General features: G+C 67.6%; 95 protein-coding genes, 2 pseudogenes and 1 riboswitch (1 of these 98 cut by a window edge). Of the genes and pseudogenes, 52 read left to right on the forward strand and 45 right to left on the reverse strand.

From position 1 onward, the window contains the following. Positions 1 to 740 carry the end of an acetyl-CoA hydrolase/transferase family protein gene (locus tag ACX9MO_RS04720; RefSeq protein ID WP_462213698.1) on the forward strand. It extends 778 nt beyond the left edge of the window, so 740 of the gene's 1,518 nt are visible here — the last part of the coding sequence; its start codon lies off the left edge, out of view; the stop codon is at positions 738 to 740. A gap of 191 nt (positions 741 to 931) precedes the next feature. Here ACX9MO_RS04720 and ychF read toward each other — a convergent pair whose 3' ends face one another. Continuing rightward, complete coding sequence (ychF, locus tag ACX9MO_RS04725; RefSeq protein WP_462213699.1) at positions 932 to 2,029, reverse strand: redox-regulated ATPase YchF; 1,098 nt, start codon at positions 2,027 to 2,029, stop codon at positions 932 to 934. 123 nt (positions 2,030 to 2,152) lie between these two features. Between ychF and ACX9MO_RS04730 the strand changes: the two genes are divergently transcribed. From ACX9MO_RS04730 to ACX9MO_RS04740, 3 genes are all read left to right on the forward strand, one after another. Further along, positions 2,153 to 2,650, forward strand: coding sequence for a VOC family protein (locus tag ACX9MO_RS04730; RefSeq protein WP_462213700.1), 498 nt, complete (start codon positions 2,153 to 2,155; stop codon positions 2,648 to 2,650). A gap of 322 nt (positions 2,651 to 2,972) precedes the next feature. After that, entirely contained in the window at positions 2,973 to 3,764 is a 792-nt protein-coding gene (gene trpA, locus ACX9MO_RS04735; RefSeq protein WP_462213701.1) for a tryptophan synthase subunit alpha, read from the forward strand. 201 nt (positions 3,765 to 3,965) lie between these two features. Beyond that, entirely contained in the window at positions 3,966 to 5,129 is a 1,164-nt protein-coding gene (locus tag ACX9MO_RS04740) for an alpha-hydroxy acid oxidase (RefSeq protein ID WP_222491741.1), read from the forward strand. A gap of 60 nt (positions 5,130 to 5,189) precedes the next feature. On the opposite strand, the gene ACX9MO_RS04745 is transcribed toward ACX9MO_RS04740, so the two are convergent. Continuing rightward, a complete protein-coding gene (locus tag ACX9MO_RS04745) occupies positions 5,190 to 6,173 on the reverse strand; it encodes a class I SAM-dependent DNA methyltransferase (RefSeq protein WP_462213702.1) in 984 nt (327 codons plus the stop codon). Positions 6,174 to 6,648: 475 nt separating this feature from the next. On the opposite strand from ACX9MO_RS04745, the gene ACX9MO_RS04750 reads away from it, so the two are divergent. The 5 genes from ACX9MO_RS04750 to prfB all read left to right on the forward strand — a co-directional run bounded on the left by ACX9MO_RS04750 (position 6,649) and on the right by prfB (position 14,884). After that, positions 6,649 to 7,272, forward strand: coding sequence for a 50S ribosomal protein L25/general stress protein Ctc (locus tag ACX9MO_RS04750; RefSeq protein WP_222491737.1), 624 nt, complete (start codon positions 6,649 to 6,651; stop codon positions 7,270 to 7,272). A 334-nt stretch (positions 7,273 to 7,606) separates the two neighbouring features. Then, positions 7,607 to 9,289, forward strand: a complete 1,683-nt coding sequence (locus ACX9MO_RS04755) for a thiamine pyrophosphate-binding protein (protein WP_462213703.1) — start codon at positions 7,607 to 7,609, stop codon at positions 9,287 to 9,289. A gap of 430 nt (positions 9,290 to 9,719) precedes the next feature. Then, complete coding sequence (locus ACX9MO_RS04760; RefSeq protein WP_222491733.1) at positions 9,720 to 10,949, forward strand: N-acetylmuramoyl-L-alanine amidase; 1,230 nt, start codon at positions 9,720 to 9,722, stop codon at positions 10,947 to 10,949. 161 nt (positions 10,950 to 11,110) lie between these two features. After that, positions 11,111 to 13,660, forward strand: coding sequence for a penicillin-binding protein 1A (locus ACX9MO_RS04765; RefSeq protein ID WP_222491731.1), 2,550 nt, complete (start codon positions 11,111 to 11,113; stop codon positions 13,658 to 13,660). Between the two features lie 99 nt (positions 13,661 to 13,759). After that, on the forward strand, positions 13,760 to 14,884 hold the full coding sequence (gene prfB, locus ACX9MO_RS04770) for a peptide chain release factor 2 (protein WP_222491729.1): 1,125 nt from the start codon (positions 13,760 to 13,762) through the stop codon (positions 14,882 to 14,884). Between the two features lie 174 nt (positions 14,885 to 15,058). Here the strand turns inward: prfB and recR are convergent, their stop codons facing one another. The 3 genes from recR to guaD form a co-directional block, all read right to left on the reverse strand. Further along, on the reverse strand, positions 15,059 to 15,616 hold the full coding sequence (recR, locus tag ACX9MO_RS04775) for a recombination mediator RecR (protein WP_462214422.1): 558 nt from the start codon (positions 15,614 to 15,616) through the stop codon (positions 15,059 to 15,061). Between the two features lie 46 nt (positions 15,617 to 15,662). Then, positions 15,663 to 16,007, reverse strand: a complete 345-nt coding sequence (locus ACX9MO_RS04780; RefSeq protein WP_222491725.1) for a YbaB/EbfC family nucleoid-associated protein — start codon at positions 16,005 to 16,007, stop codon at positions 15,663 to 15,665. 151 nt (positions 16,008 to 16,158) lie between these two features. Then, entirely contained in the window at positions 16,159 to 17,448 is a 1,290-nt protein-coding gene (guaD, locus tag ACX9MO_RS04785; RefSeq protein ID WP_462213704.1) for a guanine deaminase, read from the reverse strand. A 210-nt stretch (positions 17,449 to 17,658) separates the two neighbouring features. Here guaD and mgtE point away from each other — a divergent pair, with 210 nt between their 5' ends. The 5 genes from mgtE to gltX all read left to right on the forward strand — a co-directional run bounded on the left by mgtE (position 17,659) and on the right by gltX (position 23,820). Then, positions 17,659 to 19,146, forward strand: a complete 1,488-nt coding sequence (gene mgtE, locus ACX9MO_RS04790; protein ID WP_462213705.1) for a magnesium transporter — start codon at positions 17,659 to 17,661, stop codon at positions 19,144 to 19,146. Next, positions 19,143 to 19,700, forward strand: coding sequence for a 5-formyltetrahydrofolate cyclo-ligase (locus tag ACX9MO_RS04795; RefSeq protein WP_462213706.1), 558 nt, complete (start codon positions 19,143 to 19,145; stop codon positions 19,698 to 19,700). Before mgtE ends, ACX9MO_RS04795 begins: the two co-directional genes overlap by 4 nt. 40 nt (positions 19,701 to 19,740) lie before the next feature. Further along, complete coding sequence (locus ACX9MO_RS04800) at positions 19,741 to 20,808, forward strand: zinc-binding metallopeptidase family protein (protein WP_462213707.1); 1,068 nt, start codon at positions 19,741 to 19,743, stop codon at positions 20,806 to 20,808. 391 nt (positions 20,809 to 21,199) lie between these two features. Next, a complete protein-coding gene (locus tag ACX9MO_RS04805) occupies positions 21,200 to 22,351 on the forward strand; it encodes a hypothetical protein (protein WP_462213708.1) in 1,152 nt (383 codons plus the stop codon). Positions 22,352 to 22,494: 143 nt separating this feature from the next. After that, the gene (gene gltX, locus ACX9MO_RS04810; protein ID WP_462213709.1) at positions 22,495 to 23,820 is read left to right on the forward strand and encodes a glutamate--tRNA ligase; all 1,326 of its coding nucleotides are present in this window, start codon (positions 22,495 to 22,497) and stop codon (positions 23,818 to 23,820) included. A 444-nt stretch (positions 23,821 to 24,264) separates the two neighbouring features. Here gltX and ACX9MO_RS04815 read toward each other — a convergent pair whose 3' ends face one another. Next, positions 24,265 to 24,837: a gamma-glutamylcyclotransferase family protein gene (locus ACX9MO_RS04815; protein ID WP_462213710.1), complete on the reverse strand. Its 573-nt coding sequence runs from the start codon at positions 24,835 to 24,837 to the stop codon at positions 24,265 to 24,267. Between the two features lie 100 nt (positions 24,838 to 24,937). On the opposite strand from ACX9MO_RS04815, the gene ACX9MO_RS04820 reads away from it, so the two are divergent. The 6 genes from ACX9MO_RS04820 to ACX9MO_RS04845 all read left to right on the forward strand — a co-directional run bounded on the left by ACX9MO_RS04820 (position 24,938) and on the right by ACX9MO_RS04845 (position 31,401). Beyond that, complete coding sequence (locus tag ACX9MO_RS04820) at positions 24,938 to 25,402, forward strand: RrF2 family transcriptional regulator (protein WP_462213711.1); 465 nt, start codon at positions 24,938 to 24,940, stop codon at positions 25,400 to 25,402. A 41-nt stretch (positions 25,403 to 25,443) separates the two neighbouring features. Next, positions 25,444 to 25,531: riboswitch (glycine riboswitch) on the forward strand. A gap of 156 nt (positions 25,532 to 25,687) precedes the next feature. Beyond that, the gene (gene gcvT, locus ACX9MO_RS04825; protein ID WP_462213712.1) at positions 25,688 to 26,809 is read left to right on the forward strand and encodes a glycine cleavage system aminomethyltransferase GcvT; all 1,122 of its coding nucleotides are present in this window, start codon (positions 25,688 to 25,690) and stop codon (positions 26,807 to 26,809) included. A 19-nt stretch (positions 26,810 to 26,828) separates the two neighbouring features. Beyond that, a complete protein-coding gene (gene gcvH / locus ACX9MO_RS04830; protein ID WP_222491707.1) occupies positions 26,829 to 27,188 on the forward strand; it encodes a glycine cleavage system protein GcvH in 360 nt (119 codons plus the stop codon). Positions 27,189 to 27,192: 4 nt separating this feature from the next. Continuing rightward, positions 27,193 to 27,531, forward strand: a complete 339-nt coding sequence (locus ACX9MO_RS04835; RefSeq protein ID WP_222491705.1) for a VOC family protein — start codon at positions 27,193 to 27,195, stop codon at positions 27,529 to 27,531. Between the two features lie 44 nt (positions 27,532 to 27,575). Continuing rightward, positions 27,576 to 30,419, forward strand: coding sequence for an aminomethyl-transferring glycine dehydrogenase (gene gcvP / locus ACX9MO_RS04840; RefSeq protein ID WP_462213713.1), 2,844 nt, complete (start codon positions 27,576 to 27,578; stop codon positions 30,417 to 30,419). Positions 30,420 to 30,570: 151 nt separating this feature from the next. After that, positions 30,571 to 31,401 carry a beta-keto acid cleavage family enzyme gene (locus ACX9MO_RS04845; RefSeq protein ID WP_462213714.1) on the forward strand — a complete coding sequence of 277 codons (831 nt, stop codon included), beginning with the start codon at positions 30,571 to 30,573 and terminating at the stop codon, positions 31,399 to 31,401. Positions 31,402 to 31,563: 162 nt separating this feature from the next. Here the strand turns inward: ACX9MO_RS04845 and ACX9MO_RS04850 are convergent, their stop codons facing one another. The 7 genes from ACX9MO_RS04850 to ACX9MO_RS04880 form a co-directional block, all read right to left on the reverse strand. After that, positions 31,564 to 32,997, reverse strand: coding sequence for a 3'-5' exonuclease (locus tag ACX9MO_RS04850; protein ID WP_222491699.1), 1,434 nt, complete (start codon positions 32,995 to 32,997; stop codon positions 31,564 to 31,566). A gap of 1 nt (position 32,998) precedes the next feature. After that, a complete protein-coding gene (locus ACX9MO_RS04855) occupies positions 32,999 to 33,520 on the reverse strand; it encodes a hypothetical protein (protein ID WP_462213715.1) in 522 nt (173 codons plus the stop codon). 63 nt (positions 33,521 to 33,583) lie between these two features. Beyond that, positions 33,584 to 35,404, reverse strand: coding sequence for a DUF294 nucleotidyltransferase-like domain-containing protein (locus ACX9MO_RS04860; RefSeq protein WP_462213716.1), 1,821 nt, complete (start codon positions 35,402 to 35,404; stop codon positions 33,584 to 33,586). A gap of 179 nt (positions 35,405 to 35,583) precedes the next feature. Then, positions 35,584 to 37,353 (reverse strand): sodium:solute symporter family protein, encoded by a 1,770-nt coding sequence (locus ACX9MO_RS04865; RefSeq protein WP_462213717.1) that lies wholly within the window; start codon positions 37,351 to 37,353, stop codon positions 35,584 to 35,586. Positions 37,354 to 37,359: 6 nt separating this feature from the next. Beyond that, on the reverse strand, positions 37,360 to 37,620 hold the full coding sequence (locus ACX9MO_RS04870; protein ID WP_222491691.1) for a DUF4212 domain-containing protein: 261 nt from the start codon (positions 37,618 to 37,620) through the stop codon (positions 37,360 to 37,362). A gap of 113 nt (positions 37,621 to 37,733) precedes the next feature. Further along, on the reverse strand, positions 37,734 to 38,417 hold the full coding sequence (locus ACX9MO_RS04875; RefSeq protein ID WP_462213718.1) for an adenylate kinase: 684 nt from the start codon (positions 38,415 to 38,417) through the stop codon (positions 37,734 to 37,736). 382 nt (positions 38,418 to 38,799) lie between these two features. Then, a complete protein-coding gene (locus ACX9MO_RS04880; protein ID WP_222491687.1) occupies positions 38,800 to 39,156 on the reverse strand; it encodes a hypothetical protein in 357 nt (118 codons plus the stop codon). A 330-nt stretch (positions 39,157 to 39,486) separates the two neighbouring features. Here ACX9MO_RS04880 and ACX9MO_RS04885 point away from each other — a divergent pair, with 330 nt between their 5' ends. Then, positions 39,487 to 40,473, forward strand: a complete 987-nt coding sequence (locus ACX9MO_RS04885) for a glutathione S-transferase family protein (RefSeq protein ID WP_462213719.1) — start codon at positions 39,487 to 39,489, stop codon at positions 40,471 to 40,473. Between the two features lie 153 nt (positions 40,474 to 40,626). On the opposite strand, the gene ACX9MO_RS04890 is transcribed toward ACX9MO_RS04885, so the two are convergent. Then, complete coding sequence (locus ACX9MO_RS04890; protein WP_222491683.1) at positions 40,627 to 40,989, reverse strand: response regulator; 363 nt, start codon at positions 40,987 to 40,989, stop codon at positions 40,627 to 40,629. Between the two features lie 245 nt (positions 40,990 to 41,234). Here ACX9MO_RS04890 and cbiB point away from each other — a divergent pair, with 245 nt between their 5' ends. Together cbiB and ACX9MO_RS04900 are read left to right on the forward strand one after the other, a co-directional pair. Then, positions 41,235 to 42,143 carry an adenosylcobinamide-phosphate synthase CbiB gene (gene cbiB / locus ACX9MO_RS04895; RefSeq protein WP_462213720.1) on the forward strand — a complete coding sequence of 303 codons (909 nt, stop codon included), beginning with the start codon at positions 41,235 to 41,237 and terminating at the stop codon, positions 42,141 to 42,143. A 66-nt stretch (positions 42,144 to 42,209) separates the two neighbouring features. Next, positions 42,210 to 43,385, forward strand: a complete 1,176-nt coding sequence (locus tag ACX9MO_RS04900; RefSeq protein WP_462213721.1) for a lytic murein transglycosylase — start codon at positions 42,210 to 42,212, stop codon at positions 43,383 to 43,385. A gap of 311 nt (positions 43,386 to 43,696) precedes the next feature. Here ACX9MO_RS04900 and hisC read toward each other — a convergent pair whose 3' ends face one another. Beyond that, complete coding sequence (gene hisC / locus ACX9MO_RS04905) at positions 43,697 to 44,755, reverse strand: histidinol-phosphate transaminase (protein ID WP_462213722.1); 1,059 nt, start codon at positions 44,753 to 44,755, stop codon at positions 43,697 to 43,699. A 250-nt stretch (positions 44,756 to 45,005) separates the two neighbouring features. Further along, a complete protein-coding gene (smc, locus tag ACX9MO_RS04910; RefSeq protein WP_462213723.1) occupies positions 45,006 to 48,461 on the reverse strand; it encodes a chromosome segregation protein SMC in 3,456 nt (1,151 codons plus the stop codon). 225 nt (positions 48,462 to 48,686) lie between these two features. On the opposite strand from smc, the gene ACX9MO_RS04915 reads away from it, so the two are divergent. The 8 genes from ACX9MO_RS04915 (at position 48,687) to dtd (ending at position 55,992) form a co-directional block, all read left to right on the forward strand. Beyond that, complete coding sequence (locus ACX9MO_RS04915; RefSeq protein WP_222491673.1) at positions 48,687 to 49,172, forward strand: GNAT family N-acetyltransferase; 486 nt, start codon at positions 48,687 to 48,689, stop codon at positions 49,170 to 49,172. Positions 49,173 to 49,341: 169 nt separating this feature from the next. Next, positions 49,342 to 49,932: a hypothetical protein gene (locus ACX9MO_RS04920; RefSeq protein ID WP_222491671.1), complete on the forward strand. Its 591-nt coding sequence runs from the start codon at positions 49,342 to 49,344 to the stop codon at positions 49,930 to 49,932. A gap of 143 nt (positions 49,933 to 50,075) precedes the next feature. Then, positions 50,076 to 50,984, forward strand: a complete 909-nt coding sequence (locus ACX9MO_RS04925; RefSeq protein ID WP_462213724.1) for a 5-bromo-4-chloroindolyl phosphate hydrolysis family protein — start codon at positions 50,076 to 50,078, stop codon at positions 50,982 to 50,984. A 7-nt stretch (positions 50,985 to 50,991) separates the two neighbouring features. Next, a complete protein-coding gene (locus ACX9MO_RS04930) occupies positions 50,992 to 52,185 on the forward strand; it encodes a toxic anion resistance protein (protein ID WP_222491667.1) in 1,194 nt (397 codons plus the stop codon). A 30-nt stretch (positions 52,186 to 52,215) separates the two neighbouring features. Continuing rightward, complete coding sequence (locus tag ACX9MO_RS04935) at positions 52,216 to 53,154, forward strand: DUF2927 domain-containing protein (protein WP_462213725.1); 939 nt, start codon at positions 52,216 to 52,218, stop codon at positions 53,152 to 53,154. A gap of 134 nt (positions 53,155 to 53,288) precedes the next feature. After that, the gene (locus tag ACX9MO_RS04940) at positions 53,289 to 54,407 is read left to right on the forward strand and encodes an SPFH domain-containing protein (protein ID WP_462213726.1); all 1,119 of its coding nucleotides are present in this window, start codon (positions 53,289 to 53,291) and stop codon (positions 54,405 to 54,407) included. 4 nt (positions 54,408 to 54,411) lie between these two features. Next, complete coding sequence (locus ACX9MO_RS04945; RefSeq protein ID WP_462213727.1) at positions 54,412 to 55,545, forward strand: TFIIB-type zinc finger domain-containing protein; 1,134 nt, start codon at positions 54,412 to 54,414, stop codon at positions 55,543 to 55,545. A gap of 9 nt (positions 55,546 to 55,554) precedes the next feature. After that, positions 55,555 to 55,992: a D-aminoacyl-tRNA deacylase gene (dtd, locus tag ACX9MO_RS04950; protein ID WP_462213728.1), complete on the forward strand. Its 438-nt coding sequence runs from the start codon at positions 55,555 to 55,557 to the stop codon at positions 55,990 to 55,992. A gap of 285 nt (positions 55,993 to 56,277) precedes the next feature. Here the strand turns inward: dtd and urtE are convergent, their stop codons facing one another. From urtE to urtA, 5 genes are all read right to left on the reverse strand, one after another. Then, positions 56,278 to 56,973 carry an urea ABC transporter ATP-binding subunit UrtE gene (urtE, locus tag ACX9MO_RS04955; RefSeq protein ID WP_462213729.1) on the reverse strand — a complete coding sequence of 232 codons (696 nt, stop codon included), beginning with the start codon at positions 56,971 to 56,973 and terminating at the stop codon, positions 56,278 to 56,280. Between the two features lie 3 nt (positions 56,974 to 56,976). Further along, positions 56,977 to 57,717: an urea ABC transporter ATP-binding protein UrtD gene (urtD, locus tag ACX9MO_RS04960; protein WP_222491655.1), complete on the reverse strand. Its 741-nt coding sequence runs from the start codon at positions 57,715 to 57,717 to the stop codon at positions 56,977 to 56,979. Then, entirely contained in the window at positions 57,714 to 58,943 is a 1,230-nt protein-coding gene (urtC, locus tag ACX9MO_RS04965; RefSeq protein WP_462213730.1) for an urea ABC transporter permease subunit UrtC, read from the reverse strand. Before urtC ends, urtD begins: the two co-directional genes overlap by 4 nt. A gap of 201 nt (positions 58,944 to 59,144) precedes the next feature. Next, positions 59,145 to 61,106, reverse strand: a complete 1,962-nt coding sequence (gene urtB / locus ACX9MO_RS04970) for an urea ABC transporter permease subunit UrtB (protein WP_462213731.1) — start codon at positions 61,104 to 61,106, stop codon at positions 59,145 to 59,147. Positions 61,107 to 61,224: 118 nt separating this feature from the next. Then, positions 61,225 to 62,505 carry an urea ABC transporter substrate-binding protein gene (gene urtA / locus ACX9MO_RS04975; RefSeq protein ID WP_222491649.1) on the reverse strand — a complete coding sequence of 427 codons (1,281 nt, stop codon included), beginning with the start codon at positions 62,503 to 62,505 and terminating at the stop codon, positions 61,225 to 61,227. A gap of 425 nt (positions 62,506 to 62,930) precedes the next feature. Between urtA and ACX9MO_RS04980 the strand changes: the two genes are divergently transcribed. Continuing rightward, positions 62,931 to 63,401 carry a GNAT family N-acetyltransferase gene (locus tag ACX9MO_RS04980; RefSeq protein ID WP_462213732.1) on the forward strand — a complete coding sequence of 157 codons (471 nt, stop codon included), beginning with the start codon at positions 62,931 to 62,933 and terminating at the stop codon, positions 63,399 to 63,401. An 85-nt stretch (positions 63,402 to 63,486) separates the two neighbouring features. On the opposite strand, the gene ACX9MO_RS04985 is transcribed toward ACX9MO_RS04980, so the two are convergent. From ACX9MO_RS04985 to ACX9MO_RS05000, 4 genes are read right to left on the reverse strand one after another with little or no spacing between them, the layout of a single operon-like run. Next, on the reverse strand, positions 63,487 to 64,230 hold the full coding sequence (locus ACX9MO_RS04985; RefSeq protein ID WP_222491645.1) for a proteasome-type protease: 744 nt from the start codon (positions 64,228 to 64,230) through the stop codon (positions 63,487 to 63,489). Positions 64,231 to 64,260: 30 nt separating this feature from the next. Then, positions 64,261 to 65,064, reverse strand: a complete 804-nt coding sequence (locus ACX9MO_RS04990; RefSeq protein ID WP_222491643.1) for a transglutaminase family protein — start codon at positions 65,062 to 65,064, stop codon at positions 64,261 to 64,263. A gap of 3 nt (positions 65,065 to 65,067) precedes the next feature. Continuing rightward, positions 65,068 to 66,009 (reverse strand): alpha-E domain-containing protein, encoded by a 942-nt coding sequence (locus tag ACX9MO_RS04995; RefSeq protein WP_222491641.1) that lies wholly within the window; start codon positions 66,007 to 66,009, stop codon positions 65,068 to 65,070. Between the two features lie 11 nt (positions 66,010 to 66,020). After that, the gene (locus tag ACX9MO_RS05000; RefSeq protein WP_222491639.1) at positions 66,021 to 67,448 is read right to left on the reverse strand and encodes a circularly permuted type 2 ATP-grasp protein; all 1,428 of its coding nucleotides are present in this window, start codon (positions 67,446 to 67,448) and stop codon (positions 66,021 to 66,023) included. Positions 67,449 to 67,891: 443 nt separating this feature from the next. Here ACX9MO_RS05000 and ACX9MO_RS05005 point away from each other — a divergent pair, with 443 nt between their 5' ends. From ACX9MO_RS05005 to ACX9MO_RS05030, 6 genes are all read left to right on the forward strand, one after another. After that, positions 67,892 to 71,227 carry a transglutaminase family protein gene (locus ACX9MO_RS05005; protein WP_462213733.1) on the forward strand — a complete coding sequence of 1,112 codons (3,336 nt, stop codon included), beginning with the start codon at positions 67,892 to 67,894 and terminating at the stop codon, positions 71,225 to 71,227. Between the two features lie 3 nt (positions 71,228 to 71,230). Continuing rightward, the gene (locus ACX9MO_RS05010) at positions 71,231 to 73,663 is read left to right on the forward strand and encodes a circularly permuted type 2 ATP-grasp protein (RefSeq protein ID WP_462213734.1); all 2,433 of its coding nucleotides are present in this window, start codon (positions 71,231 to 71,233) and stop codon (positions 73,661 to 73,663) included. A gap of 11 nt (positions 73,664 to 73,674) precedes the next feature. Further along, the gene (locus ACX9MO_RS05015) at positions 73,675 to 74,565 is read left to right on the forward strand and encodes a transglutaminase family protein (protein ID WP_462213735.1); all 891 of its coding nucleotides are present in this window, start codon (positions 73,675 to 73,677) and stop codon (positions 74,563 to 74,565) included. Between the two features lie 276 nt (positions 74,566 to 74,841). Next, positions 74,842 to 76,641 (forward strand): autotransporter assembly complex protein TamA, encoded by a 1,800-nt coding sequence (locus ACX9MO_RS05020; RefSeq protein ID WP_462213736.1) that lies wholly within the window; start codon positions 74,842 to 74,844, stop codon positions 76,639 to 76,641. Then, a complete protein-coding gene (locus ACX9MO_RS05025) occupies positions 76,638 to 80,798 on the forward strand; it encodes a translocation/assembly module TamB domain-containing protein (protein ID WP_462213737.1) in 4,161 nt (1,386 codons plus the stop codon). Before ACX9MO_RS05020 ends, ACX9MO_RS05025 begins: the two co-directional genes overlap by 4 nt. Positions 80,799 to 80,980: 182 nt before the next feature. Then, the gene (locus ACX9MO_RS05030; protein ID WP_462213738.1) at positions 80,981 to 81,877 is read left to right on the forward strand and encodes a dioxygenase family protein; all 897 of its coding nucleotides are present in this window, start codon (positions 80,981 to 80,983) and stop codon (positions 81,875 to 81,877) included. A gap of 7 nt (positions 81,878 to 81,884) precedes the next feature. Here ACX9MO_RS05030 and ACX9MO_RS05035 read toward each other — a convergent pair whose 3' ends face one another. Next, positions 81,885 to 82,691, reverse strand: coding sequence for a DUF2189 domain-containing protein (locus ACX9MO_RS05035; protein WP_222491627.1), 807 nt, complete (start codon positions 82,689 to 82,691; stop codon positions 81,885 to 81,887). 576 nt (positions 82,692 to 83,267) lie between these two features. On the opposite strand from ACX9MO_RS05035, the gene rpsA reads away from it, so the two are divergent. The 5 genes from rpsA (at position 83,268) to trpB (ending at position 88,281) form a co-directional block, all read left to right on the forward strand. Then, positions 83,268 to 84,947, forward strand: a complete 1,680-nt coding sequence (gene rpsA / locus ACX9MO_RS05040; RefSeq protein ID WP_462213739.1) for a 30S ribosomal protein S1 — start codon at positions 83,268 to 83,270, stop codon at positions 84,945 to 84,947. Between the two features lie 333 nt (positions 84,948 to 85,280). Next, the gene (gene ihfB / locus ACX9MO_RS05045; RefSeq protein ID WP_222491623.1) at positions 85,281 to 85,562 is read left to right on the forward strand and encodes an integration host factor subunit beta; all 282 of its coding nucleotides are present in this window, start codon (positions 85,281 to 85,283) and stop codon (positions 85,560 to 85,562) included. A gap of 10 nt (positions 85,563 to 85,572) precedes the next feature. Continuing rightward, a complete protein-coding gene (locus ACX9MO_RS05050; protein WP_222491621.1) occupies positions 85,573 to 85,917 on the forward strand; it encodes a LapA family protein in 345 nt (114 codons plus the stop codon). 157 nt (positions 85,918 to 86,074) lie between these two features. Then, entirely contained in the window at positions 86,075 to 86,743 is a 669-nt protein-coding gene (locus tag ACX9MO_RS05055; RefSeq protein ID WP_462213740.1) for a phosphoribosylanthranilate isomerase, read from the forward strand. A 284-nt stretch (positions 86,744 to 87,027) separates the two neighbouring features. Then, a complete protein-coding gene (gene trpB, locus ACX9MO_RS05060; protein ID WP_224819180.1) occupies positions 87,028 to 88,281 on the forward strand; it encodes a tryptophan synthase subunit beta in 1,254 nt (417 codons plus the stop codon). A 150-nt stretch (positions 88,282 to 88,431) separates the two neighbouring features. Here the strand turns inward: trpB and ACX9MO_RS05065 are convergent, their stop codons facing one another. Continuing rightward, positions 88,432 to 89,163: a hypothetical protein gene (locus ACX9MO_RS05065; RefSeq protein WP_462213741.1), complete on the reverse strand. Its 732-nt coding sequence runs from the start codon at positions 89,161 to 89,163 to the stop codon at positions 88,432 to 88,434. 226 nt (positions 89,164 to 89,389) lie between these two features. On the opposite strand from ACX9MO_RS05065, the gene pth reads away from it, so the two are divergent. Both pth and ACX9MO_RS05075 read left to right on the forward strand, forming a co-directional pair. Next, positions 89,390 to 90,160, forward strand: coding sequence for an aminoacyl-tRNA hydrolase (gene pth, locus ACX9MO_RS05070; protein WP_462213742.1), 771 nt, complete (start codon positions 89,390 to 89,392; stop codon positions 90,158 to 90,160). Between the two features lie 170 nt (positions 90,161 to 90,330). Beyond that, positions 90,331 to 90,732 (forward strand): DUF2237 family protein, encoded by a 402-nt coding sequence (locus ACX9MO_RS05075; protein WP_222491610.1) that lies wholly within the window; start codon positions 90,331 to 90,333, stop codon positions 90,730 to 90,732. A 23-nt stretch (positions 90,733 to 90,755) separates the two neighbouring features. Here the strand turns inward: ACX9MO_RS05075 and ACX9MO_RS05080 are convergent, their stop codons facing one another. Beyond that, positions 90,756 to 92,042 carry an Nramp family divalent metal transporter gene (locus tag ACX9MO_RS05080; RefSeq protein ID WP_462213743.1) on the reverse strand — a complete coding sequence of 429 codons (1,287 nt, stop codon included), beginning with the start codon at positions 92,040 to 92,042 and terminating at the stop codon, positions 90,756 to 90,758. Positions 92,043 to 92,276: 234 nt separating this feature from the next. On the opposite strand from ACX9MO_RS05080, the gene mntR reads away from it, so the two are divergent. After that, a complete protein-coding gene (mntR, locus tag ACX9MO_RS05085) occupies positions 92,277 to 92,741 on the forward strand; it encodes a manganese-binding transcriptional regulator MntR (RefSeq protein WP_462213744.1) in 465 nt (154 codons plus the stop codon). A 274-nt stretch (positions 92,742 to 93,015) separates the two neighbouring features. Here mntR and ACX9MO_RS05090 read toward each other — a convergent pair whose 3' ends face one another. Together ACX9MO_RS05090 and ACX9MO_RS05095 are read right to left on the reverse strand one after the other, a co-directional pair. After that, positions 93,016 to 94,398 carry an ATP-binding protein gene (locus ACX9MO_RS05090; protein WP_462213745.1) on the reverse strand — a complete coding sequence of 461 codons (1,383 nt, stop codon included), beginning with the start codon at positions 94,396 to 94,398 and terminating at the stop codon, positions 93,016 to 93,018. Further along, positions 94,395 to 95,069, reverse strand: a complete 675-nt coding sequence (locus tag ACX9MO_RS05095) for a response regulator (protein WP_462213746.1) — start codon at positions 95,067 to 95,069, stop codon at positions 94,395 to 94,397. Before ACX9MO_RS05095 ends, ACX9MO_RS05090 begins: the two co-directional genes overlap by 4 nt. A gap of 364 nt (positions 95,070 to 95,433) precedes the next feature. On the opposite strand from ACX9MO_RS05095, the gene ACX9MO_RS05100 reads away from it, so the two are divergent. The 5 genes from ACX9MO_RS05100 (at position 95,434) to ACX9MO_RS05120 (ending at position 101,707) form a co-directional block, all read left to right on the forward strand. Next, a complete protein-coding gene (locus tag ACX9MO_RS05100; protein WP_462213747.1) occupies positions 95,434 to 96,171 on the forward strand; it encodes a L,D-transpeptidase in 738 nt (245 codons plus the stop codon). Between the two features lie 11 nt (positions 96,172 to 96,182). Then, positions 96,183 to 96,794 carry a DsbA family protein gene (locus ACX9MO_RS05105; RefSeq protein WP_462213748.1) on the forward strand — a complete coding sequence of 204 codons (612 nt, stop codon included), beginning with the start codon at positions 96,183 to 96,185 and terminating at the stop codon, positions 96,792 to 96,794. 74 nt (positions 96,795 to 96,868) lie between these two features. Next, positions 96,869 to 97,420: a L,D-transpeptidase gene (locus ACX9MO_RS05110; RefSeq protein ID WP_462213749.1), complete on the forward strand. Its 552-nt coding sequence runs from the start codon at positions 96,869 to 96,871 to the stop codon at positions 97,418 to 97,420. Positions 97,421 to 97,919: 499 nt separating this feature from the next. Then, on the forward strand, positions 97,920 to 99,239 hold the full coding sequence (locus ACX9MO_RS05115; protein ID WP_462213750.1) for an amidase: 1,320 nt from the start codon (positions 97,920 to 97,922) through the stop codon (positions 99,237 to 99,239). A gap of 440 nt (positions 99,240 to 99,679) precedes the next feature. Next, entirely contained in the window at positions 99,680 to 101,707 is a 2,028-nt protein-coding gene (locus ACX9MO_RS05120) for a calcium-binding protein (protein WP_462213751.1), read from the forward strand. Positions 101,708 to 101,716: 9 nt separating this feature from the next. Here ACX9MO_RS05120 and ACX9MO_RS05125 read toward each other — a convergent pair whose 3' ends face one another. The 15 genes and pseudogenes from ACX9MO_RS05125 to ACX9MO_RS05195 all read right to left on the reverse strand — a co-directional run bounded on the left by ACX9MO_RS05125 (position 101,717) and on the right by ACX9MO_RS05195 (position 114,565). Beyond that, positions 101,717 to 101,911, reverse strand: a complete 195-nt coding sequence (locus ACX9MO_RS05125) for a hypothetical protein (protein ID WP_462213752.1) — start codon at positions 101,909 to 101,911, stop codon at positions 101,717 to 101,719. A gap of 62 nt (positions 101,912 to 101,973) precedes the next feature. Next, positions 101,974 to 103,428: a BspA family leucine-rich repeat surface protein gene (locus tag ACX9MO_RS05130; RefSeq protein WP_462213753.1), complete on the reverse strand. Its 1,455-nt coding sequence runs from the start codon at positions 103,426 to 103,428 to the stop codon at positions 101,974 to 101,976. 198 nt (positions 103,429 to 103,626) lie between these two features. Next, positions 103,627 to 103,758, reverse strand: a pseudogene (locus tag ACX9MO_RS05135) (IS5/IS1182 family transposase); the annotation flags it as partial. 114 nt (positions 103,759 to 103,872) lie between these two features. After that, the gene (locus ACX9MO_RS05140; RefSeq protein WP_462213754.1) at positions 103,873 to 104,073 is read right to left on the reverse strand and encodes a hypothetical protein; all 201 of its coding nucleotides are present in this window, start codon (positions 104,071 to 104,073) and stop codon (positions 103,873 to 103,875) included. Positions 104,074 to 104,220: 147 nt separating this feature from the next. Beyond that, a complete protein-coding gene (locus ACX9MO_RS05145) occupies positions 104,221 to 104,403 on the reverse strand; it encodes a Pam3-gp28 family putative phage holin (protein WP_462212473.1) in 183 nt (60 codons plus the stop codon). Next, positions 104,400 to 105,002, reverse strand: a complete 603-nt coding sequence (locus ACX9MO_RS05150) for a glycoside hydrolase family 19 protein (protein ID WP_462213755.1) — start codon at positions 105,000 to 105,002, stop codon at positions 104,400 to 104,402. Before ACX9MO_RS05150 ends, ACX9MO_RS05145 begins: the two co-directional genes overlap by 4 nt. Before the next feature lie 648 nt (positions 105,003 to 105,650). Then, on the reverse strand, positions 105,651 to 106,268 hold the full coding sequence (locus ACX9MO_RS05155) for a hypothetical protein (protein ID WP_462213756.1): 618 nt from the start codon (positions 106,266 to 106,268) through the stop codon (positions 105,651 to 105,653). 11 nt (positions 106,269 to 106,279) lie between these two features. Beyond that, on the reverse strand, positions 106,280 to 106,630 hold the full coding sequence (locus tag ACX9MO_RS05160) for a DUF1353 domain-containing protein (RefSeq protein ID WP_462213757.1): 351 nt from the start codon (positions 106,628 to 106,630) through the stop codon (positions 106,280 to 106,282). Beyond that, positions 106,627 to 107,037 (reverse strand): DUF4376 domain-containing protein, encoded by a 411-nt coding sequence (locus tag ACX9MO_RS05165; protein WP_462213758.1) that lies wholly within the window; start codon positions 107,035 to 107,037, stop codon positions 106,627 to 106,629. Before ACX9MO_RS05165 ends, ACX9MO_RS05160 begins: the two co-directional genes overlap by 4 nt. Then, positions 107,034 to 107,351, reverse strand: a complete 318-nt coding sequence (locus tag ACX9MO_RS05170; RefSeq protein WP_462213759.1) for a hypothetical protein — start codon at positions 107,349 to 107,351, stop codon at positions 107,034 to 107,036. The genes ACX9MO_RS05165 and ACX9MO_RS05170 overlap by 4 nt, the downstream gene beginning before the upstream one ends. Before the next feature lie 11 nt (positions 107,352 to 107,362). Continuing rightward, positions 107,363 to 107,884 (reverse strand): hypothetical protein, encoded by a 522-nt coding sequence (locus tag ACX9MO_RS05175; protein WP_462213760.1) that lies wholly within the window; start codon positions 107,882 to 107,884, stop codon positions 107,363 to 107,365. A gap of 4 nt (positions 107,885 to 107,888) precedes the next feature. Next, positions 107,889 to 108,359 (reverse strand): hypothetical protein, encoded by a 471-nt coding sequence (locus ACX9MO_RS05180; protein WP_462213761.1) that lies wholly within the window; start codon positions 108,357 to 108,359, stop codon positions 107,889 to 107,891. After that, positions 108,359 to 113,872, reverse strand: a complete 5,514-nt coding sequence (locus ACX9MO_RS05185; RefSeq protein ID WP_462213762.1) for a hypothetical protein — start codon at positions 113,870 to 113,872, stop codon at positions 108,359 to 108,361. Before ACX9MO_RS05185 ends, ACX9MO_RS05180 begins: the two co-directional genes overlap by 1 nt. 59 nt (positions 113,873 to 113,931) lie before the next feature. Beyond that, positions 113,932 to 114,225 (reverse strand): annotated as a pseudogene (locus ACX9MO_RS05190) (thermonuclease family protein); the annotation flags it as partial. A 148-nt stretch (positions 114,226 to 114,373) separates the two neighbouring features. After that, positions 114,374 to 114,565 (reverse strand): hypothetical protein, encoded by a 192-nt coding sequence (locus ACX9MO_RS05195; RefSeq protein ID WP_462213763.1) that lies wholly within the window; start codon positions 114,563 to 114,565, stop codon positions 114,374 to 114,376. 392 nt (positions 114,566 to 114,957) lie between these two features. Here ACX9MO_RS05195 and ACX9MO_RS05200 point away from each other — a divergent pair, with 392 nt between their 5' ends. Continuing rightward, complete coding sequence (locus ACX9MO_RS05200) at positions 114,958 to 115,287, forward strand: hypothetical protein (protein WP_462213764.1); 330 nt, start codon at positions 114,958 to 114,960, stop codon at positions 115,285 to 115,287. Positions 115,288 to 115,343 lie beyond the last annotated feature (56 nt).

Here is a 115,343-nt window from a genome sequence, read left to right on the forward strand (position 1 = left end):
TGCCGGAGAACCTGCTGCCGCTGCAATCGGGGGTGGGCAACGTGACCAACGCGGTGCTCTCGGGCCTGATGGAGGCGCCCTACGAGGACATGACCTCCTTCACCGAGGTGGTGCAGGACGGGATGCTCGACCTGCTGGAGGCGGGCAAGCTGCGCATGGCCTCGGCCACGGCGTTCTCGCTCTCGCCTGATGCGGCGGAGCATTTCAACACAAACGCCGCCTTCTTCCGAGACAAGCTGGTGCTGCGCCCGCAGGAGATCTCGAACCACCCCGAACTGGTGCGCCGCCTTGGCTGCATCGCCATGAACGGGCTGATCGAGGCGGATATCTACGGCAACGTGAATTCGACCTGCGTCATGGGTTCGCGGATCCAGAACGGCATCGGCGGTTCGGGCGATTTCGCGCGCAATGCCTATGTCTCGATCTTCATGACGCCCTCCACAGCCAAGGGCGGGGCGATCTCGGCCATCGTGCCGCAGGCCAGCCACGTGGACCACATCGCGCAGGACGTGCAGGTGATCGTGACGGAACAGGGCCTTGCGGACCTGCGCGGCCTCTCGCCCAGGCAGCGCGCAGAGGTGATCATCGAGAACTGCGCCCACCCCGATTACCGCCCGATGCTGCGCGACTACTACAAGCGTGCGCTTGTGGGCTCCTACGGGAAACACGCGCCCTCGCTGCCCGGCCAGTCGCTGAGCTGGCACCAGCGGTTCATCGACACCGGCGACATGCGCGGCTGAGCCACGAGCGCGGCCCGGACCCGGGGGGCACAAACCGGAGACCCGAACCGGGGGCCGCAACCGGGCTGCTCAACAGGCAGCCGCGAGTGGGGCCCCGAATGGGCCCCTGAGTGGGGGCGCCCAGCCAGACCCCGGAAACGCAAAGACCCCGCCACATGGGCGGGGTCTTGTCACATTCGGGACGGGCCCGATCAGGTGTTGAAGAGGAAGTGCAGCACGTCGCCGTCCTTGACGACATAGCTCTTGCCTTCCGCGCGCATCTTGCCTGCTTCCTTGGCCCCGGCCTCGCCCTTGTTCGCCACGAAATCGGCGTAGGCGATGGTTTCGGCCCGGATGAAGCCCTTCTCGAAATCACCGTGGATCACGCCTGCGGCCTGCGGGGCCGAGGTGCCCTGACGGATGGTCCAGGCGCGGGCCTCCTTGGGGCCGACGGTGAAGTAGGTCTCGAGGTGCAGCAACTCGTAGCCCGCGCGGATCAGCCGGTCGAGGCCGGGCTCTTCCAGCCCCATCTCGCCCAGGAACATCTCGGCCTCCTCGGCGTCGAGCTGGGAGATCTCCTCCTCGATCCGGGCGGAGATGATGACATGGCTGTTGCCCTGCGCGGCGGCCATCTCGGCCACGGCGGCGGAATGGGCGTTGCCCTCGGCGGCCTCTTCCTCGGAGACGTTGCAGACGTAGAGCACCGGCTTGGTGCTCAGCAGTTGCAGCATCTTCCACGCCTTCGCGTCCTCGGCATCCACCTCGACCACGCGGGCGGGCTTGCCGTCCTCGATGGCGGCCTGGGCCGCGGCCAGCAGGCGGTCCTGCTGCTGCGCTTCCTTGTCGTTGCCCTTGAGCTTGCGCGCGAGGTTGGCGCGGCGCTTCTCGATCGACTCGAGGTCGGCCAGCATCAGCTCGGTCTCGATGGTCTCGGCATCGGCCACGGGATCGACGCGGCCATCGACGTGGGTCACGTCACCGTCCTCGAAGCAGCGCAGCACGTGGGCGATGGCATCGGTCTCGCGGATGTTCGCGAGGAACTGGTTGCCGAGGCCCTCGCCCTTCGACGCGCCCTTCACGAGGCCCGCGATGTCAACGAAGGTCATCCGCGTGGGGATGATCTGCTTCGACCCGGCAATCTCCGCCAGCGTGTCGAGCCGCGCATCGGGCACGGCGACCTCGCCCACGTTCGGCTCGATCGTGCAGAAGGGGAAGTTGGCGGCCTGGGCCGCGGCGGTCTTCGTCAGCGCGTTGAAGAGGGTCGACTTGCCGACGTTCGGCAGACCCACGATCCCCATCTTGAAACCCATGGTGCATCCTTTCCAGCAATCGCGGTGCTTCTATGCGCAAAGCCCCAGTGGGGCAAGCAGCCGTTGCGGTTCCGGCACGGGAATGCGACACCTATGGCGCCGACGCCAAGGGAGGGCCGGAAGATGCTGACCGCCTACATCCATTTCATGGGAAATTGCGAAGAAGCAATGACCAAGTACCACGAGATCCTCGGCGGGGAGCTGACGCTGACGCGCTATGCCGATGCGCCGCCCGAGGCGGATTTCGGCCCCAGCACCGAGGAGGAGGACGCGAAGATCATGCATGCGCAGCTCGACTTCGCGGATGGCGAACTGCTGATGGCGGCAGATTACCCGCCAGGCGTCGAGGGGCTGCCGCAGCAGGCGGTGGTGATCACGCTGACCCTCAAGCAGGTGACCCGCGCCGAGGAACTCTTCGAGGCGCTGCGCGAACGCGGGGCGGTGATCCATGCTTTCGGGCCGACGTTCTTCTCGCCGGGCTATGCCATGGTGCGGGATCGGTTCGGCACCACATGGATGCTGATCGCCGACAGCGACGCCACCGAGGCCCCGGGCGCCCCCGGCAGCGCGCCCGACAGCGCACCAGACAGCGCCCCCGCAGAGGACAGCGCCGAGGACTGACAGCGCCCCGTCACGCGCAGGCAGGCGGGGATCGCGCGCAACGCCGCCCGGCTGAGACGCGTCAGGTTGGGTATCGCCCGGCCTTCGCGGGGCCTTCGCCGGGCCGGCTCCGCGCGATGCCGCTTGCCACTCCTTTGCCGGGCTGCCGCGCCGGCACGGCAGGCGTGAGGCCTCCGCGGCCAGCGCGCAGGGGCCAGCCAAGGTGTAAACCGCCCCGCTTTGCCCACAAAGACACCCCGCCGCGCTGCCTCAGATGCGCCGGGCCATTGATTTTCCCGCCGCCATTCTGCAAACCCGTCCGGCGTATCGGAAAGGACCGCCCATGACTCGTATCGACGACACCTTCGCCCGTCTCCGTTCGGAAGGCAAAAAGGCCTTCGTCGCCTACATGATGGCCGGAGACCCGGACGAGGCGACCTCGGCCGAGGTGCTGGCCTGCCTGCCGCGCGCCGGTGTCGACGTGATCGAACTGGGCATGCCCTTCACCGATCCCATGGCCGACGGCCCCACCATCCAGCTGGCCGGCCAGCGTGCGCTGGAAAGCGGCATGACGCTGAACAAGGTGCTCGACATGGTGCGCGCCTTCCGCAAGACCAACAACGAGACGCCGATCGTGATGATGGGCTACTACAACCCGATCTACAGCCACGGCGTGGACGCCTTCCTCGCGGATGCCAAGGAGGCCGGGATCGACGGTCTGATCGTCGTCGACCTGCCCCCGGAAGAGGACAGCGAGCTCTGCATTCCCGCGCAGGCGGCCGGGCTGAACTTCATCCGCCTCGCCACGCCCACCACCGATGACAAGCGCCTGCCGAAGGTGCTGCAGAACACCTCGGGCTTCGTCTACTACGTCTCGATCACCGGGATCACCGGGGCGGCGGCGGCACAGGCCGTGGACGTGGGCCCGGAAGTGGCCCGCATCAAGGCCAAGACCGACCTGCCCGTCATCGTGGGCTTCGGCATCCGCACCCCCGAGACCGCCGAGCAGATCGCCTCGGTCGCGGATGGCTGCGTCGTTGGCTCCGCCATCGTGGGCGAAGTGGCCAAGGGCAAGCTGATCGCCGAGATCGAGGCCTTCGTGCGCGGTCTCGCGGAAGGCGCGCACCGCGCCTGACCCGCTGTGCCGGGCTGCTGGTCGCCGCTGCGCGGCAGATCGGGGCCTCCGGCGGGGATATTTGAGAACAGTGGATGAGGGGGCTGCGGCCCCCTTTGACGTTTCGGCGGGACGGATGAGAGGGCGGGGCTGCGCTCCCTTGCCCGTCTTCATCGCGGGCTCTAAGACAGGCGTGACCCGCGCAAAGGGAAAGGTTCCGCCATGCCAGTGATCACCTGTATCGACGACCTCAAGCGACTGCACCGCCGCCGCACACCGAAGATGTTCTACGACTATGCCGAGAGCGGCAGCTGGACCGAACAGACCTTCCGCGAGAACACCACGGACTTCCAGAAGATCCACCTGCGCCAGCGGGTTGCGGTGGACATGACCGGCCGCAGCCTCGAAAGCGAGATGATCGGCCAGAAGGTCGCCATGCCGGTGGCCCTGGCCCCGGTGGGCCTGACCGGGATGCAGTCGCCCGATGGCGAGATCAAGGCGGCGCGGGCGGCAGAGGCCTTCGGCGTGCCCTTCACCCTGTCCACCATGTCGATCTGTTCCATCGAGGACGTGGCCGCCCACACCAGCAAGCCGTTCTGGATGCAGCTCTACACCATGAAGGACATGGACTACGTCTATCGCCTGATCGACCGGGCGAAGGCGGCGAACTGCTCCGCCCTCGTGATCACGCTGGACCTTCAGATCCTCGGCCAGCGGCACAAGGACCTGAAGAACGGCCTGACCGCCCCGCCCAAGATGACGCCGAAGAATATCCTCGACCTCTCGACCAAATGGGCCTGGGGCATGGGCATGCTGCAGACGCCGCGGCGGACCTTCGGCAATATCGTGGGCCACGCCAAGGGGGTCAGCAACCTCTCGTCGCTCTCGTCCTGGACGGCCGAGCAGTTCGACCCGGCGCTCGACTGGGACAAGGTCGCCAAGCTCAAGGAGTACTGGGGCGGCAAGGTGATCCTGAAGGGGATCCTAGATGCCGAGGACGCGGTGATGGCCGCCAAGGTGGGCGCGGATGCGATCATCGTCTCGAACCACGGCGGGCGCCAGCTGGACGGGGCGATCTCCTCGATCCGCGCGCTGGACCCGATCCTGCAGGCCGTGGGCGATCAGGTGGAGGTGCACCTCGACGGCGGCATCCGCTCGGGGCAGGACGTGATGAAGGCCGTGGCCATGGGCGCCAAGGGCACCTACATCGGCCGCGCCTTCGTCTACGGGCTCGGCGCCATGGGGCAGGCCGGCGTGACGCGCGCGCTGGAGGTCATCGCCCGGGAGATGGACATCTCCATGGCGCTCTGCGGCAAGCGGCGCATCGACGAGCTGGACCGCTCGGTCCTGCAGATCCCGGCAGATTTCTCGGGCAACTGGGCCTGATCACTGCTGCACCGGGCCGCTGCGGCCCGGTGCCACCCGGCATGCCTCGGGCCGGGCCGCTCACGCCAGCGCCAGATCCTCGCCATCGCCCAGGCGGCTGACCGGCTGCGCCGCGCGGCGCGCCGTGACCACCAGGCCTTCCACATCCGCCCCGCGATCGCGCCGCAGCGTCGCGGTGACCAGCGTCACCTCGGCCAGCCCCGCGTCTTGCAGCAACTGCGCCACGTAGTCGGCGGAATGGGCAAAGCGACGGCTGTCGCGCAGGGCCACCGGCGCCTCGCCGCGCTCCACTGTGAAGGCCAGCGTGCCGCCGGGCCGCAGGGCGCCGACGCACCAGCCCACGATCTGCTCCAAAGCGCCGAGGTAGATGAAGACATCCGCCGCCACGATCAGGTCGTAAGAGGGCTCCACCGGCTCCAGCGCCGAGAGGTCGCGTTTCTCCAGCAGGTCGTAGAGCCCCTTGGCCCGGGCCTCGGCCAGCATCCCGGCAGAGATGTCATAGCCCGCCATCCAGTCGCAGAGGTCGCGCAGGGCAACGCCCGCCAGCCCGGTGCCGCAGCCGAGGTCGAGCATCCGGGCAAAGCGCCCCTGCGCCTCCTGCCCCTGCCCCTGCCCCTGCCCCTGCCCCTGCCCCTCCAGCCTGCGGCGCAGCAGGTCGGGCGCGCAATAGTCGAGCTGATCGACCAGCGCCGCCTCGAACTTGGTGGCATATTGATCGAAGAGCGCCTCGACGAAGGCCGAGGGCATGGCCTCGCTCAGGGGCACGCGGCGGATCAGGTCGCGCTTGAGCCCCGCGCCCAGCCGGTCGGAGGGATCGAGCCGCAGCGCCGCGTCCCACGCGGCCACGGCGCCGGGGGCATCCTGCGCGGCCTCGCGGAACTCGCCGAGGCGATACCAGCCCGCGGCCCAGTCGGGCGCCAGTTCCAGCGCCTCGGTCAGGAGATCCGCGGCAGCGGCGGGATCCCCCGCGCGCGCCAGCCCCTCGGCGAAACCGAGGCGGCGATCGACAATGAGGTTGCCGGACGACAGGCTGTGTGCCGCCATGATGCTGACTTTCAATGGGGTCCGCTCGTTGGCCTTGCGGCCACGCGGCAGAGACACGTGCGCACCACCCAGCGGGTGCAGGCGCCATTAGGGCCGCGCGGGGCGTCTGGTCAAGAGGTCTTGAATGCCCGCCACCGGAGACGCCGCAGGCGGCCCATGGCAGCGGCCAACGGCGGCGCCCGGGTACCGGGAGACGGCCCGATCCTGCCGTGCCGCACCGCGCCCGTGCTGGCGTACTGGGCCTCGTGCGGCCCTTGAGACCGGACCGGCGGCGCGCGGTCCGGGATGGCAGATACCTTGCACCCGGCCCTCCCCCGGCCTATCGCCCCTCCTCCACCGCGCTTCCGCCCCTCTTTCCGGGCGAGGAGGCCGCTTTTGCCCTTTGCAAGCTGGGGGGACTCGTGTATTGGCGCGGCTTCATGCGGGCATACAGCCTTGGAGGATGCCCGCCCAACTGTTCTTAGGAGAGACAATTATGGCTGGAGAGATTCCTGATCTCGTTGTCCAGGAACGCGCGGGGACGGGCAAGGGCGCCGCTCGCCAAGCTCGTCGTGACGGCATGGTTCCTGGTATTGTTTACGGTGGTGGCGAAGACCCGCTGTCGATTCAGATCCCGTTCAACGTCCTGTTGAAGCGCCTGAAGCAAGGCCGCTTCCTTTCGACCCTGTTCAACCTGAAGGTTGAAGGCCGGGAAGACGTGCGCGTGATCTGCCGCAACGTGCAGCGTGACGTGGTTAAGGACCTTCCGACCCACCTCGACCTGATGCGCCTGCGCCGTACCAGCAAGATCAACCTCTTCATCCCCGTCGAATTCGTCGGCGAAGAGGCTTCGAAGGGCATCCGCAAGGGCGGCGTGCTGACCACGGTCCGCCCCGAGGTGGAACTGGTCGTCACCGCTGGCGACATCCCCGAGAAACTGGTTGCAGACATTTCGGGCATGGACATCGGCGACACGCTGACCATCTCGAACATCACCCTGCCGGAAGGCGCCAAGCCGACCATCGACCGTGACTTCGTCATCGCCAACATCTCCGCGCCCTCGGGCCTGCGGTCGTCGGGCGACGCCGAGGAAAGCGAAGAGGAGGCCGGCGAGGAGTAATCCCGCCGCGTCCCGACCGGACTTCAGATCAGGCGCGACCCTCCGGGGCCGCGCCTTTTTCTTTGCCCGTGTTGCTTTGCCCGTGGCGCCAGTTGCCGGCAGCGGGCCCAGGCCCCGGCCCCTTGCGGCGCGGCTCCAAACCAGGACCGGTGTCCTGCGCCCGCGCTCTTCGCCCTTATCATTCACCAGTCTTCCGAGCCCGCGCCCGGTTGCACGGCCTCGCGCGCCCGGCCCGCCCCGGGGCTGCGACCGGCGCCCGTCCGCCCGCGCGCTTGCCGGACAGGGGAATTCGCGCCACAGTCCTCCTGTCACACCGACGATCGGAGGACCGGCCATGAAGGATGAAACCGCCACCGGACTGGGCGCGCGCAGCGGCGCGCGGGTGCTGGTCGATCAATTGCTGGCGCAGGGCGTGGAGCGCGCGACATGCGTGCCGGGCGAAAGCTACCTCTCGGTTCTCGACGCGCTGATCGACAGCGGCATCGACCTGATGACCTGCCGGCAGGAGGGCGGCGCCGCCATGATGGCCGAGGCCCACGGCAAGATGACCGGCCGTCCCGGCATCTGTTTCGTGACCCGCGGACCGGGGGCCACCAATGCCTCTGCCGGGGTGCATGTGGCGATGCAGGACAGCACCCCGATGATCCTCTTCGTGGGGCAGGTCGCCCGCGAGATGAAGGAGCGCGAGGCGTTTCAGGAACTCGACTACAAGGCGGTCTTCGGCACGATGACGAAGTGGACGGTCGAGATCGACGACGCCGCCCGCATCCCCGAAATCGTCGCCCGCGCCTTCCGCACCGCCATGCAGGGCCGCCCCGGCCCGGTGGTGATCGCCCTGCCCGAGGACATGCTGGCCGACATGGTCTCGGTCCCCGATGCGCCCTGGGTGGAAGCACCGCAGATCGCACCGGTTGCACAGGACATCGCCCGGCTGGAGGACCTGCTCCAACGCGCGCAGCGCCCCATCGTCATCCTCGGCGGCGGCGGCTGGTCGCCCGAGGCGCGCGAGTCGGTGATCCATTTCGCCGAACGCTGGGCGCTGCCGGTGGCGGTCTCCTTCCGGCGCACCGGGCTCTTCCCTGCGGATCATGACCTCTACGTGGGTGACCTCAGCCTCGGGCCGAACCCGGCGCTGACCGAGGCGATCCGCGGCTCGGACCTCGTGCTCATGCTGGGCACGCGGCTGAGCGAGATCGCCTCCAACGGCTATACGCTCTTCGACATTCCGACGCCCGGGCAGCAGGTGGTCCATGTCCATGCCGACCCGGAGGAACTGGGCCGGGTCTACCAGCCGACGCTGGGGCTGACCGCCACGCCCATGGGGCTGATGCTGGCGCTGGAGGGGCTGACGCCCTCGGCCCTGCCCTCGGGAGACTGGGCCATGGCCTGCCGCGGTGCCTACCTCGACTGGTCCGAAGTGCCGCAGCCCAATCCCGGCCCGCTCCAGATGGGCGAGATCATCTGCTGGCTGCGCGACCGGCTGGGCCCGCGCGACTACATCGCCAACGGCGCGGGCAATTTCGCCACCTGGATCAACCGCTACTACCGGTTCCGGGGCTACCAGACCCTGCTGGCGCCAACTTGCGGCTCCATGGGCTATGGGCTGCCGGCCGGGATCATGGCCAAGCGCACCTACCCGGAGCGTATGGCCGTGACGATCGCGGGCGACGGGGATTTCATGATGACGGGGCAGGAATTCGCCACCGCCGTGCACCACGATATCCCGGTGGTGGTCGTGGTGGTGGACAACGGCATGTACGGCACGATCCGCGCCCATCAGGAGCGGGAGTTCCCCGCGCGGGTCTCGGCCACGGACCTGACGAACCCGGATTTCGCGGCGCTGGCCATGGCCTATGGCGGCCATGGCGAACGGGTGGAGACCACCGCGGCCTTCCCCGCAGCCTTCGAGCGGGCCGTCGAGAGCGGCAAGCCCGCAATCCTGCACTGCCTGCTGGAGAAGGAAGCGATCTCGGCCAGCCGGACGCTCTCGGGGATCCGGGACCGGACGTTCCCCTGACCGGGCCCCTGACCGGGAAAAACGGGCAGGGCCGAACACTCCCGATTGCGCCCAAACGCAGGTCCTGCATCCACCGGCTCGCGGGAAGGGCAGCGCCGAACCGAGGGGAGGCGCGAGAGCGCCGCCCCGTGGGGGCGGTTCGGCGCTGCCCGGCCTCTCGGCCGGGCGGGACATATCGAGGGCACCGTGCGGGGACGCTGACTTCAGGCGTACAAACGTTAAGAGGCCGATACCGCCATACTTGACAGCAGAGCGCGCCAAGAGTTTCCCGAGCAGTTCAAGCGATCCATGGCTCCGCACTCGCGGCGTTACCCGCCAGCGGCGGATCGGCACCACCGCACCGCCACCGCAATTTCCCGATCCGCAGATTCCCATCCTCGCCGGCATCCGCTACACTCCGCGCAAACAGCAAACGCCGGAAAGGCAGGACATGAGCAGGACCCTCGGCGCGCTTTTCGTAGCGCTCGCCGCGCTGTGCCTCTGCACCCCGCAGAGCCGCGCCCAGCAACAGGATTTCAGCGCGCTCGCCCGCGTCGACCTCTCCGGCAGCCAGATCATCGACGATGGCGACGGCATCCGGCTGGAGCTGAAGCTGAGCCAGGGCGTGCCCTACCGGGTCTACACGCTGACCAACCCGCCGCGCGCCGTGATCGACTTCCGCGAGGTCGACTGGGACGGCGTCGCCAAGGTGAACCTGCTGAACTCCGACCGGGTCACCGACCTGCGCTTCGGCCCCTTCCGGCCGGGCTGGTCGCGCCTCGTGATGGACCTCGCCGGGCCCTATGCGCTGCACCGGGTCGGCACCACCATCGACACCGCCTCCGGCCGGGCGCGGCTCACCGCCCGCTTCACGCCGACCGAGGCAGAGACCTTTGCCGCCCGCTCCGGCGCGCCGCGCGATCCCGCGTGGGACCTGCCCGAACCCAGCCTGACCGCGCCGAAACCGCGCGGCGACGGCCCGGTGACCGTGGTGATCGACCCGGGCCATGGCGGCATCGACCCGGGCGCGGAATTCGACGGGCTGGTGGAAAAGGACCTCATGCTCACGCTGGCCCGCGAGGTGAAGGACGCGCTGCTGCGCTCCGACGGGGTGCAGGTGGTTCTGACGCGGGACGACGACAGCTTCGTCTCGCTCGAACGGCGCGTCGCCATCGCCCACGAGAGCCGGGCGCAGATTTTCATCTCGCTCCACGCCGACCTGCTGCCCGAGGGCAAGGCCCGCGGCGCCACGGTCTACAAGCTGGCCGAGGCGGCGACCGACGCGGCCTCGGCCAAGCTGGCCGAACGGCACGACCGCGATGACCTGCTCTCGGGCGTGGACCTGACCGGCAAGGACGACGTGGTGGCCGATGTGCTGCTCGACCTCGCCCGGATGGAGACCCAGCCGCGCACCGCACTCTTTGCCCGGACGCTGGCCGACAAGATCGCCGCCGCCGAGGTGCCGCTGAACTCCCACCCGATCCGGGCGGCGGGCTTCTCGGTGCTCAAGGCCGCCGACATCCCATCGGTGCTGGTCGAGGCGGGCTTCCTCTCCAACGACCGCGACCGCGCCAACCTTGCCGATCCCGCCTTCCGCGCCCGGCTGGCCGGGGCGATTCGCGACGCGGTGCAGGCCTGGGTCGTGGCGGATGCCGCCAATGCGCCGCTGGTGCGCCAGTAGCCGCGGGTTTCCGCCCATCCATGCCCGACCGGCGGGCCACAGCCTGCCTGCACCCACCACATGCAGGGAAACGGCGCGTCGCGGCCCCGTCCTGACCCCTATGTGTTTTGACCGCGCCAGCACGCGCGCCTATATACTGCCTCAACAATCGGGGGCAGACCTTGCTGAGATTCATTCTTTCCTTCTTCGGCGGCATCTTCACGCTGATCACCATGGGGATCATGGTCGTCGCGCTGAGCATCGGCGCGGTGTTCTGGATCTACGGGCAGGATCTGCCCAGCCATGAGAGCCTGGCGCAGTACCAGCCCAAGACGATCAGCCGGATCTACTCGGGCGAGGGCCAGATCATCGACGAATTCGCCGTCGAGCGCCGGATCTTCGTGCCCGCGGACGAGATCCCCGACCTGGTGAAGGAAGCCTTCATCTCCGCCGAGGACAAGAACTTCTACACCCACGGCGGCTATGACACCCGCGGCATGCTGGCCGCCGGGATCGACGCGGTGAAGTCGCGCGGCAAGAACGTGCGGGGCGCCTCGACGATCACCCAACAGGTGATGAAGAACTTCCTGCTCTCCGGTGACCGCAAGATCGAACGCAAGATCAAGGAGATCATCCTTGCCTCGCGGCTCGAGGAGTCGATGTCGAAGGACAAGATCCTCGAACTATACCTGAACGAAATCTTCCTCGGCCAGAACTCCTACGGCGTCGCCGCCGCGGCCCAGACCTACTTCAACAAGTCGCTGGCCGACCTTGAGCCGCACGAGGCCGCCTTCCTCGCCTCGATGCCCAAGGCGCCCTCGGACTTCCACCCGGTGCGCAACAAGGAGCGGCTGAAGCAACGCCGCGACTACGTGCTGCGCGAGATGGAAGACAACGGCTACATCGACATGGCCACCATGGAGCACGAGATCGCGGAGCCCGTGCGCTCGGTCCAGAACGGCGATTTCGACAGCTTTAAGGGCACCCTGCCCCCACGCGACTACTTCACCGACGAGATCCGCCGCCAGCTGTCCAAGGATTTCGGCGAGGGCGAATTTTTCTCGGGCGGCTATTCCGTCCGCGCCACGATCGACCCCGAGATGCAGGTCGAGGCCGCCGTGGCCCTGCGCCACGCGCTGGAGAAATACGACCGTTCGCGCGGGATCTGGCATGGCCGTCTCGGCACCATCGAGGCCGAGAACCTGACTGCCGACAAGTGGCGCGACGCACTCGCCTCCTTCAATGCCCCGCGTGACATCGAGGTCGATGGCAAGTGGCATCCCGCCGTGGTGCTGGAAGTGGGCAGCAGCGATGCCCGCATCGGCATCGAGGGCGTCGACGACGATGCCGACGGCCACTGGATCCCCGCCAATGACGTGCAATGGGCCCGCAAGCGGCTGGAAAACGGCCGCCTTGCCTCTGCTGCCCGCACCGCCGGCGACCTGCTGGAGGTGGGCGACGTCGTCATGGTGCGCGCCATGACCTCGGACAGCGACGGCAGCTTCATCCGCTGGACCCTGCGGCAGGTGCCCGAGGTCGAGGGCGGCTTCATGGCGATGGACGTGAACACCGGTCGCGTGATCGCGATGCAGGGCGGCTTCTCCTACCAGCATTCGGTCTTCAACCGCGCCACGCAGGCGGAACGCCAGCCCGGGTCGTCCTTCAAGCCCTTCGTCTACGCCGCGGCGCTGGACAGCGGCTACACCCCGGCGACGATCATCATCGACGCCCCGATCGAGGTGAACACCCCGCAGGGCATGTGGCGCCCCAAGAACGCCTCGAACCAGTATTACGGCCCCACGCCGATGCGGACCGGGATCGAGCATTCGCGGAACCTCATGACCGTGCGCCTCGCGCAGGAAGTGGGCATGGACACCGTGGCCTCCTACGCCGAGCGCTTCGGCGTCTACGACAACATGGGCCGCTACCTCGCCAACGCCCTCGGCTCCGAGGAGACGACGCTCTACAAGATGATCTCGGCCTACGCGATGTTCGCCAACGGCGGCGAGCGGGTGGAACCCACCCTCGTCGACCGCGTGCAGGACCGCTACGGCAAGACGATTTACCGCCACGACCAGCGGGACTGCGTCGACTGCGCCAACCCGAACCTGCCCGCCCATGCGGCGCCCTCGATCGTGTCCAAGCGGCAGCGGGTGATGGACGCGATCACCGCCTACCAGCTGACCTCGATGATGCAGGGCGTGGTCCAGCGCGGCACCGCCTCGCGCGCCGTGAACCTGCCGGTGCCCACCGCGGGCAAGACCGGCACCACCAACGACGCCCGCGACGTCTGGTTCCTCGGCTTCACCTCGAACATCGTCGCCGGCTGCTACATCGGCTACGACGATCCCCGCCCCATGGGCCGGGGTGCCTCGGGCGGCGGCATGTGCGGCCCGGTGTTCCAGGAATTCATGACCGAGGCGGTCCAGAAATACGGTGGCGGCAAGTTCAAGGTCCCGCCGGGTGGTCACTTCATCAAGATCGACCGCTTCACCGGCGCGCGCCTGTCGGACGATGCCTCGGGCAACAACGTGGTGGCGGAATACTTCCGTGACGGCGAAGAGCCCGTCTTCGGTGTCTTCTACGACGGCGGCTTTGCCATGGGCTCGAACCTGCCCCTCTTCGAGGAGGTCGGCCAGTCCGCCCGCGAGGTCACCACCTCCACCGGCAAACGCGCGGTCGTCGGGCCCAAGGCCAGCTTCGGCTCGGTCTCCTCGGGCGGTCTTTACTAGGAAAACAGCGGGCCGCAGGGCTGCGCGACCGGGGCTGCCGCTTGCCGCGGCCCCGGTCCGCTGCTATCACGCGGCACCGAGAAGCAGACGGATTGTGACATGCGCACCGAGGCCCAGAACATCGTTTCCGACATCGAGAAGAGCCTGACCCTGCTGGGTCAGCGCATGGGTCTCGAGACGGCACAATACCGGCTGGAGGAATTCAACGCCCGCGTCGAGGACCCCAACCTCTGGGACGACCCGGCCAAGGCGCAGGCGCTGATGCGTGACCGTCAGGCGCTGGTGGACCAGCTGGCGATCTACAACGGCATCAAGCAGGAGCTCTCCGACAACGTCGAGCTGATCGAGCTCGGCGAGATGGAGGACGACGACGAGGTGGTGACCGAGGCCGAGGCCGCCCTGAAGGCGCTCAAGGCCAAGGCCGCCGAGAAGGAACTCGAAGCGCTGCTCAACGGCGAAGCCGACGCCAACGACACCTTCCTCGAGATCAACGCCGGCGCAGGTGGCACCGAAGCCTGTGACTGGGCCTCGATGCTGCAGCGGATGTACGTCCGCTGGGCCGAGAAGCGCGGCTACAAGGTCGAGTTGCAGTCGGAGGAAGCGGGCGCCGAGGCGGGCATCAAGTCGGTCTCCTACAAGATTTCCGGCCACAACGCCTATGGCTGGCTGAAATCCGAAAGCGGCGTCCACCGCCTCGTGCGGATCTCCCCCTTCGGCAAGGGCACGCGCGAGACCTCCTTCGCCTCCGTCTGGGTCTACCCGGTGGTCGACGACAACATCGAGATCGAGGTGAACCCCGCCGACATCCGGATCGACACCTACCGCTCCTCGGGCGCGGGCGGCCAGCACGTGAACACCACCGACTCCGCGGTGCGGATCACCCACCACCCCACGGGCATTGTGGTGACCTCGTCCGAGAAGTCCCAGCACCAGAACCGCGACATCGCCATGAAGGCGCTGAAATCGCGGCTCTACCAGCTGGAGCTCGACAAGCGGAACGCGGCCATCAACGAGGCGCATGAGAACAAGGGCTCGGCCGGCTGGGGCAACCAGATCCGCTCCTACGTGCTCCAGCCCTACCAGATGGTGAAGGACCTGCGCACCAACCACGAGACCTCGGACACCTCCGGCGTGCTCGACGGGGCGCTCGACGGTTTCATGGCCGCAACGCTGGCCATGGACGTCAGTGGCAAGTCCCGCGCCGAGGCCAACGCCGAGGAGTGATCCCGGAGCGCGGGCCCCGCGAGCGGCCCGCGCCTCCCCGGCGCCACGAGCGCCACGAGCGCCACGAGCGCCACGAGCGCGTCAAAATTCTTCGAAGAATTTTGGCAAGAATTTTCGAAATTCGTGCGCTCCCCCCGCCGGCTCAGCGTCCGGTGCGTCGGAGAGCTGCGTCGCTCAGAGGTCCTTGCGGGCCCGGAGCGCCGCGCTGATCGTCCCGTCGTCGAGGTAGTCGAGCTCCCCCCCGATCGGCACGCCCTGCGCCAGCGAGGTCAGCCGCACCCGGCCCTCCAGCTGATCGGCGATGTAATGCGCCGTGGTCTGGCCATCCACCGTGGCATTCAGCGCGAGGATCACCTCGCTCAGCCCCTCGTCCACCACGCGCCGCACCAGCTTGGGGATGCCCAGCTCGTCCGGCCCCACGGCATCCAGCGCACTCAGCGTGCCGCCGAGGACGTGATACCGCCCCCGGAACACGCCCGAGCGTTCCATCGCCCAGAGGTCGGCCACGTCCTCCACCACGCAGAGCTCGCCATTGGCGCGCTTCTCGCTCAGGCAGATGTCGCAGCGGTCGGCGGAGCCGAGGTTGCCGCAGACCACGCATTCGCGCACCGTGCTGGCCACCCGGGCCATCTGGTCGGCCAGCGGGATCAGCTGCAGGTCCCGCCGCGCGATGAGATGCAGCACGGCCCGCCGGGCCGAGCGCGGCCCGAGCCCGGGAAGCCGCGCCATCATCTCGATCAGCGCGTCGATATCAGAGGTGGCCTCGGTCAAGATGCCCTCAGAACGGCATCTTCATGTCGGCCGGCAGGCCGAGGCCCTCGGTCAGCTTCGACATCTCGGCCTGCGACTTGTCCTGCGCCTTCTGCTGCGCATCCTTGATCGCCGCGAGGATCAGGTCCTCGACCACTTCCTTCTCGTCGGGGTTGAAGATCGACGGGTCGATATCGAGCCCCGTCAGAACCCCCTTGGCGGTGCAACGTGCCTTGACCAGGCCCGCGCCGCTTTCGCCCTGCACTTCGAGCGTTTCCAGCTCTGCCTGCAGCTCGGTCACCTTCTGCTGCATTTCCTGCGCGGCCTTCATCATCTTGGCCATGTCGCCGATCTGTCCCAGACCCTTGAACATCGTTCTCTCTCCAAAAAGCGTCGGTTTGCCCTGCTAAACCATATCGGAAGCCGAAAGGCGATCCACAACCGCCTTCATCCACTGTTCCCAAGTATCTTCGGGGGGCACGGGGGGCAGACAGCCCCCCGCCCCTGCCCGGGGCGCGCCCCCCTCAGGTCGCGCGCCCGTTGATCCAGACCGCGCGCACCGCGCGGTCGTCGCCCATCATGATGGTGGGGAAGAGCGCCTCCCAGAGGTCGTCGGCCTCTGCCGCGCGCTGCGCGATGGCGGGGGTCGAGGCGAGGTCGAGCACCACGAGGTCCGCCTCCATCCCCGGCATCAGCCGCCCGATCCGGTCCTCCATCCTGAGCGCCCGGGCCGAGCCGCCGGTGGCGAGCCAGACCAGATGCGCGGGATGCAGCGCCTCGCCGCGCAGCTGCGCGATCTCGTAGGCCGCCGCCATGGTCCGCAGCATCGAGAAGGAGGAGCCGCCGCCGGTATCGGTCGCCAGCCCCACGCGCAGCCCCCAGGACGCCAGCCCCATCATGTCGAAGAGCCCCGAACCGATGAAGGTATTCGAGGTCGGGCAATGCACCAGCGAGGCGTCGACCTCCTTCAGCCGGTCGATCTCGCGCGCCTCCAGGTGGATCGCGTGGCCGTAGAGCCCCCCCGGCCCCAGCAGCCCGTGGGCCTCGTAGGTGTCGAGGTAATCGCGCGCCGTGGGGAAGAGCGCCTTCACCCAGGCGATCTCGTCGGTCTGCTCGCTCAGGTGGGTCTGCATCAGGCACTCGGGGTGCTCGGCCCAGAGTGCGCCCATGGCTGACAGCTGCTCGGGCGTGGAGGTAGGCGAGAAGCGCGGCGTGATCGCGTAGGAGATCCGTCCGCGTCCGTGCCACGTCTCCAGCAGGGCCTTGCTGTCGTCATAGGCCGATTGCGCGGTGTCGCGCAGCCCCTCCGGGGCGTTCCGGTCCATGCAGGTCTTGCCCGCCACGACGCGCTGCCCGCGGGCCTCGGCCTCGGCGAAATAGGCCTCCACCGAGGCGGGGTGGATGGTGCAGAAACTGGCCATCGTCGTGGTGCCATGGGCGGCGGTCAGGTCGAAGTAGCGTTTCGCGATCTCGCCCGCGTAGGCCGGATCGGCAAAGCGCATCTCTTCGGGGAAGGTGTAGGTGTTGAGCCAGTCGATCAGCCGCTTGCCCCAGGACGCGATCATCGCGGTCTGCGGGAAATGGGCATGGGCGTCGATGAAGCCGGGCAGGATCAGCCCGTCGCCGTAATCGCGCAGCTCCGCCTCCGGGTGGGCCGCGCGCAGCTCGTCCGCGGGCCCGACGGAGCGGATCAGCCCGTCCTCGATCAAGACGCCGCCGCGGCTTTCGACCTGAGCCACCGCCTCCCAGCCCGCGGCAAAGGGATCGCCGTTCACGCTGAGTGTCTGGCCCAGCAGAAGTGTCATCTCGCCCATTGCGCGCCCTCCGGTCTGACTGCACCCATGCGATGCACCGCAGGGCAGCCTAGCCCCTGCCGCCGCCCGGGTAAATCGCCGCGCGACGTCAGCGCCGGACGGCCGCCCCTGCCCGTCCGCTCCCGTGCAAATCCGCGTTGAAAACCCGCACCAAGCATTGTCTCGCCAGCAGTCTCCTCTATTCTCGGATCAAAGCAGAACGGGCAGGACATGAGCGACAGAAAAGACGACCAGACCCGCGAAGACGACCTGTCCCGCACCCGGCCCGAGACGGCCGCGGACCCCGAGGCGCGCGCCGCTCAGGCGACCGAGGCCGCCCATGACGCCGAGGACGACGAGGCCGAGGACACCCCGGCCTACCATATCGACCGCAAGACCATCGCGGCGATCCTCTATGCCGTGGAAACCGGCGACCGCGAGAGCCTGACCGAGCTGATGGAGCCGCTGCACGCGGCCGACATCGCCGACATCCTCGAACAGGTGAACGCCTACGACCGGCGCCGGATCGTCCTGCTCTACGACCGGGAACTCGACGGCGAGATCCTCTCGGAACTCGAGGAATCGATCCGCGAGGAAGTCATCCGGCTGATGAAGCCGGAAGTGCTGGCCGACGCGGTCCGGGAACTGGATTCGGACGACGTCGTCGACCTGCTTGAATACCTCGAGGAGCCGCAACAGGAGGCGATCCTCGACGCGCTCGACGACAGCGACCGGGTCGCCGTCGAACAGGCGCTGACCTATCCCGAGGAATCCGCCGGCCGCCTGATGCAGCGCGAGGTCGTGGCCGTGCCGGAGTTCTGGTCCGTGGGCGAGGCGATCGACTACATGCGCGAGCGCGACGACCTGCCGGACCAGTTCTACCACGTGATCCTCGTCGATCCGCGGATGAAGCCGGTGGCCCATGTCCAGCTCGGCCGCCTGATGGCCGCGCCCCGGGCCTCGAAACTGGCCGAGATCACCGAACCCTCCTTCCGCACGATCCCCGCGGATCAGGACGAGGGCGAGGTGGCCTATGCCTTCAACCAGTACCACCTGATCTCCGCCCCCGTTGTGGACGAGGACGAGCGTCTGGTGGGGGTGATCACCATCGACGACGCGATGATCGTGCTGGACGAGGAACACGAGGAGGACATCCTGCGCCTCGCCGGTGTGGGCGAGGAAAGCTCGCTCAACGACCGGGTGTTCCAGACGCTGAAGCAACGCTTCCCCTGGCTTGCGGTGAACCTCGCCACGGCGATCGTCGCCTCGCTGGTGATCTCGCTCTTCGAGGGGACGATCGCGCAGTTCGTGGCGCTGGCCGTGCTGATGCCCATCGTGGCCTCCATGGGCGGCAATGCGGGCACGCAGAGCCTGACCGTCGCGGTGCGCGCCATCGCCACCCGCGACCTTACCGGGTCCAACGTCTGGCGGGTGATCCGGCGGGAGGCGCTGGTGGGGCTGATGAACGGCCTCGCCTTCGCTGTGGTGATGGGGATCATCGGCATGGTCTGGTTCGGAGAGCCGAAGCTGGGCCTCGTCATCGCCCTGGCCATGGTGATCAACCTGCTGGTCGCCGGTCTGGCGGGCACCGTCGTCCCGGTGGTGCTGGAGAAGTTCAAGGTCGACCCGGCGCTGGCCTCGGGCACCTTCGTGACCACCGTCACCGACGTGGTGGGCTTCTTCGCCTTCCTCGGTCTGGCCGGGATCATCCTGCTGTGAGCCTCGCAGAGGCCAAGGCAGCCGCGCGCAAGGCGGCCTTCGCCCGGCGCAAGGCCGCCCACGCGGCGGGCGGCGCGGGCCGGGCCGGACACCTGTCGCAGGTGCTGGCCGGCTATCGCGGCGTGCCGCTGGCGGGCTACATGCCGATCCGCTCCGAGATCTCCCCCCTGCCCGCCATGGCGGAGGCCGCGGCCCACGGCCCCGTCGGCGTGCCGGTGATCCGCGGCGCGGGCCAGCCGCTCGACTTCCACGCGTGGGAGCCCGACGCGGAGATGATCGCGGGCCCCTTCGGTGCCATGGTCCCCGCCGATCCCGTGCCCGTGGATCCCGAGATCCTCATCGTGCCGCTGGTGGCCTTCACCCGGGCGGGGGCCCGGCTGGGCTATGGCGGCGGCTTCTACGACCGCACGCTGGAACGGCTGCGGCAGCGCCACGGCGTGCTGGCCATCGGCTTTGCCTATGCCGCGCAGGAAGCCGACGCGCTGCCGATGGAAGAGACCGATCAGCCGCTGGACCTGATCGTGACGGAACAGGGTGTCATAGAGATACGTTAGACCGCAGGAACCCGAACCGATCCGGAGGCACTACCACCCGATGCGCGTCTTCAACTGCACCTGCGGCAACCCGCTCTTCTTCGACAATGTCACCTGCACCGCCTGCGGTCGCTGGGTCGGCTGGTGCCCCGGCTGCGCGGGCATCTCCTCGCTGGAGGGCATGGGCGAAGACCGCTGGCGCTGCACCACCTGCGACAGCACGCTGCTGAGTTGCGCCAACTACGCGGGCGAAGGGGTGTGCAACCGGATGATCCCCGAGGCGCAGGGCCCGGGCCTGTGTGACTGCTGCGCGCTGAACGAGACGATCCCCGACCTGGGCGTCGAGGGCAACCGCGACCGCTGGGCCCGGCTGGAGGCCGCCAAGCGGCGGCTGATCTACGCGCTCGACCGGCTGGGCCTGCCCTGGGGCGGGGCGGACAGCGGGCTGGAGCCGCCGCTGAGCTTTTCCTTCATGGGCGACACCCTGAAAGGCGACGAGGTCTGGCGCTCTGCCGGGCCGGAGGAGCGCGTCTATACCGGCCACGCGGGCGGCCATATCATCATCAACATTGCCGAGGCCGATGACGCCGAGCGCACCCGCCTGCGCGTCGATCTTGGCGAGGCCCACCGCACCCTGATCGGCCATTTCCGCCACGAGGTCGGCCACTACTACTGGGACCTGCTGATCAAGGGACAGGACGAAGCCGCCTTTGCCGCGCTCTTCGGAGATCCGAACGAGGATTACGCCGCCGCGATGGAACGCCACTATGCCGAAGGCCCGCCGCCCGACTGGCAGCAGCGCTACATCAGCGCCTATGCCACGATGCACGCCTGGGAGGACTGGGCCGAGACCTGGGCGCTCTACCTCGACATCGCCAGCGTACTGGACACGGCCGGCGCCCTTGGCGTCACGCTGGGCCCGCCCGCCGATACCGCCGAGATGATGGTGCGACGCTACCAGTCCCTCGGGCTGATCCTGAACGAGCTGAACCGGGAAATGGGGCTGCTGGATTTTGTCCCGGAAGTGATCAATCAGCCGGTGATCGAGAAGCTCGACTACGTGCACGCGGTGATCGCGCGTGCCTCAAAGGCCGGGACGCAAGCGGGCGATTCGCGGGCGACGGTCTGATTTCGACACATATTCGCCACAATTGAGTCACCTTTTCGCCCCAATTGGCCAAATCGATCACATGACGGAAGCATGCATCCGGCGTCCTTCGCGTGTTTTCAGGAGGTTGCGGTCAACTTGAGCGAGTGCGCCGAGCGCCGTCCCGATCGCAATCTTGTCCCAAGTTTGTCAGGATTTAGGTGCATTCTAGACTAATATTATTCAAAAATAAATCTTGATTTTGGAATATATGTTTCCAGCCGCGAAATCCATTGTTGCGATTTTGGCGGTAGCGCGACGCCCCGTTCCGCCCCCCGTATAGGGTCAGGCAGCGTGTTTGCGGCCCGGCCCGGAGGAGGGCCTGTAGTCCCGGATCCCGTCCGGGTTGGGTAACGAGTAGGAGCGCATTTCCATGTTCAAGATCTTCAAAACACTTCTGTCCAACGACGACAGCTCGGACCCGCACGGGTCCGGGCTGGGTGGGCTGCTGGAGGAAGACGGCCTTGTCGATGACCTGCTGGGCGACGGCGGCGTGGTCGACGATCTTCTCAACGATGACGAGACCGAGGACCATTCCCGCACCGACGGGGCCGACGACGACCTGCTGGGCGAAGGCGGCATCCTGGACGAACTCGCAGGCGATGGCGGCGTGCTGGACGAGTTCCTCACCGGCGACGACAAGCCGGATTATTCCGAAACCGACGGCGCGGTCGACGACCTGCTGGGCGAAGGCGGCACCGTGGACGAACTGCTTGGCGATGGCGGCACGGTGGACAACCTGCTGACCGGCGACCGCCATTCGGATCATTCCGAGACCGATGGCGTGGTGGACGGCCTGCTGGGCCATGGCGGCACCGTCGATGAACTCATCGGCGACGGCGGCACGCTGGACGACGTGGTCAACGGCGACAGCCACGTGGACTACGGCGAGAAGGACGGCGTCGTGAACGACCTCCTCGATGAGGGCGGGGCCGTGGACGAGCTTCTGGGCGATGGCGGGCTGGCCGACGGGCTGCTCAACGGCGACCACGAGAGCGACGGGACCGAGACCTCGGGCATCGTGGACGGGTTGCTGGACGAGGGCGGCATCGTGGACGAACTCGCCGGCGACGGCGGCGTGGTGGATGAATTCCTCACCGGCGACGACGAGGCTGACGGCTCGCGGACCTACGACCTGGCCGAGAGCCTCGTGGGTGAAGGCGGCATCGCGGACGAACTGCTGGGCGACGGCGGCACGGTCGATGACCTGCTCACCGGCGACGACCACCCCGACAACACCCGCACCGACGACGCCGTGGACGACCTGACCGGCGAAGGCGGTCTGGTCGACGAACTGGCGGGCGACGGCGGCCTCGTGGACGATCTCCTCACCGGGGATGACCACCCCGACTACAGCGAGACCGACGGCGTGGTGGACGATCTCCTCGGCGACGGCGGGGCGGTGGATGAGTTGCTCGGACCGGGCGGCCTGCTGTCCACAGGTCTGCTGGATGACGAATACGGCCATGACGAGGAGGAATGGTGCGACGAGGAGCCCGAGGAAGATCTCTGCGACTTCCTCTGATTTGGGCCTCCCGGGCGGGCGCCGCCCCCACGGCCACCCGTCCATCACGCGGGGTCTGCCAGTTGCAGGCCCCGCGTCTTTCATTGGCCGGAATGGACAATTGCCGCATTTCGTGACAAAGCGCGCGCAACAGGAGTTTGTCCATGACCACCACACGTTTCGCCCCCTCGCCCACCGGCCACATCCACGTGGGCAACCTGCGCACCGCCCTGTTCAACTGGCTGATCGCCCGCAAGGCCGGCGGCACCTTCATCCTGCGGATCGACGACACCGACGCCGAACGCTCGAAGGAGGAATATGTCGATGGCATCAAGCGCGACCTCGAATGGCTCGGCCTGACCTGGGACCGCGAGGAGCGTCAGTCGCTGCGGCTGGACCGCTACGCCGAGGCCGCCGAAAAGCTGCGCGGGATGGAGCGGTTCTATGAATGCTTCGAGACCCCGGTCGAGCTGGACCTGAAGCGCAAGAAGCAGCTGAACATGGGCAAGCCGCCGGTCTATGACCGCGCCGCCCTCACGCTGTCCGAGGCCGACAAGGACAAGCTGCGCGAAGAGCGCGGCCAGGGCCACTGGCGCTTCCTGCTCAAGCAGGAGCGGATCGAGTGGACCGATGGCATCCTCGGCGACATTTCCATCGACGCGGCCTCCGTCTCGGACCCGGTGCTGATCCGCGGCGACGGTCAGGTGCTCTATACCCTCGCCTCCGTGGTGGATGACGTGGAGATGGGCGTGACCTCGATCGTGCGCGGTTCGGACCACGTGACCAACACCGCGACGCAGATCCAGATCATCGAGGCGCTCGGCGGCACCGCGCCCGCCTTCGCCCACCACTCGCTGCTGACCGGCCCGGCCGGCGAGGCCCTGTCGAAACGCCTTGGCGCCCTGTCGATCCGCGACCTGCGCGACCGCGGTGTCGAGCCGATGGCCCTGCTCTCGCTCATGGCGCGGATCGGGTCGTCCCAGCCGGTGGAGCTGCGCGACAGCCCAGAGGACCTGCTGGAAGGCTTCGACCTGACGCATTTCGGCGCGGCGCCCACCAAGTTCGACGAGAACGATCTCTTCCCGCTGACGGCCCATATCCTGCAGCAGAAATCCTTCGACGAGGTGAAGGACCGCGTGCTGGCCACCGGCGTCCCCGCCGACAAGGCCGAGCAGTTCTGGACCGTCGTGCGCGACAACATCACCGTGCTCGACGACATGCACGCATGGTGGACGCTCTTCGCGGAAGGCGCGGAGCCCGACATCGCGGAGGAGGACAAGGAGTTCATCGCCGAGGCGATGACCCTGCTGCCGCCGCCGCCCTACGACGCCGAGACCTGGGGCAAGTTCACCGCCGAGGTGAAAGAGAAGACCGGCCGCAAGGGCAAGGGGCTCTTCATGCCGCTGCGCAAGGCCCTGACCGGTCAGGCCCACGGGCCGGACATGTCCGCCGTGCTGCCGCTGCTGCAGAAGGTAAAGGCCAAGGGCTGAGAGGCTCTGAAGCTCAGGATTTGAGGAGAGGGCGCGGGGATACCCCGCGCCTTTTTCATTGGCGGAAGGCAGGAGCGCTGCATCCACCCAGACCTACCGGTCTTGCGGAACCGCCGACGTCCGCGCAACGGTCGCCGCTGCAACTGTGCCGCCTCGACCCCTGCCCCACCGTCGCAGCGGCACCTCTTCCCGGTTCATTGATTACCCCCCGCGCGGAACAAGGCCTCAGGCCGCCGCGCATCGCCGGCGCGCCCCCACGCGGCGGCGATTTGGTGAGGTGGGGTGGGTCCTCGACAGGACACGAGATGCTTGGCTGAGATAAACTGCTCGCCAGAGAGGTTCGGATCGCCTCCGCGCGCGCCGGCAATGCGCGGCTCCGTGTCTAGTCGTGCGGTCGCGCGCCGTAGATGTACGTCCGCGCAGCCGCAGCTTCGCCCAACCGCCTCAACCCACCGGCCGCAGCTCGCTTCCCAGCCGCGCCAGCATCGCATCGACAAACGCCTGTTCATCCGCCGCCAGCTCCCGGTGGCGCGGGTAGAGCGGGGCGGCGCGGTCATCCAGAACCGGGCTGTCCCAGCCGTCCGTCGTGGCAAAGAACCGCTCCGCGCCGTCCTCGCCGAACTCCCGCAGGTAGCCCTGCACCACCACATCGAGATAGCTCAGCAGGATCGGATGCAGCGCGTCCGCCCGGGGATGCTTGTCCTCGGGGATGGTGTAGATCGCGATCTCGGCCGGATGGCTCAGGTCATGCAGCACCGCCCCGCCGTGGGCCACCCGGTCATAGGCGAATTCCCGGTCGTCGAGCGCCTGCCAGTCCGCGCCGGGCACCGCGGCGATCAGGCCTTCGATCTCGGTCCCGGGCGCGGGCACGGCGGTCAGGATCGCGAAGGGACGCAGTGCCGTGTGGCGCCAGAGCCGCCGCCAGCCTTGCGCCGTGGCAGGCCGGATATCGACGTAATCGTGGGTCGTGCGGTTCACCAGAGAGCCGTAGCCGAAAAAGTAGGGATTATTTTGCATCTTTTCTCCGGAACTTGATCTGAATCATGTAGTCATCTTTTCGCGCCCTGCATCCTCTCCGCATTCTTTTGAGTTCTCATGTTCCAGTGGAGGCACGGTTATGCGGCTGACGAAACGGACCAATATTTCGATGCGCGTCCTGATGTACTGCGGCGCGAACAATGATCGACTTGTCACGAAATCCGAAATCGCGGAGTGCTGCAACACCTCCGAGAACCATCTGGCGCAGGTGATCAACCGGCTTGGCCAGCTCGGCTTCCTGCATACGCAGCGCGGCCGCAACGGCGGCATCACCCTGGGCCGTCCGATGGAAGAGATCACCGTGGGCGAGGTCTTCCGCGCCGTCGAATCCAGCGTGCCGATCACCGAGTGCTTTGCCGAGGGCGAGAACACCTGCCCGCTGGTGTCGGCCTGCAAGCTGCGTCCGGCCATTGCCCGCGCGACCGAGGCCTTCTACCACGAGCTCGACGGGATGCTGCTCTCGGAACTGGTCTGCGGCAACGACTCGCTGATGCAAATCATGGCACCGGCGGCCTGCATGTCGCGTCCCGCGCTTCACGCCTGACGTCCCCCCTTGCCACAGCGCGCGCGCTTGGCTATCGCTGACGAAATCGGACAGGGAGAACCGGCCCAGCCGGTGCCGAAGGAGCAACCGCCCCGGAAACTCTCAGGCCCCACGGACCTGCCGATACTGAAACTCTGGAGAGAGGCCCCTTGATATGGGGTCCGCCGAAGGGATAGCGATCTCAGGCAAACGGACAGAGGGGGCATCGCGGCGCGGGGATACCCCCTGCGCGGGCGCGGTGCCGGGCGCAATCCGTCATCCCGCCCCTCGAATCGGAGGGACGCTATGAGCGATCTGGAAGAGCTGCCGCTGGCAGCCCTGCACCGCGAACTGGGGGCCAAGATGGTTCCCTTCGCGGGCTACGAGATGCCGGTGCAGTACACCGCCGGCGTCATGAAGGAACACCTTCACACGCGCGAGGCCGCGGGCCTCTTCGACGTCAGCCACATGGGTCAGGTGATCCTGCGCGGGGCGGATTACGCCACCATCGCCGCCGCCTTCGAAAGCCTCGTGCCGGTGGATGCCATCGGGCTGAAGGACGGCCGTCAGCGCTATGGCTTCTTCACCAACGAGGCCGGCGGAATCCTCGACGACCTGATGTTCGCCAACCGGGGCGATCACCTCTTCGTCGTGGTAAACGCCGCCTGCAAGGCCGCCGACATTGCGCATATGACGGCCAACCTGCCCGGTATCAAGGTCGAGGAAATCACCGGCCGCTCGCTGCTGGCGCTTCAGGGCCCCGCGGCCGAGGCGGCGCTGGCGAAGCTCGCCCCCGAGGTGGCCGAGATGACATTCATGGACGTGCGCGACGTGACGCTGGCAGGCGTGACCTGCTGGGTCTCGCGCTCGGGCTACACCGGCGAGGACGGCTACGAGATCTCCGTCCCCGACGCGCAGGCCGAGGAACTGGCCCGTGCCCTGCTGGCGGATGAGAGCGTCCTGCCCATCGGCCTTGGCGCGCGCGACAGCCTGCGGCTGGAAGCCGGGCTCTGCCTCTACGGCCACGACATCGACGAGACCACCAGCCCGATCGAGGCCGGGCTGATCTGGGCGATCCAGAAGGCCCGCCGCGCAGGCGGTGCCCGCGAGGGCGGTTTCCCCGGGGCAGAGCGCATCCTGCGCGAGATCGCCGAGGGCCCGGCCCGCAAACGCGTGGGCCTGCGCCCCGAGGGCCGCGCGCCCATGCGCGAGGGCGTGGCGCTCTTCGCCGATGCGGACAGCACCGAGACCATCGGCACCATCACCTCGGGCGCCTTCGGCCCGACACTGGGGGCGCCCATGTCGATGGGCTATGTCCCCGCGGACATGGCAGCGCCCGGAACGGCGCTTTCCGGCGAACTCCGGGGCAAGCGGGCTCCGCTGACCGTTGACAGCCTGCCCTTCGTTCCCGCCAACTTCAAACGCTGAGACCTGGGAGACACTCCTCATGAAATACACCGAAGAACACGAATGGCTGAACCCCGAGGGCGACCTGATCGTCGTGGGCATCACCGAACACGCCGCCACCCAGCTGGGCGACATCGTCTTTGTCGAACTGCCTGAAGTGGGCACCGAGGTCTCGAAGGAAGACGAGGTCGTGGTGATCGAGTCGGTCAAGGCCGCCTCGGACATCCTCGCGCCGCTGGACGGCGAGATCGTCGAAGTGAACGAGGCGCTGGCCGACAACCCCGGGGCCGTGAACGACGACCCGATGGGCGAAGGCTGGTTCTTCAAGATCAAGCCCTCGGACGCCTCCCAGATGGAAGCGTACATGTCCGAGCAGGAATACCTCGACCTGATCGGCTGAGCCCGTGGCGGTGCGGCGGATCGTGGCGAACCTCGCCTGTGACGATCCGCAGGCGCTCGCGGTGTTCTACCGCGCGCTTTTCGACCTCGACGTGGCGATGGACCTTGGCTTCATCGTCACGCTGGGAGCGGCGGCGCAGCAGGACGTCCAGCTCGCGCTGGCCTCCGAGGGAGGATCGGGCACCCCGGTGCCCGCCCTCTCGATCGAGGTCGACGATCTGGCCCCCGTGCTCGACGCCGCCCGCGCCCGGTCGATCGCCATCGCCTATGGCCCGGTGGATGAGCCGTGGGGCGTGCGTCGCCTCATGCTGCACGATCCCGCCCACGGCCTAACCACCGCCTGATCAACGTCCTGACCCATCTCAGCTAGACGGCAAGGAGCCTTCCGATGCCCTTCACCAAGACAGACTACGATCCCTACGATTTCGCCAACCGCCGCCACATCGGCCCCTCTCCCAAGGAGATGGAGGAGATGCTCGCGGTGATCGGCGTCTCCTCCCTCGACGAGTTGATCGACCAGACCCTGCCGCAGGGCATCCGCCAGGTCGAGCCGCTGGCCTTCGGCCCCGCGCTCTCCGAACAGGAACTGCTGGTCGAGATGCGCCGCGTGGCGCGCAAGAACAAGGTCCTCACCTCGCTTATCGGGCAGGGCTACCACGGGGCGATCACGCCGCCCGCGATCAAGCGCAACATCCTCGAGAACCCGGCATGGTACACGGCCTACACGCCCTACCAGCCCGAGATCTCGCAGGGCCGTCTGGAGGCGCTGCTGAACTACCAGACGATGATCTCGGACCTGACCGGTCTCGACATCGCCAACGCCTCGCTGCTGGATGAATCCACCGCCGCCGCCGAGGCGATGACCATGGCGCAGCGCGTCGCCAAGTCGAAGGCCAAGGGCTTCTTCGTGGACGAGAACTGCCACCCGCAGAACATCGCCGTGATCCAGACCCGGGCCAAGCCGCTGGGGATCAAGGTCATCGTCGGCGCCCCGGAAACCGTGGACCCCGAGACCGTCTTCGGCGCGATCTTCCAGTATCCCGGCACCTACGGCGGCCTGCGCGACTTCACCGGCGTGATCGAGAGGCTGCACGCCGCCAAGGCGATTGCCGTGATGATCGCCGATCCGATGGCGCTGACCCTGCTGAAGGAACCGGCCGCCATGGGCTGCGACATCGCCGTGGGCTCGACCCAGCGGTTCGGCGTGCCCGTGGGCTACGGCGGCCCGCACGCCGCCTACATGGCCTGCCGCGATGCCTACAAGCGCTCGATGCCGGGCCGGATCGTCGGCGTCTCCATCGACGCGCGCGGCAACCGGGCCTACCGGCTGGCGCTTCAGACCCGCGAACAGCACATCCGCCGCGAGAAGGCCACGTCGAACGTCTGCACCGCGCAGGCGCTGCTGGCGGTCATGGCTTCGATGTATGCGGTCTTCCACGGCCCCGACGGGCTGAAGGGCATCGCGCAGCGCATCCACGAGCGCACCGCCCTGCTGGCCAAGGGGCTGGAGGCCGGCGGCTTCGAGATCATGCCGGAGCATTTCTTCGACACGATCACCGTCGAGGTCGGCCCCCTGCAGGCGGCGGTAATGAAATCCGCCGTGGACGAGGGCATCAACCTGCGCGCCGTGGGCGAGACCATGGTGGGCATCACGCTCGACGAGTGCACCACGCTGGACACCCTGCGCGCGGTCTGGAAGGCCTTTGGCCTGACGGACGTGTCGGAAGAGCCCACCGGCTGGCAGCTGCCCGAAGGGCTGATGCGCGAGACGAGCTATCTCACCCATGAGATCTTCCACATGAACCGGGCCGAGACCGAGATGATGCGCTACATGCGCCGCCTCGCGGACCGGGACCTGGCGCTGGACCGCGCAATGATCCCGCTCGGCTCCTGCACCATGAAGCTGAACGCGGCGGCCGAGATGATCCCGATCTCCTGGGATGAATTCGCAAGCCTGCACCCCTACGTGCCCGCCGATCAGGCCGAGGGCTATGGCCACCTCATCGGTGACCTGACCAAGAAGCTCTGCGACATCACCGGCTATGCCGATTTCTCGATGCAGCCGAACTCCGGCGCGCAGGGGGAATACGCGGGCCTGCTGACCATCGCGCGCTACCACGAGGCGCGCGGCGAAGGGCACCGCAACATCTGCCTGATCCCGGTCTCGGCCCACGGCACGAACCCGGCCTCGGCGCAGATGGTGGGCTGGAAGGTCGTCCCCGTGAAGAGCCGCGAGAACGGCGACATCGACCTCGACGACTTCCTCGAGAAGGCGCAGAAGCACGCGGCCGATCTTGCCGCCTGCATGATCACCTACCCCTCGACCCACGGCGTGTTCGAGGAAACGGTGCGCTCGGTCTGCCAGATCACCCATGATCACGGCGGTCAGGTCTATATCGACGGGGCCAACATGAACGCCATGGTGGGCCTGTCCCGTCCCGGCGATCTGGGCGGCGACGTCAGCCACCTGAACCTGCACAAGACCTTCTGCATCCCCCATGGCGGCGGTGGCCCCGGCATGGGCCCCATCGGCGTGCAGGCGCACCTGGTCGAACACCTGCCGGGCCATCCGCTCTTCGGCACCGAGGGCGCGGTTTCGGCGGCGCCCTTCGGCTCGCCCTCGATCCTGCCGATCTCCTGGGCCTACACGATGATGATGGGCGGCGCCGGCCTGACGCAGGCCACCCGCGTGGCAATCCTGAACGCCAACTACATCGTCAGCCGCCTGAAGGGCGCCTACGACGTGCTCTACAAGGGCCCCTCGGGCCGGGTGGCGCATGAGTGCATCCTCGAGACGCGGCCCTTCGAGAAGACCGCAGGCGTGACCGTGGACGACATCGCCAAGCGGCTGGTCGACTGCGGCTTCCACGCGCCGACCATGTCCTTCCCGGTGCCGGGCACGCTGATGGTGGAGCCCACCGAGTCGGAGACCAAGGCCGAGCTGGACCGCTTCTGCGATGCGCTGCTGGCGATCCGGGCGGAGATCGCGGAGATCGAGGACGGCGCCATGGCGCCCGACGCCTCGCCGCTGAAGTTCGCGCCGCACACGGTCGAGGACCTCGTGGGCGACTGGGACCGGGCCTATGCCCGCGAGCAGGGCTGCTTCCCGCCGGGCGCCTTCCGCGTCGACAAGTACTGGCCGCCGGTCAACCGCGTCGACAACGCCTGGGGCGACCGCAACCTGACCTGCACCTGCCCGCCCATGACGGACTATGCAGAAGCGGCGGAGTGATCCGCCCCCGGCCCTGAGCCCCGCACGATGAAGAGAGCCCCGGCAGCCCGCGCTGCCGGGGCTCTTTGCCCTCTGCAAGCTTCCTTGGCAAAGCCGCCCCCAACCCCGATAAAGAGCGGGAGACAGAGGACGTCAGCTTCGAGGAGGCCCCATGACCAAACCCTGCATCATCTGCTGTGCCATCACAGGCTCGCTGCCGCAGAAATCCGACAACCCCGCCGTGCCGATCACCGTGCCCGAACAGGTGGAAAGCATGCAGGAGGCCTGGGAAGCCGGCGCCGCGATCTGCCACGCCCACGTGCGCAACGACGACGGCACCACCTCCTCCGACCCCGAAAAGTTCGCGGCCCTGAAGGAAGGGCTGGAGAAGCACTGCCCCGGGCTGATCATCCAGTTTTCCACGGGCGGACGCTCCGGCGCGGGCCAGACGCGGGGCGGGATGCTGCCGCTGAAGCCCGACATGGCCTCGCTCTCGGTCGGCTCGAACAACTTCCCGACCCGGGTCTACGAGAACCCGCCGGACCTCGTGGATTGGCTCGCCTCCGAGATGAAGACCTATGGCATCCGCCCCGAGGTCGAGGCCTTCGACCTCTCGCACATCCATCAGGCGGCGAAGATGTTCAAGGACGGCCGCCTGCCCGACAGCCCCTATGTCCAGTTCGTCATGGGGGTGAAGAACGCCATGCCCGTGGACCGCGATGTCTTCGACTACTACATCGCCACGATGAAGCGCCTGCTGCCCGACAGCGAGTGGTGCGCGGCCGGTATCGGCAAGGATCAGATCACCCTGAACGACTGGGCCGTGTCCTCGGGCGGCCATGCCCGCGCGGGACTGGAGGACAACATCCGCCTTGACCGCGATACGCTGGCGCCCTCCAACGCGGCGCTGATCAAGCGGATCACCGACCTGTGCGATAAGTACGAGCGCCCCGTCGCCACCACGACGCAGGCGCGCGAGATGCTGGGCCTGCGCCCGGCCTGACGGGCGGGGTCTCGGGCCAGAACTCGGGCCAGAACTCGGGCGGGGTCTCGGGCGGGGTCTCGGGCGGCTCATCCGACGGCCGCGCCGGATCGCCCGCCCGTTCTCCTGCCGGTTCTCCTGCCGGATCGCACCATGCGAAGGGCGCCCCCGGGCGCCCTCGCCTCAGCTGTCGCCCGCGTCGTGGATGTCGTTGGCGTCGGCCAGCAGGCGCCGGTGCTTGCGCATCTCGGCCCGCACCTGCCCGAAGGTCGCGAGGCCCCGCGCCTCCAGCAGCGGGATCATCTTCAGCAGCACCTCCGAGGTCGCCCGCGCATCGCCCATGGCGGTGTGCCGGTCGCGGTCGAGGATCTCGATATCCAGCCGCCCGGCGAGCGCGTCGAGCGTATGGGGCGCCGAGGCCCCGAATAGGATCGCCGAGAGCAGCACCGTGTCCAGCACCGGATGGTCGAATTTCAGGTCCTGCCGTGCGCCGTAGCGGTGCAGGAAGGCCATGTCGAAGGGCGCGTTATGGGCCACGATCACCGCGCCACGGCAGAAGCGGTGCAGCCGGGCCACCGCCTCGGGGATCGTCGGCGCGCCATGGACCATGGCGTTGGAAATCCCGTGCACCCGCGTCGCTCCCGGCGGGATCGGCCGCGCGGGATCGACCAGCGTGTCCACCACCTCGCCGGGCACGCACTGGCCGTTGACGATGCGGATCGCCCCGATCTGGACGATGTCGTCGCGCATCGGGATCAGCCCGGTGGTCTCGGTGTCCATCACCACGTAGATCAGCTGCCGCAGGGGCGTGTCGCTGATCGAGGCCGGGACCTCCCCCAGCGTGGCCGAGAAGTCGAAGGCCATGGGACGTTCCGCGTGGATGCCCTCCTCCGGCGGGAAGGAGAGGACATAGCCCCCCGCCTTCAGCGGATGCAGCGTGACCCGCCAGCCCGAGGCATTGCCCGCCAGCGGCAGGGTCACCACCCGGTCGCGGCGATAGCCCCGGCTGTCGAGGTCCGCGACCGCCTCCCGCAGCTTCGCCTCGTCGAAATAGTCGAAGACCGACTGGCCGAGGGCGAGCGGCCCCATCGCGTCCAGCGAGGCGGCGGCGTGACCATCGTAGAGCGTGATCCGGTGATCCGGCGCCACGATCAGCACCGCTAGCTGGATCTCGGACAGGACGGCGGCAAGCTGGTCCTTCTCGGTCTCCAGCCGCGAGGTGTGCCGGGCCAGCGTCTCGGCCGCCTGCAGGTCCGCGGTGCCAAGCTGCGCCGTCAGGGCCGAAGCCGCGGGCCCGAGGTCCCCGAGGTAGCGCGCCGGCCCCGCGTCGAGGTCCGAGCGCACGCCCGCCACCGCGCGGGTGCGCATGTCGGCAGCCAGCCTCTCGATGGGCTTGGCGACATTCTCGTCGAAGAGCAGCCAGACACCGGCCACCAGACCGGCGAGGCCAAAGCCCGCCACCAGCCCCGCGATCACATAGCCCGAGGCCCCGCCCCCGTGCCGCCATCCGAACCACAGGCCGAGCGCGATCAGGGCCAGCCCACCGACACCGAGCACCGCAAAGAAGAGCAGCACCCGCTGGCGCAGTGACATCCTCTCGACCCAGCGCTGCGTCATCTCACCCCTCCGCGCAAACCGCCTGCGTGACGGGGTCCTCCGCCCCCGCGTCGATCCAGCCGGCGCCCTCGACCGCGCCGCCCGCGCCGAAGGTCACGCCGTCCTCCAGCGCCGCACGGCGGTGGCCGTCGCAGTCCACCAGCACCCGCAGGCGCTGCACCGCGCCCCACCTCTGGTAGAAGACCACGTCGGTGATCCGCAGCGCGGGCTGCTCGGGGTTGCGCAGCGTGGCCGCGTGATCGACCACGGCAAAGCGGCTGACATAGGGCCGGACATAGGTCCAGGGCCGGTAGAAGACCTGCGTTTCCACCTCGGTCACGATCTCGGCGGTGTCGGGCAGCGTCGCCTTGGTACGCGGCGCCCAGGTGTATTCGTTCGACACCGTCATCCCGATCATCACCAGACCCGCCGCCACCGGCATCATCCACTTGGGCAGCCGCCCGCCGACGATCCGGTTCACCAGCAGCACGACACCCGCCGCGGCAAGCCCGGCCACGAACGTGGCGATCAGTTCCAGAAACATGCCTGTTCTCTCCTCCCCCGGGTGACCCGGGTCTTCCCCATTGTGCCGGTTATTCCCCGGCCGTTACCCCGGCACCCCACGGCCTGACCCGGCCGCCGATTGCATCCGCCGCACCACCACGAAGGCGTCGCGCAGATGGCTGCGTTCGAAGTCCGACACTCGGGCCGGGGCCATGAAATTGTCAACCGCCTCCCCGGCGGCGACCTGTCGCGCCTGATGCTCCAGCCGTGTCTGGGCAATCAGGTCATAGGCATCCAGCAGGTCCTGCCCGCCGCCCGGGCTGACGATGCCCGCCGCCATGGCACCCTGCAACCGCGCCCGGGTGTTCACCGCGGGCAGCCGCCCCTGCAGCGCATAGACCCGGCCAAGGTCCGTCACCGGCACCACGCCGTTGTGCTTGAGGTCGATCGTGTCCTTGTGCTCGCCCGAGCGGAAGGTGGCAAAGCCCCTCAGCAGCCCCAGCGGCGGCGTATGCTTGAGCGAATTGGCCACCATCTGCGCCACGAAGATCGTGTTCTGGGCAGCGGCCCCCAGCGTCTCTTCCTGCAGGCGGGTCAGCAGCGCGCCCTGCCCGCCGATGCCGCGCAGGTCGAACATGACCGAGGAGAGCATCTGCGATTCCGGGTCCGCCTTGGCGATCCAGCCCGCGAAGTAGCGCCGCCACGCGGCCAGCGGCTGACACCAGCGGGGGTTGGTCGCCATCATGTCGCCGGGGCAATAGACGTAGCCGCAGGCGTTGAGCCCGTCGCTCACGATCCGCGCCAGCCGGGTGAAATAGGCCATGTCGGCCTCGCTCGCGGCATCGTCGAGGATCAGGCAGTTGTCCTGATCCGAGACGCCGGTCTGCTCCTGCCGGCCCTGCGATCCGCAGGCCGCCCAGAGGTAGGGCACGGGCGGCGGGCCCAGTTCTGCCTCGGCCATGGCCAGCAGGCGGCGGGTGACCGTGTCGGCGATATCGGTGATCAGCCGGGTCACCACGTCATGCCGGTTGCCCGCGCCCACCAGCTGCCGCAGCAGCGCGGGGATCTTGGCGGTGACGGCGGCCAGCCCGGCCACGTCCTGCGCCTGCGCCAGATCGCGCACGAGGTGGGCGGAGCTTTCGGCCTGCGCCCGGGTGAGGTTGGTCTGGGTGACGATGCCCACCAGCCGGCCGGCCTCGACCACCGGGATATGGCCGATCCGGTGCTCCATCATCGCGTGCAGCACGTCCGAGCCGATGGCGGAGGGCGCCAGCACGAGGGGATTGCGCGTCATGATCCCGGCCACCGGGCCGGTCGGATCGATGCCCCCGGCGACGACCTTGTTGGACATGTCGCGGATCGTGACGATCCCGGCCAGCGCCCCCTTCTCCAGCACCGGCAGGGAGGAGATGCGCCGCTCGCGCATCAGGGCGGCCGCATCGCGGATCGGGGTGTCGGCCTCGCAGGTGGTGGGATCGGCGGCCATCAGCTCGGCCACGCGCATGTCGGTCAGCGCCGGGCGGCGTGGTGCTGCCGCCTCGCCCTTCCCGCGCGAGAAGAAGCGGCGGAAGGCCTCGTGCGCCTCGATCAGCGCAAGGAAGCGCCCGGCGGGCAGCAGGAAGAGCGTGCAGTCCTCCTCGGCGATGGCGGTGGAGGCGGCGAAGCCGTCGCGCATCAGCCCGCGTTCCCCGAAGGAATTCCGGGCCATGAGGTGCGAGAGGACCTCGCCCTGTTCGCCCTCGATCCGGACGTGACCGGCGCGCACGACGTAGAGCCCGTCGAGCCGTTCACCGAAGCGGAAGATCACCTGCCCCGCAGGCACGTCCAGCCGCCGGAACATGCCGCACAGCTGCGCGCGCTCCTCGGCGGGCAGCGTGTCGTAGGGATGTATCCCCGCAAGGAAGGTCTGGGTGTCCTCGGGCATGGGCCCCTCCCCAAGCTAAGAGAGACGGAAACGGCGCGGGGTCATGAAGACTGCCCGCGCCGTCCCTGACAAGGGGGAGGACGAAGTCCCCCCGTCGCTGCCCGATCCCCACAGGAGGAAGGACCGGGCTGTCCGATGCGCGGCCCGCCCTCATTCAGGCCGCACACCGGGGAGGATCGTCAGTGATCCGTGGCCGCACCGGCCCCGCGGGGGATGCGCACGCTCTCGACAAGGTCCTTGATCTCCTGCGGGGTGTCCTCGGTCATGTGCGACACGATGAAGGCCACCGCGAAGTTGAGGACCGCACCGATCGACCCGATCGAGACCGAGGTGATGCCCAGAAGCGAGCCATCCACGGTGTCGGGGAACGAGTTGGTGCCCGGGATGAACATCCAGCCCTTGTGCAGGAAGATGTAGACCACGGTGAAGATCAGGCCGGTCAGCATGCCTGCCACGGCGCCCTTGTTGTTCACCCGGGTCGAGAAGATGCCCATCATCAGCACCGGGAAGATCGAGGCCGCGGCGATCCCGAAGGCCAGGGCCACGGTCTGCGCGGCAAAGCCCGGGGGGTTGAGGCCGAGGTAGGTCGCCACCGCGATGGCAACAGCCATGGCGATACGGGCCGACATCAGTTCACCCTTTTCCGAGATGTTCGGGTTCAGCTGGCCCTTGATCAGGTCGTGGCTGACCGAGGACGAGATGGCGAGCAGGAGGCCTGCCGCGGTGGACAGGGCCGCGGCCAGACCGCCTGCGGCGACCAGCGCGATGACCCAGCCGGGCAGCTGTGCGATCTCGGGGTTGGCAAGCACGAGGATGTCGTTGTTGACCACCAGTTCCGAACCGGTCCAGCCGTTGGCTTCTGCCGTGACGGTGAAGTCGGCGTTCTTGTCGTTGTAGAACTGGATCAGGCCGTCGCCGTTCTTGTCCTCGAAGGAGAGCAGGCCGGTGACTTCCCAGTTCTTCATCCAGTCCGGACGCGAGTCATAGGCGATGGGCTGCTCGGTCACGCCGTTCGGGTAGACGGTGGTCATGATGTTCAGGCGCGCCATGGCCCCCACGGCCGGGGCCGTCAGGTAGAGCAGCGCGATGAAGACCAGCGCCCAGCCGGCGGACCAGCGTGCGTCGGCCACCTTGGGCACGGTGAAGAAGCGGATGATGACGTGGGGCAGGCCCGCGGTGCCGATCATCAGCGACAGGGTGAAGAGCACCATGTTCAGCGTGTTGGAGTGGTGGCCGGTGTAGCTGTTGAAGCCGAGGTCGGTCACGATCTGGTCGAGCGTCTTGAGCAGCGCCTCGCCCGAGCCCTGGTGTTCGCCCAGCAGGCCGAGCGGCGGCACCGGGTTGCCGGTCAGTTGCAGCGAGATGAAGATCGCCGGGATCGTGTAGGCCATGATCAGCACGCAGTATTGCGCCACCTGGGTGTAGGTCACGCCCTTCATGCCGCCGAACACGGCGTAGGCGAAGACGACGCAGGCGCCGATCAGCAGGCCCGCGGTGTTCGACACCTCGAGGAAGCGCGAGAAGGCCACGCCCACGCCGGTCATCTGGCCGATCACGTAGGTGACCGAGGCGACGATCAGGCAGATCACGGCCACGAGGCGCGCGGTCGGGCTGTAGAAGCGGTCGCCGATGAACTCGGGCACGGTGAACTTGCCGAACTTGCGCAGGTAGGGCGCGAGCATCAGCGCCAGCAGCACGTAGCCGCCGGTCCAGCCCATCAGGAAGGTCGAGTTGTCGTAGCCCACGAAGGCGATCAGGCCGGCCATGGACAGGAAGGAGGCCGCGGACATCCAGTCCGCCGCGGTGGCCATGCCGTTGGTGACGGGGTGGACACCCCGGCCGGCGGCATAGAATTCGGAGGTCGAGCCCGCGCGGGCCCAGATCGCGATGCCGATGTAGAGCGCGAAGGACGCGCCCACGAACAGCAGGTTAAGGGTATACTGGTCCATGGTCGATCACTCCTCGTCGACGCCGTGTTCACGGTCGAGCTTGTTCATCCGCCAGGCGTAGAAGAAGATCAGCGCCAGGAAGACGAGGATCGACCCCTGCTGCGCGACCCAGAACCCGAAGTCCGCGCCGCCGACGGAAATCCCCATCAGGGCCGGGCGCAGCAGGATGCCGAAGCCGAAGGGCACGATGGCCCAGATGATGAGGCTGATGATGATCAGCCGCAGGTTCGCCGACCAGTAGCTGTTCTTGGATGAGTTATCGGCCATTGGCGGCCCCCTCCCTCTCTGTGTGATGTCCCTGGGCACGCCGCAAACGGCGCACCCTCCTCCTGCGCAGGCCCCGAGAGGCCTGCGGTCCTGTCGTGAAATCTATCGGGGCCTCAGCGCGTGGCTGCGGCGACGATGTCCTGAAGCGACTGCGCGATGGCGTCGATCTCGCCCATGGCGTCCACGCGGCTCAGCACGCCGCGGGCGTCGTAGTAGCCGATCAGCGGCGCAGTCTGTGCGTGGTAGGCGGCGAGCCGCGAGCCAACCGTCTCGCGGTTGTCGTCGGCGCGGCGCTTCATCTCGATCCCGCCGCACTTGTCGCAGGTGCCCGCGACGGCGGGCTGCTTGAAGCTGTCGTGATAGCCCTCGCCGCAGGCGGCGCAGGTATAGCGCCCGGCCACACGGTCGACCATCGCGGCGTCGTCCACCTCCAGCGAGACGGCAGCGTTGACCTTCTGACCGGTGCTCTCCAGCAGGTCATCCAGCGCGGCGGCCTGGCCTTCGGTGCGCGGGAAGCCATCGAGGATGACCCCCTTGGCCACGTCGGGTTCCGCCAGCCGGTCCTGCAGGATCGCCAGCACGATCTCGTCGCTGACCAGCCCGCCCGCATCCATCACAGCCTTGGCGCGCTGCCCGGCTTCGGTGCCCGCGGCCACGGCGGCGCGCAGCAGGTCGCCGGTGCTGAGTTGGACGAGGCCAAAGCGCTCCTCCAGCATCCGCGCCTGCGTCCCCTTGCCGGCCCCCGGCGGGCCCAGCAGGATGAGCACGGCGGGCCGCGTCATGGTTTCTGCCTCCATGAGACTCCTCCTCGTTCCTTCCGGGCCCATGGCCCGTCCCTCCCCGCCGAGGTGTCTCCGGCGGATTCTCCTGACGTCACATTAACACAAGGTGAAAACGATCCTATAACCTTCGGGATTGCCGCGCTTTTTCTGTCAATCAATTTTCGAATCGCGCAGGTTTATGTAAATTTCCCTGAGAACGCCCCGTTTTTCAAAGTAAATTCGGCACAGAAACGACAAAGCCCCGCAGGCGGGCTGCGGGGCTCTTCGGGATGTGAGCGCGAACGGCCCGCCGGGGGGCCTGCGACAAATTGGACCGCCCCCTTGCCGGGGCCGGCTGTGGTGGCGCCCCGCGGGGCGGCTCAGCCGCCCGTCGCGGTCCTCAGCCGATGCCCGGGGGTCAGGCGCTCTCGCGACCGATCAGGGCCACGGGCGCATCGTCCTCGCGGGCGAAATCCAGAGGCGGCGCATCGGCGGCGGCGGTGGCGCGCTTGAATTCATAGACCATCTCGCCGTTTTCCTCCTCCGAGGCGACGATCAGGCATTGCGAGAGGTGGCGGCCGCCATCGTAGAGATCGATCAGCCCGCGCAGGTGCGGCGCATCCTCGATCGCAAGGGCAAAGCCGTCGTGCCACAGGCGCAGCACCGGAAAGGTCTCGTCCCCCACGTGGACACGCAGGCGGCTCTTGCGGCGCGCGTCCTTGCGGCGGGCCGCGTCCAGACCTTCACGGATCTCTTTCGGCAGATAGGTTTCCATGGCCATCCTCCAGGCACTCACGGAGGATGCCTCGCGCATCCTTAAATTGCCGTGAACCAGCCTAAGATAGCGGGAGGGCTGGGAAATTCCACCGAGTCGTTTTGCGCTGCAATGCAGCTTGTGCCCTGCCTGCATCAGCACAGGGCCCCAGCCCTTTGCACACCCCTGCTAACGCTCATGTAAACGGGGCCGGCGCCCCGTCCCGCGCGCCTTTGTGCACTGCCGCACGCGGGTTGCGCCCCCATCGGGGTTTGCCCTTGGGTGCGCCGCCGCTACGTCACCTTTCCAAGCGGGGCCCCACCTGAGGGCCCGGAAGCAAAGGAGCGTGACATGGGACTTCTGGTCGACGGCATCTGGCAGGACAAATGGTATGACACCGCCAAGACGGGCGGCAAGTTCGTGCGCTCGACCACCCAGTGGCGCAACTGGGTCACCGCCGATGGCAGCGCCGTCCCCTCCGGCGAGGCGGGTTTCAAGGCGGAGAGCGGGCGCTATCACCTCTATGTCTCCTATGCCTGCCCCTGGGCCCATCGCACCCTGATCTTCCGCGCCCTGAAGGGACTGCAGGATCATGTCAGCGTCTCTGTCGTCCACCCCGAGATGCTGGGCGAGGGCTGGACCTTCCGCACCGATTTCCCCGGCACCACGGGCGATGACCTCTTCGGCCTGCCCTACCTGCGCGACATCTACCTGAAGGCCGACCCCAAGACCTCTGGCCGGGTGACGGTGCCGGTGCTCTGGGACAAGCAGCGCGAGACGATCGTCTCGAACGAAAGCGCCGAGATCATCCGCATGTTCAACACGGCCTTCGACGGGATCACCGGCGACGATCAGGACTTCTGGCCCGAAGACCTGCACGGCGAGATCGAGGACCTGAACGCGCGCATCTACGACACGGTGAACAACGGCGTCTACAAGGCCGGCTTCGCCACCACGCAGGAGGCCTACGACGAGGCCGTCGGCCCGCTCTTCGACAGTCTCGACTGGCTGGAGGACCTGCTGGGCCGCAAGCGCTACCTCACCGGCGACCGCGTGACCGAAGCCGACTGGCGCCTGTTCCCGACGCTGATCCGCTTCGATCCGGTCTATCACCTGCACTTCAAGTGCAACCGGCATCGGATCGTGGATTACCCGAACCTCTGGGGGTACCTGCGTGAGCTCTACCAGTGGCCCGGCGTGGCCGAGACGGTGAAGGTGGATCACTTCGTCCGCCACTACCACTACAGCCACGATACGATTAACCCCTACCGGATCATCCCGATCAACCCGGTGCTGGACTACGACGCGCCGCACGGGCGCGCCGCCATCGGCGGTTGAGCCCCGTCCCGGGGCCGGCGCACCGAGGCCCGGTCCCCAGTCCACGCCTCAGGGCCACAGGACAGGTCCACAGGGCAGGCCCACGGCGCGTGCCACCGCCCTCCGTGCCCTACTGCGCGTCGCGGGCCTCTACCGGGGCCCTCAATGCAGGCCTCAATGCACGGCGAAATGTTCGACCATGGCGGCAAGGTCCTCGACCGGGGCATCGGTGCGCATCATCGCGCGGGCGTTGCTGCAGTGCCGGAAGATCGACCCGTCGGCAAAGACGGGCCCGCCGCTGACGACGATCACCTGCGCCCCCGGCTGCCGGTAGGACGCGAAATCCGACACCGCCAGCGCCGACCCTTCCGCAAGGAAGAGATCCAGCACGATCACGTCGAACTCGTACAGCAGCAGTTGCGTCACCGCCTCCTGCTGGCCCCGGGCCAGCGAGACCCGCACATGCTCCGCTTCAAGGTGGCGCTTCCAAGCCTGCCCGAGGCCCGGCTCGCTTTCCACGATCAATACCCTGCTCATACTTCTGTCCTCATTCTGACGGACGACCGGACAGGTCCGCAGACCTCCCCGGCATTCCCTGATCCCGCCCCCGTCTTCCCGTCTTCCCGGTCGTTTCTTTTGACGCGCCGCATTCTGGCTGGCTTGGTGAAGTCTTCGGTCAGTTTGATTAATAAAACATTAACCGCGCCGGGCCACCGCAAGGGTTCTTGCCCGCGCGGCACAAATCCGCTTGAACCGGCGCGACCCGTTGCGCGAGTACCCCGATGTCCCACGCCCTGCTGCTGATCCCTGCCCTGCTGCTCGATGCGCTCTTCGGCGAACCCGACTGGCTCTGGTCGCGCCTGCCGCATCCGGCGGTGCTGATCGGGCGCGTCATCGGCTGGGCCGACCGGCGCTTCAACCGGGGTGCCGCGCGCCGGCTGCGCGGGCTCCTGCTGCTGCTTGCCCTCGCCGCGGGCGCGGCCCTGATCGGCCAGGCGATTGCCGCCCTCGGGGCCTGGGCCGAGGTGCTCTGCGCCGCGGTCCTGCTGGCGCAGCGCTCGCTGGCCGATCACGTTCAGGCGGTGGCCGACGCGCTGCGGCTTGGCGTGGCGGACGGGCGCATGGCCGTGGCGCGGATCGTCGGGCGCGACACCGCCGCCATGGACGGGCCCGCGATCACCCGCGCCGCCATCGAAAGCGCGGCCGAGAACCTCTCGGACGGGGTCGTGGCGCCCGCGTTCTGGTTCCTGATCGGCGGGCTGCCGGGCATTCTGGTCTACAAGGCCGTGAACACCGCCGACAGCATGATCGGCTACCGGAGCGAACGGCACGCACGCTTCGGCTGGGCCGCGGCCCGGACCGATGACCTGCTGAACCTGATCCCCGCGCGGCTGACCGCGCTGATCCTCGCCGCCCTGACCGGGGGCCTGCGCCACTGGCCCGCCATCGTGGCCGAGGCGCGCCAGCACCGCTCGCCAAACGCCGGCTGGCCCGAGGCCGCCATGGCCCGCGCCCTCGATACCGCGCTCTCGGGCCCACGCGCCTACGGCGGCGAGATGCGGGAGTTCCCATGGGTCCACCCGCAGGGCGACCGCACGCCCGGACCGCAGGCCATCGAGGGCGCGGTGCGGCTGCTCTGGCGGGTCTGGGGCGCGCTGCTGGTGGGCGGGCTCCTGCTGGCGCTGCTCTGATCGTCCATTGCCCCGCGCGGTCAGATCGCTACCCTTCCCCTCGTGGATTTGATCACGAGGTTCTTCATGCGCTTTCTCCCCGCCGCCCTCGCCGCCCTGCTGCTGACCGCTGCGCCCGTCGCCGCGCAGCAATGCGGCGGCTCCTTCTCCAGCTTCGTGACCGGGCTGAAGTCCGAGGCGGTCAGCCGCGGCCATGACCGCGCCACGGTGGACCGCTTCTTCGCCAGCGCCCGACAGGACGGCGCCGTGCTCAAGGCTGACCGGGCGCAGGGGGTCTTCCAGCTCGACTTCACCACCTTCGCGCGGCGGCTGATCTCGGCCAACCGGATGCAGGTGGGCGCCCGCAAGGCCCAGCAATATGCGGGCACCTTCCAGCGTATCCAGCAGACCTACGGCGTGCCGCGCGGCATCCTCATGGCCTTCTGGGCCTTCGAAACGGACTACGGCGGCTACCAGGGGGATTTCAACACGCTGAACGCCCTCGTCACGCTGGCGCACGACTGTCGCCGGCCCGAGCTTTTCCGCCCGCAGGTCTTCGCCGCGCTGGAACTCTACGAACACGGCGACTTCTCTCCCACCGGCACCAAGGGGGCCTGGGCAGGCGAGATCGGGCAGGTGCAGATGTTGCCCGAGGATATCGTCGAGAACGGTGTCGACGGGGATGGCGACGGCCATGTCCGCCTGAAGGAGAGCGCACAGGATGCGCTGATGTCCGGTGCGAAGATGCTGCGCTCCCTCGGCTGGCGCCCGAACGAGCCGTGGCTGCAGGAAGTGACCGTGCCCGAGACCCTCGACTGGACGCAGACCGGGCTCCAGACCCAGCTGCGCGCGTCGCAATGGGCCTCGATGGGGGTCAGGCCGCGTTCGGGCGCGATGCTGGCGCCGAACCTGCCCGCCTCGATCCTGCTGCCGCAGGGCCGTCACGGCCCGGCCTTCCTCGTCTACCCGAACTACAACGTTCTCTTCGAATGGAACAAGAGCTTCGTCTATGTGCTGACGGCGGCCTATTTCGGCACCCGGCTGGAGGGCGCGCCGGTCTTCAATGCGGGCAATCCCGACACGGGCCTCAGCGGGGCACAGATGAAGCAGCTTCAGCAGAAGCTGGTGAACCGCGGTTACGACGTGGGCGGCGTGGACGGGATCCTGGGCGAGAAGACCCGCGAGGCGGTGCAGGCGGTGCAGAAGCAGATGGGCCTGCCCGCCGACGCCTGGCCGACGCCCGGGCTGCTGCAACGGATGTGAGCCGGGAGCGGTGACGGCACCGTCGTTTACTTAGCGGTAGGGATTGGGGTATATTCCAGAGCGACGACGATACGGGGTTCATCACCTCACTTCACAATCTGGCCCTGCGGAGTTGCCGCTCCGCAGGGCCTTTCTGTTTCAGCCTAGCGGCCGATCCAGAGCCGGATGATGGCCAGCACCACGGTCACGACCGCGATCAGCACCATCCACCGACGATACGATTCATCGCTCAAAGTTCCTCATCTCCTTCCGCCGCGATGTGTCGCGACGAAGGGACGGTAGGCGGGTGTGGTTAATCAGGCGTTAGCCGGTCATGCGAGGATCTCGTCCAGCGCCGCGACCAGCGCGTCGCATTCCTCGGCGGTGCCGATGGAGATGCGCAGCCAGTCGCGTATCCGCTCGGCCCCGAAGTGGCGCACGAGGATCCCGGCCTCGCGCAGCGCGGCCTGAAGCTCCGCCGCCGCGTGGCCCGGGTGCGAGGCGAAGACGAAGTTCGTCGCCGAGGGCAGCACCTTGAAACCCAGACCGCGCAGGCGCACCGTCAGACGCTCCCGCTCGGCCATGACGGCGTAGCGGGTAGCGTCGAACCAGCCATGGTCTTCCCACGCCGCCTGCGCGCCGACCTGTGCCAGCCGGTCGAGCGGGTAGGAGTTGAAGCTGTCCTTCACCCGTTCCAGCCCCTCGATCAGCGGCCGCTGCCCCATGGCGAAGCCCACGCGCATCCCGGCGAGGGACCGCGACTTGGAGAAGGTCTGAACCACCAGCAGGTTCTCGTAGCGATCGATCAACGAGACGGCGCTTTCGGCCCCGAAGTCGACATAGGCCTCGTCCACCAGAACCACGCAATCGGGGTTCTGTTTCAGGACCTGCTCCACCGCGTCCAGCGGCAGGGCGATGCCCGTGGGCGCGTTCGGGTTGGCGAGGACCACACCACCCTGCTCCCCCGTGTAGTCAGCCACGTCGACGCCGAAGCCTTCTGTCAGCGGCACGTGCCGGCTCTCGATGCCGTAGAGCTCGCAATAGGTGCGATAGAAGGAATAGGTGATATCCGCGAAGGCCACCGGCGCCTTGCCGGTGAAGAAGGCGTTGAAGGCGTGGGCCAGCACCTCGTCGGAGCCATTGCCGACGAAGACCTGATCCGGGGACAGCCCCATGCCGGCGGCCAGCGAGGCGCGCAGATCGCCCGACAGCGGATCGGGATAGAGCCGCAGCCCGTCGCCCGTGGCCCGATGGATCGCCTCCACCGCCTTGGGCGAGGGCCCATGGGGGTTCTCGTTCGTGTTCAGCTTGATGAACACCCGGTCGCGCGGCTGTTCGCCGGGCGTGTAGGGCACGAGGGTGGACACGAGGGGGCTCCAGAACCGGCTCATGGCGGGATCCTTTCGGGCTGTATCGCGCCCGTCCTGCCACGGCCTGCGCCGAGACGCCAGAGTGTACGATCAGCCGCCTCTGGCGCGATGCTCGGTAGGCCAGCCCCGCGCGCCCGGTTCGGCCCGGTTCGGGGCGTGCAATGCCCTCGCCACCCTGCCCGGAATTTTCGAAAATTCCGGACCGTTTTCTTGCAAGAAAACGGCGGGGGGCGGAGCCCCCCGTCCCTGTCCCGGCGAAGTCGCGCCCCGGTCAGGCGACCAGCGCCTCGGCCTTCTTGAGGTCCACGGAAACCAGCTGGCTCACGCCCTGTTCCTGCATCGTCACGCCGAACAGGCGGTCCATCCGCGCCATGGTCACGGCGTGGTGGGTGATGATCAGGAACCGCGTGTCGGTGCGGCGGCACATCTCGTCGAGCATGTCGCAGAACCGGGTCACGTTGGCGTCGTCGAGCGGCGCGTCGACCTCGTCCAGCACGCAGATCGGCGCGGGGTTGGCGAGGAAGACCGCAAAGATCAGCGCCAGCGCGGTCAGCGTCTGCTCCCCGCCCGAGAGCAGCGAGAGCACCGAGAGCTTCTTGCCCGGCGGCTGGCACATGATCTCGAGGCCCGCTTCCAGCGGGTCGTCGCTTTCCACCAGCACGAGGTTCGCCTCGCCGCCGCCAAAGAGGTGCCGGAACAGCAGCGAGAAGTTCGAGTTCACCTGCTCGAAGGCCGTCAGCAGGCGCTCGCGCCCCTCGCGGTTGAGGCTGGAGATGCCATTGCGCAGCTCGCGGATGGCGTTCTCGAGGTCTTCCTTCTCGGTCACCAGCTGCATGTGTTCGGTCGCCACTTCCTTGGCGTCCTCCTCGGCGCGCAGGTTCACGGCGCCAAGGGCGTCGCGCTGGCGCTTCAGCCGGTTCACGTCATTCTCGATGTCATCCGACGGCGGCATCTTGTCCGGGTCCACGTCGAGGCTTTCGAGCAGCTGCTTCGGCGTCATCTCCTGCGCCTCGGCGATCCGCTCGGCGGCGTGTTCGACGTTTTCCTGCGCGGCATCGGCGCGGGCCTCGGCCCGGGCACGCCCCTCGCGGGATTCCGAGGCGGTCCGTTCGGCGTCGCGCTCGGCGGCCACGGCCTCGCGGGCCTCCGCCTCGGCCCCGGCAAGCGCATCTGCAGCGGCTGCGCGGCGCTCCTCCGCGTCCTCGATCGAGGCGCTCAGCTCCTCGCGGCGGGCGGCGATCTCTTCGGGCTGGGCCGACGCCTCGGACAGCTCTTCCTGGCTCTCCAGCTTGCGCTCTTCCAGTTCCGCGATCCGCTTGCCCGCGCTGTCGAGGCGCAGCCGCCAGCCGGAGAGTTCCTTGGTCACTTCCTGCGTGCGGCGCAGCCGGGCATCGCCCTCGCGGCGCAGCTCGTCATGGGCGGCGCGGCGGGCCATCATCGCCATCCGCGCGGCCTCGACCGTCATCTTGATGTTCTCGGCGGCGTGGCGTGCGGCATCCAGATCGCCCAGTTCCTCCAGCCCCCGCTCGGCCTCGGCGACCTGTGCGCGGGCAGCGAGCGCATCGTCCTCGTGCCGCTTCACGGCGAGGCCGAGGTTCTCCAGCCGGCTTTCCGCCATGGAGCGTTCGGCCTCGGCCTTGGACACCCGGCGGGCGGCTTCGGCGACCAGACGGTCGGCATCGCGGCGGGCCTGCCGGGCGGCCTGATCGGCGGCGGTCAGGTCCGAGAGCCGCTTGGTCAGAGCCTCGTGGGCGGCGCGGGCGCCATCGGCCTCTGCCGAGGCGCGCTCCAGCTCCTGCTTCAGCTCTTCCAGCCGGTTGAGCTGTTGCAGCCGCAGCGCGGCGGCAGAGGGCGCATCCTCGGCCCAGGCCCGGTAGCCGTCCCACCGCCAGAGATCGCCCTCCAGCGTCACCAGACGCTGGCCGGGCTTCAGCAGCGCCTGAAGGCGCGGGCCATCGGCGGCGTCGACAAGGCCGATCTGGCCGATGCGGCGGGCCAGCACACCCGGCACGGTGACGTAGTTCGAGAGGCCGGCCACCCCGTCGGGCAGCGGCTGCGCCTGCGGATAGGCGTCAAGCGTGACCCAGCCCGAGGGCCCGTCGCCGGCCACTTCCGGCGCGCGAAGGTCATCGGCCAGCGCCGCCCCGAGCGCCTTCTCGTAGCCCGGCTTCACCCGGACGCTGTCGAGGATCTGCCCGCCCTCGGCGGTGTCGCGCTGCACCAGCTTGGCAAGCGCCGTCACCTCGGCCCTCAGCGCGTTCACCTCGCCCTCGGCGGAGGAGCGCGCGGCACGGGCCTCGGCCTCGCGCGACTGGGTCATGGCGCGGGCCTCCTCGGCGGCGAGCAGGGTTTCCTCGGCCCGTTCGGCGGTGGCCTGCGAAATCTCGCTTTCCTCCACCGCGGCCTCGTAGGTCTCGGCGGCCTCTTCCACGGCCTCGCGGCTGGCCAGAACCGCCTCGCGGGCCTTCGCGGCCTCGGCCTCGGCGCGGGCCAGCGTGCGGCGGCTGTCTTCCAGCAGGCGCTGCGCCGACTGGTGCCGGGCGGCAAGCCGGGCCACGTCCTCGGTCAGCTGCGACAGGTCCGCCTCGCGCTCGGTCAGGACATCGCCTGCCTCCTGCGCCGCCTCGGCGGCCTCTTCCAGCTTCTCGGCATGGCCCTCGCCCGCCTTGATCAGCTCGCGCTGTTCCCATTCCAGCCGCGCGATCGTGTCGCCCGCGTCGCGGTTCAGCCCGGCCTCGCGCTCCATGTCGCGGATCAGCTGATCGATCCGGTTGCGCAGGGTCTCGATGGCCTGAAGGGCGCGGCCCTCCTCGTCCTTCAGGGAATCCCGTTCGACCTGAAGCCGCTGCAGGATGGCCGAGGCAATCGCCTCCTCCTCGCGCAGGGGCGGCAGGCTTTCCTCGATCTTCGCGCGGGCCTCGCCGGCCTTGCGCGCGGCGGCCTCCGCCTGACTGGCGGCCACGGTCAGCTCGCGCAGCTGGTCGCGCGCCTTGGCCCGGGCCTCGTCGGCCTCGCGCCAGCGCCGCCAGAGAAGCATGCCCTCGGACTGGCGCAGCTCGGCCCCGATGGCGCGGTAGCGCTGAGCCTGACGGGCCTGCCGTTCCAGCTGGGCCAGCTGGCCCGCAAGCTGGTCGATCACGTCATCGACGCGGGTCAGGTTCTGCTCCGCGCCCTTCAGCTTCAGCTCCGCCTCGTGGCGCCGGGCATAGAGCCCCGAGATCCCGGCCGCCTCTTCGAGGATGCGGCGCCGCGCCTTGGGCTTGGAGTTGATCAGCTCGGAGATCTGCCCCTGCCGCACCAGCGCGGGCGAATGCGACCCGGTGGAGGCATCCGCAAAGAGCATCTGCACGTCCCGCGCCCGCACGTCCTTGGCGTTCGACTTGTAGGCAGAGCCCACATCGCGGGTGATCCGGCGCACGATCTCGATCTGGTCCTCGTCGTTGAAGCCCGCGGGCGCCAGACGGTCGGCGTTGTCGATGTGCAGGGTGACTTCGGCGAAGTTCCGGGCGGGCCGCGTGGCGGCCCCGGCAAAGATCACGTCTTCCATGCCACCGCCGCGCATCGCGGTCGGGCGATTCTCGCCCATGACCCAGCGCAGCGCCTCCAGCAGGTTCGACTTGCCACAGCCATTGGGCCCGACGACACCGGTCAGGCCCTGATGGATGATCAGGTCCGTCGGGTCGACGAAGCTCTTGAAGCCTTGGAGTCTGAGCCGCGTGAAGCGCAATGGGAGAATCCTGCTGATTCCGTTACATCCCCAAAAGGTGGGGCATCCTTGCAGGCCGAGTCAACGCCCCAACCCAGCATCTGGCAGGATGAGCGGAGTTTTCCACAAGATATTGCGCCACCCTTGCGGGAAACCCTGCGTCGGCTGGTCTGTCCTTCATGCGCGCCCGGCTTGAGGCCTGCGCGGCTTCGGGTCAGAAAGGGGCAACAGGTTACGAGGTTCCCCATGACGACTGCCCCCGCTTCCGCGACCCCCACGGCCCCCACCGTCCGTACCGCTGACCCGACAAGCCCCGGCTGCGCCGCCCTGCTGGATGCCAGCCACGCCCTGATGCGGGCGCTCTTCAACCCCGAAGAGAACCACTTCCTTTCGCACGAGGCGCTCCGGGCGCCCGATATCCGCTTCTTCGCAGCCGGTCCCGAGGCGGCGCCGCTCGGCGTCGCCGCGCTGCAGATCAAGGATGGCTATGGCGAGGTGAAAAGCTTCTTCGTCTCCCCCGAGGCCCGAGGCATGGGGATCGGCGCGGCGCTTGTTGCCCGGGTCGAGGAGGAGGCACAGGCCAACGGGCTGACCCTGCTGCGGCTGGAGACGGCGGACAAGCTCGACGCGGCCTGCCGGCTTTACGAGCGGCACGGCTTCGTGCGGCGCGGGGCCTTCGGCGACTATCCCGACAACGGCGTCTCGGTCTTCATGGAGAAGCGGCTGGCCTGAGGCCCGCCCGGCCCTTTGACCGCATAGGTTGCGCGCCGGGCCCGGGAGGCACCGCAACGGGCACCGGCGCGCCCGAATTGGCCCCAATGTTACACCTGCCACGCCTCATTCATGTCCAAATCGCCGTGGATTTTGCTCGCATAAGAGAAAAATTCTAAGGGTAGAAAACATGTTGTCCCTCAGCCATCTGGCGATCGCCACGCTGTGCACCACCGGTCTGTATGCCGTCCACAAGCTGCGCCGGCAGGCCCAAGCCGACGCCGGGCGCGAGCTGGGACCGCTGAGCTGGCGCCGCAGCCGGAAGCTCTCGCCCGAGGAAGCCGTGCCCGACGCCCTGCGCCAGCGCAAGCTGGCCGCCATGACGGTCAACAAGCTCGACGAGATGCAGCGCCAGCTGACACCGATGCGCGATGCGGGGCTGAACCAGCGGATGCAGCGCGTGCGCGGCGAGGTCGAGACGCTGTTCTCCACCATCCGCAACGACGCGACCCAGCTGAACGTGCTGGCCCGCCAGCTCGACGACGCCGTGGCCGGTACGCAGCGCTTCGCCGCCCGGCAACGCGCCGCCAACACGCTGGAAGCGCGCGAGGAATTCGCCCACAAGCTCGACATCTTCTGCGCCGCCTGCGCCCGCGAGACCGCCCTGCGCACGCCGCCGCGCATCGTGCCAGCCCGCCCGGTCCCCGCCGCACAGGCCGAAACGCAACGTCCCGAGCTGCAACTGTCCGGCGCGGCGGAACAAAAGCGGCAGAGCCACTAGTACTGCGCCGCCCCATGACTTAGGTTTCGGACAGAGTTATTTCGCTGTTCGGAGGACACCTTGTCCGGAACCGGGTTACAGAAGCTGGCTTTCGTCCTGCTGATCGTCCTCATCCTCTTCGTGTCCATCGCGGGAGGGGTATGATGGCCCGGCGCTACGGCGGCACCTACTCCCCCGACACGTCCCGGGACGCGACCGAGGATGCGGCGACGCCACCGGCGGGCGCCTACCATGGCGCGCGCCGCACCCGTGCCGGTGGCCGGGTCAACCTGCTGTTCCTCGCGCCCCTGCCGCTGGCGCTGCGCGCCTTCACCTCCGGCCCCACCGGGCTGGCGCTGAACCTCGCAGCGCTCGGCATGCTGCTGCTGTCCGCATGGCTCACCCGCGAGGGGTTGAAGGCCGAGGAAGCCTACGAGGCCCGCAAGGTGGCCCGCCGCCCCGCCTTTCCCCGCAAGATCGCGGGCTCGCTGCTGACCGGCGCGGGCCTTGCCATCGCCGGCTGGGCCAGCACCGGCGGGATCGCCGCGCCGGTGATCTATGCCGTGGTGGGGGCCGCGCTGCATTTCATGGCCTTCGGGCCCGACCCGCTGCGCAACAAGGGCATGGACGGCGTCGACCTGCACCAGACCGACCGCGTCGCCCGGGCCGTGGACCAGGCCGAGAAGCACCTCGCCGCCATGTCCGAGGCGATCCAGCGCGCAGGCGACCGCACCGTCATTGCGCGGGTCGAGCAGTTCCAGACCACTGCCCGCGCGCTCTTTCGCACGGTGGAGAACGATCCCCGCGACCTGACCGCCGCGCGGCGCTATCTCAGCGTCTACCTGATGGGCGCCAAGGATGCCGCGATCAAGTTCTCCGATCTCTACCAGCGCCGCCCCGATCCCGCAGCGCGGGCCGACTTCATCGCGCTGCTGGACGATCTGGAGCAGAACTTCGCCGCCCGGACCAGCAAGCTCTTGTCCGACGACCGCGCGGACATGAATATCGAAATCGACGTATTGCGCGACCGCCTTGCCCGCGAAGGCGTGGCGATGGCCCCCACCTCGGAGTGACAGCGACATGACCGACAATATCCGCCAGAAGGCCGAAGCCAGCCTGAAGGAAGTCGACGAGGTGACCGCGGTCATCCTGCCCGAACCCGGCGGCGAGATCACCCCGCTGGAGGCCGCCGACGCGCCCCAGAGCGAGGCGATCCGCGCCCGCATGGCCGAGCTCGACATGGGCGATACCGGCTCCATCGTGCGCTTCGGTTCGGCCGCGCAGGCGGAGTTGCAGGAGATCAGCCAGTCGATGCTGGCCGAGGTGCGCAACAAGGACGTCGGCCCGGCGGGCGACAGCCTGCGCGACATCGTCGGCACGATCCGCGGCTTTTCCGTCAGCGAGCTGGACGTGCGCCGCGAGCGCAGCTTCTGGGAGAAGATCATGGGCCGCGCCGCGCCCTTCGCCCAGTTCACCGCCCGTTTCGAACAGGTGCAGGACCAGATCGACAAGGTGACGGAAGACCTGCTGGGTCACGAGCACAAGCTGCTCAAGGACATCAAGTCGCTCGACCTGCTCTATGAAAAGACGCTGGCCTTCTACGACGAACTGGCGCTCTACATCGCCGCCGGCGCGGCGAAGATCGCGGAGCTCGACAGCACCGACATCCCCGCCAAGGAGGCCGAGGTCCAGGCCGCGCCCGAGGGCGAGCAGGTGATGAAGGCGCAGGAGCTGCGCGACCTGCGCGCCGCCCGCGATGACCTCGAGCGCCGGGTGCACGACCTCAAGCTGACGCGGCAGGTGACGATGCAGTCGCTGCCCTCGATCCGGCTGGTGCAGGAAAACGACAAGAGCCTCGTGACCAAGATCAACTCGACCCTGGTGAACACCGTGCCGCTGTGGGAAACCCAGCTGGCGCAGGCGGTCACGATCCAGCGCAGCGCCGAGGCGGCCTCGGCCGTGCGCGAGGCCAACGACCTGACCAACGAGCTGCTGACCGCGAACGCCAAGAACCTGCGCGACAGCAACAAGGTCATCCGCACCGAGATGGAGCGCGGCGTCTTCGACATCGAGGCCGTGAAACAGGCCAATGCCGACCTGATCGGCACGATCCAGGAAAGCCTGCAGATCGCCGATGAGGGCAAGGCCAAGCGCGCCGCCGCAGAGGAAGACCTCAAGAAGATGGAAGCCGAACTGCGCGACACGCTCGCCGCCGCCAAGGCCCGCGCCGACGGGCTGGGCGATACGACGGCCACCTCGGTGCCGCAGGCCTGATCGCGGATGTGCAGCCGCTTTCCTCTGCTGATGGCCGGGCTGACCGCGGTGGCACTCACCGCGGCCTGTCTGCCCACGCCGCCCACGACCCCCAGCACCCCGCCGCAGGCGCGGCCCGCCGGGCTGGCCAAACCCGCCAAACCGGCAGCGCCCTCGGCAGCCAGCCGGGCGCTGCGGACCTATTACGCGCAGCTTCAGGCAGACCTGCTGGCGCAGGGGCTGATGCGGCAGGACGGCGGCGGCCCCGATACGCCCTATGGCGCGCGGGAAGTCGCCCGGAACTTCGAACGCATCGCCTTCTACGACGAATACGCCCGGGGCGGCGGATTGCGCAGCAGCGAGGGCGCGGCCCCCGGCGGGCTGCGCCGCTGGTCCGGCCCGGTGCGGATGCGGGTGGAATTCGGGGCCTCCGTCTCGGCCGAGGAACGCGCCTCGGACACGGCGGAAGTGGCCGGCTACGTGACGCGCCTCGCGTCTCTCACGACCCATCCGATCAGCCTGGTGACCCGGGGCGGCAACTTCCACGTGCTCTTCATGAGCGAGGACGACCGCCCGCAGGCGATCAGCCGGATCAAGCAGCTGGTGCCGAACATCTCGCAAAGCTCGCTCGACATCTTCCGGGACCTTCCGCGCGAGATCCATTGTCTCGTGCTGGCCTTCTCGGGCGATGACAGCGAATACGACTACCGCCGGGCGATTGCCCTAGTGCGGACGGAGCATCCGCCGCTGATGCGCCGCGCCTGCGTCCACGAGGAACTGGCGCAGGGGCTGGGGCTGGCGAACGACAGCCTCTCGGCCCGGCCCTCGATCTTCAACGACGACGATGAATTCGCCCTTCTGACCAGCCATGACGAGTTGTTGCTGCGGATGCTTTACGATCCGCGCCTCTCGATCGGGGAAACCGCCGAGGACGCGCGCCCGATGGTGCAGCAGATGGCCAAGGAACTGACCGGCGAGGTCGAGGGCTGAGCCCCCGCCCCGCCACACGACACATGCGCGACGGTCTTACCTTCGGCAGGACTTGGCGCTAGCCTGCCGCCACGGGGCGGCGCACCGGCCCCGAGAGGGCCGGCACCGACAGCAACGACCAGCAGGACAGCACCATGGGCATCTTCGATTTCCTCAGCGGACAGTTCATCGACGTCATCCACTGGACCGACGACACCCGCGACACGATGGTCTGGCGCTTCGAGCGCGAAGGCCACGAGATCAAGTACGGCGCCAAGCTGACCGTGCGCGAGGGGCAGGCCGCCGTCTTCGTGCACGAGGGGCAGCTGGCCGACGTCTTCACCCCCGGTCTCTACATGCTCGAGACCAACAACATGCCGATCCTGACCTCGCTTCAGCACTGGGATCACGGCTTCCAGTCGCCCTTCAAGTCCGAGGTCTATTTCGTCAACACGACGCGGTTCGCGGACCTGAAGTGGGGTACCAAGAACCCGATCATCGCCCGCGACCCGGAGTTCGGGCCGGTGCGGCTGCGCGCCTATGGCACCTATACGATCCGGGTCTCCGATCCCGCCCGCTTCCTCGGCGAGATCGTGGGCACCGACGGCGAATTCACGATGGACGAGATCAGCTACCAGATCCGGAACATCATCGTGCAGGAATTCTCCCGCGCCATCGCCTCCTCGGGCCTCCCGGTGCTGGACATGGCGGCCAATACCGCCGATCTCGGCAAGCTGGTGGCGAAGGAGATCGCGCCTACGCTGACCGACTACGGGCTGGAGATCCCCGAGCTCTACATCGAGAACATCTCGCTCCCCGAGGCGGTCGAGGCGGTGCTGGACAAGCGCACCTCGGTCGGGCTGGCGGGCGATCTGGGCAAGTACACGCAGTTCTCCGCGGCCGAGGCGATGACCGCCGCCGCCACCACGCCGAATTCCGGCATGGCGGCCGGGATGGGCGCAGGCATGGGCATGGCCATGGGAAGCCAGATGGCGGGCGCCGCCGGGCCCTGGGGCCCCCGCCCCGCCGCTGCCGCCCCGGTGGCCGCGCCGCCGCCGCCCCCGGTCGAGAAGGTCTGGCACCTTGCCGAGAATGGCCAGACCAAGGGCCCCTTCTCGCGCGCGACGCTGGGCCGGATGGCCGCCGATGGCGCCCTGACCCGCGAGACCTATGTCTGGACCGCCGGACAGGACGGCTGGCTCAAGGCCGGGGATGTGACCGAACTGGCGCAGCTCTTCACCATCCTGCCGCCGCCCCCGCCGCCCGGGGTCTGACGGCATGAGCGATTACGACGGCACGCCGCCGCCTCCGACCCCGGAGGAGGAGCACCGCTTCCCCTGTCCGCAATGCGGCGCCGATTACCGTTTCGACCCCGCCGCGGGCCGCCTGGTCTGTGACTTCTGCGGCCACACGGAGGCGATCGAGGGCGCGCCCGCGCCCCATGCGGCCCATCCGCAGGCGATCCGCGAGCTGGATTTCCGCGCCGCGCTGGAGGCCCGCCTGCCCCAGGCCGAGACGCAGGAGGTCCGCACCACCTCCTGTCCGAACTGCGGCGCCCGGCTGGAATTCGACGGCGACATCCATTCCAAGGACTGCCCCTTCTGCGCCACGCCCGTGGTTGTGGACACCGGCACCACCCGGGTGATCAAGCCGCGCGGCGTCCTGCCCTTCGCCCTCGACGAGGGCAGCGCCCGCAAGGAGATGACCGACTGGCTGGGCCGGCTGTGGTTCGCGCCCAACGGGTTGCAGGACTATGCCCGCAAGGGGCGGCGGATGCAGGGCATCTACGTCCCCTACTGGACCTTCGACGCCCAGACCGAGAGCCGCTATGCCGGGATGCGCGGCACGATCTACTACGTCACCACCACGGTGATGCAGGACGGCAAGCCCAAGCAGGTGCGCCAGCAGAAGATCCGCTGGCGCCCGGTTTCGGGCCGGGTGGCGCGCTTCTTCGACGACGTGCTGGTGCTGGCCTCGCGCGCGCTGCCGAAACGCTACACCGACGCGCTGGAGCCCTGGGACCTTGCCGCGCTGGAGCCCTACCGCCCCGATTTCCTCGCAGGGTTCCGGGCCGAGGGTTACCAGGTCGAGCTGCTGGAAGGCTACGAGGAGGCCCGCGTGCGGATGGACCGGGTGATCGAGCGTGACGTGAAGTTCGACATCGGCGGCGATGCACAGCAGATCACCTCGGTCGACACCGCCGTCTCGGATGTGACCTTCAAGCATATCCTGCTGCCGGTCTGGCTGGCGGCCTACAAGTACCGGGGCAGGACCTACCGCTTCGTGGTGAACGGGCGCACCGGCCGGGTGCAGGGCGAACGGCCCTGGTCCGGCTGGAAGATCGCACTGGCCGTCGGGTTGGGGCTGATCGTGGCCGGGGTCGTCGGTTATTTCTACGCAATGAACCAGTAAGGAGAGCCCATGCGCGCGCTCATCCAGCGGGTCTCCCGCGCCTCCGTCCGTGTGGACGGCGACATCATCGGCCAGTGCGGCGAAGGGATGATGATCCTCGTCTGCGCCATGCAGGGCGATGACGAGACGAAACCGGCCCAGCTGGCGGCGAAGATTGCCAAGATGCGCATCTTCCGCGACGAGGCCGGCAAGATGAACCGCTCGCTGCTGGATATCGGGGGCGAGGCGCTGGTGGTGAGCCAGTTCACGCTCGCCGCCGACACCCGCAGCGGCAACCGCCCCGGCTTCTCCACCGCCGCGCGCCCCGAGGAGGGGCGCAAACTCTACGAGGCCTTTGCCGAAGAGCTGGCCCGGCTGGGCCCGAAGGTGGAAACCGGGGAGTTCGGCGCCGAGATGGCGGTGGAGCTGGTCAACGACGGGCCCACCACGATCTGGATGGAGATCTGACCCAGGTCTGCGCGCGCGGCAGGGCAGGCAAAATTCTTCGAAGAATTTTGGCAAGAACTTTCGAAAATTCTTGCGTGCGCGGGGTGGCTGTTGTGCGCAAACTTTGAGGGGGCATCCGTTTTCTTCGAAGAAAACGGTCCGGAATTTTTGAAAATTCCGGGCAGCGGGGTGAGCTTCGTGGCCCCCGGGGCGTGGGTGCGGATGTGAGGGGGCTGGGGGGCTGTCTGCCCCCCGGGCGCTTGCGCGCCCTCCCCCCAAGGATACTTCGGAGCGAAAGATGGGCCGTCAGACGGAGACTTCGGCCATCAGGGTGTCCTTGGCGATCTCGCCCTTGGTGCCCGAGGAGGTCACCGCACCGCGCTTCATGACGTAGAACCGGTCCGCGAGGGCATAGGCGAATTCGAAGTATTGCTCGACGAGGATGATCGCCATGTTGCCCTGGTCGCGCAGGTATTCGATCACACGGCCGATCTGCTGGATGATGTTGGGCTGGATGCCTTCCGTCGGCTCGTCGAGGAGAAGGAGCTTGGGCTTGGTCAGCATGGCGCGCGCGATGGCGAGTTGCTGCTGCTGGCCGCCCGAGAGGTCGCCGCCGCGGCGGTGGAGGAACTCCTTGAGGATCGGGAAGAGCTCGTAGATCTCGTCCGGGATGTGATGTTCCGAACGCGGGAGGCAGGCATAGGCCGTCTCCATGTTCTCCTTCACGGTCAGCAGCGGGAAGATCATCCGGCCCTGCGGCACGTAGCCGATCCCCGCGTGGGCCAGGCGATGGGCCGGCAGGCCGCCGACGCTGTGCCCGTCGAGGGTGACCGTGCCGCCCGAGAGCGGATGGGTGCCCGAGATCGCCTTGAGCAGGGAGGTCTTGCCGACGCCGTTGGTGCCCATGATGCAGGTCACTTCGCCGGTGCGGGCCTCCACGTCGATGCCGTGGAGGATCTGGCTCTGGCCGTAGTGGAGGGTAAGGTCCTTGGTTGTCAGCATGTCTCAGCGCCCCAGGTAGACATCGATCACCTGCTGGTTCGCGGTGACGTGATCCAGCGAGCCCTCGGCCAGGACCGAGCCCTCGTGCAGCACGGTCACCTTGCAGTTCAGCCGGCGGACGAAGTCCATGTCATGTTCCACCACCACGACCGCGCGGGTCTTGGCGGCCTCGACCAGCAGGTCGGTGGTGTGTTCGCGCTCGGCCAGCGTCATGCCGGCGGCGGGTTCGTCGACCAGCAGCAGGCGTGGCTCCTGTGCCAGCAGCATGCCGATCTCGAGCCATTGCTTCTGACCGTGGGAAAGCTCTCCGGACTTGCGCGAGAGCTCATCCGCGAGGCCGATCTCGGAGGCCAGTTCCTCGACCTTGCCGCGGTCCCGGAAGGTGGGCTTGTAGAACAGCACCGAGAGCGGGCCGCGGGCGTTCTTCACCGCCATCAGCAGGTTGTCGTAGACGCTCTGGTCCTCGAAGACGGTGGGGCGCTGGAACTTGCGGCCGATGCCCGCCTGGGCGATCCTGGCCTCGTTCATCTTGAGCAGGTTCACGGATTTCTCGCCCCAGATCACCCGGCCCTCGTCGGGGCGGGTCTTGCCGGTGACGATGTCCATGAAGGTGGTCTTGCCCGCCCCGTTGGGGCCGATGATCGCGCGCAGTTCCGCCGCGCCGATCTGGAACGAGAGGTTGTTGATGGCGCGGAAGCCGTCGAAGGTGACGGAGACGCCGGAGACTTCGAGAAGCGTGCTCATTCCTGCCCCTCCCCTTCGCGCAAGCTGCCCTTGTCCGGGCCGTAGTCCGCGCCGTGACGGTTGGGTGCCATGCGGTCGGTGACGAGGTCGAAGAGCCCGCCGATGCCCTTGGGCGCGAAGAGCGTGACCAGGACAAAGGATAGGCCGAGCAGGACCAGCCACCAGTCGACCCAGTCGATCCGGTAGAAGCCGAGGTTCAGCGCGGGCACGAGACCGCCCGTGAACCAGGTGGAGACGAGGGAGACGACCGCAGCCCCGATGACGGCGCCGTAGAGCCGGCCCCGGCCCCCGATCGCCACCCAGACCGCCAGGTAGATCGAGGCGATGGGGGCCACTTCGCCCGGGTTGATGATGCCCGCCTGCGGGTAGTAGAGCGCGCCGGCGATGGCGGCGATGATGGCCGTCAGGGTGAAGATGAAGAGCTTGTAGCCCTCCACCGAATAGCCGAGGAAGCGCACCCGTGCCTCGTCATCGCGGATGCCGCGCACGACCGAGCCGAACTTGCCCGAGACCACCCAGGCCGCCAGCAGGTAGCCGAGGCCGAGGGCAAGCGCGGAGGCCCAGAGGAACCAGACCGAGATCGCATCCTGACCGGCGCTGACACCGGGGAGGTTCTGCAGCCCCGAGAGGCCGTTGTTGCCGCGCAGCCCGCTTTCGTTCTGGAAGAGGTAGAGCGAGAGCGCCAGCGTCATGGCCTGGGTCAGGATCGACAGGTAGACGCCGGTCACCCGGGACCGGAAGGCAAGCCAGCCGAAGACGAGGGCCAGAACGCCCGGGATCAGCAGGACCAGCAGGAGCTGCAGCGTCAGGGAATGGGCGAAGGACCAGATCAGCGGGAAGTCGGAGGAGCCCACCACGCCGAAGATCTGGGTGCCGATGGCATCCTGCACCTCCTGCGCCGTGGGCGGGATCGGGGAATTGGCGAGACTCTCGGTCACGATGATCTCGGTCCGGGCGTACATCAGCCACATGCCGATCATGTAACCGCCGAGCCCGAAGAAGGCGAAATGGCCGAGGCTGAGAATGCCGCAGTAGCCCCAGACGAGGTCCATGGCGAGGGCCACGAGGCAGAGGCAGAGCGTGCGGCCGAGCGTCTTGACGAAGGAGGTGGAGAGGCCGCCCGTGCCATAGGCGTGGGACATCAGCGTCACCACCAGCGTGAAGACCGCGAGGCAGGCGAGGAAGACCAGCACCGAGGGATGGCGGGCGATGAATGTGTTCTTCATGGCCGGGTCCTCGGGGCGTGGGCCTGGGCGTGGGCGTGGGTCTGAGACTGGGTGTGGGGCATCATTGACGCCCTCGGGTCTTGCGCCTGCGGCGGGCGGGCATGGGGGCCAGCCCCCCGACGCGCGCTGCGCGTCTCCCCCCGGGATATTTGGGAAACGGAAACGAGAGGGGGGGCCTGGGCGACGGGGCTTTGGTCATGCTCAATCTCCTGCCGCGCGGCCCTTGAGGGCGATGATGCCGCGGGGGCGGAACTGGATGAAGATGATGATGAAGATGATCATGTAGGTCTGGGCCGCCAGCGTGTTCGACGGGTTCAGCCATTCGATCCCCTTCTGCAGGAAGCCGATCATCGTGGCGCCCGCCAGCGTGCCCCAGACATTGCCGACCCCGCCCACGACCACGGTCATGAAGCTCTGAACGATGTAGCCCTGGCCAAGCTCGGAGGTGACCTGTGCGAAGAGGCCGATGGCCACGCCCGCGATGCCCGCGATGCCGGAGCCGAGGCCGAAGGTCATCATGTTCACCCGGTCGGGGTTGATGCCCATGGAGGCCGCCATGCGGGGGTTCTGGGTCACCGCGCGGGTTTCGAGCCCGAGGCGGGTGCGCTGCATGATGAAGAGGTAGATGCCGAGGAAGATCAGCGCGAGGACGAAGATCGCCACCCGGATCCAGGAGATGCCGATGATGTCGTTGATCACCCACTGGCCGTCGAGCCAGCCCGGCGCGGTGAGCGGGCGGGCCTGGGTGCCGAAGATGTTCTTAGCCAGCTGCTGCAGCGCGATGGAAATGCCGAAGGTGGCCAGCAGCGTCTCCAGAGGGCGCGCGTAGAGCCAGCGGATCACGAGCCGTTCCATCGCCACGCCCGCCGCGAAGGTCACCGCGAAGGCCACCGGGATCGCGACGAGGATCGAGACGGTGTAGTTCGGGATCAGCTGTTGCAGCACGTAGCCGGTGTAGGCGCCCATCATGATGAACTCGCCATGGGCCATGTTGATCACCCCCATGACCCCGAAGGTGATGGCGAGGCCGATGGCGGCGAGGAAGTAGATCGAGGCCAGCGACAGCGCGTCGAGCGCAAGATCGATGAACTGGTTCAGGGCGAGCTTGAGCTCGATCGAGTTCAGCGCCTCCTCGGCGGCATCGGTGACGGCGGCGGAGGGTTCGCCGTAGCGGTCATAGAAACTGTGCGCGGCAAGCGCCGCCTCGACCTCGGACTGGGTGGCGGCGGCGGGAACGGTGCCCGCGGCCTCCAGCGCGTCATAGGCCCGGTCGCGGGCGGCCGGATCGGAGAGGTCGGCGACCGGCACACCGCCGACACGTCCGTCGGCGATGTGCGCGGCGAGCGCCTGACGCTGGGCCTCGGCGGTGAGGCGCGCCGGCGCCAGGCCGGCGGAGACGAGGAGCGCATAGGCGTCCTCGGCCGACAGGGCCTCGCTGCCGGGCTTCAGCACTGCGGCGATATTGGCCTCGGCGGGCGGATCGCCGGCGGAGACCTCGCGCCGGGTCGAGAGGATCGGGTTGAGGGCCGCGCGCACATCGACGGCCAGATCGCCGCGGAAGGACTCGATGGCCTCGATCCGGGCCTCGTCCGTGGCGCCGAAGCGGATCGTCAGCAGCCGTTCGAGACGGTCCTTCTGGGCGCGGATGCCGGCGTCGGGCTCGTTCTCGATCGCGGCGCGCAGGATCGGCAGATGCTCTGCATTGCCGTCGCGGGCGAGCGCGTCGAGGGCGGCGCGTCGGCGGGAAATATCGGGATCGGAGAGCTGGAACTGCACCAGCGCCGAGGCGATCAGCCCCCGGATGCCCGAGTTCGGCTTGAGCTGGTCGAAGCCCTCGTCGGGCACTTCGCCGAGATCGGTGGGGCCGTCGAAGGCATGGAGGTGCAGCGTGTCGCGGTTCACCTCCTCGGCGTAGAAGAAGAGGCCGTCGCTTTCGCGCTGCCACATCTCGCGGGCCTCCCATTTCTCCAGCACGAGGGCGGCGCCGTCGAGACCGCTGTCGCGGATCGCCTCGATGGCCGGGCCGATGGTGCGGCGGGAGGATTGTTCGATCAGCTCGCGCTGGCCCTGCAGCAGGTCCTGCAGCGGACCCTCCTGGGCGGCGAGCGGCGTGGCAAGGAGGGACATCAGGCACAACAGTGCCGAAAGAAGTCTACGCGGCATCAGACCCACTTGATCCTTTCGGGGTGCGACGCGCCGGGCGGGCGGCACGCGGAGAGGCGCTCAGGACCCGGGCGGCGGGATGAACCGCCCGGGCCGCGTGATCAGCGTCAGACGCGGATCAGTAGTTGGACTGAAGCTGCACGCAGCTTTCGGTCTCGGTGTTGTACATGCCGCAGCCGAGGCCCGGCCAATCGGACTTCAGCTTGGCCGATTCCGGCAGGAAGTCGGTCCAGGCGTCGCCCGGGACGGGATCGGTTTCCGAGATGATGTCGAACTGGCCATCCGCGAGGATCTCGCCGATCAGCACCGGCTTGGTCAGATGGTGGTTCGGAAGCATCTCGGCGGTGCCGCCGGTCAGGTTCGGGAAGGTCTGGCCGACCATCGCGTCGATGATCGTGTCGACGTCGGTGGTGCCCGAAGCCTCGACCGCGTTCACCCACATGTTGAAGCCGATGTAATGGGCTTCCATCGGGTCGTTGGTCACGCGCTCTTCACCGGCGTAGGCTTTCCACTGCTCGACGAAGGTGGCGTTCTCCTCGGTGTCGGCGGACTGGAAGTAGTTCCACGCCGCGAGGTGACCCACGAGGTTCGAGGTGTCGAGACCGGAGAGTTCCTCCTCGCCGACCGAGAAGGCCACGACGGGGATGTCATCCGCCGAGATGCCCTGCGCCGCCAGTTCCTTGTAGAAGCCGATGTTCGCGTCGCCGTTGATGGTGGAGATCACGCCGACCTTCTTGCCGTCCGCGCCGAGCGCCACGACGTCCGACACGATCTTGGACCAGTCGGAGTGGCCGAAGGGGGTGTAGTTCACGAAGATGTCTTCCTTCGCGATACCCTTCGATTCGAGGTAGGACTCGAGGATGTTGTTCGTGGTGCGCGGATAGACGTAGTCGGTGCCGAGCAGCGCGAACTTCTCGACGCCGAGTTCGTCGAGGAAGTAATCGGTGGCCGGGATCGCCTGCTGGTTCGGAGCGGCGCCGGTGTAGAAGACGTTCTTGGAGGATTCCTCCCCCTCGTACTGGACCGGGTAGAACAGCAGGCCGTTCAGTTCCTCGATCACGGGCAGCACGGATTTCCGCGACACCGAGGTCCAGCAACCGAACATGACGTCCACGTTGGAGACGGTCAGCAACTCGCGCGCCTTTTCGGCGAAGAGCGGCCAGTCGGAGGCCGGATCGACCACGACGGCTTCGAGCTGCTTGCCCAGCACGCCGCCCTTGGCGTTCTGCTCGTCGATGAGCATCAGCATGGTGTCCTTCAGAGTGGTCTCCGAGATGGCCATGGTGCCCGAGAGCGAGTGCAGGATACCAACCTTGATGGTGTCCTGCGCGAAGGCGGCGGTGCTCAGCAGGAGGGAGCCGGCAGCGGCCCCGAGCATCGACTTCAGAAATTTCGACATGTTTCAATAAACCCCTTCGAAATGCCGCCGGCACCGCGCAGGAATGGTATCGCGGTCGTTGAAACGCCCCGATTTCCCCCCATATCGCAAAGGCGACATTCTGTTGCATTCGTGCGGTGGCGACCGACCAGCCAAGCAGGTTCGTCACCGCACACCCTTCATGCGGCCCAAGACCGCCGGCCCAGCTAAAATGCCTTTCCGCGGCCTTGGGGAAAAAAGACCTGTATACCGCACCTTCGACGGTGCAAATCGCGCGGGCCTGCTCAGGATCGTGGCAGATACAGCGTATAGCGCCCAAGACTTGTGCGCAGGGCGCATGACTGGATGCCGTTTCAGCATCACAAGAGGTCGATTTCGGCACTGGTCAGGTTGGTGTCACACTCGCCATATTCGGCGCAGAACCGTCCGAGATCATCGGGTTATCCATGGATTCGCTCACTCTCCGCGCCCTCACCCCCGATGATGCCGGGGCGGCGGCGGCGCTCTTCTTCCGCGCGGTGCGCGAGGGGACCGTGGCGCATTACGATGCCGCACAACGCGCCGCATGGGCCCCTGCCCCGCCTGATCCCGAGGACTGGCGGCGCAGGTTCGCGGCACAATTCGGCGTCACGGCGTGGGAGGGAGAGACGCTGGCAGGCTTCGTCACCATGGAAGGCACGGGCCATCTCGACCTTGCCTTCGTCGCGCCGGAGTGGATGGGACGCGGGCTTGCGGCGCGGCTCTACGGCGCGCTGGAGGCCGAGGCCCGCGCCCGGGGCCTGCCCCGGCTGACCAGCGAGGCGAGTCACCTGGCCCGGCCCTTCCTGCTGCGGCAGGGCTGGCAGGTGATCGCCGCGCAGCAGATCGAGCGGCGCGGCGTGATGCTGGAGAATTTCCGGATGGAGAAGCGTCTTTAGCCCCGGACGTCCGGCTTGGGCCAGTGACTGGGGCCCGTGACTTGAACCTGAGGCTTGAACCAGAGACTTGGGGCTCAGGCCTGGACTACTCGCCCTCGGGCAGCTTGAAATCCGGCAGCGCCCCAAAGGCGTCACGCAGGGCAACGCCCCAGCCGTTCGAGATCGTCTCGAAATAGCTGTCGTCGACCTTGATGCGCCCCAGCGTTCCGGTGGTGCAGCTGTCGAGCGTGTAGATGTGGTAATCCAGCGGCAGCGCGACCGAGAGGTTGGCCTTGATGGTGCTGTCGAAGGAGACCAGCAGCAACTTCATCGCCGCCTCGAAGGTCATCTCCGGGTCATAGGCCCGGATCAGGATCGGACGGCCATACTTCGTCTCGCCGATCTGGAAGAAGGGCGTGTCGGCGCCGGCCTCGATGAAGTTGCCTTCCGGGTAGATCAGGAAGAGCCGCGGCGCGCCGCCCTTGATCTGCCCGCCGAGGATGATCGTCGCATTGAAGGTCGAGTCGGCCTTCTGGCCCACGTCCGCATGGGTCGCGATCACGTCCTTCAGGGTGGACCCCACCAGTTGCGCGACCTGGAACATGGAGTCGAGCCGCAGGATCTCGGGCTCGCGGTTCTCGACCGTCTTGGTGCGTTCCTGCAGCAGGCTGACCACCGCCTGCGTGGTGGCAAGGTTGCCCGCCGTCATCATCGTGATGGAGCGTTCGCCCGGCACCTCGAAGGTGTGCATCTTGCGGAAGGTCGAGATGTTGTCGACGCCCGAATTGGTCCGGGTGTCAGACATGAAGACCATGCCGCGATCAAGCTGGATACCCACGCAATAGGTCATAGGGGCAACTCCGAGAGAAGGAACCGGATCCTATTGCTGTACTTGCAACGAAACGTAAAGCTCTTCCTTCGCAGAGCCATGCCGCAGCCCGTGCACCGGTGCCGCCTCGCCATAGTCGCGGCCGACCGCGACGCGGACATAGCGCTCGTCCGGGCAGATCGCGTTGGAGACATCGAAACCGACCCAGCCGAGGGCGCCCACGTGGACCTCGGCCCAGCCATGTGCGGCCTCCTGCTGGTCCATGCCCTGCAGCATCAGGTAGCCCGAGACGTACCGCGCCGGCACGCCCAGTTGCCGCGCGGCGGCGATCATCACATGGGCGTGGTCCTGGCAGACCCCCTTGCCGCCCGCCAGTGCCTCCTCGGCGGTGGTGGCGGCCGTGGTCACGCCCTTCTCGTAGGCGACGGCCTCGCCCACCAGCTCCGAAAGCCTGTGCATCGCGGCCAGCGTGTCGGTCGCGACATCGCCCTCGAGCCCCTTCACCAGCTTGCGGACAGCGGCACCGGGCGTCGTCACGGCGGTCTTCTGAAGGAAGAGCCACAGCGGCGCGTGGCCCTTGTCCTGCCCCAGCACGCCGTTGCGGTCCTCGGTTTCGACCTCGCCGGTGCAGGTGATCTCGATCTTCTGGGCGGCCTCGTCCATCAGGACGAGGTCCACGTGATTGCGGAAGTGATCAATGAAGGAGACCTGCGGCGTGGCCCCCGTCACATGGGACGACCAGCTGTAGACCCGTTGCCCGTGCCCGTCGCGCGGCGTCAGCCGCAGTTGGAGCAGCGCGTAATGCAGCGGCTGATCATAGGAGTAGCTGGTCGTATGCGTGATCTTCAACCGCATGGGTCACCCGTAAAACCGAAAGTCCTGCTGAATCTGCGACGCGAGGTCGGCAATCCTCACGATGCTGCGTTCGAGGAATTCGTGCAACCCGTCGTCGAAGATCTGCTCCACGGTCAGCGCGGCCAGTTCGGCGTTCACCTGTGCCGCCATCTCGACGCAGGGCAGCGGCCCGTCGTGGTCGCGCTGGAGGTAATCGAGGTTGCCCGCCAGTTTCGACGCGCAGAACGCCAGCGAACGCGGCATCCGCTTGTCAAGGATCAGGAACTTGGCGATCCCCATGGCCGAGGTCTCTTCCTCGTTCAGCCAGCGGAACGAGCGCAGGGCCGAGACCGAGCGCAGGATCGTCTCCCACTGGGTGTTGTCCATCGAAGAGCCGACGAAGGCCGAGGACGGCAGCAGGATGTAGTACTTCACATCGAGGATCCGCGAGGTGTTGTCCGCGCGTTCGAGGAAGGTGCCGATCCGGGCGAAGTCGAAGATCTCGTTGCGCAGCATGGTGCCATGCAGGGCACCGCGCACCACCGCCGAATGCTGGCGGACCGAGGTCAGCACCTCGGCGAGGTTCTTGACCGAGACCGGGCGCGCGAGCGCGGCCTTGAGGGTCATCCACGTCTCGTTGGTGGCTTCCCAGACCTCGGCAGACAGGGCCGTGCGCACCATCCGCGCGTTCTGGCGCGCCATCTCGATCGAGTTCATGACCGAAGAGGGGTTGTCCTTGTCCCGCAGGAGGAAGTTGATCACATGCCCCTGCTCGAAGGTGTCGTATTTCTCGAGGTAGAGCTCGCGCACACCGGCGGTGGTCACGATGCTCTCCCATTCCGTCTCGGCCTCGTTGGACGAGGTCAGCGCGATCCGGAACCCGGTTTCCAGCAGGCGGGCGGTGTTCTCGCTCCGCTCGAGGTAGCGGAACATCCAGAACAGGCCCCCGGCGGTTCTTCCCAGCATTGCCATTCCGATCAGTCCCCCAGAACCCAGGTATCTTTCGTGCCGCCGCCCTGCGACGAGTTCACGACGAGCGAACCTTCCTTCAGCGCCACCCGCGTCAGCCCGCCCGCCGTGATGTGGACCTTCTTGGGCGAGACGAGGACGAAGGGCCGCAGGTCGACGTGGCGCGGCGCGAGCCCCGCCTTGGTCATGATCGGCACGGTCGAAAGCGCCAGCGTCGGCTGGGCGATGTAGTTCTTGGGCTTGGCACGCAGCTTGGCCTCGAACTCCGCCAGCTCCTTCTTGGAGGCGGCGGGCCCGACGAGCATCCCGTAGCCACCGGAGCCGTGCACTTCCTTCACCACCAGTTCGGCGAGGTGATCGAGCACGTAGGCAAGGCTGTCAGGCTCCGAGCAGCGCCACGTCGGCACGTTCTGCAGGATCGCCTTCTCGCCGGTGTAGAACTCGACGATGTCCGGCATGTAGCTGTAGAGCGCCTTGTCGTCCGCGATGCCGGTGCCCGGCGCGTTGGCGATGGTGATGTTGCCCGCGCGGTAGACATCCATGATCCCCGGCACGCCCAGCAGGCTTTCCGGGTTGAAGGTCAGCGGATCGAGGAAGGCATCGTCGACCCGGCGGTAGATCACGTCGATCGGCTTGTAGCCCCGGATCGTGCGCATGTTGACCTTGCCGTCCACGATCCGCAGGTCGCCCGCCTCGACCAGCTCCGCACCCATCTGGTCGGCGAGGAAGCTGTGCTCGAAATAGGCGGAGTTGTGGATGCCCGGCGTCAGCACGGCCAGCGTCGGCTTGCTGCCCGAGAAGTTCGGCGGTGCGCTCTCGCTCAGCGAACGGCGCAGTTCGGCCGGGTAGGACGAAACCGGCCGCACCTTCATCTGGGTGAAGAGCTCCGGGAACATCTGGAGCATCGTCTCGCGGTTCTCCAGCATGTAGGAGACGCCGGAGGGCGTGCGGGCGTTGTCTTCCAGCACGTAGAATTCGTTTTCGCCGGTGCGCACGAGGTCGGTGCCGACGATATGGGTATAGACGCCGCCCGGCGGCGTGACGCCCACCATCTGCGGCAGGTAGGCCTCGTTCCCGCTGATGATCTCGGGCGGGATGCGCCCGGCCTTCAGGATTTCCTGCCGGTGGTAGATATCCGCGAGGAAGGCGTTGATCGCCCGGACCCGCTGTTCGATCCCACGCTCCAGCTGGCGCCATTCGCTGGCCGAGATGATCCGCGGCACGATGTCGAAGGGGATCAGCCGTTCATCCGCCTCGGACTGGCCGTAGACGTTGAAGGTGATCCCGATGCGACGGAAGAAGGCCTCGGCCTCGGCCGACTTCTTCAGGAGGCTCTTGGGGTCCTCGCCGGAAAACCAGTCTGCGTAATTGGAATAGGGCGGGCGGGCGTCCCCGCCGGGATTCATCATTTCGTCAAAGAACTTACTGTCCGTCATGCCACCCTCGTTCTCCCTTCATCCGAGCGTTGCGCGGTCCCGATCAATATAGCCTGCATACAGGCAGGTCCAGTGCAGGACCACTCGGGACATCAGGGCGCGACGCCGCAGGCCCGACAGTTCCAGCTTTCCGCGGGATGCGCGATTCTGACCACGCGGCGCAGCGGGAATTTCCGCCTCCATCATAGGCAGCTGCCGGGAATTTGCGCAAACCCTGCGTCACCCCGGGCAAGGAACCGGCCCGAATCAAGCGGTTCCATGCCGTTGGCGCTCCCTCTCCACCGTAGAGGTCACGACCTGTGGCCGCCGTCTCCGCGCAAGAGCCTGTTTTTTCGTCCCCACATCCCCTATCCCTTTGGGAAGCGTACATCTGTCCTTGCCTGACCGGCCCGGTCCCGGATGTGATGCAAGGCACCGCGCAGCAACTCAGGGTGACACGTTCCATGTCGATCAACGCCGCGATCTACCACCTGACCCATTACAAGTATGACCGGCCGGTCACGCTCGGCCCGCAGATCATCCGTCTGCGCCCGGCGCCGCATTCCCGGACCCGGGTCATCAGCCATTCACTGAAGGTCAGCCCCGGCGGGCATTTCGTGAACCATCAGCAGGATCCCTACGGCAACTGGATGGCGCGCTTCGTCTTCCCGGAGCCGGTGCGCGAGTTCAAGATCGAGGTCGACCTCGTGGCCGACATGTCGGTCTACAACCCCTTCGACTTCTTCGTGGAGGAAAGCGCCGAGACATGGCCCTTCCCCGCCCCGCTGGAGCTGGGCAACGACCTGTCGATCTATTCCACGCCCGAGCCGATGACGCCGCTGCTGGCGACATTCATGGAGGGCATCCCGCGCGATCAGGACCGCACCATCGACTTCCTCGTCGGGCTTAACGCCCATGTGGCGAACCACGTCGATTACACGATCCGGATGGAGCCGGGCGTCCAGACCCCGGACGAGACGCTGCAACGGGTCTCGGGCTCGTGCCGCGACAGCTCGTGGCTGCTGGTGCAGGTGCTGCGCAACCTCGGCTTCGCCGCGCGTTTCGTCTCGGGCTACCTGATCCAGCTGAAGCCCGACCTCAAGTCGCTCGACGGGCCCTCGGGCACGGATCACGACTTCACCGACCTGCACGCATGGGTCGAGGTCTATATCCCCGGCGCGGGCTGGATCGGGCTTGATCCCACCTCGGGCCTGCTGACGGGCGAAAGCCACATTCCTCTGGCCGCCACGCCGCATTACCGCTCTGCCGCGCCGATCGCGGGGATGGCCTCCTATGCCGAGGTGGATTTCCAGTTCGACATGAAGGTCGACCGGGTGTCGGAGCATCCGCGGATCACCAAGCCCTTCTCCGATGCCTCGTGGGAGCGGCTGAACGCGCTCGGCAAGAAGGTGGACGAGAAGCTGGCCGAGGGCGACGTCCGCCTGACCATGGGCGGCGAGCCGACCTTCGTCTCGATCGACGATTTCGAAAGCGCCGAGTGGAACACCGCCGCCGTGGGCCCGATGAAGCGCGGCCTTGCGGATCAGCTGATCCGCAAGCTACGGCTGAAGTTCGCCCCGGGCGGCTTCCTGCATTACGGTCAGGGCAAGTGGTATCCGGGCGAGACCCTGCCGCGTTGGACCTTCAGCCTCTTCTGGCGCAAGGACGGCAAGCCGATCTGGCGCAACGCCGACCTGATCGCGCAGGAGGACCAGACCTACGACCACGCCACGCCGGAGAACGCGCAGGCGCTGCTGCACGAGGTCGCCAACCAGCTGGAACTGGGCCCCGAGTTCGTTGAACCCGCTTGGGAGGACCCGGGCGAATGGCTGCTGAAAGAAGCGCAGCTGCCCGACAACGTGACGCCCGAGAACAACAAGCTGAAGGACCCCGAGGAACGCCACCGCATGGCCAAGGTCTTCGAACGGGGCCTGACCACGCCGTCCGGTTACGTGCTGCCGGTCCAAGCCTGGCAGGGCCGGGCGTCGGGGCGCAAGTGGCAGACCGAACGCTGGTCCCTGCGCCGTGGCCGCATCTTCCTGGTGCCCGGTGACAGCCCCGTGGGCTATCGCCTGCCGCTGGGATCGCTGTCCCACGTCAAGCCCTCGGCCTATCCCTATATCTACCCCTCGGACCCGACCGAGGCGAAACCGCCGCTGCCCGACTACGACCTGCCCGAGGATGCGGATGCCGCGCGGGCGCATCAGGCCACGGCCTCGTTCACCGCCACGCCGGTGGGGCAGACCATCGTGGAACAAACCGCCGAACTGGGCGGCGCCGTGCGCACCGCGATCTCGGTCGAGCCGCGCAATGGCAAGCTGTCGGTCTTCCTGCCGCCGACCGAGGACGTCGAGGATTACCTCGACCTGCTGGCCGCGGTCGAGGCGGCCGCCGGCAAGCTGGACCTCAAGGTGCATATCGAGGGCTACGCGCCGCCCCATGACAGCCGGATCAACGTGATCCGCGTCGCCCCCGATCCCGGCGTGATCGAGGTGAACATCCACCCCGCCGACAATTGGCAGGACTGCGTGGACACCACCATGGCGATCTACGAGGAGGCCCGGCAGACCCGCCTTGGCGCCGATAAGTTCATGATCGACGGGCGCCACACCGGCACCGGTGGGGGCAACCACGTCGTCGTAGGCGGGGCCACGCCCAACGACAGCCCCTTCCTGCGCCGCCCGGATCTGCTGCGCTCGCTGATCCTCTACTGGCAGCGGCACCCTTCGCTGTCCTACCTCTTCTCCGGCCTCTTCATCGGCCCGACCTCGCAGGCGCCCCGGATCGACGAGGCCCGGCACGACACGCTCTACGAGCTGGAGATCGCCCTGTCGCAGATCCCCGATCCCGACGAGGCCGCCCCCAAGCCGCTGCCCTGGCTGGTGGACCGGCTGCTGCGCAACATGATGACCGATGTCACCGGCAACACCCACCGGGCCGAGATCTGCATCGACAAGCTCTACTCCCCCGACGGGCCCACGGGCCGTCTGGGCCTCGTGGAATTCCGCGGCTTTGAGATGCCGCCCGATGCCAAGATGAGCCTCGCGCAGCAGGTGCTGATCCGCGCGATCATCGCCCGGATGTGGCATGCGCCCATCAAGGGCAAGCCGGTCCGCTGGGGCACCGTCCTGCACGACCGGTTCATGCTGCCGCATTTCGTCTGGGAGGATTTCCGCGACGTGCTGCGCGACCTCGAGGACCACGGCTACCCGGTCGAGGAGGAATGGTTCATCGCCCAGAAGGAATTCCGCTTCCCGTTCTGCGGCGAGGTCACCTACGAGGGCTGCACGCTGGAACTGCGGCAGGCGCTGGAGCCGTGGCATGTTCTGGGCGAAACCGGCGCCATCGGCGGCACGGTGCGCTACACCGACAGCTCGGTCGAACGGCTTCAGGTGCAGCTCTCCACCAAGAACCCCGGGCGCTATGCCGTCACCTGCAATGGCCGCACCGTGCCGCTGGCGGGGACCGAGACCTCGGGCACCTTCGTGGGCGGCGTGCGCTACAAGGCGTGGCAACCGCCCGAGGCGCTGCACCCGGTGCTGCCGGTGAACGCGCCGCTGCATTTCGACATCTACGACACATGGACCGGCCGGGCGATCGGTGGCTGCACGTATCACGTTGCACATCCCGGCGGACGCAACTACGACACCTTCCCGGTGAACGGTAACGAGGCCGAGGCCCGCCGCCTGGCCCGGTTCGAGGCCAAGGGGCACACGCCCGGATCGTACCAGCCGCCATCGGAAAGCACGCACCCCGAGTTCCCGCACACGCTGGACCTGCGGCGGTCCCCCGGAGTCTGACCCATGTCGCAGGGCCAATCCCAAGGCCAGCCCGCCGGAAACGGCAAACCGGCCAAACCATCGGAGGCGCCTGAAAAGGCGCTTCTGGCACGCTACAGCCCGCGCCCCGGCGTGGCCGACGAATTGGTGGATGCCGAGGGCAACATGCGCCCGGCATGGCGCTGGCTGCTGCGCCAGTTCGACACCCTCGACGTGGAGGCGCTGGAGGCCCGCTTTGCCCGCGCCGACCAGTACCTGCGCGATGCGGGCGTGTTCTATCGCCAGTATTCCGACAAGGATATGGGCGAACGGGCCTGGCCGCTGTCCTACGTCCCCGTCCTGCTGCACGAAGACGAATGGGCCGGCATCAGCGCGGGCCTCGTCCAGCGGGCCGAGCTGCTGGAAAAGATCGTGGCCGATCTCTACGGCACGCAATCGCTGATCTCCGGGGGCTACCTCCCGCCCGAGCTGATCGCCCAGAACCCGGAATGGCTGCGCCCCATGGTGGGCGTGCCGCCGATCTCGGGCCGCTACCTGCATTTCCTCGCCTTCGAGATCGGACGCTCGCCCGATGGCTCGTGGTTCGTGCTCGGCGACCGGGCGCAGGCGCCCTCCGGCGCGGGCTTCGCGCTGGAGAACCGCGTCGCCAGCACGCGGATGTTCCCCGAGCAGTTCCGCAAGTCGAACATCCACCGGGTCGCCACCTTCTTCCGCGCCTTCCGCGATGCGATGGACGGGCTGGGCCAGATCACGCCCGCGGGCTTCACCGGCGATGCGGCGCGCCCCGCGATCCTGACCCCCGGCCCGGGCAACGACACCTATTTCGAACATACCTTCATTGCCCGCTACCTCGGCCTGATGCTGCTGGAGGGTGAGGACCTGACCGTGCGCGACGGGCAGGTGATGGTGCGCACCGTGTCCGGGCTGAAGCCGATCTCGGTGCTCTGGCGCCGGCTCGACGCCAATTTCGCCGATCCGCTGGAACTGGACGAAACCTCGCGTATCGGCACGCCGGGCCTTGTCTCGGCACTGCGGCAGGGCACGCTCTCGATGGTCAACGCCCTTGGCGCCGGGGTGCTGGAAAGCCGCGCGCTGATGGCCTTCCTGCCCCGCATCAGCCACGCCCTGCTGGGGGAGCCGCTGGCGCTGCCCAACATCGCGACATGGTGGTGCGGCCAGCCCAAGGAACGCGCCCATGTCGAGGCGAACATCGACCAGATGATGATGGGCCGCGCCCTCTCCACCTCACTGCCGTTCGAGCCCGACCCGATGCTGCCGCCCGGCACCGACCTTGCCGCGCAGATCGACGCCATGGGCGAGACGCTCGTGGGTCAGGAGGCGGTGACGCTGTCGACCACGCCGGTCTGGCACGACGGCAAGCTTGAGCCGCGTCCGATGACGGTCCGTGTCTTTGCCGCCCGCACACCCGCGGGGTGGCAGATCATGCCCGGCGGCTATGCCCGTATCGGACGCAGCGACGATGCCTCGGCGCTGGCGATGCAGCGCGGCGGCTCGGTCGCGGACGTCTGGATCGTCTCCGACAAGGAAGTGCCGCAGGACACGATGATCGAGGACTACGGCCCCGGCCTGCGCGGGCGGCCCTCGATCCTGCCGTCGCGGGCGGCGGACAACCTCTTCTGGCTGGGGCGCTACGTGGAACGGGCCGAGGGCACGATCCGCATGCTGCGCGCCTGGCACCTGCGCCTGGACGAGACCGGCGACCCGGAGGCCCCGCGGCTGGAGGCGCTGAACGGCCTGCTGGAGCTGATGAGCCTCGACCCCGACCAGCGGGTGCCGCAGCAGCTGACCGGTCAGCTCGATTCCGCGCGGTACTGCGCCGGGCAGGTCCGGGACCGCTTCTCGGTCGACGCCTGGACCGAACTGCGGGAACTCTCGTACCTCGCCAACCTGATCTCGGGCAAATCGCGGGCCGGAGACGGGGCCTCGCGCGAGCTGGGCCAGCTGCTGCGCCGGGTCACCGGCTTCTCGGGCCTCGTGCACGAGAACATGTACCGCTTCACCGGCTGGCGCTTCCTCAGCTTCGGCCGGGCGCTGGAACGGTCGGAGCATACCACCATGCTGCTGGCGCAGCTCTGCGACGCGGAGGCCCCGCAGGGCAGTGCCGAGCTGATGACCGAGCTGGGCGACAGCATGATGACCCACCGCCGCCGCTACCGGATCGACCCGCGGCGCGAGACGGTGCTGGACCTGATCCTGCTCGACCCGGACAATCCGCGGTCAGTCCTGTTCCAGATCGCCGCCATGCGCCAGCTGGAGGCCGCGCTGCCGCCACTGCCGGGCACCGCGCGACTGTCGCCGCTGGCCCGCGCGCTGCTGGAAATCGACACCGAGCTGCGCACCACCGATGCCGCCGACTGGGACAGCGCGCGGCTGATCGCCCTGCGCGGGCGGCTGCTGTCGCTGGCGGGGCTGCTGGCCTCGCTCTATCTTGGCTAGGGGGGACGGCCATGCTCTACGATCTGGAACTCGGCATCGACTACGAATACGACGCGCCCTCCGACGGGGCGCGCAACCTGCTGCACCTGCTGCCGCTGACGCTGGTCGGGCGGCAGACACTGCAACAGGGCGTCATCACCTGCGACCCGGCCCCGGACGAACGCCGCGACCGGATGGATTTCTTCGGCAACCCGGTGACCGAGGTCTGCTGGCACAGCCCCCTGCAGGAGATCCGCATCCACCTGCGCGCCCGGGTCGAACGGCTGGTGACCGCCGCCGCGCCGATGGACCTCTCGCCAGGGCTGCCCGATCTGGCCCGCGAACTGGCGGGACTGAACGACATCGGCCCGCGCTCGCCGCACCATTTCCTCGCGCCCTCGCCCCGGATCACGCCCAATGCGGCCATGGCGGCCTATGCCCGTGACCACGTCAAACCCGGCGCCACCGCGCTGGAGGTGGTGCTGGCGCTTGGCAAGGCACTGCACGGGGACATGACCTTCGACGCCGAGGCGACGGACGTGGATACGCCGCCTGCCATCGCCTTCGCACAGCGCCGCGGCGTCTGTCAGGATTTCACCCACGTGATGATCGCCTGCCTGCGCAGCCTCGGCATCCCGGCGGGATATGTCTCGGGCTGCCTGCGCACCCTGCCGCCACCGGGGCAGGAACGTCTGGCCGGTGCCGACGCCATGCACGCCTGGGTCCGCGCCTGGACCGGGCATGAGGGCGGCTGGATCGAGTTCGACCCGACCAACGACCTGATCGTGGGGCGCGACCACATCACCGTGGCCTATGGCCGCGACTATGCCGACGTGGCCCCGGTCAAGGGCGTGCTGCGCACGGCCGGTGGTCAGGAAAGCAGCCATTCGGTCGACGTGATACCGGTGAAGACGGCCGCCTGAGCGGTCCCCGCTCCCGCCCATGGCAGGGACCGCCGCGGATCGGGCCGAGATCAGGCGCGAGCCCCCTGACCCGGACCGGAAACGGCCCGTGGATGCGGGTGCCGCAGAGAGCGCGGAGGACTGCTCGAGATATCGGCCAAGAGGCGGCTTGCGCGATCCGCGCAAGCGCGGAATTCCGCCCGAAATCTGGCCGCATCCGGGAGCTTCGGCTGGTCCTTGCCCAAAGGGCAGGTTAGGGTTTCAACAATACCTGACACTGTGGAAACGACCGGACCCATGCCCAAACGCCATCGCCCGGCCCGAGGCCGCCTCGCTGCCCTGACACTGGTGCTGACAGCGCTGCCCGCATGGGCGACCGAGGTCACGCTCGACGCGCCCGAGGCCGCCGACTGGCTGAAGGACGACCTGCGCTCCGCCTCGCTGGCGGTCAAGGCGGTGGAGCAGGACGAGGTCACGGATCCGCAGGAACTGCTTGCGGCGGCACAGGCGGATTACCAACGGCTGGTCGCCTCGCTCTATTCCCACGCCTACTATGGGCCCAAGGTCTCGATCCGGGTCAACGGGCGCGAAGCCGCGGACATGTCGGTGCTGAACGAACCAAATGCCGTCGACACGATCCAGATCAGCGTCGATCCCGGCCCGCGCTTCCGCTTCGGCGAGGCCGTGGTGGCCCCCCTGCCCGAAGGCGTCACCCCGCCCGAGGATTTCGCGCCCGGCAAGCTGGCCCAGACACCGATCATGCGCACCGCCGCGCGGGACGCCGTGACCGCATGGCGGGACCGCGGCTATCCCAAGGCCGAGACCTCCGGCCAGTCGATCACCGCCGATCACCGGACCGAGGAGGTCGACGCCCGCTTCAACATCAGCCCCGGCCCCAAACTGACCTTCGGCGAGGTGCACCTTTCGCCCAACAGCGCCAAGAGCCGCGTGCGCCCGGAACGCATCCTCGCCATCGCCGGCGTGCCCGAGGGCGAGACCTTCTCGCCCGAGGCGGTCCAGACCGCCGAGCGCCGCCTGCAGCGCGCCGGGTCGTTCCGCTCCGTCGTCGTGCAGGAAGACGAGGGCGTGGGCCCGAACCAGACGCAGGAAGTCACCATCGACGTCGAGGACGCCCGCCGCCGCCGCATCGGCGCGGGGATCGAGCTTGATACCGACGACGGGCTGACGATCACGACCTACTGGATTCACCGCAACCTCTTCGGCGGCGCGGAACGGCTGCGCATCGACGGCGAGGTCGCGGGCATCGGCGGGCTGAACGGCGGCGGGATGGACTACAAGCTTTCCGCCCTGCTCACCCGCCCGGCCTTCCTGCACCCGGACAACACGCTCTACTACGGCGCCAACATCGAACACGAGGACGAGCCGAGCTACACCTCCGACCTCATCGAGGGCGCGGTGGGCGTGGAGCGCTACATCAACGAGCGGCTCACCGGGACGCTGGGCTTCGGGGTGCGCTATTCCCAGACCGACGACGCCTTCGGCTCGCGCGAGTTCTACCACGTCATCGGCACCGCGGGCCTGACGTGGAACAACCGCGACAACGAGCTGAACCCCACCAAGGGCGCCTATGCCGAGGCGGAGCTGACCCCCTTCGTCGGCGTGAACGGCTCCAAGTCGGGCATCCGCTTCGAGGGCGACCTGCGCGGCTACCGCGCCCTCGGCGAGAAATTCGTGCTGGCCGGGCGGCTGCAACTGGGCAGCGTCCTCGGGCCGGACATCGAGGATGTGCCCTCGGACTACCTGTTCTATTCCGGCGGCGGCGACACGGTGCGCGGTCAGGGCTACCAGTCCCTCGGGGTCGAGGTGAACGGCGACACGGTCGGCGGGCGCTCCTTCTTCGGGGTGTCGACCGAGGTGCGCGCGGATGTCGGCAAGTCGATCGGCGTCGTGGGCTTCGTGGATGCCGGCTACATCGCCGGCTCCTCCACCTTCGAGAACGGCGAGTGGCACGCGGGCGCCGGTGTCGGGGCGCGCTACTTCACCCCGATCGGTCCGGTGCGCCTCGACGTGGCCGTGCCCCTCGGGGAAAAAATTGATAATGTTCAACTATATGTCGGGATTGGACAGGCGTTTTGAAACCGTTCCGTTATCTGACCATCGCCCTTCTTGCCGGGATGACCTTCCTGCCGATCCCGGCGCAATCGCAGGATGACGACGGCGAGAACTTCCTGACCCGCCTGCTGCAGGACAAGCTGTCGAGCGCGGGCCGCGACGTGGATATCACCGGCTTCCGCGGCGCACTCTCCTCGACCGCGACGATGGAGCGGATGACCATCGCCGACGATCAGGGCATCTGGCTGACGCTGGAAGGGGCCGAACTGGACTGGAGCCGCGCGGCCCTGCTGCGCGGACGGCTCAACGTCAACGCCCTGACCGCCGACCGGATCGTGCTGGAGCGCCTGCCGCAAAGCGACGAGCCGAGCGCGCCGAGCGCCGAGGCCACGCCCTTCTCGATCCCCGACCTGCCCGTGGCGATCAACGTGGGCGAGATCAATGCCCGCGAGGTGGTGCTGGGCGAGACGGTTCTGGGCGAGGCGGCGACGCTTTCGCTCACCGGGGCGGCCAGCCTTGCGGACGGCGGCGCGGACGTGACCCTGAACATCGACCGGCAGGACAGCCCGGGCCACATCGAGCTGGCGGCGGCCTATGCGCCGGACAGCAAGGACATCACGCTGAACCTCGCGGTCGACGAACCGGCGGAGGGGCTGATCTCGGGGCTGATGGGCCTGCCGGGGCGGCCCTCGGTCAACCTGACCGTCGCGGGCACCGGCCCGGTCGACGATTACCGCGCCGATATCAACCTGCTGACCGATGGCGAACCGCGCCTTCAGGGCGCCGTGACGCTGCAGGGCGACGGGGCCAACGGGCTCGACTTCGGGGCCGATATCGGCGGGGACATCACCGCGCTCTTCCTGCCCCAGTACCGCGACTTCTTCGGCACGGACGTGGGCCTCACGGTCAACGGCACCCGCGCGGGCGACGGCGCCCTGACGCTGAGCGAGCTGGACCTGACGAGCGCGAGCGTGCGCCTGAGTGGCGAGGCCGCCATCGGCGCCGACGGCAAGCCGCAGAGCTTCGACCTCTCGGGCGACATCGCGGACACCGGCGGCGACCGCGTCACCCTGCCCGGCACCGAGATCTCCCTCGACCGCGCCACGCTGGCCGCCACCTTCGACGCGGACGCGGGTGAGGCCTTCACCCTTTCCACGCAGGTCGCGAATTTCGCCATGCCCGGCTATGCCGCCGAAGCGCTCGACCTCGGGCTCGATGGCACCATCGAAACCGAGGGCACGCTGACCGTGGGCGCGGACATGACGCTGGCGGCACAGGGCCTGCAATCCGACGACGCAGACGTGGCACAGGCGCTCGGCTCCGAGATCACCGGCGCGGGCCGCATCGACTGGGCGCAGGGCGCGCCGCTGCGCCTGACCGAGTTCCGCATCGACGGCGCCTCCTATGGCGCGCTGCTGAACGCCACCGTGACCCCGGGCGAAGCCGCCGCATCGGACGACGACACCGCCACCGGCATCACCGTCGAGGCCGACGCCCGCCTCGATGCCCGTGACCTGTCCGCCTTCGCGCCGCTGACCGGGCTGGCGCTTCAGGGGCAGGCCGCGCTGCAGGCGAACTTCAAGTCCGACGTGATGTCGGGCACCTTCTCGCTCGGCGCCGCGGGCACCACCGAGGGGCTCGCCCTCGGCATCGAGCAGGTCGACCCGCTGCTGGCCCCGCCCGCGACGCTGCGACTGGCCGCCAACCGCACCGCCGAGGGCATCGCGCTGGAAACCTTCGAGATCCGCAATGACGAGATCTCGCTGACCGCATCGGGCCAGACCGGCAATACCGACGGGCGCTTCGTCTATGCCGCGCGGCTGGAGAATTCGGGCATCTTCACCGGGGCCGAGGGCGGTCCGCTGACCCTCGACGGTACGGCGACGCAGGCCGATGACGTCTGGACGCTTGAGGGCTCGGGCGGCGGCACCGACCTGCGGGTGGGCATCGAACAGGCCGACCTGCTGCTGGCAGGCCGCGCCGATCTGGGCTGGCGCCTGACCGCCGGAGAGCAGATCCTGCTGGAAGACCTGCATGTCACCACACCGGAGCTGAACCTCACCGCCGTGGGCGAGCTGACCGAGGGCGCGCGCGCCGTCACCTCGCGGCTGCGGCTGAGCAACTCCGCCCTGCTGACCGGCGGCACCGCCGGGCCGCTGGAGCTGACCGCCACCGCGCGGCAGGCGGGGCAGAACTGGCGCATCACTGCCAATGGCGGCGGCACCGACATCGGCACCGGGATCGAGGCCGTGGACGGGCTGCTGCGCGGGCGCACCGACCTCGACATCGACGCCGTGGTCGGCTCTGTCCTGACGCTGAACAAGGCGCTGATCACCAACCCGCAGCTGCGGGTCGAGGCCGAGGGCGACCTGACCTCCGGCGCGCGGCAGATCGACCTGAACGCCCGTCTGGCCAATACCGCCGTCTTTACCGGCGGCACCGCCGGCCCGCTGGAGCTGACCGGCTCGGTCGCGGAACGCGACGGCGGCTATGACATCAGCCTCGATGGCAACGGCACCAACATCGGCATCGGCAACGGCATCGGCAACGGCTCGGTCGACCCGCTGCTGACGGGGCAGAGCGACATCACCCTGCGCGCCCGTTTCGCCGAGGGGCTGCTCCAGATCGACACCGCCACCTTCGACGGCACCGCCATCGACGCGCGGGTCAGCGGACAGGCCGGCGCCACCGACACCGCGCTGACGCTGGAAGCCAGCATCGACAACGTGGGCCGCATCACGCCGGAGCTCTCCGGCGGGGTCACCGTGGCGGGCGACGTGACGCAGGTCTCGGACGGCTACCAGCTGAACCTGCGGACGCAGGGCCCGGGCAGCGCCGGGGCCACCGTTGCGGGCACCGTGGGGCGCCCCGACGGCTCCGTCGGGCTGACGATCAACGGCACCGCTCCGCTGGCGCTCGCCAACGGCTTCATCTCTCCGCAGTCGATCACCGGCAATGCCGCCTTCGACCTGACCATGAACGGCCAGCCGGGTCTCTCTGCGCTTGCGGGCACCGTCACCATCAACGGCTCGCGGGTCGTGGTGCCCTCCGCCTCGATCGTGGTCGAAGACCTCGGCGGTCGGATCGGGCTCAACGGCGGGCAGGCGAACGTGGACCTCACCGCCACCGTGGGCGGCGGGCAGGTCACGATCGACGGCCCGGTGGGCCTCAGCGCGCCCTTCAATGCCGGGCTCGACATCGCCATCCGCGACGTCGTTCTGGAACAGCTGGGCATCGTGAAGACCCGCGTGAACAGCACCCTGACCATCAGCGGCGGCCTGACCGGCGGCGGCAGCATCAGCGGCGGCGTGGGCCTCAGCGACACCGAGATCCGGGTGCCGGCAGGTGGCCTCGGCGGGGTCGAGGCGATCCCCGACATCACCCATGTGGGCGAGACCTCGGCCAGTCGCACCACCCGCAAGCGCGCCGGCCTCATCGACGAGGATGGCAGCTCCACCACCAGCGGTGGTGGCGGTGGCGGCGCCGCCCTCGGCCTCAACATCGCCGTGGTCGCGGACGAGCCGATCTTCATCCGGGGCCGCGGCCTCGATGCGGAGCTGTCGGGCAAGCTGCGGGTGGGCGGAACCACCGCCGATCCCCGGCCGGTGGGCACGTTCAACCTCGAACGCGGGCGCCTCTCGATCCTTGCCAAGCGGCTCGACCTGACCGAGGGCCAGCTGCAACTGGCAGGCACGCTCGACCCGCTGGTGCGCTTCGTGGCCCAGAACGAAACCAGCGACTACACCATCCGCGTGGTGATCGAGGGGCCGGTCTCCGCCCCCGAGGTGGTCTTCGAATCCGATCCAGACCTGCCTCAGGACGAGGTTCTGGCGCAGCTCTTCTTCGAGCGCGACATCGCCTCGCTCTCCGCCTTCCAGGCGGCGCAGATGGCCGCGGCGGTCACCCAGCTGACCGGCGATGGCGACGGCGGGATCGCGGGCGATATCCGCCGGGGCCTCGGCGTCGACGATCTGGACATCTCGCAGAACAACGAGGGCGAGACCTCGGTCCGGGCGGGCAAGTACCTCAACGAGAACGTCTATACCGACGTGGAGGTGATCAGCTCGGGCGAGACGAAGTTCTCGATCAACCTCGACGTGACAAACGACCTGACGGCCAAGGGCTCGGTCTCCTCGGAGGGCAACACCAGCCTCGGCCTCTACTTCCAGCGCGACTACTGACGCGCCCGAGCAGACACAGGAGAACGGGGCCCGCGCGGCCCCGTTTTCATGTCAGGCCCCGTTTTCACGTCAGGCAACGGGCGGCTTCGCTCCGTTTCCAGATTTCGTAACGTAACTTGCGACAGATTGAAGGGGCTCGCGCGTTAGACCCTCATACCCAAGCTGATCGCAAGGAGACGGGAATGACCGACCATTCCGACCACCGCCCCCATGACCATGACCTCGGATTTGCCCACGACCTGCCGCGGATGATCGGACGCCGCAGGCTGCTCTCCCTCATGGGCGGCCTCGGACTGGCCTCCGCCTCGGGGCTGCCCGCGCTGGCCGCGCAATGCGTGGCCCTGCCGTGGGAAACCGCGGGCCCCTACCCCGCCGACGGATCCAACGTGAAGGACGGCCAGACCGTCAACGCCCTGACCCAGGCCGGCGTGATCCGCGAGGACCTGCGCCCCTCCTTCGGCGAGATGACCCCGGTGGCAGAGGGGCTGAAGCTCGATCTCGAACTGACATTGCAAAATGCCGACGGCTGCACCCCGCTGGAGGGCTACGCCATCTATGTCTGGCACTGCGACACCACGGGGCTCTACTCGCTCTACGACACCACGGATGCGAACTACCTGCGCGGCGTCGGCATGGCGGATGCCGAGGGCAAGGTGCGGTTCACCACGATCTTCCCGGGCTGCTATGACGGCCGCTGGCCGCATATCCACTTCGAGGTCTTCGAGAGCGCGGAGGCCGCCGTCAGCGGCGAGGCTTCCGTCCTGACCGCCCAGATCGCCCTGCCGGAGGAAGAGGCCGCTGCCGTCTACGAAACGGATGCGCGCTATTCCAACGGGACGCGGAACCTCGGGCGGATCACGATCCCCTCGGACAATGTGTTCGGCGACAATTCCGACGCCGAGATCGCCCAGCAGACGCTCGCCGTGAGCGGTGACATGAGCGAGGGTCTGACGGGCACCGTGACGATCCCGGTCGATTTCACCGCCGACCGCAGCGCCCAGATGGCCCCGCCCCCGGGTGGGGCCGGTGGTCCGGGAGGCCCCGGCGGCGGCATGACGCCCCCGCCCGACAGCAAGTGACGCGGCTTCAGCCCCCCGCCCGGGCGCGGGGGCTGAAAGACACCTCGCCGGTCTGGATCTGATCGTAGAGATGCCACGTCGCGTGGCCCAGCAGGGGCAGCGTGATGAAAAGCCCGAGAAAACCGGGCAGCAGCGCCACGAAGGTGGTCAGGGCGATGAACACCGCCCAGACCAGCATCGGCACCGGGTTCAGCGTCACCGTGGTGAAGGACACGATCATCGCGGTGACGAAATCCACCTCGCGGTCCAGCAGCAGCGGGAGCGAGATCACGGTGATCATGTAGAGCAGCAAGGCAAAGCCCGCCCCGATGATCGAGCCCACGAGCAGCATGGTCATGCCGTTCACCGTCAGGAAGACCTCGTAGGAGGACGAGACGTTCGTCATCGTCGACAGCCCGAGGAAGAGGGCAAAGATCATGTGGGCGAGGAAGAACCAGAACAGGAAGAGAAAGATCACGATCGCGCAGATCGAGGGCAGCTGACGGCGGCTCTGATGCAGGACGACGGTCAGAATCTCGCGCAGCACCAGCGGGCGGCCGCGCTCCAGCCGGCGCGACACCTCGTAGAGCCCCACCGCGGCGAAGGGCCCGATCAGCGGGAAGGACACCGCCGCGAAGATCAGCCAGTAGCTCTGCCCGGTGCCCCACGTGATCGCCGCCAGCAGCCAGCCGATCAGGACATAGGCCGAGGCGAAGAAGAGCCCGTAAAGCGGCGCGCGGCGCATGTCGGACCAGGCCCGGCGCAGCGCCTCGCCCAGCATGGGCAGGGTCACGGCCTGCATTCCCGGCAGGCCCAGCTTGGGTGTGTCTTGCATGGAGGCCCTCCCCGGCTCTTCCCTTGCGGAAAGAGACCGGGTTTTGCCGGAAGGATCAAGGGGCTGGTTGGGGTACGTCGCGGGAAGCGGTCTGACGGGCGGCGCCGCGGCCCGGGGCGCGCGGGGCGTGCGACGGGTGCCGGACGCAGGCCCGCACCGCGCCCTGCCTCACCACCGTCCCGACAGATCCGCCGATCCCGAAGCGGCCCGCGACAGCCCCGAACGCCCGCGCTGCGCGACCCGCAGGCGATGATGCGAGTCGGCATGACCCGGCCCCGCGCCCCGGCAGGACAGTCCGCCGGGACGGCGACACACCCCGGTCTTGCGGACCCGAAACAGCCTCCCCCCGGGTCAGCGCATTCCCCCCGCCGGGCCAGAAAAGCCTTGCCACATTGCCTCTCAGGGATTACATCGCCCCCGTCGACAAGGCGGAGCCAACCGCAGACGAAAGATCGAGCAGGGTCGGAACTACACCGGCCCTCTTTCGTTTGCGCATCCCCCTGACCAAACAAACCGCAAGACCGGCGGAGACAACCGCCCGGCCAGAAAACGATGAAAAAGGAAAACAGAGACCACATGGCTCAGAACACGTCCATGGAGGAATTCGAGGCCCTCCTTAATGAAAGCCTCGAAATCGACACCCCCCAAGAGGGCTCGGTTGTCAAAGGCAAGGTTCTCGCGATCGAAGCGGGCCAGGCCATCATCGACGTCGGCTACAAGATGGAAGGCCGCGTTGATCTGAAAGAATTCGCGAACCCCGGCGAAGCGCCCGACATCACCGTCGGTGACGAAGTCGAAGTGTTCCTGCGCGCTGCAGAGAACGCCCGTGGCGAAGCCGTCATCTCGCGCGAGATGGCCCGCCGCGAAGAAGCCTGGGATCGCCTCGAGAAGGCCTATGCCGACGACGCCCGCGTCGAAGGTGCGATCTTCGGTCGCGTCAAGGGTGGCTTCACCGTCGACCTCGGCGGCGCCGTTGCCTTCCTCCCCGGTTCGCAGGTCGATGTCCGCCCCGTGCGCGACGCTGGCCCGCTCATGGGTCTCAAGCAGCCGTTCCAGATCCTCAAGATGGACCGTCGTCGCGGCAACATCGTTGTCTCGCGTCGCGCGATCCTCGAAGAGTCGCGTGCCGAACAGCGCGCCGAGGTCATCTCGAACCTGCAAGAAGGTCAGGCCGTTGACGGCGTGGTCAAGAACATCACCGAATACGGCGCCTTCGTCGACCTCGGCGGTGTGGACGGCCTGCTGCACGTCACCGACATGGCATGGCGTCGCGTGAACCACCCGTCCGAGATCCTGTCGATCGGCGAGACCGTCAAGGTCCAGGTCATCAAGATCAACAAGGACACCCACCGTATCTCCCTCGGCATGAAGCAGCTGCAGGAAGACCCGTGGGATCTGGTTGCCGCCAAGTACCCGCTGGCCTCGGTCCACAAGGGCCGCGTCACGAACATCACCGACTACGGTGCATTCGTGGAGCTGGAGCCGGGTGTCGAGGGCCTCGTTCACGTGTCCGAAATGTCCTGGACCAAGAAGAACGTGCACCCCGGCAAGATCGTCTCGACCTCGCAGGAAGTCGACGTCATGGTCCTGGAAATCGACCAGGCCAAGCGCCGCGTGTCGCTGGGTCTCAAGCAGACCATGCGCAACCCGTGGGAAGTCTTCGCGGAAACCCACCCCGAAGGCACCGTCGTGGAAGGCGAAGTCAAGAACATCACCGAATTCGGTCTGTTCGTTGGCCTGCCCGGCGAGATCGACGGCATGGTTCACCTCTCCGATCTCTCCTGGGATCAGCGCGGTGAAGACGCGATCCAGAACTACCGCAAGGGCGACATGGTTCAGGCCGTGGTCTCCGAAGTCGACATCGAGAAGGAGCGCATCTCGCTCTCCATCAAGAACGTCGGCGGCGACAAGTTCGCGGAAGCGGTTGGCGGCGTGAAGCGCGGCTCGATCGTGACCGTCGAAGTGACCGCGATCGAAGACGGTGGCATCGAAGTGGAATACGAAGGCATGAAGTCCTTCATCCGCCGCTCCGACCTGGCCCGCGACCGTGCCGACCAGCGCCCCGAGCGTTTCTCGGTCGGTGACAAGGTCGACGTGCGCGTCACCAACGTGGACAGCAAGACCCGTCGCCTCGGCCTGTCGATCAAGGCCCGCGAGATTGCCGAAGAGAAAGAAGCCGTGGAACAGTACGGCTCCTCGGACTCCGGTGCATCGCTCGGCGACATCCTGGGCGCAGCCCTCAAGGGCGACGAGTAATCCACCGCCCCGGACCGGCCTCCGGTCCGCCAGAGCCAATTCGAACGGCCCCGCCCACCGGCGGGGCCGTTTTTCCATGCGTGCCAAGCACCTGCGCCGCACCTCGAATCGGGGGGCGTCGTTTTCGACGGGCAGGGGCCCGCAGGCAGCGGACAGGGCTGTCCCTTCACCCCTGCGCCCCGTCTTCCGCCACGAAACGCCCGTTTGACCCCATTTCGACCGGTCATTTTCCGCCCCCGCCCAAGCCTTTCTGTTTCGGAATGTAACCAAACTACCTATAGTCCCCTGACAAGGTTGTGCATTTTTCAAAGGCGGCCGGGGGAGAGTACCAGGATGATACGTTCCGAACTGATCCAGAAACTTGCTGACGAGAACCCGCATCTCTATCAGCGGGATGTCGAGAAGATCGTGAACACTATATTCGAAGAGATCACCGATGCGCTGACCCGGGGCGACCGGGTCGAGCTGCGCGGCTTCGGGGCCTTCTCGGTCAAGAAACGCGACGCGCGCACCGGTCGCAACCCGCGCACCGGCGAGGCGGTCGAAGTGGAGGAGAAGCATGTGCCCTTCTTCAAGACCGGCAAGCTGCTGCGCGACCGCCTGAACGGAGAGTAAACACACCACCATGCGCTATATCCGCTACGCCTTCCTCGCCATCCTCGCGGTGGTCCTGGTGTCCGTCGCCCTGGCAAACCGCCAGATCGTGACGCTGCAGCTCCTGCCCGAGGGGCTGGCGCGGATCGCCGGTCAGAATCCGACGATCGACCTGCCGCTCTTCCTGATCATCTTCGCCGGCATTCTCGCGGGCCTGCTGATCGGCTTCATCTGGGAGTGGCTGCGCGAGCACAAGCACCGCGCCGAGGTGAACCGCAAGCAGAAGGAAGTGGGCAAGCTCGAACGCGAGGTGAAGCGCCTCAAGGGCGAGAAGCACCAGGGCAAGGACGAGGTGCTGGCCCTGCTCGACAACTGAGCCAGCGCCAGATCGACGACCAGAGGGGGCCCACGGCCCCCTTTTCCATGCCCACTGCCCGGCTGCTCCCGCCCGCCTTCATCTTTCCCCAAATACTCACCCCCGCCCCGCCACAGGCACCTTCCCTTTCGGGCCCGTCCGCCCTACACCCTCAGCCATGGACATTCGCGTGAAGATCTGCGGCCTCAGCCGCCCCGAGGACGTCGCGGCCACCGCCGCGGCCGGCGCCGTCTATGGCGGCTTCGTCTTCTTCCCGAAATCGCCCCGCAACATCTCGATCGAGACCGCGCGGATGCTGGCCATCGACACGCCGCCGGGGCTGGCCAAGGTCGCCCTCGTGGTGAACCCCGACAACGCCCTGCTCGACGCGATCACCGGGACCGTGCCGCTCGACATGATCCAGCTCCACGGTCAGGAAAGCCCCGAGCGTGTCACGGAAGTCCGCGCCCGCACCGGCCTGCCAGTGATGAAGGCCGTGGGCATCCGCGATGCCGCCGACCTGCCCGCGATCGATCTCTACGCCCAGGTGGCGGACCAGCTGCTGATCGACGCCAAGCCGCCCAAGGACGCCACCCTGCCCGGCGGCAACGGACTGGCCTTCGACTGGCGCCTGCTGCAGGGGCGCAAGTACTGGACCAGGCCCTGGATGCTGGCCGGCGGCCTGACGCCCGAAAACGTGGCCGAGGCGGTGCGCCTGACCGGCGCGCGGCAGGTCGACGTGTCCTCCGGCGTGGAAAGCGCGCCCGGCGTGAAGGATGCCGCGCAGATCGCCGCCTTCGCCCGCGCCGCGCGCGCCGAGGACAAGGCCCCGCCCCGCCTCGTCTGAGCGGCCAAAATTCTTCGAAGAATTTTGGGAAGACTTTTCGAAAAGTCTTCCTCACCCGGTGCGAGTGCAGGTCTGCCCCTCTGCCCGGCGCCGCGCGGCCCGGGCCCCCGGCCTCTGGTCCACAGCAACCTCGCCGCCCTGCCCGTTTTCTTCGAAGAAAACGGACCGGAAAATTCGAATTTTCCGGCCAGCCCCCTCCCCCTTCCGACGCTTTCCGGCGAATCCGCTGGAAATTGCCCCTCCCGCCACTTATGCAGTCCCGAGACCACGAGAGGGGGTGCGCGATGGCGAACGATCAACCCAATTCCTTCATGACCGGCCCGGACGAGAACGGCCGCTTCGGCCTCTTCGGCGGACGTTTCGTCTCCGAGACGCTGATGCCGCTGATCCTCGACCTCGAGGCCGAGTACGAGAAGGCCAAGACCGACGCGACCTTCTGGGCCGAGATGGACGACCTGTGGAAACACTACGTCGGCCGGCCCAGCCCGCTCTACTACGCCTCGCGCCTGACCGAACGTCTGGGCGGCGCCAAGATCTACTTCAAGCGCGACGAGCTGAACCACACCGGCGCGCACAAGATCAACAACGTGCTGGGCCAGATCATCCTCGCCCGCCGCATGGGCAAGACCCGGATCATCGCGGAAACCGGTGCCGGCCAGCACGGCGTGGCCACCGCCACCGTCTGCGCCAAGTTCGGCCTGAAGTGCGTCGTCTACATGGGCGCCCATGACGTCCAGCGTCAGGCGCCCAACGTCTTCCGCATGCGCCTGCTGGGCGCCGAGGTGATCCCCGTCACCTCCGGCCGTGGCACGCTGAAAGACGCCATGAACGACGCGCTGCGCGACTGGGTCACCAACGTGCGCGACACCTTCTACTGCATCGGCACCGTGGCCGGCCCGCACCCCTACCCGGCGATGGTGCGTGACTTCCAGTCGATCATCGGCAAGGAAGTCCGCTGGCAGCTGCCCGAGCAGGAAGGCGAAGGCCGCCTGCCCGACACGATCATCGCGGCCATCGGCGGCGGCTCGAACGCCATGGGCCTCTTCTACCCCTTCCTCGACGACCCTTCGGTGAACATCATAGGCGTCGAAGCCGGCGGCAAGGGCGTGGACGAGAAGATGGAGCACTGCGCCTCGCTCACCGGCGGGCGGCCCGGCGTGCTGCATGGCAACCGGACCTACCTGCTGCAGGACGACGACGGCCAGATCCTCGAAGGCTTCTCGATCTCCGCGGGCCTCGACTACCCGGGCATCGGCCCGGAGCACGCCTGGCTGCATGACATCGGGCGTGCGGAATACGTCTCGGTCACCGACAAGGAGGCGCTCGCCGCCTTCCAGCTGAGCTGCGAGACCGAGGGCATCATTCCCGCGCTGGAGCCCTGCCACGCGCTTGCCCATGTGACCAAGATCGCGCCCGATCTGCCCAAGGACCACATCATCGTCATGAACATGTGTGGCCGGGGCGACAAGGACATCTTCACCGTGGCCAAGTACCTCGGCTTCGACATGGGCGACACGGAAGGCCGCCAGGCCGACTGAAGCCCGCCCGACCGCATCCTGCCACAGGCAGACAGAGCAACGCCCGGTCCTCGGACCGGGCGTTTCGCGTTTCACGGGGTCTCGTGTCAGGTTTCGCGTGTCGGGTTTCGCGTGCCAGGGCTTTCGCGCCGGGAGACCGCGACCGGCGCGTCAGGCGTAGCCGAGACGCTTCGTCATCTCGCTCACAGGCAGGCTGATCCCGCCCGCGCTCGCCTTCAGCCGGTCGAGGATCACTTCGCGTTCCGGCGCGCCGAGGGCCTCGAGCTGGCTCCTGCTGCGATGCGAGGCGAGGCGTTTCTCCTCGCCTTCGAAATGCGGGATCGCGCAATCGGCGGGCACCTCGAAGGCCGCGCGGAAGGCCGCCTCCTCACTCAGAAGGTCCTCCATCCGCAGCACCTCCGCCCCGGTCTGCAGCCCCATCAGGTTGAAGCCGCAGACATGCTGCAGCGCAAAGGCATAGAGCACGTTGGGCAGGCTGGCCGCGATCTGCGCCCCCTGAAGCGGCGCGAGGCTGACCTTCAGCGCGCCGAGGAAACCGGGCGCATCGCCGTCCAGCACCTTCTTGGCGATCCAAGCATAGCAGCTTTCGATCTGGGCCTGCGGATCGCGCACCAGAAGCCGATAGGTGATCCCCTCGCCCACGCAGGCCGCCTGCATCGCCTTCGGCGGGAAGTTGGTATGAACGGCAACCGGGTGTCGACCGGCCGCGGCGGCGGCGGCCATGCTGCGGGTAAAGGCCGCCGGAGATTGGCCATCCGGGCCGATGGGGGCCTTGGTCTCGAAATTCTGGGATCCGTGCGAGACGTCGAAGCCCGGAAGCTCCGACAGGATACCGCAAATGGTATGAGTGGCCGCAAAGCCGATCGAATCCGCAACGATCACAGTGTCGTCCTTTGCCTCGAGATCACCGGCGGTCTGAGCCGCCCTCCCCCCAGAATGGGGAGTACGGAGGCCTCTTGGAAAGACGGCCCCGACATTTTTGCCGCCGGTGGGGCAAATGGGACTCACCCCACCCCGGACGCAGGGCATCCGAAGGCGCCACGGCATTTGCCACCACGCCCCCGGCGGTTTACATCCCCTCCTGACATTCCTTTAAGACGGGGGCGAGATGCAGCTCTTCGTGGGGCTCGGCAATCCGGGCGCGAAATATGCGGGCAACCGCCACAACATCGGTTTCATGGCGCTGGACCAGATCGCGTCGGACCATGGGTTCAGCCCGTGGCGCGCGCGCTTTCAGGGCGAGATCTGCGAGGGCACCCTCGACGGCGAGAAGGTGCTGCTGCTCAAACCGACCACCTTCATGAACCTCTCGGGCCAGTCGGTGGGCGAGGCGATGCGCTTCTACAAGCTCACCCCGGCCGATGTGACCGTCTTCCACGACGAACTCGACCTTGCCCCCGGCAAGGTGCGGGTCAAGCAGGGCGGCGGCCACGCGGGCCACAACGGGCTGCGCTCGATCCACCAGCATATCGGGGCGGAGTATCCCCGCGTGCGCCTCGGGATCGGGCATCCGGGCCACAAGGACCGGGTCGCGGGCTACGTGCTGTCGGATTTCGCCAAGCAGGAACAGGGCTGGCTGGACGACGTGCTGCGCGGCATCTCGGACGGGGCGGGCGCGCTGGCGAAGGGCGACGGGGCCAAGTTCCTGAACGCCGTGGCCCTGCGCGTGGCCCCGCCGCGCTCCTCCGGCGGCAGCAAGCCCGCGGCGGCCAAGCCTCGGGATAGTGGACCCGCCGGGACATCGGCGCAGGCAAGCGCATCCCGGGCCGAGGCCCCATCCTCGACGTCGGCCTCTCCTGCGGCGAAGTCGGCCCCCAAGCCCGAGAGCCCCGAGGACACCCGCAGCGCGCTGCAGCGGCTCGCCGACAAGTTCAAGTAACGCCGTCACGGACCGGCCGGGAGCGGTCAGCGCCGGCGGTTCCCCCTGTGCCGCCCGCCGGGCGCGCGCCGCGACAGGCCCCGCCCCGGCGTCCGGACCAGCCGCCTCTCGCCGCAGCGCCGCATTCGTGCTACCCTTCCGACAGCCACGCGCCATGCAGGAGAGATGTCATGATCCGACAGGATCTTCCGGTCAACGTGCTCGGAGGGCCGCTGGAAAGCTGCTCCTTCGATCCGCTCACCGGCTACTTCCGCGATGGCGCCTGCAACACCTGCACCGAGGACACCGGCAGCCACACGGTCTGCGCCATCATGACGGCGGAGTTCCTCGCCTATTCCAAGTACGTCGGCAACGACCTCTCGACCCCGCGCCCCGAGTTCGGCTTCGAGGGGCTGCGCCCGGGGGATCGCTGGTGCCTCTGTGCCGCGCGCTTCCTGCAGGCCCATGACGAGGGCTGCGCCCCGCAGGTCAGCCTTGCCTCCACCCACCGCCGCGCGCTCGACGTGGTGCCGCTGCGCGTCCTGCAGGAACACGCCCTGCCAGCGCCGGGCAGCCGCAGCGCGGGCGACTGACCTGCCTCGGGCCGCCCTCCGGGTCAGTCGGCGAGGAACGGGATCGGCAGGCCGAAGGTCTGCGCCAGCAGGACGAAGTTGAGGCCGAGGACCACGACCGCCCCCACCAGCGCGAGGGCGCGGATCAGCGGCCCGGCCACGAAATCCCCCATGATGTCCCGGCGCGAGATGAAGACGATCAGCGCGATCATCGGCACCGGCAGCGCGATGGACAGCACCACCTGCGACATCACCAGCGCGTCCGTCGCGTTGTAGCCAAGCGCCACCACCGCGAAGGCCGGGGCCATGGTCACCAGCCGGCGCAGCCAGATCGGCACCCGCACATGCAGGAAGCCCTGCATGATCATCTGGCCCGCCATGGTCCCCACGACCGAGCTCGACACGCCCGAGGTGATCAGCGAGACGAGGAAGACCGCCGCCGCCGCGGAGCCGAGCAGCGGCGTCAGCAGGTGATAGGCGGTCTCGATCTCGGCCACCTCGTTGTGGCCCTGATGGAAGGCCGAGGCCGCCATCATCACCATCGCCATGTTCACCATGCCCGCGACGGCCAGCGCCACCACCACCTCGACGTTGGAGAAGTGCAGCACCCGGCACCGGTCCGCGTCGTCGCGCACCACGGCGCGGGACTGGGTCAGGCCGGAGTGCAGGTAGACCGCGTGGGGCATGACCGTGGCCCCGATGATCCCCACCGCGATGGTCAGCGCCTTGGCATCCGGCATCTGCGGGGTGGTCAGCCCCACCGCCGCCGCACCCCAGTCGATCGGGGCGAGGAACACCTCCACGAGGTAGCACAGGCTGATGATCCCGATCATCGCGCCGATGATCAGTTCCATCGGGCGGAAGCCCTGACGCTCGAAGATGAGGATGCCGTAGGTCACGATGGCCGTCACGACCATGCCCCAGAAGAGCGGGATGCCGAAGAGCAGCGCAAGGCCGATCGCCCCGCCGAGGAATTCCGCGAGGTCCGTCGCCATGGCGGCCACCTCGCTCACCGCCCACATCACCCAGACCACCGGGCGCGGGAAGTGATCGCGCGACATCTCGGCCAGGTTCTTGCCGGTGACGATGCCCAGCCGGGCCGAGAGCGACTGGAACAGCATCGCGATCAGGTTCGCCAGCAGCACGACCCAGAGCAGCAGGTAGCCATAGCCCGCCCCGGCCTGGATGTTCGTGGCGTAGTTGCCCGGGTCCACGTAGGCGATCGAGGCGATCACCGCCGGCCCCGCGAAGAGCAGCCTGCCAAGGAGGCCGCGCCGCTCGCCCGCCAGCACAGCGGCCATCCCCTGCCGGGTTCGTTCTGTGGAGTTCATGGTCCTGCGCCCGCCTGCTGGCCTCTTTGCGTTCAAGAGCCAGATATAGCCTCGGCTACACTCTTGGCAACGCGGCATACCATGCAGGACCGCCCGCTGCGCCCGCGCTGCCTCCGGGATAGGCAAAGAGGCCTGACCCGGCGCCACGTATGCCTTGGGCTATATTGTTTTCCCGTGCTTCCCTATGCTAGCGAAGGAGCCCATCGTGCGACAGGGACCGGGAGGGGAAGCACCATGACAGAGCAGGACGACAGCACCGGCAGCCCGGCCACCCCCGGCTGCGAGGCCAGCGCCGCCTCGGCGCAGGCGGACCGCTTTGCCCGCGCGCGCGAGGCACAGGCCCGTGCCGTGCTGGAGGATTACGTCGAGATGATCGGTGACCTGATCGCAGCCCACGGCGAGGCGCGGGTCGCGGATCTCGCACAGCGCATGGGCGTGGCGCAGCCTACCGCCACCAAGGCCGTCGCGCGGCTGAAACGGGCGGGGTTGGCCACCTCGCGGCCCTATCGCGGGATCTTCCTCACCGAGGACGGCGCCGCCCTGGCAGAGGCCGTCCGCGCCCGACACCGCACCGTGGTCGACCTGCTGCTGGCCCTCGGCGTGCCGCCCGAAACCGCCGAGATCGACGCCGAGGGGATCGAACATCACGTCTCGGACCGGACCCTCGAAGCCTTCGCCGCCTTCCTCGCAGGCCGCTGACGCCACCGGGCCGCAGGCGGCCCTCCGGGGCGCGCTTGCGGTGTCATGGCAGGTGTCCCTGCGACCCCGCCGGGCCAGACGTCCCTGATGCCGCGGGCCGGGCCCGAGACCTGCGCCCAGAACCTGCGCCCGTGTCCCGGGTCCGTATCCCGGGTCCGGCGTTCTCCGGCGTCTCGTGCGGCGCCCCGCCACCAGACCTTTCAGCCTCGGTCCCCGCACCAGCCCCCATGCCGTGCTCCCTCACGCGCTGCGCATCCGCTCTGGCGGCGATCCCTCACGTCCCGCGCATCTCTCCCAGCACCAGAGACACCCGCTGGCCGGGCCCGCCCGGGTCCAGCCGCAGCGTGCCGTTCAGCCGCTCCATGGCGCTTGCCACGATGGAAAGCCCCAGCCCGCTGCCGCCCGGCGCGCCGCCCGCGCCGCGCACGAAGCGGTCGGTGGCCCGGTCGCGCAGCGCCTCGGGGATGCCCGGCCCGCTGTCCTGCACCGTGATCTCGCCACCGCCCGGATGCCCCGACCAAAGGATCACCACCGCCCCGCCCTCGGGCGAGGCCAGCACCGCGTTTTCCACGACGTTGCGCAGGGCGGTCGCCAACAGGAAGCCATTCGTCAGCCACTCCCGCTGCTCGCTGCCCTCCACCGGGCCCTCGCAGCGCAGGGTCACACCGCGCCGCGCCGCCAGCGGCTGCAGATCCGTCAGCGTCGCCGCGATCAGGGCCGCCGGATTGCAGGGCGCCGCCACGATCTCGGCCCGCTCCACCTCCGCGAGGTCCAGCAGTTGCCGCACCATGCGATCGGTCCGCGCCACCGAGGTCTCGATCGCCGCGAGCGCGGCATCGCGCGTGGCCACGTCCGGGGCCATCCGCGCCACCTGCGCCTGCGTCCGCAGCCCCGCCAGCGGCGTCTTCAGCTCATGGGCGGCATAGGTGGTGAAATCGCGCTCCACGTCGCGCGCCGCCGAGAGCCGGTCAAAGAGCCCGTCCAGCGCCTCGCGCACCGGCCGCACCTCACGCGGGAGGGGGCCGGAGGGCAGCGGGCTCAGGTCCGCCGGACTGCGCTGCGCCAGCGCGGCGGCCAGCCGCTCCAGCGGCGCGAGACCCCGGGCGACGCTGAGCCAGATCAGGCCGCCCAGCAGGGGCAGCAGGATCAGCGCCGGCAGCACCAGCCCCTCGATCACGTCATGCACGAGGCCATCGCGCACCGCCATGCTGTCGCCCACCATGATCCGCAGGCCAAGGTCGGCGTTCACCACCGAGAAGACCCGCCACGGCTCCCCGTCGACGACGGAGTCGGACCAGCCCTCGGTGTCGCCCGTGCTCAGCTGTCCGTCGGGTGCGCCATCCGACTGGCCCACCAGCTGCCCGTCGAGGGACCAGATCTGGCACGACAGCTGGCGCGAATAGCCCTCGCCGAAGCGAAAGGGATGCGGCAGCGGGATCGCCCCGCCATCGGCAGCGGCCAGTTCCACCCGGTGATCCGAAACCAGCGAGGACACCATCCGCGCCGCCTCCGCCAGCCGGGCGTCCAGCACCCGTTCCACCTGCGCGCGGGTCGATGTCTCGATCCAGAGCACCGCCGAGAGCCAGACCACCGCAGTCGCCAGCACGAGAAGCAGGAAGACCCGCAACCGCAGCGACATGGTGCGAAAGCCGCTCACGTGGCCGCCCCGTCCTGCCGTGGCACCCGGTAGCCGAGCCCGCGCACCGTCTCGATGAAACCGCGCCCCAGCTTGGCGCGCAGCTTGTGGATATGGACCTCGACCGCGTTGCTCTCGATCTCTTCCTGCCAGCCATAGAGACGCTCTTCCAAAACCGGCTTGGACATGATCGTGCCGGGGTGTTCGATCAGCGCCCAGAGCAGGGCAAACTCCCGCCGGGAGAAGCGCAGCTCGGCCCCGTGCATCCGCCCGGTCAGCGTGGCGGGATCGACGCTCAGCCCGTTGCACTGTCGCTCGGCCCGGGGCTGGCCGCCCCGCCGTCGCAGCATCGCGCGCAGCCGCGCGGCCAGTTCCTCGAGATCGAAGGGCTTGCCGAGGTAGTCGTCCGCCCCGAGGTCGAGCCCCCGCACCCGGTCGCGGACCTGATCGCGGGCGCTCAGCAGCAGGACCGGCAGGGTGGAGCCCGCGCGCCGCATCTCCTCCAGCAGGGTCAGGCCGGTGCCGTCGGGCAGCATGATGTCGAGGACCAGCGCATCGAAGGCCGTCGCCTCCAGCGCGGCCCGGGCATCGGCGAGGGTTTCCACCGGATCGGCGGTGAAGCCGCTCAGCCGCAGCCCGACGGAAATCCCGTCCGCCAGTATCGCGTCATCCTCGACCACCAGAATCCGCATGTCTTCCCCGCTTGCGCGCCCAAATGTCCTCGGCCCACAGGAGCCGGCGAACCTTAAGACTGACTTAAGCTTTCCCGTCCAGCACGTCGATCATGATGAAATTGCGCGTTTCCGTGACCGCTCGTGAGGGCGAGGAGTCACATTCAAGCCACAGATTCGGATCACGGACTCGCGCGCGCAGGGTTGAGACCCTTGCCTCTGCCCGGATCCGGCTAGATTTCCAGAAGTCCCGCCGGCGCCCTCGCGCCTCCTGGGGCAGCCTGTCGCCCGCCGCATGGCCTGACGGACGGCTGGCACCCCGTCCGCAAGGGCGGGCCATCCGCGCCGCCCTCAGGCGGACCGACCCAGATTTTGGAGGCACCGCATGACGAACCCCCTCGTCCGTAAATCCCTGGCCCTGCTGGCCCTTCCCGTCGTTCTCGCCCTTGCGGCCTGCGGCGCGCCGAATGTGCCCTCGGAAAACGTCCCGACGGTGGCGCCGCCCAGCGCGGAAACGCTGGCGATGTACAGCGAGGTCCTCGACGGCGAGAAGGTCGTGCCGGCCGTGCCTGCCAAGTATCTCACGGGCGAGAACCCGCGCCAGCGCGTCTACTACTACGCGCCCTACCCCGTGGGCACGCTCGTGGTCGATACCGGGGACCAGCATCTCTACGAACTGCTCGGTGACAATCAGGCGATGCGCTATGCCGTGGCCGTGGGCGAGGCAGGCCGCGCCTTCGCCGGCGAGGCCACCATCGCCTACCAGCGCGACTGGCCGACCTGGACGCCGACCCGCAACATGCTGCGCCGTGAGCCCGAGAAGTACGAGCCCTACCGCGCAGGGATGGAAGGCGGGCTGGACAACCCGCTCGGCGCGCGGGCGCTCTATCTCTACAAGAACGGCCGCGACACGCTCTACCGCATCCACGGCACGCCCTACCCGTGGTCCGTCGGCCATGCGGTCTCCTCCGGCTGCATCCGGCTCTTCAACCAGGACGCCATGTACCTGGCCGAGCGGGTGGACAACGGCACCAAGGTGATCGTGCTGACCGCCGACGAGATCGGCAAGTGGACCCGGCCCGCCGGTGAGCCGATCCCTGTTCAGATGCAAGGCCAGATGTGAGGACCACACCCGTGACATCGACCCGCAGGCAATTCCTGTCCCTCACCGGCGCGGCGGCTTCGACCGTCGTGCTGGCCCCTCTTGCCGCCCATGCGCAGACCCCGACGGTGGAGGAAGTGCTGCGCGATCCCGATGCGCCGGTGATGGGCAACCCGCAGGGCGATGTCACCCTTGTCGAGTATTTCGACTACCAGTGCGGCTACTGCAAATCCATGCACCCGCTGGTGCGGGACGTGGTGGAGGCGGATGGCAACGTCCGCCTCGTGATGAAGGACTGGCCGATCTTCGGCCGCGGCTCCCAGCGGGCAGCGGAACTGGCGCTCGGCACGGTCGCCCTCGGCCGGTACCCGGCGGCGGTGGATGCGCTCATGGCCACGCGCGGGCGGCTCAATGACGCCTCGATCAAGGCGGCCCTGAAGGACATCGTCCCCGTAGAGGACGCGAACAACTCCTTCTACGCCGAGCGCCGCAAATGGGAGCGCCTGCTCAGCCGCAATGACCAGCAGGCCACCGCTCTCGGCTTCCGGGGCACACCGTCCTTCGTGATCGGGCAGGTGCTCTACCCCGGGGCGATCGACCGCGATACGCTGCTTTCCGCCATCCGGGCCGCGCGCGCGGCCTGAGCCGCACCCCTTAAGGCTGGGTTAAGGCAGGGCTGGTGAGCAGGCTGCACAGAACGAATCCGAAAGGAGCCCTCATGAGCAGCCCCCTCTCCCGCCGCGCCGCCCTGACAGGCGGCCTCGCCGCCGCAGGCACCCTCGCCCTGCCCGGCGTCCTGCGCGCCGAGTCGCGCCGGAACATCTCCAGCTTCGCAGCGCAGGACTGGCGCGATCACTTCGATGATCTGGGCAAGTCGACCATCGTGGCCGATACCGTCTCGCGCGCGCTGCACTACTGGAACGCCGATGGCAGCGACTACCGGGTCTACCCGACCTCGGTTCCGATCTCGGACGAGCTGACCAAGCGCGGCTATACCTCCATCGTGCGCAAGAAGGTCGGCCCCTCCTGGACGCCCACCGCCTCGCAGATGGAACGCTTCCCGGACTGGAAGCCGATCCCCCCGGGGCCGGAAAACCCGCTTGGCACCCACGCGATGTACCTGAGCTGGCCTGCCTACATCATCCACGGCACCCATGACACGCGCAAGATCGGCCGCCGGTCCTCGGATGGCTGCATCGGGCTCTACAACGAGATGATCGCGCAGCTCTTCGAGATCTGTCCCATCGGCACGCAGGTCCGGGTGATCTGACCCATCCCCTCGGCGCTCGCCCAGATCGGGCCTGGACCACGCGAGGGGCGGCACCAACGGGCCGCCCCGTCGCTTTTCTGGCCTCCCGTCTTACGGTTCCTTTTGTCCAGGTCCCGCCCTCCAGCTGCCCCGGGCGAAACCGCTCCGCACCGTCAAACCGCTGCACCCCCGGCGACCTCACGGGCCGACAGGGTGACAACCGCCTCGCCCCGCCCTTGGGGTCCGGCCGGACCGCCACGCAAGGCACCTCGACCAAGGCCCTTCCGGGCGTGGAGCGCCACCGCGGACGACAGGCCGCCTCCCGAGCGCCTGAAAAACCATCATCCCGCACCGCAGGACCGCTGAAACAGCGCGAGACGCGGGATCTTTCCCGATCTGCTCCTATACACCGGCAACGGGCGCCTCCGGTACAGGCCCAAGCACGGGCCCAAGCACGGGCCGATGTACGGGCCGATGCACAGGCCGGTACGCGGCGCCCGGCCCCTGAAAGGAAGCGCCCATGACCACCGAAACCGCCCCCGCGCCCACGACTGAAGCCACGCCGCTCGACCGGCTGAAGGCCTGCCTTGCCCGGATCGACGCCGACGAGGGCCGCATCCGCGCCTTCACCGCCATCGCCCGGGAGGAGGCCCTGCGCGCCGCCGAGGCCTCCAGCGCCCGCTGGGCCGCCGGGGCGCCTCTTTCCCCGGTGGATGGCATGATCGTCGTGGCCAAGGACATCGTCGAGACCCATGACATGCCCACCGGCGAGGGCTCCCCGATCTGGACCGGGCGCCACACCGGGCGCGATGCCGCCGCCATCATGGCGCTGCGCGCCGCCGGGGCCGTGATCCTCGGCAAGGTGACCACCACGGAATTCGCCGCCACCGAACCCTTCCACGAGACCACCAACCCCCACGATCCCGCCCGCACGCCCGGCGGCTCCTCCTCGGGCTCCGGCGCGGCGGTCGCCGCGGGCTTCGCAGATGTGGCGCTCGGCTCGCAGGTGGTGGGATCGACCCTGCGCCCGGCCAGCTACTGCGGCGTGGTGGGCTACAAGCCCAGCGTCGGCGGGCTGAACCGCTGCGGCACCTTCGACCACTTCAGCCAGAGCTGCATGGGCGTCTTCGCGACCACCCTCGCGCAGGCCTGGGCCACGGCGCGGGCGATCTCCTCGCGCGCGGGCGGCGATCCCGGCCACGTGGGCGTGACCGGCCCCGACACGCTGCCCCCCGCGCAGGCCCCCGCCCGCCTGGGCGTGCTCCTGCCCGAGGGCTGGGACAAGGTCGGCCCCGAAGCGCGCGCGGCCTTCCAGGCGGCGCTCGACAGGCTGAGCGCAGCGGGCTGCACGATCCTGACGCCCGACACCGACGCCGCCCTTGCGGCCTTCACGACCTCCATCGCCGTCGCCCTGCCGCTCAGCAAGCGGATCAACACCCGCGAAGGCGCCTGGCCCGCGGCGGATTATGCCACCCGCCACGCCGACCAGATGAGCGAGACCATCCGCGACCGTGCCCTCTGGGCCGTGCCCGCGCGGCAGGACAGCTATGCCGAGGATATCGCGCAGCGGGCCGCCATCCGGGCCGAGCATGAGCGCCTCATGGGCGATTTCGACGCGCTGATCACGCTGGCCGCCACCGGCCCTGCCCCGGTCGGGCTGAGCTGGACCGGCGATCCCTCCATGAACGTGCCCGCCTCGCTTCTCGGCGCCCCGGCGCTGAGCCTGCCCCTGTTGCAGGCGGAGGGGCTGCCCCTTGGCCTGCAACTGATCGGCACGCGCGACGCCGATGCCGGGCTCTTCGCCGTGGCAGGCTGGGTCGAAACCGCGCTGCGCGGATGAGCGACCGGGCCGGCGCCAGGCTGTGCCGGCCCATTCTCGCAGAGGGGATCATGGGCCACGCAAGTGCGCCTGCGCCCCAGGCTGCCAGACAGCGGGCTGCAGACGATATCACTACTGCGGAGATGGCGACCCCTGAAGGTGTGCACGAAGTAAGCGATTTCAGTCAGTTATGGACGACCCGCGCACAAAGGGTCCGCATTGAGTTTCAACGATAAATTTTCAGGCGTGCACAAAGCTTCTCACCTCACCCGCTGCACCGCCGCCGTCAGGTCATCCGTCGCGCGGCGCCTGACCTCAACACGGGCCTTGAGGGCGCCGGAACCTTCTGCCTCTCTGTGACATCCTGACTGCATGAGGCAGATCATATCCGAGCCAGCCGCGCCCCGGTATGCTGGCCTGAGATGATTATGAGTGACCGATGTGTGCAATAGGAGGCAGGTATGTCAGGTTCAATAAAAGGGTGGAGCTTCGTCCACATCGCAAGCGGTCCGCTCACGGGCCGCCATTGGGTCGGTCCGGCGCGGCTGACCTTCGAAGGCGGCACCGGCGCACCCGAGTTGATCATCGGCGACGACACCGTGACCCTTGCGCGACCCGGGGCGCAAATCACCTACAGCAGTATCGGTGTCTACGACCGCCCCACCGCCACCACGGCACAGGACAGCCTGACGCTCGAAGGGCGTGAGGCTGATGTGATCGCCCTGCGTTGGGGGGAGGCGTTCAGCCAACTGACCTATCTGCTGCGCCATTGGACGGTTTTGGGCGACAGCCCCTATACGAGCGTGGCGCAAAACTATTTCTACCTGGACGGCGACATGATCGAGCAGAGCGATCTGGCCGACTTTCCGGCCAACGAGGTGCAGGGCCTCATCGACATCAGCCAGATCATTCCCTCCGAGCGTTTCGTGCCCGGCACCACGATCGCGCTTGAAAGCCTCGCAGGTTATCTTGACGCCGACTTGGTGCCCGTGGCGACGGAGGGCAATGATCTTGCGCAATTGGTGCCCCTGATGGCGCCCTTCGATGCCCTTGGCGGAGATGACACCGTCATCGGCAGTGCTTCGGACGACAGTGCCGCAGGTGGAGCCGGCAACGACAGCCTTGCCGGACGCGACGGGAATGACACGCTCTCGGGCGGCATCGGTGATGACAGCCTTTTCGGCGAGACCGGCGACGACAGTCTCAGCGGCGGCGATGGCGACGACCTGTTGAGCGGCGGGGCAGGCAATGACGTCCTGTCCGAGCTCGGCTCTCAGCTGGGGCAAATCCTGCCCGCGTCGGGGAATGACACCCTGCTCGGCGGGGACGGAAACGATGTGATCAGCCTTGGCGCCGGGTCCGACAGCGTGGACGGCGAGGCCGGGGATGACACGATATCGGTCGACTTCGACGGCGACGGCGGTACGACGGATGACCATACGCTGCGGGGCGGCGACGGCGACGACCAGTTCTTGCTTTACAGGGGTGGTGGCGTGGCCATGGGAGGCGCCGGGAACGATCACTTCACCTTGGATGGCGGCACCTACCGGATCGACGGCGGCGAAGGCATGGACACGCTGCGCGCGGCGCAGGCCGATCTCTCGGTCAGCCCGCTTGAGGGAGATGTCGCGATCGAGGGCATCGAGCACCTCGTGGGGTTCCGCACGGTCAGCAACCAACTGACCGGTGATGCCAATGCAAACGCGATCACCGGCGGCAACAATTCGGATACGCTGATAGGAAACGACGGCGATGATACGCTGGGCGGAGCCGGCGGCAGGGACAGCATGCTGGGCGGGGCGGGAGACGACCGGATGGACGGCGGCATCTCGAGTGACACCCTGCGTGGCGGCGACGGAGCGGATCATCTCGAAGGCAGCTATCAGGCCGACGTTCTGGACGGCGGCGCGGGCAACGACGCGATCTATGGCGGGCTCGCAACCGGGGTGCCGCACCCGGATCTTTCCGATACGATCTACGCCGGCGCGGGGAATGATTTCATCTACGCGGGTTACGGCAACGACCTCGTCTATGGCGGGGCGGACCACGACACGCTCGATGGTCATGACGGGGCCGACACGCTGGTCGGGGAGGCTGGCGATGACGTGATCTCAGGCGGCGCGCTTGGGGATGTTCTCGCCGGCGGCGCAGGCGATGACTTCCTGAACGGTGGTTTCGGCCACGACCGGCTGCACGGGGGCGCGGGGGCGGACCGGTTCTTCCACGCGGGTGAGCCCGGCCATGGCACCGACTGGGTGCAAGACTACGATGCGGCCGCCGACGACATTCTTGTGCTGGCCCCAACAGCAGTGCTCTCCGACTACCAGGTAAACTTCGCCGAGACCCCCGGGGCCGGTCAGGCCGACGTAGCCGAAGCCTTCGTCATCTTCCGCCCGACGGGTCAGGTCCTCTGGGCCCTGGTGGATGGTGGCGCGCAGGACAGCATCATGCTCAACATTGCAGGAACAGAACTCGATCTGCTTGCTTGAGTTTGCTTATCAGATCGAGAGACGGCCCGCCGGTGCATCTGGCGGGCCTTCATCGTTTGCTGAGGCCCAGAGCCAGGCGGGATCAATTGGCCCATGCTGCGGCTGGCGGCTCACCCGGCCAACCGTCCAGCGGTTGCGTAGGACGGTCCAGCCATCAGGCGCGGCGCTGCCGCCGATCACGGTTGAGATGCGGGTCCAGGTCATACCGCCGAGATAGCGTGGCGAGCCGTGGTGCAATCCTCAGCGACACCGATCAGGCGCGCGGATCACAGAATATCAAAGTTTTCGCCGCCCGCCTGCACGATGACCTGCCCCTGCACCGCGCCGTCCACCAGCGCCCAAAGCAGGCTCCCGCTCGGCAGGTGGGTGACGAAGATTTCATCCACAGCGGCGCCCCCCGCGTTCGCCGTGTTCGCCTGCTGCACGAGGAAATCCTCGGCCACTGCCGCACCGCCGCCGAACATCAGGACATCGCCCTCCTCGGCGGCATAATCCTGCACCCAGTCGGTGCCATGGCCCTCCGCCCCAAGGTGGAAGAATCGATCCGCACCCGCCCCACCGTTCAGGCGATCAAAACCAAAGCCGCCGTTGATGAAGTCATCACTAGAACCGGCAAAAATCACATCACTCAACGCCGAACCGCTGAGAACATCGTCATCCGATCCGCCAATTAACGTGTCTGCTCCGAACCCGCCCAGCAATGTGTCGTTGCCCTCGTCACCGCGTAGTTCATCGTTGCCATAGCCACCATCAACCGAGTCATTTCCGGCACCGGCATAAACAACGTCGCGCAAGTCTGCTTCGCCTGCGCCGCCAAAAATGAAATCATCGCCATTGCCGCCAATGAGAGTATCAAGCCCGCCCCCGCCGTTAAGCGTATCAATACCTTCTGAGCCTGAGAGGCGATCATTCATCGCGCTGCCCGTCAGCAGATCATCGCCTGCAAGCCCATCAGTCACAACGCGATAGAGGCTTTCTGAACCATCAATCGTGTCATGAGCATCGCTGCCCGCAAAGGCATAAGTCACCCCGCTGACCGTCCAGTTGTATTGGGTCGTCAGGTTATCCACCGCATCCCAGTTGGAATAGGTCAGCCCCTCAGCGCCCAGTGTCAGGTCGCTTTGGATTTGAGCCTCATCGGCGCCAAGCTGAGACCAACCGGCCAGCGTGGCATCGAAATTGGCCATACTCATGCCGGAATTGTCGAACATCCATCTCGCATCATCGATGGACGAAATGTCCCATGCGCCCAAGTTTTGGTCAAAGGAAGAGGCACCTTGAAACATACCAACGACACCACTGACATTGCTCATGTCCCAACTACTAAGGTCTTGATTGAAGGATGAAGCGCCTTTGAACATATTAGCCATTTGTGTGGCACTATCTAGGCTCCACCCGCCTATGTCTTGATTAAACTGCAAGGCGTTGGCAAACATGCCAATGAAATTTGAAACGTCACCGGTGTCCCATCCTCCGATTTCTTGATTGAAGCTGGTTGCACTGGAAAACATGAGCTCCATTGTGGCAGCGGCACTCGTATCCCACCCCCCAATGTCCAGATTCATCGGGTTTATGAAACCGGGCTGGGCTGCGAAGGTCTGTCGCATGTTGGTTACAGCACTCGTATCCCAGTCAACGATCACCTCGGGGATCGTGACGGGGAAAGTCCCCTCACCTACGTAAAAATATCGAACCAGATTGGCAGATGGCGCTGTGATCATTTTAGAATCTCAACCTAAATCAACAACACAATGAACCTCTGAGAGCAAATAAATAGAAATCTGCATCTCTTTTTGACTGGATAATCGCAAAGCCTCAAAGAAACAACCTATCATAGTCTTAGGTTCTGGACCCATTGAGTTTCAGAGCCAGTAGATGACCACTGCAGCGAGAGCGATGGCAGAGAAGAACGGTTTGGGTCATCTGTCGTATCTGGTTGCCACACGCCTCCAGTCCTTGAGCCTTCCGAACATGATCTCGATACGGTTGCCCCGTTTGTAGTGGCGCTTGTCGTATTGGATCGGGGACTTGCGTTGCTTTCGGCCAGGGACAAACGCCCACCCCATGGCCTGCAGGCCTGGCAGCCCCGCTGCCACCAGTCGAGATCCCTTCCCCGGTAGTCTGAAACGGGGAAGGCCCGCCTCGGTCTCCCGGGCGGGCCTGCATCATTCGTTGCAGCCGCGGGCCAGTTTCCCCAGCAGCGCGGCCCCCGTGGCGGCAGACCTCGGCCCGCCATCCTCGATCAGCGCACGGGCATGCTCGCGCCTATCATCCACCGTCCCCGAGCACAGGGCAGGGATCGAGACCTGCGGCTTCACACAGCCGGAGGCGGACAGCAGCAGCATCAGACAGATCAGCGTCTTCATCGTTCATCCTTTCCGTGGTGGTGATGAAGTCCTGCAAGGCCTCGACCGTGGCCGCCCGGCGCGAGTTGTGCGCTCCGAGCCAATAGACGACGGCCAGAAGCGCGACCACCGTCAGCGCGGACGCCAGGACAACTAGGGCCCGGGCGGTCACGCTTTCTTCTCCGGAGCCGTGACGCTGAGGTAGAAGCCGAGCGCGGCCATGAAGGCACCGACGCCTGCCTGCCAATAGGCGTCCGACGTGATGCCATGCGCGGCGAGCAGCGGCCCCAGCGACGTCAGCAGGTGACGCAGAGCGCCCTGCACCTGTGGCTTGCGGATGATTTCGATCATGCCTTTCCCTTTCCGATGATGATGGCGATAGCGCCCAGCAGAGCAGCGAAGAGCGCCGCCAGTGGGTTACGTGAGGTCTTGGCTGCGGGCGGGGTGACTTGCGCCCCCTGCCCCCATTTCTCGGCCACGAGCGCGGTCTGGTACTTCACCGCGAGGTCAGCGATCTCCGCCGCCCGATCGGTGCCATTCACGACCCGACGCGCTCCCTTGAGGTCGATGTACCCCTCGCGCACGTAGTCGGTGAGCTTCTTCCCGGTGAACCACCCCCCCATGCAGCCGAGCACGAGGATCTCTGCGGCGATGTCCGGCTCCATCACCACGTCCGGATTGCTGGTCAGGTCGCGGCCCAGTTCACGCCCGGCCCGAACGTAGTTTTCCCGCCAGGTCAGCTGGACGAAGCCGCGCCCGTACCAGGGGTAGTAACGAAGGTTGCGTTCCCGCCACTCCTCCGAGAGCCAGTAGGCCTCGCGCACCGGCTCCATGGTGTGAGCGGTCTCCCAGCGGGCCGTCGCCAAGATATAGGCCGCCTGCGGCAGCGTGAGGCCGTGCACCGCGCACGCCTCAAGGATCAGGCGCGTGCGCCCGAGGTTCAGGTCCATGGCATGGTCCCTTCATTTTGAGGATTATGTCAGTCGTGCTAAGGTTGTTTCCGAGCGTGGAGCACGGTCGACGCGCATCACACCGCACGGCCGGTCCTGTTTTCGCATTTCCGGGATAGCTTCGCGCTCACCTGTGGACGCCACAAAATAGCCACCTTCCATGACGCAAGGGAAACGTAGACCGTGCAGTGTCCGTCGCGCACGCTCGACATTGAGCGCGGCGCGGGCTGGCGAATGCCACCATGGTCATAGCGACCCACCGCGGACCATGTAGTGACAGCACACCCTTGGCCGGTCGAAGTCGCGCTCACACCGCCAGTTCACGGGAATACGGGATTCGCTAGACTCGAAGTCAGCATTGCGTCACCCTGAAGTTCGAGCGCGGATCGAGGCGCATAACGACTGGTGCCTACATCCCACCAGGTCCAGTCCAGCGACCCCATCGCGATCCCGGATGCGCCACACCGCGCTCAACCACGCTTCAGAAAGCCGCTCTCCGCCTACCGCGACGTTCGGTCGTGCGCCCAAAAGCTTCGTCTGGTAATCAACTTATTGAGCGCGGGGCCCCGATCACCGACAGAGGGCCGTGATTTCGGCTTCTCTTGCACCCACTCACGGTGATCACCCGCATATGCAGCAGCCCCGCGCTCACCCCGGCAGCAGCTGATACGGCACCACGTCGGTCCGATCGGGCACGCGCTTCCCGCCGCACTCGTAGTCCAGGACCAGGTAGAGCTCGATGCGCCCCGGGAAGAGATCGGCCGGCGGCGCGATCTCGATGCGGAGCTTCTCGAAGCTGTCCCCGATCTGGCGGCGCACTCCGCCCTTGATCATGCGCGAACCTGCGAGAGGCACATTGCGCACGTCGCTGAAGAGCGGCGTCCAGTCGACGAGGCGGCAGTCCTTGCCGAGCCGGGTCCGGGCCACCGTCAACCAGAGCACCACTGGGTCGCCAGACTTCACCGGCTCCTCGACGTAGGAGAGCCCCTGCGGCTGCCTGATCACCCGATCCTCGCCCGTCGCGCGGCGCACGTCCTGAGACAGCACCTCGACCTGCGCCACCAGCCTCTGGACCGCGCCCTCCGTCGCGAGCCGCTCGAAGCCCAGCTCCTCGCGCACCGTGGCGACGATCCAGTCCCGGTTCATCATGTAGAGCCCAGCCAACATGACCAGCATGAGCGGCGTGACCACGGTCACAATCCAGAAGAGATCACGCAGCAGTCCGATCACCGTGCGGGTGCGCGGCAGCAAGTCTTCCTTGGTCACAGGGACCTCCGTCAGTTGTAGTGGTAGAGCGAGACGGCCAGCCACATGATCAGTCGCCGCCAGACGGTCACGCCGTCCGCCTTCAACGCGTTGTGGAACACAGCACCGGCGCTGAGCCGGTCCCATCCCTCCTCGAGGAGCCAGTCGTGGAGGGCAGCCGCCTTGAGATATTCGGGCGCGTTTGGATCGAAGAGCCAGCACCAGAGGCGCGGGATCGTCACGTCGAACTGGAAGCCCCACGGCACCATGACAGCGCATTCGCTGTCGAGCTTGCCGACATGCCAGACGAGCGGCTCTGTGGTCAGATATAGGCCCCGCCCGATGGGGAGACACCAGCTCTTCGCGCCGGTGTACTGGCTCATCCAGGCCACCGGCTGTCAGCTGCGAAGTCCTCGGGGATCGCACCCCCGTCGACCATCGTCCAGCTTGCCGCCATTACGGCCTCGACCCAGGCCACACCGGCGGACGCCAGCTCGATCGCCTGCGTCGCGGTCAGCTGGTGGATCGTGTTCGCGTCATCGCGGAAGGTCAGCGTATCGGTCGAGGCCGAGGCCTGCAGCGCCATTGCCTTCTGCATGATCCCCAGCATCACTGTCTGATCGAAGGGCCGGCCGCGCACCGGCACCGCCCCGAAGGACAGCCCCAGCGTCGTGCCGGCCTCGAGCCGGCGCTCGCGCTCCGCGTAGAGCGCGGCCTTGCGACCGGCCTGCACCTCTGCCGCCTTGTCCTCAGCGGTAACGACCCGCGAATAGTCGATGTTTTCGGTCATGCCTGGGGCTCCTCTTCATCATAGGCGGGCAGCGCGACGGGCCCATCCGGCGCATCGGTCACGGGCTCAGGGAAGCGCGTTGCCTCCGGCGCGTTCGGGCCATGCGGCAGGGTCAGCGGCACAGTCAGCACCCCCTCCCCATCGCGGGTGACATCACCTGCGACCCACGGGCTCGAAATCGCATCACGGGGCAACGTGGCGCCGTTGGGCAGAGCTGTGAAGTCGAAGGTCTCGCCGTTCAGCGTCAGAGCGTCACCGCTCTTGGATGCGGTGAGAGCGGGCAGCCCGGCAACAGGGGAAAACGTGATGTTCATTGCGCAGCTCCTCAGGCCCAGCGACCGATCGCAAAGAAGCGGACCGGCACTGCGGTCTGCGTGTTCAGGTGGGACATGACGTAGCAGGCGGCAGTCGTGGAACCTGCTTGGGTCGCAGGCCAGCAGTTGACGTTGCTCAGGCTCGCGCAGACGTTCAGCGAGGTGGTCATCGAAGTAAAAGTGGCCGGGTAAGTCCACGAGATGCTAGACGAGTCCCGATAGACATTCCCGGCAGCAGTGGCGATGGACCCAGATGTGAACGTCGGCGAGAAGCAGATCATCGTCCCATCGGCGAACTTCACGTACTCACCATTTGCGTTACTGCCGCGCTCGAAAATTGCGCCAGTCGGAACACCGCCCGACAGCGAGACGGTACCGAGGATCAGCCCAATGAAGTCGGCTGCCGTAATGGCTTCCAACTCATTGATATGCGTCCCGGTGAGCCAGGCAAAAAGCGCGAGCGCCCGCTCATTGAACGTCGCCGGGTCATTGAGGCTCGGGAGGGTCGGCGCGTTGGTAAAATCCAATGCCATCAGGTCAGTCCTTCGATTTCGAGTTGCACGATCGAAACCCCGTTAGCCCGCAGGGGGATTTCGTAGTCTTGGAAGAGGCCAAAGGTGATCGCGCCGTGGCTTTGCACGAGGGTATCGGCGGCGAAGTAGACGGCAGGCGTGTCACGCAGAAGGCGATCCCGGTAATCAGGCTCGCTGCAGTGATCTCATAGGTGATGGTGCCCGCATTCTCGGCCTGATCGGACAGCCTCAGGTCGAAGGCCTTCCACTTGTTCGTGGCGCTGACCTCGATCCACCATGTCCCATCATCCGTGGTTGGATCGTACCCGAGGTTGGACCCGGAAACGCTCTCGTAAACCTTGTGGGTGGAGAGCACGATCACGCGGTCTTCTGCGCTGTAGGTCGTGCTGACGTCCCATTCGTCGTGATCGTCCTCTGTCAGGTTCGTGTCCGTCAGGAGACTTTCCGTCACCGTGATCGGGGAAATGATCCGCATCAGATGCTCTCCACTTGCAGGGCCGTGCCGTCGTCCGGGTTACGCACAGGCGTGCCGAGCTGGTCTGCTTTCTCTGCCAGCTTGCGCAGCTTGGTGGTGTTCCGGTTGCTCCCAAGGCCGAGCTGGCGTTGTTCGTCGCGGAAGGCGCGTAGCTCAGCAAGAAGCTCGTGCTGCAGCTGGCTGTCGCCATTCAGCAGGTTACGGGTCTGCGGGGCGCTGTAGTACCGCGCCGCCCCGACCGCTTCGAGCTCTGGCCCGTTCTCCCCCACAATCCGCAGCCCCCCGGCGTGGAAGCCACCAGCGGCATAGGCAGGGACAGCCCCCATGGCGCGGATCTGCTCGCGCAGGTTCGCCGCAGCAGTGTAGATGGCGGTCGGCTGCCCGATCAGCGCATTCAGCTGATCCTGCAGGCCACCTGTCCCCCAGAAGGCCTGCCGGAACGTCGCGAGGTCGGAGTTCGCGCCGTAGTCAACGTGAGTGGCGAGGTAAGAGATCCACTTGTCGTCTATGACCTTGAGCGTGGCGTCTTGGTTCCCGTTGCGCAGATCAACGCCCGTCGCGGCCTCGAGCGCCCTGATCTGCCCCATGATCGAGGAAGCCCGGGCCGCCACTGAGGACTGCTGCGCCACCTTGTCGGACAACTGCTGCTGCAGCGCGGCCAGCGTGGCGTCCCGCTCCCGCGAGGCCATGTCTGCCAGGATCGCGGCCCGCAACTCCCCGAGCGCAGAGCGCAGGGTAGCGATCGGCGTCGTGATGCTGGTTTGCATGGACCGCTCGAACCAGACCGAGAAGTCGCGGGACGGGTCAAAGACGACACCACCGCCGATGGTCACGGTGCCGGTGGTGGTGTTCTGGATCATATCCAGCAGCGTCAGTCCACGACCGGACACCCGCGACAGGTCAACCGCACCGTTGACAGTGCGAGCGATCCGCGCGGCACCGGCAGTGATGTTCTGCAGGAAGGTCGCTCCGGTCCCGGAGATCCCGCCTGCATTCACGGCTGCCGAGATCCCGCGGTAAACAGAACCAGTGCCAGCAAACAGCTGCCGCAGGTAAGCCTCGCCAAACCCATTCAGCGAGGAGAAATTCTGTCCCGCCCGAACCGTCCGGGTGACATATCCACCGCCAGCGAAGAGCTGCCCCAGGTAGGCTTCACCAAATCCGTTGAGAGCCGAGAAGTTCTGCCCGGCGCGAACCGTCCGCGTGATGGAGCCGTTACCCTGATAGAGTTGGTTCAGATAGCCGAAGGCCCATGCACCGACATACCTGGCGTCCACCGATGCGCGCAGATACCGGTTGGCGTAGCCGTTGCCTGCCGCAAGTTGCTCCAGATAGCGGGCGCTATAGCCTTGCACGTCGGAGATGTTCACCCGTCCCCAGAGGCCGCGAGTGGTATAGCCATAACCGGCTGCGAGTTGCTCCAGATAGCGCGCGCTGTACCCCCTGACGTCAGAGATGTTTACCCGGCCCCAGATGCCACGCGTCGTGTAACCGCCACCCTCCGTCAGCTGGTCGAGGTAGGCCGCGGCCTCACCGTTGATCCGGGTCAGGTCTGCAGAAGCCCTGATATAGCGGTTGGTGTAGCCGTTGCCGGCGAAGAGTTGCTCCAGATAGAGCGCGCCCCAATCGCTTAGGAACGCCTCGCTGGTCGCGGCGCGAATGTACCGGTTCGTGAAGCCATTGCCCGCGAAGATCTGGTTGAGGTAACTCGATGCCCAATGGCCGACATATGTGCCATCGACCGCGGCGCGGATGATGCGCGCGATCGAACCTGTGCCCTGGAAGAGCTGGTTCAGGTAGCGCCAGCCATAATCCGACACCGACCCGAACTGCAGCCCGCCCTGAATGGCCCGCCAGGTCGAGCCCGCGCCCTGCGCCAGCTGGTTCAGGTAGGTGTAGCCCAGCGAGGTGACGCCGCTCATCAGGATGTTGGCCACGACGCTGCGCCAGACCGAGCCATCGCCCGAGGCCAGCTCCGCGATGAAGGTCCGCCCGAGCCCCCCGATCATGCGGGTGTCGAGGTAGCCGTTCACCGACCGCGCCACGGCCCCATCCCCGCGCTGCAGCTGGTCCAGGAACATGACGTCGAAGGTGGTGATTCCCAGCGGGTTCACCAACGCGGTGATCGCGTGCAGCACGGTGATGCTGTCGGAGAGCAGCAGCTCGCGCTCGGCATCGCTCACGCTGTCGGCAAAGGCGAGGCCAACGGTGATCCCGCGCAGCGCCTCGGTGTTGGCGTCGAGCAGCAGCTGCGCGATCTCGGGCGAGGTGGCCTCGGACAGGATGCCCAGCACGTTGACCACGTAGCCGCCCTGTTGATCCAGCAGCACGCGCCGGATCTCCGGATCGAGGTCTTGCACGAAGGCCGCCTCGACCGTGAGGGCGAAGAGGCCGGCATCCTCCATGATGATCGAGCGGACCTCGGGCACCGCCTGCAGCGCCGCCTGGATGGTCACGGCGTAGGCGCCGAGATTGCCGAGCGCGAGCTTGATCGCGGCCCGGTCGGCGTCGGAGGCCAGCGCCACGTTGACCACGCGGGACAGCTCCGAGGAGCCCGCGAGCGCCACGCGCATCTCGTCAGCGGAAAGATCGGAGGTCGCAACGAGGCTGACCGTGCGGGTCAGGGTCGTCACGTCGTCCAGCGCCAGCCGCATGATGTCGTCAGGCAGCTCCTCGCCCAGCACGAAGTCGATGGTCTTCATGTGCTCGGAGGCGGCGTTCACCGCAAGCCAGCGCAGATCCGGGGTGAGCCCTTGAGTGACCACCGCGAACTGGATCTCGGACTGGATGCCGGAGGTGGCGGCGTAGAGCAGCCGCGCGACATCTTCCGGCACGTCCGCCGTGGGGATCAGCTCGATGTTGGCCTGCAGCTGCGCCATGAGGTCCGCATAGGAGAAGTCCTGCAGGTCCTCGATCGCCGTTTGCAGCGCGGTCAGCGTGTCCTCGAAGCACTGCAGGTCCTCCTCGTCGAGGGTCTCGGTCGATTGCAGGTAAGTGTTCAGCTCGTTCAGGACATCAAGCTGCTGCTGGGAGAGCGTCACGATAGCGTCCTCAGCCGAACCTTGAAGCTCCGACACCCCGGCCAGCATGTTGGCCTGCGACAGGACGGCGGCCTCCGCCCGGCGGTACTCCATCAGAGTGCCCGCTTGCGCCCGGGCAGCCGCCAGGTAGTCGCCAGAGATTGCGGTGAAGTCCTCCGCCGCCCCACGATCCCCGCCGAGCGCGCCCTGATAGGCCGTCTCCAGCGCCGATTGGAGCGCCTGCAGGCGTGCCGCGCCCCCGAAGCTGCTGTTCGATGCACCGGTGATGTCGAGGATCAGGTCGCGCAGGCTGTCGGCCACGCGATACCATGCGGTCGCCGCCTGCTCCGCCGCCCGGGCGGTCGATGTGACGTCGCTGATCATCTCGCCCACGATCCCGGTCGTGGTGCCCACCAGCGAGGAAATCACCTCCGTGAAGCTCTGCGCCGCCGGGAGGATCTGATCCATGGTTCCGGACATCTGCAGGAGGACGGCGTATAGCTCCTGCCCGCTGGAGGTGGTCAAATCGAGGCTCTCCACCAGATCGCGGTAGGCCGCGCGAGAGGCAGGAAGGGCAATACCGAACTCCGCCAGCGCCTCGGTGGCCTGACGGGTGTAGACCGCGACCCGCTCCGCCTCCGAGTAGAAGGCCGTGAAGTAGGTGCTGGCCGCCGTGTTGAAGGCATCGGTGCCACCAAAGAGCTGCACCAGAGAGGAGGCCAGATCGGCCCCCGCAATCGAGACCTCGAACATGCTGTGGCCCAGCGTGTCGAAGACCGCCGCCGTGGCCGTCAGGTGCTCGGAGAGCCGCGACAGGGCCTCCGAGGAGGTCTCGCCAGCCATGATCACGTCATGCCCCGCCAGCACCAGGTCCGCCATCTCGTCGGCCATGCCGGACAGGGCCTCCTGCACCGCCGCCGCGATCTCGTCGTCCTCGAGGTCCTTCGTGGAGATGATCAGCTGCGTGGCGAAGTCATCGAAGACCGAGGAGGCCACGCCGATGGCGCCCGCCGCGGCAACGACGCCCTCCTGCACCTGCTGCACAGCCAGCAGAACCGGGTCGGCCACCTCTGCATCGGCAGGCGAGTAGCTGTACTTCTTCGACGAGATCAGCCCGAAGAGCGCCGTTTTCTTCACGTATTTGAAGGTCTCAACGAGGCCGTCCATCCCGTCGATCGTCACGCGCAGGCCCGCGTCCAGCAGCTTGGTCTTGCCGAAGAGCCCGGTGATCAGGGGAATGGCCAACGCCAGCGGACCGGCGATCGCGCCGATGGCCGCCGCGAAGGCACCGAGGCTGGCCGTCGCGCCCCCGACCACGGCGCTGAGATAGGTGGCCGCGGACCCAAGGCCGCCCCCTGCCCCGAAGAGCGAGGTCACGAGACCGGAGGCGCCGGAGAGGAAGCTGCTGCCGATCCCGAGCGCGCTGCCGAGGAACCCGCCGCCACCGAAGGCGCCCCCGCCCCCGGCCACGCCGCCGGACGTGCTGAGGGTGCCGGACACGCCGGGCGTGCCCGCCGTGCCCATGTTGATGAGGATCTTGTTGCGCGCGGCGGTCGAGATCATCTCGCTGATCATCGACTTGAAACCGCCGAGGATGCTGTCCATGAAGCCGTCGAAGTCGCGGGCGCCATCGAGCAGGAAGTCCCCAAAGGCGTCGGAGATGCTGCCGATCCCGGAGACTACCGAGCGCGCACCTTCCTCCTCCATCTCGGCAGCGGTCTTCACCGCGTCCTTCAGCACCTGGTCGAAGCTCTTCACGCTCTTGGCCGCGTCCTTCAGGCCCTTGGAGGCCGCGCCCGCGCCATCGCCCACCCCCTGCAGGGAGGTGTTCAGCCGATCCGCGGCACTGGCTCCATCCTCTGTGGTCTCCTGGGTCTTGGCCACCGCATCGCGAAGCGCCTGCACGGACTCGAGCGGCGCCGAGAAGGCCTTGGCGGCAGCCTCTGCATCGGCCTTCGCCGCGCCTGCGGCATCTTCTGCCGCCGTCTGGATCGCCGCGAGCGATTGCGTGATCTCGGCAGAGGCGCCCTGCAGGTTGGTCCCGAAGAGGCTGTTGAGGCCATCTGCCACCGTCCACGTCAGGTCAATCCACGCGCCGACCATCGCATTGAGGCCGCCAACGAAGACCGCCTTGGCGTTGTAGATCATGGTCTTGATCGACTGGTAGACGAAGTCGGCCCCGTTCCCGATCCGCTCCCAGACCTCGACCGCCACGTCCTTCACCAGTCCCAGCGCCGTGCCGAAGCCGCCGGTGGCGCTGACCAGCCGCCCGAACTGGTAGATCAGTTCCCCGGCGCCCACGACCACGATGCCGATCCCGGTGGAGATGATCGCCCCGCGCAGCGTGCGCAGCGCCGCCGCCATCCCCTTGATGCTGAGACTTGCAAGGGCCGCCTTGGTCGAGGTCGCCCCGAGCGCCAGTTCGAGCGCCACCGCCTGCCGCACGGCAGCTGCCGCCGCAGCCACGAAGGTGGTGCCCAGCGAGATCGCCAACGGCGCACCAAGCCATCCCGGATGAGCAGTTCGCCAACGTCACTTCCATCGACAAAGACGCGCGCGAGCGTGCGGCCATACCGATCTTCGCCCTCACGCTCGACCCGCAAGTCTCCGCTCAGCAGCTCAGCCAGGCGATCGCGTGCCTCTCTGGCCCGCAATGCCTCCTGTCTGCACTTCGGGGTGAACAGCTCGGGGGCGTCGATGCTAAGCAACCTGATCTTCTCGCGCTTGAGCCAGATCGTGTCACCATCCACCACGCACGAGATGCGCTTGCCGTGCTCCGGGCAGATTGGCATGGAGACCGCGGGCCCAGCGAGGACGACGAGCAATGAGATCAGCGTAAAGCGCATGAGATTTCCTTCGGCAGACGCGCGGCTCTTGGGCCATAGGGTGATACCCGCGCATCCTGTTCTGATCACCGTTTCAGCCCGTGGCTGATCAAGTCAAATACGGGAAAACCCCGGAATTCGGGAAAGCCCCCAAAATCGACATGCCCTCCTACGTGGCTTCGATCGTCTCGATCACTTCGCCGGTCTTCGGGTCGATGACGCGCACAGCACTAGCCGCACCGAATGAGCCCCTCTCCCGCCTCCTGCGCTCCGCCTTGGCGCTGAATTTCGTGAACGCTACGGCCTGCATGTTAGCAGGAAGACGCCGCGCAGCGATCTTTGCCTTCGACTTCCGAGCCATGTCCTCATCCCTCCTATGCGGATTCTCCGGCAGGCAGATCGATCGGCCCATTGACATACCTGATTGTCAGAGAGACCGTCCCCGTTCCGACGCGGACATTCTCGGTACGCCCGTCGACTGTCGCGTGGCTCACTGCGTCGATGCTCTCCGAAAATTCCACGATCGTCCCCACGAATTGGGTGGCCGTCCCGTCTTCATGCTTAATGGTAACTGTCTTCATTAACTCGCTCCTTACTTGGACTGGCGCTTTGCCAGCGCGACACATCCCCATGGCTTGCCGCCATGTGCTTCGACAAGGACGAGGATGGTTACCCGAAGGAATGGCGGATCGGTCCCGACGGACAACCCAGCTGCACCGCCTTCAATCCCGTCTGAGCGCCACCGGAGGTACCATGGTCACCGTCATCAGCTCGGAAACGCCGACCGCCAGGAAGCCACACCGCTGCGACAGCTGCCTGCGCGAGATCGCGCCCGGCACGACCTATCGCCGGGCGCGATGCGTAGACGGCGGCGAGGCATGGACATGGAAAACGCACCCGGCCTGCCAGCGGGCCGGGGAAATCCTCTGGGTCCGAGATATCCGCGGCGAGGAGGACTGCCTGATCAACGTCTGCGACATGGATAGCGATGACCGCGAGATGGTCTACGCAGCCGACCCCGAGACCTTCCACGAGGTCTGGCCGGATCGCCCCGCGCCGGGCCAACCGAAACCAGTCCAGTAACCGCCCGGCTAGAAGACCGCAGAACTGGCGACTATCTGCCCCCAAGGCGAGCCCAT

This window comes from Pseudooceanicola profundus, from assembly GCF_054919315.1.

Bases quoted from the DNA above. Each gene is read 5' to 3' on its own strand.
- dtd (WP_462213728.1), top strand. From the start codon at position 55,555: ATGCGCGCGCTCATCCAGCGGGTCTCCCGCGCCTCCGTCCGTGTGGAC.
- ACX9MO_RS04995 (WP_222491641.1), bottom strand. From the start codon at position 66,009: ATGCTGGGAAGAACCGCCGGGGGCCTGTTCTGGATGTTCCGCTACCTC.
- ACX9MO_RS04935 (WP_462213725.1), top strand. From the start codon at position 52,216: ATGGCCGGGCTGACCGCGGTGGCACTCACCGCGGCCTGTCTGCCCACG.
- ACX9MO_RS05125 (WP_462213752.1), bottom strand. From the start codon at position 101,911: ATGACCTGGACCCGCATCTCAACCGTGATCGGCGGCAGCGCCGCGCCT.
- ACX9MO_RS05145 (WP_462212473.1), bottom strand. From the start codon at position 104,403: ATGATCGAAATCATCCGCAAGCCACAGGTGCAGGGCGCTCTGCGTCAC.
- ACX9MO_RS04815 (WP_462213710.1), bottom strand. From the start codon at position 24,837: ATGCAAAATAATCCCTACTTTTTCGGCTACGGCTCTCTGGTGAACCGC.
- mgtE (WP_462213705.1), top strand. From the start codon at position 17,659: ATGAGCGACAGAAAAGACGACCAGACCCGCGAAGACGACCTGTCCCGC.
- ACX9MO_RS05180 (WP_462213761.1), bottom strand. From the start codon at position 108,359: ATGCGGATCATTTCCCCGATCACGGTGACGGAAAGTCTCCTGACGGAC.
- ACX9MO_RS05035 (WP_222491627.1), bottom strand. From the start codon at position 82,691: ATGCAAGACACACCCAAGCTGGGCCTGCCGGGAATGCAGGCCGTGACC.
- ACX9MO_RS04925 (WP_462213724.1), top strand. From the start codon at position 50,076: ATGGCCCGGCGCTACGGCGGCACCTACTCCCCCGACACGTCCCGGGAC.
- ACX9MO_RS05170 (WP_462213759.1), bottom strand. From the start codon at position 107,351: ATGAACATCACGTTTTCCCCTGTTGCCGGGCTGCCCGCTCTCACCGCA.
- ACX9MO_RS04990 (WP_222491643.1), bottom strand. From the start codon at position 65,064: ATGCGGTTGAAGATCACGCATACGACCAGCTACTCCTATGATCAGCCG.
- ACX9MO_RS04980 (WP_462213732.1), top strand. From the start codon at position 62,931: ATGGATTCGCTCACTCTCCGCGCCCTCACCCCCGATGATGCCGGGGCG.
- ACX9MO_RS04890 (WP_222491683.1), bottom strand. From the start codon at position 40,989: ATGAGCAGGGTATTGATCGTGGAAAGCGAGCCGGGCCTCGGGCAGGCT.
- ACX9MO_RS05000 (WP_222491639.1), bottom strand. From the start codon at position 67,448: ATGACGGACAGTAAGTTCTTTGACGAAATGATGAATCCCGGCGGGGAC.
- guaD (WP_462213704.1), bottom strand. From the start codon at position 17,448: ATGGGCGAGATGACACTTCTGCTGGGCCAGACACTCAGCGTGAACGGC.
- gltX (WP_462213709.1), top strand. From the start codon at position 22,495: ATGACCACCACACGTTTCGCCCCCTCGCCCACCGGCCACATCCACGTG.
- ACX9MO_RS05100 (WP_462213747.1), top strand. From the start codon at position 95,434: ATGACGAACCCCCTCGTCCGTAAATCCCTGGCCCTGCTGGCCCTTCCC.
- ACX9MO_RS04875 (WP_462213718.1), bottom strand. From the start codon at position 38,417: ATGGAGGCAGAAACCATGACGCGGCCCGCCGTGCTCATCCTGCTGGGC.
- ACX9MO_RS05005 (WP_462213733.1), top strand. From the start codon at position 67,892: ATGTCGATCAACGCCGCGATCTACCACCTGACCCATTACAAGTATGAC.
- urtB (WP_462213731.1), bottom strand. From the start codon at position 61,106: ATGCCGCGTAGACTTCTTTCGGCACTGTTGTGCCTGATGTCCCTCCTT.
- ACX9MO_RS04865 (WP_462213717.1), bottom strand. From the start codon at position 37,353: ATGGACCAGTATACCCTTAACCTGCTGTTCGTGGGCGCGTCCTTCGCG.
- ACX9MO_RS05110 (WP_462213749.1), top strand. From the start codon at position 96,869: ATGAGCAGCCCCCTCTCCCGCCGCGCCGCCCTGACAGGCGGCCTCGCC.
- ACX9MO_RS04760 (WP_222491733.1), top strand. From the start codon at position 9,720: ATGAGCAGGACCCTCGGCGCGCTTTTCGTAGCGCTCGCCGCGCTGTGC.
- gcvT (WP_462213712.1), top strand. From the start codon at position 25,688: ATGAGCGATCTGGAAGAGCTGCCGCTGGCAGCCCTGCACCGCGAACTG.
- rpsA (WP_462213739.1), top strand. From the start codon at position 83,268: ATGGCTCAGAACACGTCCATGGAGGAATTCGAGGCCCTCCTTAATGAA.
- ACX9MO_RS04915 (WP_222491673.1), top strand. From the start codon at position 48,687: ATGACGACTGCCCCCGCTTCCGCGACCCCCACGGCCCCCACCGTCCGT.
- hisC (WP_462213722.1), bottom strand. From the start codon at position 44,755: ATGAGCCGGTTCTGGAGCCCCCTCGTGTCCACCCTCGTGCCCTACACG.
- ACX9MO_RS05150 (WP_462213755.1), bottom strand. From the start codon at position 105,002: ATGGACCTGAACCTCGGGCGCACGCGCCTGATCCTTGAGGCGTGCGCG.
- ACX9MO_RS04845 (WP_462213714.1), top strand. From the start codon at position 30,571: ATGACCAAACCCTGCATCATCTGCTGTGCCATCACAGGCTCGCTGCCG.
- ACX9MO_RS05160 (WP_462213757.1), bottom strand. From the start codon at position 106,630: ATGAGCCAGTACACCGGCGCGAAGAGCTGGTGTCTCCCCATCGGGCGG.
- ychF (WP_462213699.1), bottom strand. From the start codon at position 2,029: ATGGGTTTCAAGATGGGGATCGTGGGTCTGCCGAACGTCGGCAAGTCG.
- prfB (WP_222491729.1), top strand. From the start codon at position 13,760: ATGCGCACCGAGGCCCAGAACATCGTTTCCGACATCGAGAAGAGCCTG.
- urtA (WP_222491649.1), bottom strand. From the start codon at position 62,505: ATGTCGAAATTTCTGAAGTCGATGCTCGGGGCCGCTGCCGGCTCCCTC.
- ACX9MO_RS04730 (WP_462213700.1), top strand. From the start codon at position 2,153: ATGCTGACCGCCTACATCCATTTCATGGGAAATTGCGAAGAAGCAATG.
- ACX9MO_RS05130 (WP_462213753.1), bottom strand. From the start codon at position 103,428: ATGATCACAGCGCCATCTGCCAATCTGGTTCGATATTTTTACGTAGGT.
- ACX9MO_RS04805 (WP_462213708.1), top strand. From the start codon at position 21,200: ATGTTCAAGATCTTCAAAACACTTCTGTCCAACGACGACAGCTCGGAC.
- ACX9MO_RS05050 (WP_222491621.1), top strand. From the start codon at position 85,573: ATGCGCTATATCCGCTACGCCTTCCTCGCCATCCTCGCGGTGGTCCTG.
- ACX9MO_RS04885 (WP_462213719.1), top strand. From the start codon at position 39,487: ATGGGACTTCTGGTCGACGGCATCTGGCAGGACAAATGGTATGACACC.
- mntR (WP_462213744.1), top strand. From the start codon at position 92,277: ATGACAGAGCAGGACGACAGCACCGGCAGCCCGGCCACCCCCGGCTGC.
- ACX9MO_RS04750 (WP_222491737.1), top strand. From the start codon at position 6,649: ATGGCTGGAGAGATTCCTGATCTCGTTGTCCAGGAACGCGCGGGGACG.
- ACX9MO_RS04900 (WP_462213721.1), top strand. From the start codon at position 42,210: ATGCGCTTTCTCCCCGCCGCCCTCGCCGCCCTGCTGCTGACCGCTGCG.
- ACX9MO_RS04755 (WP_462213703.1), top strand. From the start codon at position 7,607: ATGAAGGATGAAACCGCCACCGGACTGGGCGCGCGCAGCGGCGCGCGG.
- urtE (WP_462213729.1), bottom strand. From the start codon at position 56,973: ATGCTGACAACCAAGGACCTTACCCTCCACTACGGCCAGAGCCAGATC.
- ACX9MO_RS04855 (WP_462213715.1), bottom strand. From the start codon at position 33,520: ATGTTTCTGGAACTGATCGCCACGTTCGTGGCCGGGCTTGCCGCGGCG.
- gcvH (WP_222491707.1), top strand. From the start codon at position 26,829: ATGAAATACACCGAAGAACACGAATGGCTGAACCCCGAGGGCGACCTG.
- ACX9MO_RS04780 (WP_222491725.1), bottom strand. From the start codon at position 16,007: ATGTTCAAGGGTCTGGGACAGATCGGCGACATGGCCAAGATGATGAAG.
- ACX9MO_RS04860 (WP_462213716.1), bottom strand. From the start codon at position 35,404: ATGCCCGAGGACACCCAGACCTTCCTTGCGGGGATACATCCCTACGAC.
- ACX9MO_RS04745 (WP_462213702.1), bottom strand. From the start codon at position 6,173: ATGGCGGCACACAGCCTGTCGTCCGGCAACCTCATTGTCGATCGCCGC.
- ACX9MO_RS05030 (WP_462213738.1), top strand. From the start codon at position 80,981: ATGACCGACCATTCCGACCACCGCCCCCATGACCATGACCTCGGATTT.
- ACX9MO_RS04870 (WP_222491691.1), bottom strand. From the start codon at position 37,620: ATGGCCGATAACTCATCCAAGAACAGCTACTGGTCGGCGAACCTGCGG.
- ACX9MO_RS05080 (WP_462213743.1), bottom strand. From the start codon at position 92,042: ATGAACTCCACAGAACGAACCCGGCAGGGGATGGCCGCTGTGCTGGCG.
- ACX9MO_RS05020 (WP_462213736.1), top strand. From the start codon at position 74,842: ATGCCCAAACGCCATCGCCCGGCCCGAGGCCGCCTCGCTGCCCTGACA.
- ACX9MO_RS04945 (WP_462213727.1), top strand. From the start codon at position 54,412: ATGAGCGATTACGACGGCACGCCGCCGCCTCCGACCCCGGAGGAGGAG.
- ACX9MO_RS04880 (WP_222491687.1), bottom strand. From the start codon at position 39,156: ATGGAAACCTATCTGCCGAAAGAGATCCGTGAAGGTCTGGACGCGGCC.
- ACX9MO_RS04985 (WP_222491645.1), bottom strand. From the start codon at position 64,230: ATGACCTATTGCGTGGGTATCCAGCTTGATCGCGGCATGGTCTTCATG.
- ACX9MO_RS04800 (WP_462213707.1), top strand. From the start codon at position 19,741: ATGCGCGTCTTCAACTGCACCTGCGGCAACCCGCTCTTCTTCGACAAT.
- gcvP (WP_462213713.1), top strand. From the start codon at position 27,576: ATGCCCTTCACCAAGACAGACTACGATCCCTACGATTTCGCCAACCGC.
- ACX9MO_RS05115 (WP_462213750.1), top strand. From the start codon at position 97,920: ATGACCACCGAAACCGCCCCCGCGCCCACGACTGAAGCCACGCCGCTC.
- ACX9MO_RS05010 (WP_462213734.1), top strand. From the start codon at position 71,231: ATGTCGCAGGGCCAATCCCAAGGCCAGCCCGCCGGAAACGGCAAACCG.
- ACX9MO_RS05140 (WP_462213754.1), bottom strand. From the start codon at position 104,073: ATGAAGACGCTGATCTGTCTGATGCTGCTGCTGTCCGCCTCCGGCTGT.
- trpB (WP_224819180.1), top strand. From the start codon at position 87,028: ATGGCGAACGATCAACCCAATTCCTTCATGACCGGCCCGGACGAGAAC.
- trpA (WP_462213701.1), top strand. From the start codon at position 2,973: ATGACTCGTATCGACGACACCTTCGCCCGTCTCCGTTCGGAAGGCAAA.
- ACX9MO_RS05120 (WP_462213751.1), top strand. From the start codon at position 99,680: ATGTCAGGTTCAATAAAAGGGTGGAGCTTCGTCCACATCGCAAGCGGT.
- ACX9MO_RS04930 (WP_222491667.1), top strand. From the start codon at position 50,992: ATGACCGACAATATCCGCCAGAAGGCCGAAGCCAGCCTGAAGGAAGTC.
- pth (WP_462213742.1), top strand. From the start codon at position 89,390: ATGCAGCTCTTCGTGGGGCTCGGCAATCCGGGCGCGAAATATGCGGGC.
- ACX9MO_RS05015 (WP_462213735.1), top strand. From the start codon at position 73,675: ATGCTCTACGATCTGGAACTCGGCATCGACTACGAATACGACGCGCCC.
- ACX9MO_RS05195 (WP_462213763.1), bottom strand. From the start codon at position 114,565: ATGGCTCGGAAGTCGAAGGCAAAGATCGCTGCGCGGCGTCTTCCTGCT.
- recR (WP_462214422.1), bottom strand. From the start codon at position 15,616: ATGATGGCGCGGCTTCCCGGGCTCGGGCCGCGCTCGGCCCGGCGGGCC.
- ACX9MO_RS04740 (WP_222491741.1), top strand. From the start codon at position 3,966: ATGCCAGTGATCACCTGTATCGACGACCTCAAGCGACTGCACCGCCGC.
- ACX9MO_RS04820 (WP_462213711.1), top strand. From the start codon at position 24,938: ATGCGGCTGACGAAACGGACCAATATTTCGATGCGCGTCCTGATGTAC.
- urtC (WP_462213730.1), bottom strand. From the start codon at position 58,943: ATGAAGAACACATTCATCGCCCGCCATCCCTCGGTGCTGGTCTTCCTC.
- ACX9MO_RS05095 (WP_462213746.1), bottom strand. From the start codon at position 95,069: ATGCGGATTCTGGTGGTCGAGGATGACGCGATACTGGCGGACGGGATT.
- ACX9MO_RS05200 (WP_462213764.1), top strand. From the start codon at position 114,958: ATGGTCACCGTCATCAGCTCGGAAACGCCGACCGCCAGGAAGCCACAC.
- ACX9MO_RS05055 (WP_462213740.1), top strand. From the start codon at position 86,075: ATGGACATTCGCGTGAAGATCTGCGGCCTCAGCCGCCCCGAGGACGTC.
- ACX9MO_RS05075 (WP_222491610.1), top strand. From the start codon at position 90,331: ATGATCCGACAGGATCTTCCGGTCAACGTGCTCGGAGGGCCGCTGGAA.
- ACX9MO_RS04850 (WP_222491699.1), bottom strand. From the start codon at position 32,997: ATGACGCAGCGCTGGGTCGAGAGGATGTCACTGCGCCAGCGGGTGCTG.
- urtD (WP_222491655.1), bottom strand. From the start codon at position 57,717: ATGAGCACGCTTCTCGAAGTCTCCGGCGTCTCCGTCACCTTCGACGGC.
- cbiB (WP_462213720.1), top strand. From the start codon at position 41,235: ATGTCCCACGCCCTGCTGCTGATCCCTGCCCTGCTGCTCGATGCGCTC.
- ihfB (WP_222491623.1), top strand. From the start codon at position 85,281: ATGATACGTTCCGAACTGATCCAGAAACTTGCTGACGAGAACCCGCAT.
- ACX9MO_RS04920 (WP_222491671.1), top strand. From the start codon at position 49,342: ATGTTGTCCCTCAGCCATCTGGCGATCGCCACGCTGTGCACCACCGGT.
- ACX9MO_RS05175 (WP_462213760.1), bottom strand. From the start codon at position 107,884: ATGGCATTGGATTTTACCAACGCGCCGACCCTCCCGAGCCTCAATGAC.
- ACX9MO_RS04940 (WP_462213726.1), top strand. From the start codon at position 53,289: ATGGGCATCTTCGATTTCCTCAGCGGACAGTTCATCGACGTCATCCAC.
- ACX9MO_RS05165 (WP_462213758.1), bottom strand. From the start codon at position 107,037: ATGACCGAAAACATCGACTATTCGCGGGTCGTTACCGCTGAGGACAAG.